Annotated in this window: 97 protein-coding genes, 2 pseudogenes and 1 riboswitch (1 of these 100 only partly in view); of the genes and pseudogenes, 63 read left to right on the top strand and 36 right to left on the bottom strand. The window is 65.0% G+C overall.

Annotated elements, in window-relative coordinates:
- Nucleotides 1–104: 104 nt before the first annotated feature.
- Both AKN83_RS23435 and AKN83_RS23430 read right to left on the bottom strand, forming a co-directional pair.
- Nucleotides 105–374 carry a hypothetical protein gene (locus AKN83_RS23435; RefSeq protein WP_050406045.1) on the bottom strand — a complete coding sequence of 90 codons (270 nt, stop codon included), beginning with the start codon at nt 372–374 and terminating at the stop codon, nt 105–107.
- Between the two features lie 43 nt (nt 375–417).
- Entirely contained in the window at nt 418–1,092 is a 675-nt protein-coding gene (locus AKN83_RS23430; protein ID WP_050406043.1) for a DUF938 domain-containing protein, read from the bottom strand.
- A gap of 257 nt (nt 1,093–1,349) precedes the next feature.
- Between AKN83_RS23430 and soxX the strand changes: the two genes are divergently transcribed.
- The 7 genes from soxX (at nt 1,350) to AKN83_RS23395 (ending at nt 6,822) form a co-directional block, all read left to right on the top strand.
- Nucleotides 1,350–1,640 carry a sulfur oxidation c-type cytochrome SoxX gene (gene soxX, locus AKN83_RS23425; protein ID WP_083992212.1) on the top strand — a complete coding sequence of 97 codons (291 nt, stop codon included), beginning with the start codon at nt 1,350–1,352 and terminating at the stop codon, nt 1,638–1,640.
- A 32-nt stretch (nt 1,641–1,672) separates the two neighbouring features.
- The gene (soxY, locus tag AKN83_RS23420; RefSeq protein WP_050406041.1) at nt 1,673–2,167 is read left to right on the top strand and encodes a thiosulfate oxidation carrier protein SoxY; all 495 of its coding nucleotides are present in this window, start codon (nt 1,673–1,675) and stop codon (nt 2,165–2,167) included.
- Nucleotides 2,168–2,189: 22 nt separating this feature from the next.
- Complete coding sequence (soxZ, locus tag AKN83_RS23415) at nt 2,190–2,501, top strand: thiosulfate oxidation carrier complex protein SoxZ (RefSeq protein WP_050406040.1); 312 nt, start codon at nt 2,190–2,192, stop codon at nt 2,499–2,501.
- On the top strand, nt 2,498–3,358 hold the full coding sequence (gene soxA / locus AKN83_RS23410; protein WP_050406038.1) for a sulfur oxidation c-type cytochrome SoxA: 861 nt from the start codon (nt 2,498–2,500) through the stop codon (nt 3,356–3,358). The genes soxZ and soxA overlap by 4 nt, the downstream gene beginning before the upstream one ends.
- Before the next feature lie 41 nt (nt 3,359–3,399).
- Nucleotides 3,400–3,669, top strand: a complete 270-nt coding sequence (locus AKN83_RS23405; RefSeq protein WP_157113552.1) for a hypothetical protein — start codon at nt 3,400–3,402, stop codon at nt 3,667–3,669.
- A 35-nt stretch (nt 3,670–3,704) separates the two neighbouring features.
- Nucleotides 3,705–5,453 carry a thiosulfohydrolase SoxB gene (gene soxB / locus AKN83_RS23400; protein WP_050406036.1) on the top strand — a complete coding sequence of 583 codons (1,749 nt, stop codon included), beginning with the start codon at nt 3,705–3,707 and terminating at the stop codon, nt 5,451–5,453.
- A gap of 328 nt (nt 5,454–5,781) precedes the next feature.
- Complete coding sequence (locus AKN83_RS23395; RefSeq protein ID WP_050406035.1) at nt 5,782–6,822, top strand: MBL fold metallo-hydrolase; 1,041 nt, start codon at nt 5,782–5,784, stop codon at nt 6,820–6,822.
- Nucleotides 6,823–6,924: 102 nt separating this feature from the next.
- Here AKN83_RS23395 and AKN83_RS23390 read toward each other — a convergent pair whose 3' ends face one another.
- The 3 genes from AKN83_RS23390 to AKN83_RS23380 are packed head-to-tail and all read right to left on the bottom strand — an operon-like array spanning nt 6,925 to nt 9,571.
- Nucleotides 6,925–7,752, bottom strand: a complete 828-nt coding sequence (locus AKN83_RS23390) for an ABC transporter substrate-binding protein (RefSeq protein WP_430641574.1) — start codon at nt 7,750–7,752, stop codon at nt 6,925–6,927.
- Nucleotides 7,753–7,757: 5 nt separating this feature from the next.
- Nucleotides 7,758–8,531, bottom strand: a complete 774-nt coding sequence (locus tag AKN83_RS23385) for an ABC transporter ATP-binding protein (RefSeq protein ID WP_050406032.1) — start codon at nt 8,529–8,531, stop codon at nt 7,758–7,760.
- Nucleotides 8,528–9,571 (bottom strand): FecCD family ABC transporter permease, encoded by a 1,044-nt coding sequence (locus AKN83_RS23380; protein ID WP_050406030.1) that lies wholly within the window; start codon nt 9,569–9,571, stop codon nt 8,528–8,530. Before AKN83_RS23380 ends, AKN83_RS23385 begins: the two co-directional genes overlap by 4 nt.
- A 112-nt stretch (nt 9,572–9,683) precedes the next feature.
- Nucleotides 9,684–9,881, top strand: a riboswitch (cobalamin riboswitch).
- 110 nt (nt 9,882–9,991) lie between these two features.
- Between AKN83_RS23380 and AKN83_RS23375 the strand changes: the two genes are divergently transcribed.
- Both AKN83_RS23375 and AKN83_RS40645 read left to right on the top strand, forming a co-directional pair.
- A complete protein-coding gene (locus AKN83_RS23375) occupies nt 9,992–12,247 on the top strand; it encodes a TonB-dependent receptor (protein WP_050406029.1) in 2,256 nt (751 codons plus the stop codon).
- Nucleotides 12,248–12,359: 112 nt separating this feature from the next.
- The gene (locus AKN83_RS40645; RefSeq protein ID WP_172803599.1) at nt 12,360–12,533 is read left to right on the top strand and encodes a hypothetical protein; all 174 of its coding nucleotides are present in this window, start codon (nt 12,360–12,362) and stop codon (nt 12,531–12,533) included.
- A 16-nt stretch (nt 12,534–12,549) separates the two neighbouring features.
- Here AKN83_RS40645 and AKN83_RS23370 read toward each other — a convergent pair whose 3' ends face one another.
- Complete coding sequence (locus tag AKN83_RS23370; RefSeq protein ID WP_244522061.1) at nt 12,550–13,860, bottom strand: ATP-grasp domain-containing protein; 1,311 nt, start codon at nt 13,858–13,860, stop codon at nt 12,550–12,552.
- A 172-nt stretch (nt 13,861–14,032) separates the two neighbouring features.
- On the opposite strand from AKN83_RS23370, the gene AKN83_RS23365 reads away from it, so the two are divergent.
- Nucleotides 14,033–15,265: an MFS transporter gene (locus AKN83_RS23365; protein WP_050406028.1), complete on the top strand. Its 1,233-nt coding sequence runs from the start codon at nt 14,033–14,035 to the stop codon at nt 15,263–15,265.
- 44 nt (nt 15,266–15,309) lie between these two features.
- Here AKN83_RS23365 and AKN83_RS23360 read toward each other — a convergent pair whose 3' ends face one another.
- Nucleotides 15,310–16,989, bottom strand: a complete 1,680-nt coding sequence (locus AKN83_RS23360) for a CYTH and CHAD domain-containing protein (protein ID WP_050406027.1) — start codon at nt 16,987–16,989, stop codon at nt 15,310–15,312.
- Between the two features lie 330 nt (nt 16,990–17,319).
- Here AKN83_RS23360 and AKN83_RS23355 point away from each other — a divergent pair, with 330 nt between their 5' ends.
- Nucleotides 17,320–19,038 (top strand): N-acyl-D-amino-acid deacylase family protein, encoded by a 1,719-nt coding sequence (locus AKN83_RS23355; protein WP_050406025.1) that lies wholly within the window; start codon nt 17,320–17,322, stop codon nt 19,036–19,038.
- 146 nt (nt 19,039–19,184) lie between these two features.
- On the opposite strand, the gene AKN83_RS23350 is transcribed toward AKN83_RS23355, so the two are convergent.
- On the bottom strand, nt 19,185–20,501 hold the full coding sequence (locus AKN83_RS23350; RefSeq protein ID WP_063695480.1) for an MFS transporter: 1,317 nt from the start codon (nt 20,499–20,501) through the stop codon (nt 19,185–19,187).
- Between the two features lie 221 nt (nt 20,502–20,722).
- Between AKN83_RS23350 and AKN83_RS23345 the strand changes: the two genes are divergently transcribed.
- The 5 genes from AKN83_RS23345 to AKN83_RS23325 all read left to right on the top strand — a co-directional run bounded on the left by AKN83_RS23345 (nt 20,723) and on the right by AKN83_RS23325 (nt 26,186).
- Nucleotides 20,723–21,481, top strand: coding sequence for a class I SAM-dependent methyltransferase (locus tag AKN83_RS23345; protein ID WP_050401847.1), 759 nt, complete (start codon nt 20,723–20,725; stop codon nt 21,479–21,481).
- A gap of 40 nt (nt 21,482–21,521) precedes the next feature.
- Entirely contained in the window at nt 21,522–22,175 is a 654-nt protein-coding gene (locus tag AKN83_RS23340) for an ABC transporter ATP-binding protein (protein ID WP_050401846.1), read from the top strand.
- Nucleotides 22,172–24,631, top strand: coding sequence for an ABC transporter permease (locus AKN83_RS23335; protein ID WP_050401845.1), 2,460 nt, complete (start codon nt 22,172–22,174; stop codon nt 24,629–24,631). Before AKN83_RS23340 ends, AKN83_RS23335 begins: the two co-directional genes overlap by 4 nt.
- On the top strand, nt 24,621–25,706 hold the full coding sequence (locus AKN83_RS23330) for a lipocalin-like domain-containing protein (RefSeq protein ID WP_050401844.1): 1,086 nt from the start codon (nt 24,621–24,623) through the stop codon (nt 25,704–25,706). The genes AKN83_RS23335 and AKN83_RS23330 overlap by 11 nt, the downstream gene beginning before the upstream one ends.
- Nucleotides 25,707–25,796: 90 nt before the next feature.
- Nucleotides 25,797–26,186, top strand: a complete 390-nt coding sequence (locus AKN83_RS23325; RefSeq protein ID WP_050401843.1) for an MAPEG family protein — start codon at nt 25,797–25,799, stop codon at nt 26,184–26,186.
- An 85-nt stretch (nt 26,187–26,271) separates the two neighbouring features.
- On the opposite strand, the gene AKN83_RS23320 is transcribed toward AKN83_RS23325, so the two are convergent.
- The 3 genes from AKN83_RS23320 to AKN83_RS23310 form a co-directional block, all read right to left on the bottom strand.
- Nucleotides 26,272–27,462, bottom strand: coding sequence for an ABC transporter substrate-binding protein (locus tag AKN83_RS23320; protein WP_050401863.1), 1,191 nt, complete (start codon nt 27,460–27,462; stop codon nt 26,272–26,274).
- 233 nt (nt 27,463–27,695) lie between these two features.
- Nucleotides 27,696–30,875 carry an efflux RND transporter permease subunit gene (locus AKN83_RS23315; RefSeq protein ID WP_050401842.1) on the bottom strand — a complete coding sequence of 1,060 codons (3,180 nt, stop codon included), beginning with the start codon at nt 30,873–30,875 and terminating at the stop codon, nt 27,696–27,698.
- The gene (locus AKN83_RS23310; protein ID WP_050401841.1) at nt 30,872–32,113 is read right to left on the bottom strand and encodes an efflux RND transporter periplasmic adaptor subunit; all 1,242 of its coding nucleotides are present in this window, start codon (nt 32,111–32,113) and stop codon (nt 30,872–30,874) included. The genes AKN83_RS23315 and AKN83_RS23310 overlap by 4 nt, the downstream gene beginning before the upstream one ends.
- A gap of 802 nt (nt 32,114–32,915) precedes the next feature.
- Between AKN83_RS23310 and AKN83_RS23305 the strand changes: the two genes are divergently transcribed.
- The 5 genes from AKN83_RS23305 to AKN83_RS23285 all read left to right on the top strand — a co-directional run bounded on the left by AKN83_RS23305 (nt 32,916) and on the right by AKN83_RS23285 (nt 41,875).
- Nucleotides 32,916–39,488 carry a beta strand repeat-containing protein gene (locus AKN83_RS23305; protein ID WP_050401840.1) on the top strand — a complete coding sequence of 2,191 codons (6,573 nt, stop codon included), beginning with the start codon at nt 32,916–32,918 and terminating at the stop codon, nt 39,486–39,488.
- Between the two features lie 268 nt (nt 39,489–39,756).
- Nucleotides 39,757–40,254 (top strand): phage tail protein, encoded by a 498-nt coding sequence (locus tag AKN83_RS23300; RefSeq protein ID WP_050401839.1) that lies wholly within the window; start codon nt 39,757–39,759, stop codon nt 40,252–40,254.
- A gap of 12 nt (nt 40,255–40,266) precedes the next feature.
- Nucleotides 40,267–40,770 (top strand): phage tail protein, encoded by a 504-nt coding sequence (locus AKN83_RS23295; RefSeq protein ID WP_050401838.1) that lies wholly within the window; start codon nt 40,267–40,269, stop codon nt 40,768–40,770.
- A gap of 9 nt (nt 40,771–40,779) precedes the next feature.
- Nucleotides 40,780–41,307, top strand: a complete 528-nt coding sequence (locus AKN83_RS23290; RefSeq protein WP_050401837.1) for a phage tail protein — start codon at nt 40,780–40,782, stop codon at nt 41,305–41,307.
- Between the two features lie 19 nt (nt 41,308–41,326).
- Entirely contained in the window at nt 41,327–41,875 is a 549-nt protein-coding gene (locus AKN83_RS23285; RefSeq protein ID WP_347336836.1) for a GNAT family N-acetyltransferase, read from the top strand.
- Here AKN83_RS23285 and AKN83_RS23280 read toward each other — a convergent pair.
- Nucleotides 41,857–42,159, bottom strand: coding sequence for a DUF6916 family protein (locus tag AKN83_RS23280; RefSeq protein WP_244522060.1), 303 nt, complete (start codon nt 42,157–42,159; stop codon nt 41,857–41,859). The two genes, AKN83_RS23285 and AKN83_RS23280, sit on opposite strands and share 19 nt — an antisense overlap.
- A 353-nt stretch (nt 42,160–42,512) precedes the next feature.
- On the opposite strand from AKN83_RS23280, the gene AKN83_RS23275 reads away from it, so the two are divergent.
- From AKN83_RS23275 to AKN83_RS23235, 9 genes are all read left to right on the top strand, one after another.
- Complete coding sequence (locus AKN83_RS23275; protein WP_050401834.1) at nt 42,513–43,667, top strand: iron-containing alcohol dehydrogenase; 1,155 nt, start codon at nt 42,513–42,515, stop codon at nt 43,665–43,667.
- Nucleotides 43,668–43,696: 29 nt separating this feature from the next.
- Nucleotides 43,697–45,247, top strand: a complete 1,551-nt coding sequence (locus tag AKN83_RS23270) for an AMP-binding protein (protein WP_050401833.1) — start codon at nt 43,697–43,699, stop codon at nt 45,245–45,247.
- Between the two features lie 121 nt (nt 45,248–45,368).
- Nucleotides 45,369–46,067 (top strand): DUF2270 domain-containing protein, encoded by a 699-nt coding sequence (locus AKN83_RS23265; protein ID WP_430641571.1) that lies wholly within the window; start codon nt 45,369–45,371, stop codon nt 46,065–46,067.
- 80 nt (nt 46,068–46,147) lie between these two features.
- Nucleotides 46,148–47,035 (top strand): TauD/TfdA dioxygenase family protein, encoded by an 888-nt coding sequence (locus AKN83_RS23260; RefSeq protein ID WP_050401831.1) that lies wholly within the window; start codon nt 46,148–46,150, stop codon nt 47,033–47,035.
- A 350-nt stretch (nt 47,036–47,385) separates the two neighbouring features.
- Entirely contained in the window at nt 47,386–48,981 is a 1,596-nt protein-coding gene (locus AKN83_RS23255) for an ABC transporter substrate-binding protein (RefSeq protein ID WP_050401830.1), read from the top strand.
- A gap of 35 nt (nt 48,982–49,016) precedes the next feature.
- Nucleotides 49,017–49,964, top strand: a complete 948-nt coding sequence (locus AKN83_RS23250) for an ABC transporter permease (protein WP_050401829.1) — start codon at nt 49,017–49,019, stop codon at nt 49,962–49,964.
- Between the two features lie 61 nt (nt 49,965–50,025).
- Nucleotides 50,026–50,919, top strand: a complete 894-nt coding sequence (locus tag AKN83_RS23245; protein ID WP_050401828.1) for an ABC transporter permease — start codon at nt 50,026–50,028, stop codon at nt 50,917–50,919.
- Nucleotides 50,919–51,932, top strand: a complete 1,014-nt coding sequence (locus AKN83_RS23240; RefSeq protein ID WP_050401827.1) for an ABC transporter ATP-binding protein — start codon at nt 50,919–50,921, stop codon at nt 51,930–51,932. The genes AKN83_RS23245 and AKN83_RS23240 overlap by 1 nt, the downstream gene beginning before the upstream one ends.
- Nucleotides 51,929–52,945: an ABC transporter ATP-binding protein gene (locus AKN83_RS23235; RefSeq protein WP_050401826.1), complete on the top strand. Its 1,017-nt coding sequence runs from the start codon at nt 51,929–51,931 to the stop codon at nt 52,943–52,945. The genes AKN83_RS23240 and AKN83_RS23235 overlap by 4 nt, the downstream gene beginning before the upstream one ends.
- Before the next feature lie 32 nt (nt 52,946–52,977).
- Here AKN83_RS23235 and AKN83_RS23230 read toward each other — a convergent pair whose 3' ends face one another.
- The 3 genes from AKN83_RS23230 to AKN83_RS23220 all read right to left on the bottom strand — a co-directional run bounded on the left by AKN83_RS23230 (nt 52,978) and on the right by AKN83_RS23220 (nt 57,581).
- A complete protein-coding gene (locus AKN83_RS23230; protein ID WP_050401825.1) occupies nt 52,978–54,957 on the bottom strand; it encodes an acetyl/propionyl/methylcrotonyl-CoA carboxylase subunit alpha in 1,980 nt (659 codons plus the stop codon).
- On the bottom strand, nt 54,954–56,582 hold the full coding sequence (locus tag AKN83_RS23225; RefSeq protein WP_050401824.1) for an acyl-CoA carboxylase subunit beta: 1,629 nt from the start codon (nt 56,580–56,582) through the stop codon (nt 54,954–54,956). The genes AKN83_RS23230 and AKN83_RS23225 overlap by 4 nt, the downstream gene beginning before the upstream one ends.
- A gap of 132 nt (nt 56,583–56,714) precedes the next feature.
- Nucleotides 56,715–57,581 carry a beta-keto acid cleavage family enzyme gene (locus AKN83_RS23220; protein WP_050401823.1) on the bottom strand — a complete coding sequence of 289 codons (867 nt, stop codon included), beginning with the start codon at nt 57,579–57,581 and terminating at the stop codon, nt 56,715–56,717.
- 222 nt (nt 57,582–57,803) lie between these two features.
- Between AKN83_RS23220 and AKN83_RS23215 the strand changes: the two genes are divergently transcribed.
- Complete coding sequence (locus AKN83_RS23215) at nt 57,804–58,748, top strand: hypothetical protein (protein WP_157113520.1); 945 nt, start codon at nt 57,804–57,806, stop codon at nt 58,746–58,748.
- Nucleotides 58,749–58,761: 13 nt separating this feature from the next.
- On the opposite strand, the gene AKN83_RS23210 is transcribed toward AKN83_RS23215, so the two are convergent.
- From AKN83_RS23210 to AKN83_RS23195, 4 genes are all read right to left on the bottom strand, one after another.
- Nucleotides 58,762–59,592 (bottom strand): helix-turn-helix domain-containing protein, encoded by an 831-nt coding sequence (locus AKN83_RS23210; RefSeq protein WP_050401821.1) that lies wholly within the window; start codon nt 59,590–59,592, stop codon nt 58,762–58,764.
- A gap of 173 nt (nt 59,593–59,765) precedes the next feature.
- Entirely contained in the window at nt 59,766–60,422 is a 657-nt protein-coding gene (locus AKN83_RS23205; RefSeq protein ID WP_050401820.1) for a glutathione S-transferase family protein, read from the bottom strand.
- Complete coding sequence (locus AKN83_RS23200; RefSeq protein WP_063695478.1) at nt 60,422–61,591, bottom strand: acyl-CoA dehydrogenase family protein; 1,170 nt, start codon at nt 61,589–61,591, stop codon at nt 60,422–60,424. The genes AKN83_RS23205 and AKN83_RS23200 overlap by 1 nt, the downstream gene beginning before the upstream one ends.
- Before the next feature lie 133 nt (nt 61,592–61,724).
- Entirely contained in the window at nt 61,725–62,861 is a 1,137-nt protein-coding gene (locus AKN83_RS23195) for an acyl-CoA dehydrogenase family protein (RefSeq protein WP_063695477.1), read from the bottom strand.
- Nucleotides 62,862–63,061: 200 nt separating this feature from the next.
- Here AKN83_RS23195 and AKN83_RS23190 point away from each other — a divergent pair, with 200 nt between their 5' ends.
- From AKN83_RS23190 to AKN83_RS23180, 3 genes are all read left to right on the top strand, one after another.
- Entirely contained in the window at nt 63,062–64,603 is a 1,542-nt protein-coding gene (locus tag AKN83_RS23190) for an acyl-CoA synthetase (RefSeq protein ID WP_050401819.1), read from the top strand.
- 126 nt (nt 64,604–64,729) lie between these two features.
- Nucleotides 64,730–65,950 carry an ABC transporter substrate-binding protein gene (locus tag AKN83_RS23185; RefSeq protein WP_050401818.1) on the top strand — a complete coding sequence of 407 codons (1,221 nt, stop codon included), beginning with the start codon at nt 64,730–64,732 and terminating at the stop codon, nt 65,948–65,950.
- 323 nt (nt 65,951–66,273) lie between these two features.
- Nucleotides 66,274–66,984, top strand: coding sequence for a DUF1614 domain-containing protein (locus AKN83_RS23180; RefSeq protein WP_050401817.1), 711 nt, complete (start codon nt 66,274–66,276; stop codon nt 66,982–66,984).
- A gap of 10 nt (nt 66,985–66,994) precedes the next feature.
- On the opposite strand, the gene AKN83_RS23175 is transcribed toward AKN83_RS23180, so the two are convergent.
- Nucleotides 66,995–67,759, bottom strand: a complete 765-nt coding sequence (locus AKN83_RS23175; protein ID WP_050401816.1) for a helix-turn-helix domain-containing protein — start codon at nt 67,757–67,759, stop codon at nt 66,995–66,997.
- Nucleotides 67,760–68,012: 253 nt separating this feature from the next.
- Here AKN83_RS23175 and AKN83_RS23170 point away from each other — a divergent pair, with 253 nt between their 5' ends.
- The 3 genes from AKN83_RS23170 (at nt 68,013) to AKN83_RS23160 (ending at nt 73,394) form a co-directional block, all read left to right on the top strand.
- Nucleotides 68,013–70,232, top strand: a complete 2,220-nt coding sequence (locus tag AKN83_RS23170) for a marine proteobacterial sortase target protein (RefSeq protein ID WP_430641573.1) — start codon at nt 68,013–68,015, stop codon at nt 70,230–70,232.
- A 202-nt stretch (nt 70,233–70,434) separates the two neighbouring features.
- Nucleotides 70,435–71,004: a class GN sortase gene (locus tag AKN83_RS23165; RefSeq protein ID WP_050401814.1), complete on the top strand. Its 570-nt coding sequence runs from the start codon at nt 70,435–70,437 to the stop codon at nt 71,002–71,004.
- A gap of 167 nt (nt 71,005–71,171) precedes the next feature.
- The gene (locus AKN83_RS23160; protein WP_050401813.1) at nt 71,172–73,394 is read left to right on the top strand and encodes an acetate--CoA ligase family protein; all 2,223 of its coding nucleotides are present in this window, start codon (nt 71,172–71,174) and stop codon (nt 73,392–73,394) included.
- A 107-nt stretch (nt 73,395–73,501) separates the two neighbouring features.
- On the opposite strand, the gene AKN83_RS23155 is transcribed toward AKN83_RS23160, so the two are convergent.
- Nucleotides 73,502–74,263 carry a S1 family peptidase gene (locus AKN83_RS23155; protein WP_050401812.1) on the bottom strand — a complete coding sequence of 254 codons (762 nt, stop codon included), beginning with the start codon at nt 74,261–74,263 and terminating at the stop codon, nt 73,502–73,504.
- Between the two features lie 435 nt (nt 74,264–74,698).
- Here AKN83_RS23155 and AKN83_RS23150 point away from each other — a divergent pair, with 435 nt between their 5' ends.
- From AKN83_RS23150 to AKN83_RS23110, 10 genes are all read left to right on the top strand, one after another.
- Nucleotides 74,699–75,373, top strand: coding sequence for a LuxR C-terminal-related transcriptional regulator (locus AKN83_RS23150; protein ID WP_050401862.1), 675 nt, complete (start codon nt 74,699–74,701; stop codon nt 75,371–75,373).
- A gap of 350 nt (nt 75,374–75,723) precedes the next feature.
- Nucleotides 75,724–78,183 carry a S8 family serine peptidase gene (locus AKN83_RS23145; protein WP_050401811.1) on the top strand — a complete coding sequence of 820 codons (2,460 nt, stop codon included), beginning with the start codon at nt 75,724–75,726 and terminating at the stop codon, nt 78,181–78,183.
- A gap of 174 nt (nt 78,184–78,357) precedes the next feature.
- The gene (locus tag AKN83_RS23140; RefSeq protein WP_050401861.1) at nt 78,358–78,552 is read left to right on the top strand and encodes a hypothetical protein; all 195 of its coding nucleotides are present in this window, start codon (nt 78,358–78,360) and stop codon (nt 78,550–78,552) included.
- A gap of 57 nt (nt 78,553–78,609) precedes the next feature.
- The gene (locus AKN83_RS40640) at nt 78,610–78,783 is read left to right on the top strand and encodes a hypothetical protein (RefSeq protein ID WP_172803598.1); all 174 of its coding nucleotides are present in this window, start codon (nt 78,610–78,612) and stop codon (nt 78,781–78,783) included.
- 36 nt (nt 78,784–78,819) lie between these two features.
- Complete coding sequence (locus AKN83_RS39835; RefSeq protein ID WP_157113519.1) at nt 78,820–79,161, top strand: hypothetical protein; 342 nt, start codon at nt 78,820–78,822, stop codon at nt 79,159–79,161.
- Nucleotides 79,162–79,257: 96 nt separating this feature from the next.
- Nucleotides 79,258–79,944: a methyltransferase family protein gene (locus AKN83_RS23130; protein ID WP_050401808.1), complete on the top strand. Its 687-nt coding sequence runs from the start codon at nt 79,258–79,260 to the stop codon at nt 79,942–79,944.
- 153 nt (nt 79,945–80,097) lie between these two features.
- Complete coding sequence (locus AKN83_RS23125) at nt 80,098–80,730, top strand: HAD-IA family hydrolase (RefSeq protein ID WP_193791648.1); 633 nt, start codon at nt 80,098–80,100, stop codon at nt 80,728–80,730.
- 174 nt (nt 80,731–80,904) lie between these two features.
- Nucleotides 80,905–81,216, top strand: a complete 312-nt coding sequence (locus AKN83_RS23120) for a hypothetical protein (protein ID WP_050401807.1) — start codon at nt 80,905–80,907, stop codon at nt 81,214–81,216.
- Between the two features lie 311 nt (nt 81,217–81,527).
- Complete coding sequence (locus tag AKN83_RS23115; protein ID WP_050401859.1) at nt 81,528–82,475, top strand: AAA family ATPase; 948 nt, start codon at nt 81,528–81,530, stop codon at nt 82,473–82,475.
- Nucleotides 82,476–82,481: 6 nt separating this feature from the next.
- Nucleotides 82,482–83,858 carry a vWA domain-containing protein gene (locus tag AKN83_RS23110; RefSeq protein ID WP_050401806.1) on the top strand — a complete coding sequence of 459 codons (1,377 nt, stop codon included), beginning with the start codon at nt 82,482–82,484 and terminating at the stop codon, nt 83,856–83,858.
- A 12-nt stretch (nt 83,859–83,870) separates the two neighbouring features.
- Here the strand turns inward: AKN83_RS23110 and AKN83_RS23105 are convergent, their stop codons facing one another.
- Nucleotides 83,871–84,398 carry a hypothetical protein gene (locus AKN83_RS23105; protein WP_244522059.1) on the bottom strand — a complete coding sequence of 176 codons (528 nt, stop codon included), beginning with the start codon at nt 84,396–84,398 and terminating at the stop codon, nt 83,871–83,873.
- Nucleotides 84,399–84,732: 334 nt separating this feature from the next.
- Between AKN83_RS23105 and AKN83_RS23100 the strand changes: the two genes are divergently transcribed.
- The 4 genes from AKN83_RS23100 (at nt 84,733) to AKN83_RS23085 (ending at nt 91,066) form a co-directional block, all read left to right on the top strand.
- Nucleotides 84,733–85,959 (top strand): T6SS phospholipase effector Tle1-like catalytic domain-containing protein, encoded by a 1,227-nt coding sequence (locus AKN83_RS23100; protein WP_050401805.1) that lies wholly within the window; start codon nt 84,733–84,735, stop codon nt 85,957–85,959.
- A 244-nt stretch (nt 85,960–86,203) separates the two neighbouring features.
- Entirely contained in the window at nt 86,204–88,072 is a 1,869-nt protein-coding gene (gene recQ / locus AKN83_RS23095; protein ID WP_050401804.1) for a DNA helicase RecQ, read from the top strand.
- Nucleotides 88,073–88,292: 220 nt separating this feature from the next.
- Entirely contained in the window at nt 88,293–90,041 is a 1,749-nt protein-coding gene (locus AKN83_RS23090; protein WP_050401803.1) for a flavin-containing monooxygenase, read from the top strand.
- A gap of 83 nt (nt 90,042–90,124) precedes the next feature.
- On the top strand, nt 90,125–91,066 hold the full coding sequence (locus AKN83_RS23085) for a metallophosphoesterase (protein ID WP_050401802.1): 942 nt from the start codon (nt 90,125–90,127) through the stop codon (nt 91,064–91,066).
- A 155-nt stretch (nt 91,067–91,221) separates the two neighbouring features.
- Here AKN83_RS23085 and AKN83_RS23080 read toward each other — a convergent pair whose 3' ends face one another.
- The 3 genes from AKN83_RS23080 to AKN83_RS23070 all read right to left on the bottom strand — a co-directional run bounded on the left by AKN83_RS23080 (nt 91,222) and on the right by AKN83_RS23070 (nt 94,235).
- Entirely contained in the window at nt 91,222–92,490 is a 1,269-nt protein-coding gene (locus tag AKN83_RS23080) for a S1C family serine protease (protein ID WP_083992183.1), read from the bottom strand.
- Nucleotides 92,491–92,694: 204 nt separating this feature from the next.
- Nucleotides 92,695–92,940, bottom strand: coding sequence for a hypothetical protein (locus AKN83_RS23075; RefSeq protein WP_244522093.1), 246 nt, complete (start codon nt 92,938–92,940; stop codon nt 92,695–92,697).
- Nucleotides 92,941–93,221: 281 nt separating this feature from the next.
- Nucleotides 93,222–94,235 carry a 1-aminocyclopropane-1-carboxylate deaminase gene (locus AKN83_RS23070; protein ID WP_050401800.1) on the bottom strand — a complete coding sequence of 338 codons (1,014 nt, stop codon included), beginning with the start codon at nt 94,233–94,235 and terminating at the stop codon, nt 93,222–93,224.
- A gap of 161 nt (nt 94,236–94,396) precedes the next feature.
- Here AKN83_RS23070 and AKN83_RS23065 point away from each other — a divergent pair, with 161 nt between their 5' ends.
- The 3 genes and pseudogenes from AKN83_RS23065 to AKN83_RS23055 form a co-directional block, all read left to right on the top strand.
- Nucleotides 94,397–94,861 carry an Lrp/AsnC family transcriptional regulator gene (locus AKN83_RS23065; protein WP_050401799.1) on the top strand — a complete coding sequence of 155 codons (465 nt, stop codon included), beginning with the start codon at nt 94,397–94,399 and terminating at the stop codon, nt 94,859–94,861.
- Nucleotides 94,862–95,033: 172 nt separating this feature from the next.
- Nucleotides 95,034–96,194, top strand: a complete 1,161-nt coding sequence (locus tag AKN83_RS23060) for a LysM peptidoglycan-binding domain-containing protein (protein WP_244522058.1) — start codon at nt 95,034–95,036, stop codon at nt 96,192–96,194.
- 64 nt (nt 96,195–96,258) lie between these two features.
- A pseudogene (locus tag AKN83_RS23055) lies at nt 96,259–97,065 on the top strand (NAD-dependent protein deacetylase); the annotation flags it as partial.
- A gap of 192 nt (nt 97,066–97,257) precedes the next feature.
- Here the strand turns inward: AKN83_RS23055 and AKN83_RS23050 are convergent.
- The 6 genes from AKN83_RS23050 to AKN83_RS23020 form a co-directional block, all read right to left on the bottom strand.
- Complete coding sequence (locus AKN83_RS23050) at nt 97,258–97,554, bottom strand: hypothetical protein (protein WP_050401796.1); 297 nt, start codon at nt 97,552–97,554, stop codon at nt 97,258–97,260.
- Nucleotides 97,551–97,829: a cell division topological specificity factor MinE gene (minE, locus tag AKN83_RS23045; RefSeq protein WP_050401856.1), complete on the bottom strand. Its 279-nt coding sequence runs from the start codon at nt 97,827–97,829 to the stop codon at nt 97,551–97,553. The genes AKN83_RS23050 and minE overlap by 4 nt, the downstream gene beginning before the upstream one ends.
- Nucleotides 97,829–98,644, bottom strand: a complete 816-nt coding sequence (gene minD, locus AKN83_RS23040; RefSeq protein WP_050401795.1) for a septum site-determining protein MinD — start codon at nt 98,642–98,644, stop codon at nt 97,829–97,831. Before minD ends, minE begins: the two co-directional genes overlap by 1 nt.
- A 21-nt stretch (nt 98,645–98,665) precedes the next feature.
- On the bottom strand, nt 98,666–99,382 hold the full coding sequence (gene minC / locus AKN83_RS23035; protein ID WP_063695476.1) for a septum site-determining protein MinC: 717 nt from the start codon (nt 99,380–99,382) through the stop codon (nt 98,666–98,668).
- Between the two features lie 477 nt (nt 99,383–99,859).
- The gene (locus AKN83_RS23025) at nt 99,860–100,111 is read right to left on the bottom strand and encodes a hypothetical protein (protein WP_050401793.1); all 252 of its coding nucleotides are present in this window, start codon (nt 100,109–100,111) and stop codon (nt 99,860–99,862) included.
- Nucleotides 100,108–100,854, bottom strand: a complete 747-nt coding sequence (locus AKN83_RS23020; protein ID WP_063695475.1) for a TetR/AcrR family transcriptional regulator — start codon at nt 100,852–100,854, stop codon at nt 100,108–100,110. Before AKN83_RS23020 ends, AKN83_RS23025 begins: the two co-directional genes overlap by 4 nt.
- A 154-nt stretch (nt 100,855–101,008) precedes the next feature.
- On the opposite strand from AKN83_RS23020, the gene AKN83_RS41760 reads away from it, so the two are divergent.
- On the top strand, nt 101,009–101,131 hold the full coding sequence (locus tag AKN83_RS41760) for a hypothetical protein (protein ID WP_283807395.1): 123 nt from the start codon (nt 101,009–101,011) through the stop codon (nt 101,129–101,131).
- A 47-nt stretch (nt 101,132–101,178) separates the two neighbouring features.
- Here the strand turns inward: AKN83_RS41760 and AKN83_RS23015 are convergent, their stop codons facing one another.
- The gene (locus AKN83_RS23015; RefSeq protein WP_083992182.1) at nt 101,179–102,165 is read right to left on the bottom strand and encodes a tripartite tricarboxylate transporter substrate-binding protein; all 987 of its coding nucleotides are present in this window, start codon (nt 102,163–102,165) and stop codon (nt 101,179–101,181) included.
- Nucleotides 102,166–102,455: 290 nt separating this feature from the next.
- Here AKN83_RS23015 and AKN83_RS23010 point away from each other — a divergent pair, with 290 nt between their 5' ends.
- A complete protein-coding gene (locus AKN83_RS23010) occupies nt 102,456–104,114 on the top strand; it encodes an alkaline phosphatase family protein (RefSeq protein WP_050401792.1) in 1,659 nt (552 codons plus the stop codon).
- Between the two features lie 355 nt (nt 104,115–104,469).
- On the opposite strand, the gene AKN83_RS23005 is transcribed toward AKN83_RS23010, so the two are convergent.
- The 3 genes and pseudogenes from AKN83_RS23005 to AKN83_RS23000 form a co-directional block, all read right to left on the bottom strand.
- Complete coding sequence (locus AKN83_RS23005) at nt 104,470–106,734, bottom strand: fused MFS/spermidine synthase (protein ID WP_050401791.1); 2,265 nt, start codon at nt 106,732–106,734, stop codon at nt 104,470–104,472.
- Between the two features lie 242 nt (nt 106,735–106,976).
- Nucleotides 106,977–107,174, bottom strand: a pseudogene (locus AKN83_RS38460) (porin); the annotation flags it as partial.
- A gap of 226 nt (nt 107,175–107,400) precedes the next feature.
- Nucleotides 107,401–108,423: a substrate-binding domain-containing protein gene (locus AKN83_RS23000; protein ID WP_050401789.1), complete on the bottom strand. Its 1,023-nt coding sequence runs from the start codon at nt 108,421–108,423 to the stop codon at nt 107,401–107,403.
- 109 nt (nt 108,424–108,532) lie between these two features.
- On the opposite strand from AKN83_RS23000, the gene AKN83_RS22995 reads away from it, so the two are divergent.
- Genes AKN83_RS22995 through AKN83_RS22970 form a run of 6 tightly spaced genes read left to right on the top strand, consistent with a single transcriptional unit; the run spans nt 108,533 to nt 113,891 of the window.
- On the top strand, nt 108,533–109,435 hold the full coding sequence (locus tag AKN83_RS22995; RefSeq protein WP_050401788.1) for an intradiol ring-cleavage dioxygenase: 903 nt from the start codon (nt 108,533–108,535) through the stop codon (nt 109,433–109,435).
- A gap of 8 nt (nt 109,436–109,443) precedes the next feature.
- Entirely contained in the window at nt 109,444–110,199 is a 756-nt protein-coding gene (locus tag AKN83_RS22990) for an SDR family NAD(P)-dependent oxidoreductase (RefSeq protein WP_050401854.1), read from the top strand.
- 10 nt (nt 110,200–110,209) lie between these two features.
- On the top strand, nt 110,210–111,115 hold the full coding sequence (locus AKN83_RS22985; protein ID WP_050401787.1) for a beta-keto acid cleavage family enzyme: 906 nt from the start codon (nt 110,210–110,212) through the stop codon (nt 111,113–111,115).
- A gap of 9 nt (nt 111,116–111,124) precedes the next feature.
- A complete protein-coding gene (locus AKN83_RS22980; RefSeq protein WP_050401786.1) occupies nt 111,125–112,147 on the top strand; it encodes a quinone oxidoreductase family protein in 1,023 nt (340 codons plus the stop codon).
- Nucleotides 112,148–112,149: 2 nt separating this feature from the next.
- On the top strand, nt 112,150–112,509 hold the full coding sequence (locus AKN83_RS22975; protein WP_050401785.1) for a cupin domain-containing protein: 360 nt from the start codon (nt 112,150–112,152) through the stop codon (nt 112,507–112,509).
- A 23-nt stretch (nt 112,510–112,532) separates the two neighbouring features.
- Nucleotides 112,533–113,891, top strand: coding sequence for a dicarboxylate/amino acid:cation symporter (locus tag AKN83_RS22970; RefSeq protein ID WP_050401784.1), 1,359 nt, complete (start codon nt 112,533–112,535; stop codon nt 113,889–113,891).
- On the opposite strand, the gene AKN83_RS22965 is transcribed toward AKN83_RS22970, so the two are convergent.
- Nucleotides 113,888–114,790, bottom strand: coding sequence for a LysR family transcriptional regulator (locus tag AKN83_RS22965; RefSeq protein WP_050401783.1), 903 nt, complete (start codon nt 114,788–114,790; stop codon nt 113,888–113,890). The two genes, AKN83_RS22970 and AKN83_RS22965, sit on opposite strands and share 4 nt — an antisense overlap.
- Nucleotides 114,791–114,913: 123 nt before the next feature.
- Between AKN83_RS22965 and AKN83_RS22960 the strand changes: the two genes are divergently transcribed.
- Nucleotides 114,914–115,343, top strand: partial view of a ring-cleaving dioxygenase gene (locus AKN83_RS22960; RefSeq protein WP_050401782.1) — the beginning only. Its footprint extends 509 nt past the window's final position; 430 of the gene's 939 nt are visible here — the first part of the coding sequence; its start codon is at nt 114,914–114,916; its stop codon lies beyond the right edge, outside the window.

Below are 115,343 nucleotides of genomic sequence, written 5' to 3'. Positions count from 1 at the left end.
TTCAACGACTCCCTCTTCCGTGCCCAGTCGCTTTACATTCGTTGCAATTTCGCTGCTGATTAGCTCTGCGAGTCTTTGGCAAGCCTCTGATTGGCCTACGTCGCCTAGGTCACCCGCGGCATCTCTCTATACTGAGGAAACAGTCTTTCGAGCCGAAAATACAGATGCGCCTGTTCCACGCGATTCGGCTCCTCAGTTCCTGCCCAGGTGAACCAAAGTCCGACATTGATGAACCACTGACCGCCAAAGCCCTTCTCAACTCCCACGAGCGTGACCATTCGATCATTCGAAGCGCGCATCAGGTCTCGCCCCCGCACGAAGCCCTGCTGTAGCAGCGCTTCGAATAGGTCTTCTTTGAATGCGGTCCGATCCATCAATTTCCTGCCCGATAGACATCAATGACCGAGGTCATGGCGGCTACTTCCGCACGAACATCAGGATCATGTTGTTGGCCGGCATCTCGAAGCTACCGGCGAGCTTCAGCCCGACGCTCTCCGCAAGCGTCTCGAGATCGGCGATATCGCGCACGCCCCATTCGGCGTCGCGTTCACGCAACGACGTATCGAACACGGCGTTGCTCAGCGCAGTGTGCTTGCCGCCGCGCTTGAACGGGCCGTAGAGGAACAGCCGGCCATCGGCGCGCAGATGCCTGGAGGCGCCGGCGAACAGGCCCTCGGCGACGCGCCACGGCGCGATGTGGATGACGTTGGCGCAGAAGATCGCGAGCAGTTTGTCCGGACCTTTGCCGTCCGATGGCACAGGCGACCAGGCCGGATCGGACAGATCGATCGGCTGCGGCGGCTGGATGTTGGCGAGGCCGGCATGCGCGCGCCAGGCCGCGATGCTGCGCAGATGCGCGGCATGGAGGTCGCTCGGCCACCAGGTGATATCGGGCGTCTGGCGGGCGAAATACGCGACATGCTGACCGGTGCCGCTGCCGGCCTCCAGCACGTCGCCGGACCGGCCGGCGAGGTAATCCTTCAGGACCGCCCAGATCGGCTGGTGATTGCGGTGGAATGCCGCCGCGTCGAGCCGCCCATCCGCCTCGACCGGCCTGCCGTCCTTGCCGAACTCCACCACGAACTCCGCCACCCTGCTTCTCCTATCGCCTCGCTCAACCGCATGAACATGACAGGTGGAAGGCGCAGGAGCCCGCTCCAGTTCCGAACCACCACGCTTCCATTAACCCCGTCGCAACACGCCTATTCTCCACATTGCCAGCCGATGGCCTTTATGCTTTTCCCTCTTTATATTGCGATGGGATCATCGAGATTGAAGCCCGGGAAACGTCCTTGATCGCCACTTTCGTCAAGCCAGCCTTCGTTCTGGCGCTGCTGGCCGGCACCGCCGTGGCCGCACCCGCGCAGGCCCAATCCGCCGCCGAGGGGCAGAGGCTCGCCTTCGACCGCGGCAAAGGCAACTGCCTGACCTGCCATGTCATCAAGGGCGGCGAGCTGCCCGGCACGATCGGCCCCGAATTGACCGGCCTCAAGGCGAAATACAGCCGCGACGAGCTGATCGCGATCGTGACCGATGAGACCAAGCGCAACCCGCAAACGGTGATGCCGCCGTTCGGCCGCAACCGGATCTTGAGCGAGAAGGAAATCGATGCGGTGGTGGACTTTCTGCAGACGCTGTGACGCGGCGACAATAGCTTGAGGAGATTGTTACGATGAGCATCACGACCAGCGAATTTTCAGGGGCGCGCCGCCTGGTGCTGAAGGGCGCGGGCGTCGCCGCGCTGATCGGCCTCGGCGTCATTCCGTTCGACGTGCCACAGGCGCTCGCCGCCGCCAACGACAAATATCCGGAAGAGGCCTTCAAGCAGAAGAACGAGGCCGACGCGATCAAGGCGCTCTACGGCAAGACCGCCGAGCCCTCCGACAAGGTCAAGATGGACGCACCCGAGATCGCCGAGAACGGCGCTGTGGTGCCGATCTCCGCCACCACGACGCTGGCCGACGTCACCTCGATCTCGTTCCTCGTGAGCGAGAACCCGATCTCGCTGATCGCCTCATACAAGATTCCCGCCGGCACGCTGCCGAGCGTCGCCAACCGCATCAAGATGGCCAAGACCAGCAACGTCACCGTGATCGTCGAGGCCGGCGGCAAGCTCTACAGCGCTCAAAAGGAAATCAAGGTCACCGTCGGCGGCTGCGGCGGCTGAGTTCAATCGAGGGATAATCAAGATGGCATCGAGCATTCGCGTGCGCGCCACGTCAAACGGCGACATCACCGAGGTGCAGGCGCTGATCCAGCATCCGATGGATTCCGGCTTCGTGAAGGACGCCAAGGGCGAGATCATCCCGCCGCATTTCATCCAGGTGCTGACCTTCGAGTATGACGGCAAGCCGGTGTTCGTCGCCGACTGGGGCGGCGGCGTCTCCAAGGACCCCTATGTCAAGTTCGCCTTCAAGGGCGGCAAGAAGGGCGACGATCTGAAGGTCAGCTGGGTCGACAACAAGGGCGCGACCGACACCGCCACGGCGAAAATTCAATGACGTGGCGCTTCGCAATCCGCGCAGCAATCACGACGCTGGCGCTCGGCGTGCTGGCGCTCGCGCCGGCGGCGCACGCGGCCGACAGCATCGATCCCGCCGCCGACAAGGCCGCGTTCCAGAAATTCTTCGCCAGCAAATTCCCCAAGCTGAAGCTCGAGGATTTCGTCAACGGTCCCTATTCGATGAATGAGGACCTGCACAAGCAGTGGGAAGAGAAGGAGCAGTTTCCGCCCTACGAGTTCTCGCTCGAAGCCGGCAAGGAAATGTTCGCAACGCCGTTCAAGAACGGCAAGACCTACGCCGACTGCTTCCCGAACAAGGGTATCGGCATCCGCCAGAACTATCCGTATTTCGACGAAAAGGAAGGCAAGGTCGTCACGCTCGAGCTCGCGCTCAACCGTTGCCGCGAGGCCAACGGCGAGGCGCCGTTCTCCTATGTGAAGGACGACATGGCGGCGCTCACCGCCTACATGGCCTTCACCTCGCGCGGCAAGCCGATGGACATCAAGATCCCGAACGATCCGCGGGCGCTGGAGGCCTATCAGAAGGGCAAGGAGTATTTCTACACCCGCCGCGGCCAGCTCAATTTCTCCTGCGCGACCTGCCACATCCAGAGCCCGGGCGAGCGGATCCGCGCCGAGGTGCTGGCACCGGCGCTCGGCATCCTGAACGCAATGCCGATCTACCGCTCGGAATGGTCGGGCATGGGCACCACCAGCCGCCGCTTCACCACCTGCAACAGCCAGATCCGCGGCGTGCCGCTCAATCCGCAAGACGACGAGTACCGCAACCTCGAATACTATTTGTCCTATGTCAGCAACGGCCTGCCGATCTCGGGGCCGGGAGCGCGGCCATGAGCGCGGCGATCAAGACCCTCCTCGCGGCATCCGCGCTGGTGATGGCGACGGCGACCCTGGTCCACGCGGCCTCCGAGGACGATTACAAGGCGGCCTATGCGGCGGCAGAAGCCGCCAACAAGCAAGCCGGCAGCCTGCGCAACCAGTGGACCACGACCGCTTCGACCCTCGCCGCCGCAAAAAAGGCCGGTGATGCTGGTGATTACGAGGCTGCCGTCGCGCAGGCCAGGGAGGCCGAGGCACTGGCAAAGGCATCGATCTTCCAGGCCACCAGCGAGAAGGAACGCTGGAAGGACATGGAAGTTCGCTAAAGGCGCGCTGGCGGAAGGCCGCGCGGAGTAAGGCAATGATCATCCGCCGCCGGGATTTCCTGAGAAGCTCAGCCGCCGCGACGCTTGTGGCTGGCCTGCCACGCCTCGCGCGCGGCGCCGATACCGCCAGCGTCTACGACCTCGAACGTTTCGGCAACGCCCGCATCCTGCACCTGACCGACACGCATGCGCAGCTGAGGCCGGTGTTGTTCCGCGAATCCAGCGTCAATATCGGCGTCGGCGCGATGGCCGGCCAGCCGCCGCATCTGGTCGGCAAGGCGTTCCTCGACCGCTTCGGCATCCGGCCCGACAGTGCCGACGCCTATGCCTTCACCTGCGTCGAGTTCGAGAAGGCCGCCGTCCGCTTCGGCCGGCTCGGCGGCTTCGCGCACCTGAAGACGCTGATCGACAAGCTGCGCGCCGATGTCGGCGAGAAGCGCTCGATGCTGCTCGACGGCGGCGACCTCTGGCAGGGCTCGGGGCTCGCCCATGCGATGAACGGCGCCGACATGGTGGAGGCCGCCAATTTGCTGGGCATCGAGGCGATGACCGGGCATTGGGAATTCACCTATGGCGAACAGGTGCTGCGCGACAATCTCGCCCGCTTCAAGGGCGAGTTTTTGGCGCAGAACGTGTTCCTGACCGAGGAGGCCGCGTTCAACGACGCCAAGGCGTTCGATCCAGCCTCCGGGCGGGTGTTCAAGCCGTCGATCATCAAGGAGATCGGCGGCCATCGCATTGCGATCATCGGCCAGGCCTTCCCCTATGTGCCGATCGCGCACCCCAAGCGTTTCACGCCGGACTGGAAGTTCGGCATCCGCGACGAGGAGCTGCAAAAGCTCGTCGACGGCCATCGCAACAACGACAAGGTCGAGGCGGTGATCCTGCTGTCGCATAACGGCATGGACGTCGACCTCAAGCTCGCCAGCCGCGTCACCGGCATCGACGTCATCCTCGGCGGCCACACCCATGACGCGATCCCGATCCCGATCACGGTGACCAATCCCGGCGGCGTCACGCTGGTGACCAATGCCGGCTCCAACGGCAAGTTCATCGGCGTGCTCGATCTCGATCTCACGAAGGGCAAGGTCGCCAATGTCCGCTACCGTCTGCTGCCGGTGTTCGCCGAGCTGTTGAAGCCCGATCCGGCGATGCAGGCGCTGATCGACAAGATGCGCGAACCTCATGCCGACGAATGGGGCGACAAGCTCGGCACGGCCGATCGCCTGCTCTACCGCCGCGGTAACTTTTCCGGCACCGTCGACCAGCTGATCTGCGATGCGCTGCTCAACGAGCTCAACGCCGAGATCGCGCTGTCGCCCGGCTTCCGCTGGGGCCTCACCACGCTGGCCGGCCAGCCGGTCACCATGGAAGACGTGCTGTCGGAAACCGCGATCACCTATCCCGAGACCTACGTCGCCACGATGACCGGCAGCCAGATCAAGGATGTGCTGGAGGACGTCTGCGACAACCTCTTCAACGTCGATCCCTATTACCAGCAGGGCGGCGACATGGTCCGCGTCGGCGGCCTCGCCTACACCTGCACGCCGGGCGAGAGCGTCGGCAAGCGCATCTCCGAGCTCAAGCTTCGCAACGGCAAGCATCTCGAAGCTGGCAAGCACTACAAGGTCGCGGGCTGGGCCTCGGTCAACCCGCAGAGCGGCGCGCCGATCTGGGATGTGGTGGCCAGGCATCTGCGCTCCGGCCGGCCGCCGAACCGCGACGAGCCCGGCGTGACGCTGAAAGGCGTCGAGGATAATCCGGGCATTGCGAGGCACGGATGATGCGGCGCACGCTCATCGCGGCGCTCGGTCTCGCGTAGGGCGCGTCCATTCAGAACCCGTCATCCCTCCAACCAACTCCGTCACCCTGAGGAGCGCGTAGCGCGTCTCGAAGGGTGCAGGGCCCCATTGACCGCGCACGCCAATACTCCTCTCGGAAAGAGCCGGGCCGTCGAACCTTCGAGACGCCGCGTCGCGGCTCCTCAGGGTGACGGTGATGGATCGGGGGTGACGGGACCGGCTTCGCCTGGGGATGGATTTACTTTGAATCGCCCCTATCTATGGAATAATATCCTCTCCATGACTCGACCCGGAGAACAGGTAAGCCCTCATGATCTTTCGCCAGCTGTTCGACAGCGTGTCCGGCACCTACAGCTACCTGCTCGCGAGCCGCGCCGGCGGCGAGGCGCTGATCCTCGATCCGGTGCTGGAGAAGGCGGACCGCTACTGCAAGCTGCTGCAGGAACTCGACCTCCGGCTGGTCAAGGCCGTCGACACCCATCTGCATGCCGATCACGTCACCGGCCTCGGCGAGCTGCGTGACCGCACGCAGTGCATCACGATCATGGGCGAGCAGAGCAAGGCCGACGTGGTGTCGATGCGCGTCTCGGACGGCGACAGAGTGACAATCGAGGGTCTCTGCCTCGAGGCAATGTACACGCCCGGCCACACCGACGATTCCTACAGTTATCTGATGGGCGACCGCGTCTTCACGGGCGACACGCTGTTGATCCGCGGCACCGGCCGCACCGATTTCCAGAACGGCAGCGCGCGGGCGCAGTATGATTCGATCTTCAACCGCCTGCTCAAGCTGCCTGAGGAAACCATGGTCTTCCCGGCGCATGACTACAAGGGTGACACCGTCTCCACCATCGGCGAGGAGAAGCGCTACAATCCGCGGCTGCAGGTCAAATCGGTCGATGACTATATCGAGCTGATGAACAACCTCCATCTGCCAAATCCGAAGATGATGGACGTTGCGGTGCCCGCCAACATGCATGTCGGCCTGCACCAGGAAGAGCTTGCGAAGGAAGGTCTCTCGCTCAGCGCGCGCGACGCCATCGCAAGCCTCGGCCGGCCCGATATCCTGCTGGTCGATCTGCGCGAGAGCGCTGAACGCGCCAAGCACGGCACGCTCGAGGGCGCGCTGCACGCGCCCTATCCCGGGATTTGCGCCACCCTGCAGCCCGGCGGCATGCTGCGCGAGGTCGCCGCCGCGACCGGCCGCCGCGTCGTATTCTTCTGCGCCTTCGGCGAGCGTTCCGCGATGGCCGTTGCCGCCGCGAAGAAGGCGGGGCTGGCAAACACCGCCCATATCGAAGGCGGCATCGATGCCTGGAAGAAGGCCGGCGGGCCGGTGGTGATGGGGTAGATCACTCTCCGTCATTGCGAGGAGCGAAGCGACGAAGCAATCCATGCCTCAGCAAGCGGAAGGATGGATTGCTTCGCTACGCTCGCAATGACGACGGTAGGCCTATCGCGTCACCCGCTGCAATTCTTCCGTCAACCGATCCAGCGCATCCGCCAGCATCACGCCGCCGCACACCGTGAGCCGCTCCGGCAGCACGATGCGCTTCTCAGCCGGATAGAACCGCTCCAGCGCCGGATGCAGCAGGAAGGCGCGGCCCTCATCCTCGGCGCGATCGCCGGCCTCCGACACCAGGATGAAATCCGGCCGCAGTTTCACGATCGCCTCCAGCGAAGCAAATCCGCCGGCGTCGAGGCCGAGTTCGCCGGCCGCGTTAGTCAGGCCGGTTGCCGCCAGCAGCGAGCTGATGAGGCTCCTGTCGCCCGACACGAAGCCGCGGCGCTCTAGCGGCAACACGCGATAATGATGGGCGCTCGCCACCGTCCGCGCCCGCGCGATCGCCGCATCGAGGCGCGCGATCTCGGCCTGCGCCCGATCGGGATGCTGCACCACATCGCCCATCGCACGGATCTGGTCCTTCACTTCGTCCAGCGTGCGCGGCACCGTGAATTCGACCAGGTGCAACCCCTGCGCCTTCAAGAGGTCGCGCGTCGCGCGCTTGTCGAACAGGCTGACCACGACGACGTCGGGCTTGAGCAGCAGCACATCCTCGGCCTCGCCGGACAGGCGCGGATAGCTTTTTGCTTGCTCGGCCGCCCAGGACTGCCAGGTATCGCGCGAAAAGCGGCTGAGGCCGAGGATCTGGTCCGGATCGGCCAGAGACAGCACGAGCTGGTCGCTGCAGACATTCATCGAGACGATGCGCAGTCCGCCAGCGGAGGCGGCAGCGCACGACATCGACCACACCGCGACAACGGCTACGAGGCGCCACATCCGCATCACACGTCCGCCCACGGCACGATGACGGCCTCGCGCTGGAATTCGGCACGATACGCGCTGATCCGGAACACGCTGGCCAGCACGCTCTCCGACAACGCCTCAGCGGGTGCGCCCTGTGCCGCGAGCCGCCCCTCCGCCAGCACCAGCACGTGATCAGCAAAGCGCGCGGCGAGCCCGAGATCATGCGTCACCACGATGACCAGTACGCCGGTGTCGGCGACATTGCGCAGCTTCTGCATCACATCGATCTGGTGGCGCGGGTCGAGCGAGGCGGTCGGCTCGTCGGCGAGGATCACCGGCGCCTCCACCGCCAGCACCCGGGCCAGCGCGACGCGGCTGCGCTCGCCGCCGGACAGCTCGGTGACGCGGCGATCGCTGAATGCAGTGACATCGACGGCCTGCATCGCCCGCAGCACCGCCTCGATATCCTTCGGCGACAGCCGCGCCGGATCGGTCGCGCCATGCGGATAGCGGCCGAGCGCCACGATATCGCGCGCCGGCAACGGCCAATGCACCATGTGCCCCTGCGGCAGATAGGCGAAGCGCTTGGCGCGCTCGCGCAGCGGCAGCGAGGCCAGTGTGTCACCGTCGATCTTGATGTCGCCATCGGATGGAATGAGCCCGGCCAGCGCGCGCAGCAGCGTGGTCTTGCCGGCACCGTTCGGGCCGACCAGCGCGACCAGATGGCCCGCTTCCAGCGACAGCGAGACGTCGTGCAGCACCTTGCGGCTACCGAGCGAGGCGTTGAGCGCGGTGGCGGAGAGCAGCGTCATGCCACGCCTCCGCCGAGCGCGCGGCGTTCGCGCATGATCAGATACAGGAAGAACGGCACGCCGATGATCGAGGTCAGCACGCCGACCTTGATGTCCGAAGTCGAGGGGATGATGCGCACCGCGATATCGGCGGCGAGCAGCAGCGCCGAGCCGCTGAGCGCGCTCGGCACCAGCAGCCGCGCCGGATCATGACCGATGACGGGACGCATCAAATGGGGAGCAACGAGACCGATGAAGCCGATCGTGCCTGTCACGGCGACCGCGCCTCCGACACCAAGCGCAACGCCGGTGATGACGAGGAGCCGGAGCCGGGCGACATCGACGCCGAGACTTTGCGCGGCCTCCTCGCCGAGCGTCAGCGTGCGGAAGGCGCTCGCCTGGCTGAGCAGGACGGCGGCGCCCGCGATGATGAAGGGCAGCGCCAGCGCCACGTGCTGGAAGCTGCGGTCCTCCAGCGAGCCGAGCAGCCAGAATGCGATCTCGAGCACCACGAACGGATTGCCCGAGAGGTTCATCACCAGCGCCGTCGCAGCTCCTGCAAAGCTCGAGATCGCGAGCCCCGCCAGGATCAGGATCAACAGCCCGGCATTGCGGCCGGCGATCGCGAGCAGCGCGAACACCGAACCGAACGCCGCGATGATCGCCACCACCGGCAGCGCATAGGACCGGACATCGGCGAGGCCCAGAGCGATCACCAGAACCGCACCGAATGCCGCCGATTGCGGCGCGCCGAACAGCGACGGCGAAGCCAGCGGATTGCGCAGCAGGCCCTGCAGCGCCGCGCCCGATAGCCCGAGGATGCCGCCGATCGCGAACGCCAGGATGGTACGCGGCAGCCGGATCTCGCGCACGATCACCTGCGCCACGTCGCTGCCGCCGCCGAACAGCGCCTCGATCACCGCAAGCGGCGACACCCGCACCGGCCCGATACCGAGCGAGAGCACGCACAGCAGGACCACCAGCGCGAACAGCGCCGCGGTGGCGCCCCACCGGCGCCGCGCCGCGACCTCGGCCGCCAAGGCAAAATCCTGCACGCTCATTGGATCCATGCTCTTACAGCGATCGCCGTGGCAGGCAAGCGACACCCGACAAAAACCGTGGCCGCGCGGCCGCAGCTCGACATTCGCCGGGTTGACTTTGCTGCCCGGCCGAACCCTAGATGAACATGACGGTTCTTTCACGAGATAAAAAGGGAATGCGGTGCGGGGAAACTTCCCCAACGCCGCGGCTGCCCCCGCAACTGTATGCGGTGAATCCTTCGTCAAATGCCACTGGGAAACTCGGTCCTGGGAAGGCGGCGAAGGGTAACGACCCGCGAGCCAGGAGACCTGCCGTCAGCCGTGGTCACACGCGAAGATGCCGGTCGGGGAGTACAGGCATGAGCTTCACCTGATGCGAGAGCGCAACGGTGAGACTGGTTCGCGGTGACGTACCACTGACGTTACCGAGGTCTCGCCTAGATGTTCTCCAACGCTTTCTCCCGGCGCCGCCGCGCGCTTCTGCTCGCACTGGCGATGATCGTACCGACAATCGTTCTCTCGACCGCACGGGCGCAGCAGGCTCCCGATCAGCTGCCGCCCGTCGAAATCACCCGGCCAAACGACCAGAATGTCACGCGCGCCAAGCCGGCCGCTGATGAAGCACCGGCGCCGCGCCGCCCGGCGCCGGGTACCGTGCAAGGCAACAATGTCGGCAGCGGAGCCGGATCGAACACGACGGCGACGGCCACCGGAACGGGTGGCACGGGTGGCGGCCGCCAGTTCGCCGGCGTCGTCGGCTCCTCCTCGACCGTGATCACCGCCGACGACATCGCGCATTCGCCGCGGCAGTCGCTGCCCGAGATTCTCGCGCAGGTGCCGGGCGTGCAGCTGCAATCGCTCTACGGCGGCCCGAACGGCGCCAAGACCGCGGTCGACCTGCGCGGCTTCGGCGCATTCGCCTCCGACAACACACTGTTCCTGCTCAATGGCCGCCGCCTCAACGACGTCGACAAGGCCGGCTTCGATCTCACCACGATCCCGCTCGATTCGATCGCGCGGATCGAGATCACGCGCGGCAACAGCGGCGCGGTGCTGTATGGCGACAACGCGGTCGGCGGCGTGATCAACATCATCACCAAGACCGGCGCCGGCAGTCCACCGGCCACGATCAGGGCCGAAGGCGGCTTCGGCGCGTTCAACACCCGCATGGCCGCGGTCTCCACGGCGCTCAATGCGGGTCCTTGGTCAACCTCGTTCTACGGCAACGGCATCAAGTCAGACGGCTACCGCGTCAATAACGCGCTCGACCAGCGCAACGCCGTCGGCAACGTCAACTACACGACGTCAGATCTCACCGCCTTCCTCACCGTCACCGGCAGCGACCAGAAGCTCGGCCTGCCCGGCGGACGGCTGGTCGATCCGTCGATCGGCGTCAACGAGCTGCTGACCGATCGCCGCGGCGCGGCGACGCCGTTCGACTATGCCAACCAGCAGACTGCCAGCGTCACGGCCGGTTTCACCAAGACGCTGATCAACGGCGTCGACCTCATCGTCGACGGCGGCTGGCGGCAACGCGAGACGCAGAGCGGCTTCTTCGGCACCGTGCCGACCATCAGCTTCGCCTCGACCTACAATGACGCCGCGCTCGACACCTGGTCGCTCACGCCGCGCCTCAGCGTCAAGACTATGATGCTGGGGATGCCGTCCACGATCCTGACCGGCATCGACTATTACGATTCGACGTTCCTCGAGGCGCGCGGCGCCTATCAGGGCGTCGACCCCTTCCACGTCTACAATATCGAGCAGCAGAGCGTGGCCGGCTACTGGCAGCATACGCTGGGTCTGCTGCCGACCACCGATTTCTCCTACGGTGCGCGCGTACAAAACACGAGCGTCTCGGCGCGCGACCGCTACGATCCGAACGCGCCGTTTGCCTTCGACACGCAAGCAGCGCCGCTCGACAGCAACGAGACCCAATACGCACTGCATGTCGGCGCCGAGCATCGCTTCACCGACGCCTTCTCGGTATTCGGCCGCGCCGCGCGCGCCTTCCGCACGCCCGATGTCGACGAGCGAGTCGCATCGGGTCCGGCGTTCGACCCGCTGACTTTCGCCCCGATCCCGCAGAATTTTCAGCTCAAGACCCAGACGTCGCAGGACATCGAGGGCGGCTTCCGCGTCAAGACCAACCTGTTTCAGGTGCAGACCAGCGTCTATCTGATGGATCTCGAGAACGAGATCCATTTCAACCCGGTGCTGTTCTACAACACCAACCTCGACCCCACCCGCCGCTACGGCTCAGAAACCAGCGCCTCGCTCAAGGTCAGCGACAGCGTCACCCTGCGCGGCGGCATGGCAATCACCCGCGCCGTGTTCCGCGAAGGCATCTGGGCCGGCAACGACGTGCCGCTGGTGTCGCGCACCACCGGCAATCTCGGCGTGACCTGGAATATCTGGCAGAACTATCTGGTGTTCGACGCCACGGTGCGGGCCTGGAGCTCGCGCATCATGGACAACGACCAAGCCAATACCCAGAGCCGGATTCCCGGCAACGCCACTGCCGATGTCAAGCTCAGCGGACAGGTTGACCGCTTCTTCTGGTCGGTCAGCGTGAACAACCTGTTCAACGCGCTCTACTACGACTACGCCGTTGCGAGCTCGTTCACGGCCGGCCGCTTTTCGGCCTATCCGCTGCCCGGCCGCACCTATATGGTCAAGGCAGGCGCGACGTTCTAGGGCAATGATTGGCGCGGCGGAGCGGCCCGGCCGCGCCATCTCCTCACGTTACAAGCCGCGGGGAACTGGAGTAGAATTCCGGCAGATAGTTTGACCCGCGCAGGGGAAACGCATGGCCAAGGCCGGAAGGACGAGCAGGGGCAGCACAGGGAGCAACGACAAGACCGACGACAAGTCGAAAAAGCCTCCGCCGCCCGCAGCGCCGCAAGACGACGACTATTATGAGGATGGCGACATCGCCACGCCGAAGCTCGATCGCTACGGCAATGACGACGAGCCCTTGTAGGACACGGCAACATCTATCACCGTCGTCCCGGCCTGGTGCGCAATTGCGCACGGGAGCCGGGACCACGTGTTGAGGAATCGCGCAAGAAATCCTCGCTTTCGATCTCCTTGATACTCGCGCGATCGAGCAGATGCGCACCAAACCCGCCGCGGGCCAGCGACGCGGCGATCGGCGGCGACGCCAGCAGTAGTGCGGTGGTCATCGCGAGCGGCACGGCACTGAGCCAGTCCAGCCGCATCGGCGTCAATTCCTCGCTGCTTCCTCGATAGAGACCTTCACGGGTGGCGATGCGGCCGCATTCCCGGATCAGGTCGCGCCGGGTGCCGTCGCGCGATGCGCTGCCGAGCAGCGCCTGCATGGCGAGATGCGTCCGCACCCCGGCGCGGCCATCGGGCAGCAGCGTCGGCGTCTCGCCGAGCGAGACACGCAGCAACAGATCGACCAGATCGGTGCCGGACTGGTGCGCGTTCATGGGCTCGACCAGCCGCGGATTGCAATCGATCAACAGCGGCGTCGTGCTGTCGAGCGGCATGATGACGTCGACCGAAAGCGCGCCGTGCCAGTTGAGATGCGCACCGATGGTCTCGAGCACAGCGCGGATCGCCGGCCGGCTGACGCTCTCCTTGATCGCCTCGCCGCCGCCGACTCCGGCCGTGATCTGCCGGTAGGCGTGGAAGCCGATCAGCGTGCCGCAGCAGAACACCGACTGCGCCTTCTCGACCGTGCCGGTGATGAGATCCTGCGCCAGCACCTCGCCGGCAAAGTCGTCGGCGGATTCGAGGTCGTAGAGCGCACGGTTGAGATCGGCGGCGTCGCGCACGAACCAGATGCCGCGGCTCGCGGTGCCGACCGATGTCTTGACGACGGACGGAAACCGCACCGCCTCGCGCAACTGGTCGGCCGAATTCACGATCCGGGTCGGCGGCTGAGGCAGCCCGAGCTGGTCGAGCAGCCGGCTGAAGCCTGCCTTGCTGTGCACCGCGCGATAGCTCTCGAAATCCGGCAGCGCGAGGCCGGCATGGGATGTCAGCCGCGGCGCGGCGCGAGCGAACAGAAACCCCTGCTCATGAGTCGGCAGCAACACATCGAAATGCCGCGACGCCAGCAGGCGCTCGACGAAGCCGAGGAAGCCGGCCGGATCCGACCGCAGCGGCGGACAATGGTGGTACTTGCGGACGAAGCGGGAATAGCGCGCCAGGCACCAGCGTGAGGGATCGCAAACCTCGACGTGATGGCCGGCCAACCCCAGGACCGTGATCGCCTCGCGGCCGGAGGTGCTGGAGCCCTCTGACACAAGCACCTTGAGCTGCTTTTTGGGATCGACCATGACCGATCATCACCGCAAGGCCGCACTTTGTCGCCGCCTTTAATGCCGCATGTGTCGATCCGGCACGCCCGCGCCGGGGGCAGCCATGCGCCCGCGTTCATGGACAATTAGCGCCCAGCCTCTATTTTCTGCCGGCCCTGCCGGGCTTTGGAAAAAGTGGGTTGTCACGGACATGGTCGACATTCTGGCCGCACCGCAGCAAGCTAAAGCCGACAGCGCGCTACGCACGCTGACGGGGATTTCGGTCGCCCATTGGGTCAGCCATTTCCACATCTTCGTGCTGCCGATGCTGTTCCCCTTCCTCAAGCAGCAGCTCGGCGTCGGCTATGTCGAGCTCGGTTTCGCGCTGACGGTGTTTGCGGTGGTCTCGGGCCTCACGCAGGCGCCGATCGGCTACCTCGCCGACCATATCGGCGCCCGCTCGATCCTGCTGATCGGGCTGACCATCGGCGGGTGCGCGCTGATCGGGCTCGGCCTGCATCTGAGCTATACTTCGCTGATCGTCTGTGCCGTGGCGCTCGGCCTTGCCAACAGCGTCTATCATCCGGCCGACTACGCCATCCTCTCGGCCCATATGGACGAGGCGCGGATGGGCCGCGCCTTCTCGATCCACACCTTTGCCGGCTTCCTCGGCGGCGCGGTGGCGCCTGCGATCGTGGCAGCCCTCGTCGCCTCGATCGGCGGCCTCGGCGCGCTGATCGTCGCCGGCGCGGTCGGACCGCTGGTGGCACTGTTCCTGATCGTGCTCGGGATTCCCGATGCCGGCGCCAACAAGAACAAGCCGAAGGACGACGCGGCGCCGAAGGTCAGCGTGATCACCCCGGCGCTGATGATGCTGACTGTCTTCTTCACGCTGCTCAGCCTGTCGACCTCGGGCATCAACAATTTCGGCGTGGTCGCATTGATGGGCGGCTATGGCGCGTCGTTCTCGACCGCCAACATCGCGCTGACCGCGACCCTCGGCGCCAGCGCCGCGGGCGTGCTCGCCGGCGGCTATCTCGCCGACTGGACCCATCGCCACAGCCAAGTCGCTGCGGGCTGCTTCGCCGTCAATGCCGTGCTGGTCGTGCTGGTCGCACTGGTGAACCTGCCGCCCGTGGCGCTCACGCTTACGATGGGGCTTGCCGGATTCCTCGGCGGCGTGATCGCGCCGTCCCGCGACATGATGGTGCGCAACGCCGCCCCGCCCGGCGCCGCGGGCCGCGCCTTCGGCATCGTCTCCACCGGGTTCAACTTCGGCGGCATCGTGAGTCCGCTGCTGTTCGGCTGGATCATGGATCAGCACATGCCGCGTTGGGTGTTCGGCGCCTCCGCGGTCTTCATGGTGTTGACCGTGCTGCTCGCGCTGGTCACCGAGCGCAAGCCGAAGGCCGCTGAACTTGCGATCCACGCGCAACCCCGTTAGGCGATCACTCTAACCGCGCAGCTACTGTCGGCAAAAGGCGCGATTCACCGGCCCCAGAATGCGGGCGTCGTCTTGAACCGGCGCCAACTCTTGCGCAGCGTTTTCGCCACCGCGATCTGATCGCGAGCCAACCAGCCGGCCATCGCGCCGATGCCCAGATGCAGCGCAGGCTGGTCGTCCTGCGCGATGGTGTGGAGCAGCACGCGCGTGCTGCCGATGTCGCACACCCGCCCGAGGCTGTTCTGCAGCCCGGCAAGCCGCTTCACGTAGCGCTTCGCCGGCGCGTGGGCGGCGTAAAGCGGCAGGAAGAACTCCGCCGCATAGCGTAACTTCTTGAGGTTGATCCTGAGATTATGCTGGGCGTGGATATCGAGCCGCCGGAAGCCCGCACCCCGCTTCAATGTCTTGCGATGCAATCGCTCCAGGATCCTGTCGGCGAGCACCGGTATCGGTTGCGACAGGACAGCCAGTGCTTCGCTGTCGATCTCGTTGCGCCAGCTACGGCGTTCCGCCAGATGCCCCAGCGAGAGCAGGAAGCGGCTGCAGCGGGGATCCGCCAGAACGCTGTGCAAGGTACCGTAGCTCGACTTCTGGCGCTGCTCGACCGCCTTGCGGAGGCCGTCCAGGTCGATATCCGGAACCGCGCTGACCAGGCGGGTGATCGTCGTTCCGGCGAAGACGTCCCAGTCGCGGGCCTGACCGAGTTGCCGCATCAGCCATTTTGCTTCGCTGTTGATCGCCAGAAATGCCGGGGATGGAATGTCGCGCCGGAACAACGCACAGATCGTCCGCAAGCGCCGCAACGCCACGCGCATCTGGTGCACGCCTTCGGGGTCCGATCCCTGCTCGGCCACCGCATGATTTTTCAGCAGATGATGCCAGCAGGAGCCCACCAACAATGCGATGACGTCGTCGACCACGAGGTCCGCGGTGATGCCCGACAATTCGGCCTTCGCGGCCGATGGCGCGACGTCGAACGCCAGCGCATAGCCGCGCTCCGCCTTGCTGCGCGTGCCGATCTGCAGCGGCGCTGCGTCGAGCAACTGCGTTCCGAGATCGAACAGGACGCCGGCATTGCCGCTCTTCAGTTCAAGCTCGATTTCCGACAGCACCTCCTGGCGCGCATCGGCCTCGATGGTCCCCTCGTCGAAGGCGACTTCAACCGATGCATCGGGCAGATCGAGCTGCCGCGCGTGCCGGCGAACTTTTGTCGCGAACACCGGCACCAGCACATCGTTGCTCAGCGCCGCCACGGGATCGCCGATCTCTTCGGCGGGGAACCGCGCCAGATCAGGGGCGATGCCTTCAACGGGCACCTCCCATTGGCGTCGCGACAGAGGCTGCGCGCCATTGGGCGCAAGCTTCAGCGTCTGGATGAAATTCTTGCCGCTTCGTCGCACGCGCAGTGACATGCCGTGCTGAAACAGGAGTCGCTCCGGCGTGTCGTAATAGACCGTTTCCAGCCGGTGAAATGCGCCGCGATTGCGTGCGTACTGCACGATACAGGCTGCCTCGCGCAGTTTTTCGAGGCTTCCTTGCGGCGCAAGCAGCTTGAGTTCGATTTCCGCCTGATCGCCATGCCGCACGGCAATGGCAGTCCCCGCATCGGTCACGACCGGCCGCCGTCCATCCAACGAGATCGCTCCCAACATGGTGTATGAAGGTTTCATGACATTGACAAGGCATATCGGGCTATTGCAGCCCGGGTTGACCGCGAATTCCATCCAAGATCACCCCCTTTATGTTGGATTTGGCCGCATCGCTATCCAAGCGCGAGAGGCGCGCTGAAGCGTAATGCGCAACAGGAATTCATTCCGATCGCCGCGACAGCCCCTGCTGGAGGCTAGGGTCGATCCGCGACGGTTTCATCGAGATGAACCGCAGCGGCCCGCTGCATCGGCCGTGGCGCCACGGTGCTGCTGACGCGCGATAGCGCAACACGCGCTGGCTAATCATCGCCAGCGCATCCCAGAGCTTCACCGGCGCCGGTTGACAGCATCAAGGGCTCACCCATGATGCCGCATAACCAAGAACAGCCCCCGGGATGAAATGCCATGACCTCGACCCCAGACCTCGTGATCCGCGGCGGCACCGTCGCCGACGGCAAGGGCGGCGAACTCTACGAAGCCGATGTCGCGATCACCGGCGGCAAGATCACCGAAGTCGGCAAGGTCGCAGCCAAGGGCAAGGAAGAGATCGACGCCCGCGGCAAGCTCGTGGCGCCCGGCTTCGTCGACGTCCACACCCATTACGATGGCCAAGTCACCTGGAGCCAGGACATCACGCCGTCGTCGCAGAACGGCGTCACCACTGCAATTATGGGCAATTGCGGCGTCGGCTTCGCGCCGTGCCGGCCGAGCGACCACAACCGGCTGATCCAGCTGATGGAAGGCGTCGAGGACATTCCGGAGCCGGTGCTCTCCGCCGGCATTCCCTGGGCGTGGGAAAGCTTCCCCGACTACATGGAATGGCTGTCGAAGCGCAGTTTCGACATGGACATCGGCGCGCAGCTGCCGCACGCGGCGCTGCGCGTCTACGTAATGGGCGAGCGCGGCGCACGCCGCGATCCGGCAACGCCCGAGGACAACAAGGCGATGGCGGCGCTCGCCGGCGACGCGGTGCGATCCGGCGCGCTCGGCTTCTCGACCTCGCGCACGCTCAATCACCGCACCTCGACCGGCGATTACACGCCGACGCTGAAGGCGGGCGAGGACGAATTGACCGCGATCGCGGGCGCGATGCACGGCGTCGGCCGCAGCGTGCTGCAATTCGTGCTCGACCAGAGCACCGTGCACGAGGACCTGCCGATGATGCTGCGGGTCGCCGAGAACACCAAGTGCCCGATCTCGTTCTCGGTCGCGCAGGCCGACAAGGCGCCGCGGCGCTGGCGGCAGACCATGGACACCATCAATGAGGCCGCCGCGCGCGGCCTGTCGATCACGACCCAGATCGCGGCGCGGCCGGTCGGGCTGCTGCTCGGGTTGGAGTTGTCGCGCAACCCGTTCCAGACCCATCCGAGCTATCGCGAGATCGCGAGGCTCCCGCTGGCCGAGCGGCTGACGCATCTGCGCCGGCCCGATGTACGCGCCGCGATCCTGAGCGAGAGCGCGACCGCGACCGACGATCCGCTGTTCTTCCGGCCGAACTACGACAAGATGTATCTGCTGGGCAATCCGCCGGATTATGAGCAGCCGCCGGAGAACGCGCTCGGCCCGCAGGCGCGCCGCCAGGGCCGCCGGCCGGAAGAGCTCGCCTATGATGCGATGCTGACCGACGAGGGGCGCGGCATGCTCTATGTGCCGTTCCTGAATTATGCCGACGGCAATCTCGATGCCGTGCATGAGATGCTGCGCGAACCCAGCGCCGTGCCCGGCCTGTCCGACGGCGGCGCGCATTGCGGCATCATCTGCGACGCCAGCTTCCCGACCTATCTGCTGACGCACTGGACGCGCGACCGCAGCCGCGGCGAGAAGCTCTCGATCCCGTTCGTGATCGCGGCGCAATCGCGCAAGACCGCGCTGTCGGTTGGCCTCACCGATCGCGGCGTGATCGCGCCGGGCTTCAAGGCCGACGTCAACGTGATCGATTACGACCGGCTGCATCTGCATCCGCCGAAGGTACACTACGACCTGCCGGTCGGCGGCCGCCGCCTGCTGCAGCAGGTCGACGGCTACGACGCCACCATCGTCTCCGGCGTCGTCACCCAGCGCGCGGGCAAGGCCACCGGCGCACGCCCGGGCCGGCTGGTCCGCGGCGCGCAGGGAATGAATTGATCGCGTAGCTCGTAGCCCGGATGGAGCGACGCGCAATCCGGGACAGGTCCATATGCGGACAGAGCGGCCCCGGATTGCGCTGCGCTTCATCCGGGCTACGGACTCTCACCCTCCCTGGAGGGGGACGGTCGAAGCCGCGCGTCCCCTTACGTCGGCGACATCGCGCGCTTGATTGTGCCCGCGGGCTGCGACGTGCCGGTGAGGCGCGCGCGCTCGGTGTTGGGCCACAGCAGCAGCAATCCGAGCAGGCCGGAGCCGGCCATGATCGCGGCGTTGATGGTGAAGCCGCTCATGTAGCCGGCCATCGGCGTTGCCGCGTGCTGGATCACATTGCCCATCACCATCGGCGCCAGGATGCCCGAGATGGTGTACAGCGCGCCGTAGATCGCGATGATCGCGCCACGCTGCGATACCGGCGTGAACTCGCCGAGCATCGGCGGGCAGACCACGTAGATCGAGCCGCAGAGGCCGGAGCCGATCACAAGGGCTGCGATCATCAAGCCGCCGGGCGGCGCGTAGGGCAGCGTCGCGAGAATGCAGCCGCCGATGATCAGGGGCACCGAGCCGAGCACACCGCGCGCACCGCGCGTGGTGAAACCGCGCGCCAGCATCAGCTGCGAGATCCAGCCGGTCAGGATCACGATCGTCGCACCGAAGATCCAGGGCAGGATCGAGACGAAGCCGGCCTGTTGCTGCGAGAAGCCGAGCCCCTCGATGATGAAGGACGTGAACCAGGTCAGTCCGAGCGACAGCGCCCAATAGGCGCCGAAGGTCGCGATGACGCAGCCGACGAAGGTGCGTGAGGTCAGCAGCTTCCAGTAGGGAATCCGTGGTTCATCGGCAACGACGGCGACCGTCGAGACCAGCGGCCCTTCCCTGCCGAGCGCAAACCAGGCGACGGTCCAGAGCAGGCCGACGATGCCGAGCGCGCCGAAGGCGTGATGCCAGCTGTGATTGACGATGATCCAGTTCAGCGCCGGCACCGCGAGGATCACGCCGAACGCCGACCCCTGTGACAGGATTGCGGTCGGCAGCGTGCGCTTCTCATCCGGAAACCATTTGTAGATGGCATGCGCTGCCACCGAGAAGGCCGGTCCCTCGCCGGCGCCGAGGATGATGCGGCAGATCGTCAGCGTCGTGAGGCTGACGGTGCCGATCATCGGAAATTGCGCCAGCGACCAGATCACCGCCAGGACCAGCAGGACCCAGCGGGTGTCGACGCGATTGACGATGAAGCCGACCACGATCGCCGAGATCGAGAACAGATAGAAGAACGACGAGCCAAGATCGCCGAACTGCTCCGGGGTGAGACCCATCTCCTTCCGGATCGGCACGCCGGCGAGCCCGACCACGATCTTGTCCGCAAAGTTCACCACCATGAACAGGAACAGCAGGAAGGTGATGGTCCAGGCGCCCTTGGGCGTCCCGGTTGACGTCCCCTTGGACATCGGTTGCGTCGTCATGTCTGGCTCCCCGTCGTTTCGTTTTTGGCTTCGTAAAATCGGCCCCAATTGGCGATGCTAGCCACGCCTCGGCGGGCAACGCAACAACGCATTTTCCCGGGGGGCGGCCGCCCCGGTACGGCCGTAACGACCGATCACGATCGCGTCGGCGCGGCCGCGAAGCGGTGATCTGTCATGGGCCGCCTGCTATGTTCGGGGCAACGAAACGCCGGGGTTGTTTCATGAACAGATCGATGCTTCGCGCGGCTGCCTGCGCTGCGCTCGCTACAGCCACGCTGCTCGCCGCACCAGCTGTCCGCGCCGAAGACGCTGCCAGCCCCGACTATGCGGCGATCATCGCCGCACCCGATCGCAGCGATGCGGATCGCCAGGTCGACCAGCGCCGCCAGCCGGCCAAGATGCTCGCCTTTGCCGGCGTCAAGCCCGGCATGACGATCCTCGACATGGCGGCAAGCGCCGGCTACAGCACCGAACTGTTGGCGCGGACCGTCGCCCCGTCTGGCAAGGTGTACGCCCAGGACTCGGCGACCGTGCTCGAGCGCTTCGTCAAGGACAGGTTCGACACCCGCGCCAAGTCGCCGGCGATGACGAACGTCGTCCATGTCGTGCGCGACTATGACGATCCGATCCCGCCCGAGGTCAACAACCTCGACATGATCACCTTGTTCTTTTTCTATCACGACATCAGCTATCTGCCGGTCGATCGCGCCGCAATGAACAAGAAGATGTTCGCCGCGCTCAAGCCCGGCGGCTTCCTCATCATCGCCGACCATTCGGCCAAGGCGGGCGAAGGTACCAGCGTCGCCAAGACGCTGCACCGGATCGAGGAGAGCACCCTGAAGCAGGAGATCGAGGCCGCCGGCTTCAGGCTGGTCGCGGAGGGTGATTTCCTGCATCATACGGAGGACCCGAAGGACATTCCCGTCTTCAAGGCGCCGGTGCCGATCGACGAGTTCGTCCTGAAATACCAGAAGCCTTGAATGAGGCACGGCCATCGCTTCATCTGACCAGACCGCCGCGGTGCTTCGCGTCACCGGCCTGACCAAGAGTTACCGCTCTGCCGGCGAAGACGTTGCGGTGCTGCGCGGCGTTGATCTGGCCGTCGCGACCGGCGAGAGCGTGGCGCTGTCAGGTGAATCCGGCAGCGGCAAGAGCACGCTGCTGCATCTGATCGCCGGGCTCGATGCCGCCGACAGCGGCGAGATCAGGCTGGCCGATATCACTGTCTCCGGCCTCAACGACGCCGGCCGCGCCGAGTTGCGCCGCGACCGGCTCGGTCTCGTGTTCCAGCAGTTCAACCTGATCCCGAGCCTGACGGTCGCGGACAATCTCGTGTTCCAGTCCCGCATCGCCGGCCGCCACGATGCGGCCTGGCATGACGAACTGGTCGAGCGCCTTGGCCTCAAGCAGCTCCTGAAGCGCTATCCCGAGCAATTGTCCGGCGGCCAGCAGCAGCGCGTCGCGATCGGCCGCGCGCTGGCGCCGAAGCCGCTGCTGCTGCTCGCCGACGAGCCGACCGGCAACCTCGACGAGGACACTGCCGACGAGGTGCTGCGACTTGCGCGCGATCTGGTCGTTCGCACCGGCTGCGGCTTCCTGATGGTCACCCACAGCGCCCGGCTCGCCGCGACGCTCGACCGCCAGGTCACCCTGCATGGCGGGGTGGTGGCGTGAAGCGCGTCTTGTGGATCCTCGCCGTGCTGCTCAGCCATTGGCGGCGGCATCCGATGCAGCTTGCGACGCTCTTGATCGGGCTGATCTCCGCGACCGCGCTGTGGAGCGGCGTGCAGGCGCTGAACCAGCAGGCCCGGATCTCCTATGACCGCGCCGCCGCGACCTTCGGCGGCGCGCGCACCGCCATGCTGGTCGCCAAAGACAGCGCGACTTTCCCGCAGCAACTGTTCGTCGATCTGCGCCGCGCTGGCTGGCCGGTGTCACCGATGCTGGAGGGCCGCGTCCAGATCGATGGACGCAGCTTCCGCCTGCTCGGCGTCGAGCCGGTGACCTTGCCGTCCGAGGTCGGCAACGCGCCAGCGGTCGGCCGCGGCAGCCTGCTATCCTTCGCCACGCCGCCAGGCGAAATGCTGGTGGCGCCTGAGACGCTGCACGATCTCGGCCTCAAGGAAGGCGACCGGCCGCAGGCCAACGGTTTGAGCTTACCGCCCCTGCGCGTGCAGGCGGAGCTTGCGCCCGGGGCGCTCATCGTCGACATCGGCATCGCGCAGGGCATCCTGAAGATGCCCGGCCAGGTGTCGCGCCTGCTGGTCGGAAAATCCAAGGCGCCGCGCGCGACATTGCAAAGCGTGGCAGGCGAAAAACTTCGCCTGGTCGAGCCGAGCGCCGAAACCGACCTCGAGCGGCTGACCGACAGTTTCCATCTCAACCTCACCGCCTTCGGCCTGCTGTCGTTCTTCGTCGGCCTGTTCATCGTCAACTCCGCGATCGGCCTCGCCTTCGAGCAGCGACTGCCGATGCTGCGTACCTTGCGCGCCTGCGGCGTCTCGGCACGGCTGCTCAACACCGTGCTGGTGATCGAGCTGCTGTCGCTGGCGCTGATCGCCGGCGTGATTGGCCTCGTCTGCGGCTACTTCATCGCGGCGACCTTGCTGCCCGATGTCGCGGCCTCGCTGCGCGGGCTTTATGGCGCGCAGATCCCCGGGCAGCTTTCGCTGAAACCAATCTGGTGGTTCGCCGGCATCGCGATCAGCATCTTGGGCGCGCTCGCAGCCGCCGCGGCGAGCCTTGCCAAGGCGATCCGGATGCCGGTGCTGGCGACGGCGCAGCCGCAGGCCTGGCAGCAGGCGCAACGGCGCTGGCTGCTGTTCCAGAGTGCCGCGGCGCTGGCGGTGTTCGCGGTCGCAGCAATTCTCATCCAGTTCGGCGATTCCCTGATCGCGGGCTTTGCGGTACTGGCTGCGCTGATGCTCGGCGCGGCCTTGATCCTGCCGATGGTGCTGCAGATCACGCTCGCATTCGGCCAGCGCAGCGCGCGGGCGCCGGTCGGCATCTGGTTCTGGGCCGACAGCCGCCAGCAGCTCTCGGGCCTGTCACTGGCGCTGATGGCGCTGTTGCTCGCGCTCGCGGTCAATGTCGGCGTCAGCACCATGGTGGAAAGTTTCAGCCGCACCTTCCTGGTCTGGCTCGACGGCCGCCTCGCAGCCGACGTCTATATCAGCGCGGCAAGCGATGCGCAGGCAAAGGAGATCAAAGGCTGGCTGCGCGATCGGCCGGAGGTTCAGGCGATCCTGCCTGGCGGCCGCGCCGACACCCGGCTTGGCGGCGCGCCGATCGAGGTGCTCGGCCTGCCCGACCACGCCACCTACCGAGACAACTGGCCGTTGCTGGACAGCACGGCGAATGCCTGGGTGCGCTTGCGTCCCGGCGACACCTGCCTGGTCAGCGAGCAGCTGTCGCGACGGATGAAGCTTGCGATCGGCGATCATATCGAGGTCCCCGCCCCCGGCGGCCCCTGGTCGCTCGAGATCGTCGGCATCTACGCCGATTACGGCAACCCCAAGGGCCAGATCGCGGTCAACTTCGCGGCACTGACGCGGCGTTTCCCCCAGACGCCGCAGACCCGGCTCGGGCTCCGCGTCGCGCCGGACAAGATTGCACCGCTGATCACGGCGTTGCAGGAGAAATTCGGTCTTGACGACCGCAATGTCGCCGACCAGGCGACGATGAAGCGGGAATCGAGACGGGTGTTCAACCGTACCTTCTCGGTGACCGCAGCGCTCAACGCCTTCACGCTCGGCGTCGCCGGCATCGCGCTCCTGACCAGCCTGCTGACGCTCGCCAATTCGCGGCTGCCGCAGCTGGCCCCGCTGTGGGCGATCGGCCTGACGCGGCGACGGCTCGCGGCGCTCGAGCTGCTGAAGACCATGGCGGTCGCATTGATCACCGCGCTGTTCGCACTGCCGCTCGGCCTTCTGGTTGCGTGGTGCCTGCTTGCGATCGTCAATGTGAAAGCATTCGGCTGGCGGCTGCCGTTCCAGATCTTCCCGCTGCAGCTGATCGAACTGCTTGCGGTGGCGCTCGCCGCCGCCTTCTGTGCGGCGGCGCTGCCGGTCGCTAGACTGGCGCGCATGCAGCCGGCCAGCCTGATCAGGATCTTCGTCAATGAGCGCTAGCGGCAAGATCACCCGCCGCGCCTTTGCCGGCGGGGCGCTGGCGCTCGCGCTCGGCGGCAAGGGTCTTGCGCAGGGCTTTGCCGGCCTCGGCGAGAATGCCGAGGGATTTGCCGCCGTCGCGCCCGGCAAACAATTCGTATTTCCGATCGACCACGGCCCGCATCCGGAGTTCCGGATCGAGTGGTGGTACGTGACGGCGAACCTCTCCGACGCGAATGGCGCGGCCTATGGCGCACAATGGACGCTATTCCGCCAGGCGATGAAGCCGGGCGGCCCCAGCGAAGGCTGGGCCAACCAGCAGGTCTGGATGGGCCATGCCGCCGTGACCAGCGCCACCACACATCGCTTCAGCGAGACGTTTGCACGCGGCGGCATTGGGCAGGCCGGGGTCGAGGCGACGCCGTTCCGCGCCTGGATCGACGCCTGGGAGATGCAAGGGATCGCCCCGTTCGACGCGCAGCGCGTCGCGCCGCTCGAACTCAGGGCCGCGGCCGCCGACTTCAGCACTGCCCTCCGGCTGACCGCGGACCGCCCGCTGGTGCTGCAAGGCGACCATGGCTACAGCCGCAAGTCGGATCGCGGACAGGCCTCCAATTACTACAGCCAGCCATTCTACCGGGCGTCCGGCCGCATCGTCATCGAGGACAGGACGCTCGACGTTACGGGCATGGCCTGGATGGATCGCGAATGGAGCAGCCAGCCATTGGCGGCGGACCAGACCGGGTGGGACTGGTTCTCGCTCCATCTGCCCGGCGACGAGAAGCTGATGCTGTACCGGCTGCGCCAGACGGACGGCCGCGAGAACCTGTTCGGCAACTGGATCACGCCTGACGGCCGCTCGGCCGAGATTGCGAGCAGCGGCAACAGCATCGCGCCGGTCGCGACCACCGAAATCGACGGCCGCAAGCTGCCGACGTCGTGGCGCGTCAGCCTGCCCGCGCGCGGTCTCGCCATCGAGACCACGCCGCTCAATCCGAAAGCCTGGATGGGAACCAGCTTCCCCTACTGGGAAGGCCCGATCCGCTTTACGGGCAGCCACGTCGGATTAGGTTATCTTGAGATGACCGGATACTAGAGCGGCCCAACAAGAATTCCCGCCAGTCACACCGGTCACGGTCGTCCCGTCATGACATCGGGGCCAATGCAACAAGAGGACACGTCTGCCATGTATCACTACACGGCCATCGTCACCTGTCTTGCCGTCGCGTTCTATTTCTACACCTCGATCGAGGTGTCGCGCGCCCGTGCCGCCTATGGCATCAAGCTCCCGGCGGTCTCGGGCCATCCGGACTTCGAGCGCGTCTTCCGGATCCAAATGAACACGCTGGAGTGGATGCCGATCTTCCTGCCGTCGCTCTGGCTGTTTGCGATCTATATCGGCGACGTCGCGGCCGCCGCAGTCGGCGTGATCTGGGTCGTCGGCCGCATCGTTTATTTCATCGGCTATCGCGAGGCGGTGGCGAAGCGCAGCCGCGGATTTGGCATCCAGGCGATGGCCGCGATCATTCTATGGATCGGCGCGCTCGGCGGCGCGGCGTGGCGGGTGGTGCATTGAAGGCGCGACCACACCCTCCGCTGTCGTCCCGGCGAAGGCCAGGCAAAGGCCGGGACGACAGTTGTGTTGTTTCAACAGCTCCGCATCACTTGGTCAGCGGGCAGCCGCTTTCCTTGGCGGTGAAGAACGCCTTGTCGCCGGGCACCACAGCGAGCTGCTTATAATAGTCCCAGGGCTTCTTCGACTCCGAAGGCTTCTTGACCTCGAACAGATAGAGGTCATGCACCATGCGGCCGTTCGCGAGCACCTTGCCCTTGGCGAAGGCGTCATCGACCGGCAGCTCCTTCAGCTTGGCGGCAACCGCCTCGCTGTCCTTGGTGCCGGCGGCCTTCACCGCCTTCAAATAGCTCAGCGTCGCCGAATAGGTGCCGGCATGGATCATGCTCGGCATCCGGCCGGTGCGCTTGAAGAAGCGCTCGCTGAAGGCGCGCGAAGCATCGTCGTGGTCCCAATAGAAGCCCTCGGTGAGCACGAGACCCTGCGCCGCTTCGAGCCCGAGACCGTGCACCTCCGACAGCGTCATCAACAGGCCGGCGAGCTTCTGGCCGCCGCGCACGATGCCGAACTCGGCCGCCTGCTTGATCGAGTTGGTGGTGTCGAGGCCGGCGTTGGCAAGCCCGATGATCTTGGCCTTCGAGCTCTGCGCCTGCAGCAGGAACGACGAGAAGTCGGACGAGTTGAGCGGCACGCGGACCGAGCCAACCACCTTGCCACCCTTCGAGGCGACGATGTCGCTGGTGTCCTTTTCCAGCGCGTAGCCGAACGCGTAGTCGGCGGTCAGGAAGAACCAAGTGTCTCCGCCCGCTTCCGTCAACGCGCCCCCGGTGCCGACCGCGAGCGCGCGGGTGTCGTAGGCCCAGTGGAAGCTGTAGGGCGTGCAGGCATCGCCTGAAATGCGCGAGGTCGCCGCGCCCACCACGATGTCGATCTTCTTCTTTTCCTTCGACAGCTCCTGCACCGCGAGCGCGACCGACGACGTGGTGAGCTCGGTAATCATGTCGACGTTTTCGACCTCGTACCAGCGCCGCGCGATCGCGGTCGCAAGGTCCGGCTTGTTCTGATGGTCGGCGGTGACGATCTCGATCTTCTGTCCCAGCACCTCGCCGCCGAAATCCTCGACCGCCATCCGCGCCGCTTCGAGCGAATATTTGCCGCCGTAATCGGCGTAGACGCCCGACTGGTCGTTCAGGATGCCGATCTTGACACCCTGGGCCATTGCCGGCGCCGCCAGCATCAAGCTGCATGCCGCAACCGCAGCCAAAAATCCCGACTTCATTGTCATGTTCTCCCAGCAGTCTTTCATCAGGAAAAATCGGCGCGACATTATTTTATAACCTGGCTGCTGCCCACCGATTTCAGTTCAGCCAATAGTATGGGCATGCAAAGCCTTTCCTCCGTCATTCCGGGGCGCGCAGCGCCAGCCCGGAATCCATCAGGCCGCATACCCAAGACGATAAATGAATTCCGGGCTCACCGCTGCGCGGTGCCCCGGAATGACGACGGGGAGGGTTATGCTCCACCCGCCACGGTCGCCGCTGGCTCCTTCGGCTTGCCCTCGTTCTTTCCTTCCGCGAGGTTGCGCACCACCATGTAGAAGATCGGGGTGAAGACAAGGCCGAACAGGGTGACGCCGAGCATGCCGAAGAACACGGCGACGCCGACCGCCTGGCGCATCTCCGAGCCCGATCCGGTCGACAGCACCAGCGGCAGCACGCCGAGGATAAAGGCGAACGACGTCATCAGGATCGGCCGCAGACGGAGCCGGCAGGCCTCGATCACCGCCTCCAGCCGTGGCCGGCCCTCGAGTTCGATATCGCGCGCGAACTCGACGATCAGGATCGCGTTCTTGGCGGCAAGTCCCACCAGCACCACAAAGCCGATCTGGGTCAGGATGTTGACGTCCTGGCCCATGATGCGCACGCCGATCGTGGCCGCGAACAGGCACATCGGCACGATCAGGATCACCGCGAACGGCAGTGTCCAGCTGCCATATTGCGCGGCCAGCACCAGATAGACGAACAGCACGCAGATCGGGAACACGTAGAGGCCGGCATTGGCGCCGTTGACCTGCTGGTAGGACAGATCGGTCCATTCGAACGAGAAGCCGCTCGGCAAGGTTTCGTCGGCGATCTTCTTGATGGTGTTGAGCGCCGTCGTCGAGCTGACGCCCGGCGCCGGTTCACCCTGCAGTTCGGACGCCGAGTAGAGATTGTAGCGGGCGACGCGGTCGGGACCCGAAATGTCCTTGAAGTCGACGACGCTGCCGAGCATCACCATGTCGCCATTGGCGTTGCGGGTGCGCAGCCGCGACAGGTCGGTGGTCTCCTTGCGGAACGGCAGATCGGCCTGCGCGGTGACGTGGTAGGTGCGGCCGAACAGGTTGAAGTCGTTGACATAGGTCGAGCCGAAATAGGTCTCGATCGTGTCGGTGATATTGGCGATGGGAACGCCGAGCTTCTGCGCCTTGACGCGATCGATATCGACGAACAGCTGCGGCGTGTTCGCGGAGTACGGCGAGAACACCGACGTGAGGCTCGGCGACTTGCGCGCGGCCAACACCAGTTCGTCGGTCGCGGACGCCAGCAGTTCGGGCCCGCGCCCCTGCCGATCCTGGACGCGGATGGTGAAACCACCGCCGGTGCCGATACCGGGCACGGCCGGCGGCGGAATCACGATGATGAAAGCGCCCTGGATCACCGACAGCCGCTTGCGCAGCTCGGCCGTGATCGCGGTCGCCGTCAGCCCCTTCTTCAGCCGCGCCTCCGGCTCGTCGAACACCGGGAACAGCGCCGCGGCATTGCCCGCCTGCGTGCGCGTCGCGCCGGAGAAGCCGGCGAACGCCGCGACGCGAACGATGCCGGGCGTATCCAGCGCAATCCGCTCGATCTCGCGCACCACAGCCGTGGTCCGCGCCAGCGACGCGGCGCCCGGCAACTGCGCCGAGATGATGACGTAGCCGCGGTCCTGCGCCGGGATGAAGCCTTGCGAAGTGGTCGCGAGCAGCCAGCCGGCGCTGCCGATCAAGACGAGGTAGATCGCGACCATGACCACGGTGTGCCGGATCACGAAGTCGGCGACCGCCGCATAGCCATGGGCCAGCCGGTCGAACACGCGGTTGAACAGCGCGGTGAAGCTGTCCCAGCCGCGCGCGATGACGTTCCAGCGGGCCGGCGGGCGCTTCTCCTCGTGCGGCACCAGGATCTGCGAGGCCAGCGCCGGCGACAGCGTCAGCGAGCAGAAGCAGGAGATCGCGGTCGCGACCGCGATGGTTACGGCGAATTGCTGGAAGAACTGTCCGGAGATGCCGCCGAGGAAGGCGGTCGGCACGAACACCGCGCACAGCACCAGCGCGATCGAGACCAGCGCGCCGCCGACCTCCTCCATGGTCTTGAGCGCGGCCTCGCGCCTGGACATGCCGTGCTCGAGATGCCGCTCGACATTCTCGACCACGACGATGGCGTCGTCGACCACGATCCCGACCGCGAGCACCAGACCGAATAAGGTCAGATTGTTGATCGAGAACCCGAGCGCGGCCATCACCGCGAAGGTGCCAACCAGCGACACCGGGATCGCGATGATCGGAATGATCGCAGGCCGCCAGCCCTGCAGGAACACCAGCACCACGATGACGACGAGCGCCATCGCTTCATAGATCGTCTTGATCAGTTCATGGACCGATTGGGCGATGAATTCGGTCGGGTTGTAGCCGATGTTGTAGTCGAGCCCCTTCGGGAAACCCGCCTTCATCCGCTCCATCGTGTCGGAGATGCTCTTGGCGGTGGCGAGCGCGTTCGATCCGGGCCGCTGCGTCACCAGCAGGGCGACGGCGGATTTGCGCAGCAGGAAGCTGTTGGTAGCGTAGGACAGCGCACCGAGCTCGACGCGGGCGACGTCGCGCAGGCGTACAGTGCGGCCGTCTGAGCCGGCCTTCACCACGATATCCTCGAACTGCCTGATGTCCTTGAGGCGGCCGGTGAACACGAGATTGGGCTGGAAGGCGCGATCGGCGATCGGCGGCTCGGCGATCTGGCCGCCGGCGATCTGCAGGTTCTGCGCCCGGATCGCCGCCAGCACCTCGGCCGAGGTCAGACCGAGATTGGCAATCCGGTCGGGGTCGAGCCACAGCCGCATCGAATAGTCGCGCGCGCCGAACATCTGGATGTCGCCGACGCCGTCGAGCCGCAACAGCTGGTCGCGGACCTGCAGCAGCGCGTAGTTGGAAATGTAGAGCTGGTCGAACGTGTCGTCGGGCGACAGCATGAACACGACCATCAGGATGTCGGGCGAGTTCTTGCGGGTGACGACGCCGTTGCGCTGGACCTCCTCGGGCAGCCGCGGCTGCGCGATCGCGACGCGGTTCTGCACCAGCACCTGGGCCTTGTCGAGGTCGGTGCCGAGCTTGAAGGTCGCGGTGATGGTGAGCTGGCCGTTCGACGTCGCCTGGCTGTAGAGATACAGCATGTCCTCGACGCCGTTGATCTCCTGCTCGATCGGAGCGGCGACGGTGTCGGACACGGTCTGCGCCGAGGCGCCCGGGTACTGCGTGGTGACGGTGACGGTCGGCGGCACCACTTGCGGATATTCCGAGACCGGCAGCGTCGGATAGGCAATCGCGCCGACGATCAGCAGCACGATCGACAGCACCATCGCGAGGATGGGCTGGTTGATGGAGAGCCTGCCGAGATTCATGGCTTGGCACCTGCCGCCGGCTTGGCAGCTTCCGCGGGCTTGGTGTCTGCCGCGGGCGCCTGGGCCATTTTCGGCGTCACCTTGGCGCCGACGCGGGCGCGCTGCAGGCCGTCGACGATCACATGGTCCTCCGGCTTGAGCCCCTCGCGGATCACGCGCAGGCCCTCATCCAGCGGCCCGAGCGTGACCGCTCGGGCTTCCACCGTGTTGTCGTCCTTGACCACGAACACGATCTTGCGCGACTGGTCGGTGGCAACAGCGGTATCCGGGATCAGCAGCGCCTCGTAGGGCGAGGAGCCGATAAGACGGACGCGGCCGAACTGGCCGGGCAGGATCGAGAGATCCTTGTTCGGAATCACCGCGCGGCTGCGCAGCGTCGCGGTGGAGACGTCGAGGCGGTTGTCGAGGAAGTCCATCTTGCCCTCATGCGAGGGCTTGGTCTCGCCGGTCAGCGTCACCTGCACCGGGTTCGCGGTATCCCGCGAGCTCGGCCGCCGGCCTTCGAACCACAGCTTGCTGTTGCGCTGATAGGTCGCCTCGTCGACGTCGAAATAGATGTAGATCGGATCGAGCGACACGATCGAGGTCAAGAGCGTCGCACCGCCCTCGCTGCCCTGCACCAGATTGCCGGGGGTCACCAGATGCCGGCTGACGCGGCCGGTGATCGGCGCCAGCACGTGGGTGAATTCGACGTTGAGCTGGGCGGCCTTCAGCGTGCCCTCGGCCTGGGTCTCGGCGGCGCGCGCCGCCTGCAACGCCTGGCGGCGCTGATCGACGACCTGCTCGGAGACCGCGCTGGTCTGCACCAGGTTGAGCCCGCGCTCGAGATCCCGCTTGGCAAGCTCGCCCTTGGCCCGCGCGTCGGCGAGCTGACCTTCGGCCTGCAGCACGACCGCCTCGAACGGCCGCGGATCGATGATGTAGAGCAGATCGCCGGCATGGACGATCGCACCATCCTTGAACTCGACACTGTTGACGAAGCCGCCGACGCGGGCGCGGACCTGGACCTCCTCGATCGCCTCGAAGCGGCCGGTGAATTCGTCCCAATCGGTGACGGTGCGCTTGACCGGCTGCGCGACGGTCACGGGCGGTGCCGGCGGCGCGGCCTGCGATTGCGCAGTCTTGTCGTCGCAGCCGCCGAGCGCCAGCACGGCCAACAGCCCGATCGGCGCGAGGCCGCGCCGGCACGCCCTGACGAATCCCTGGCGGCGAAGCGAACGCGACTCGGCACCGTTCACCGGAGCCGGACGCTCCGTTCTGTCAATCGAACTCAATTCGCTCTCCCCCAAAAAGACCACGAAGCACGCCGACCAAATCAGGCCTACCAAAGTCGCAACTGAAATTGCGGTGATTCAACACGGATGGACCACCGCAATGTCGCGGCAGCGGACGTCACAGATGTAGCCGCACCCCAGTCTGTTCAAGATGGCCGCCGGATCAAGCGAATAGTTTCGTAGTCTGAAAGCCTTACGACACGCTCGCGAAACCGTGACGACGAAAAGGGGCAGTTTGGCTGGCCTATCGGAGCGGCTAGGTCACAGACGGCCCGCCCCGAATCAATCACAACGCGAGCTTGCTTCACAGATTCGTTACATCGCACCGGAGTCCAATTTTGGCACGGACACCTGCGGCCCACAGCAGCCAGGGTTAACCAGGTTCCCGCACTCTACCTCTCGCTGCACGGCGGAATCGCCGTTGGCGGCATCGGTTGTCATTCGCACACACATTGACACTCGGAAGCATCGCCAATACGGTCATGGTTGCCAAAGCATGAATATTGTTGGCCGGCCGCTTTTTTCTCGAATATTCATGGTGTTTTGTCGCGGCGCGAGTGTGTGAAAGCGACTACGTCAATGGCAAGCGCATTTGACCTTGCTGAAGCCACGGCTGCGCTGAGATCGCGGCTTTCTCGAATTGCAGGCGGCTTGGCGCGATCGCCGATCGCGAGCAGTCAACTTCAACGTGTGAACGGCTTCACACCTCATCGTCCCCAACAATCGTAGATATTGATCGGCTTCCACGCCGATCGCGGGAGTGCTCATGACGACCATACCTGCTTATACAATCGGTGGTTTAACGCGCCCCGAACTTCAGCTTGATTCGACCGGTCATATCGTCCTCGACGCGGCCGCCCAGGCGTTCGCCGACACGTATGGTCTGCAATATCTGTACCTCGGCTGCCCTCCCGGCACGCTGTGGCCCCCGGTCACCGACCAGCTGTCGGCTCCGATCGACGCCAATGCGGGAAATAACACGGTCATCGAGGGCGCCGCGGCCAACACGCTCGTCAACATCACGGCGCTGGCCACCAGCAGCAGCGGCCATGCCGTCACCTATTCGCTGATCGGCGACAGCTCCGGCGGTGGATTCAAGATCGATCCGAACACCGGCGTGGTGACGGTCGCCGATCCCACCAAGATCAATTACGTGACCAGCCCTGGCCATGCCTACACCATCACGGTTCAGGCGAGCGACGGCATCGCGACGAGCGCGCAGAGTTTTGCCATCGCGGTCACCGACGTTGCGCCGTCCACACCGGTCGACAGCAATGCGGCGGCCAACAAGGTCGCGGAAGGCGCGGCGGCCGGCACGGCCGTGGGCATCACCGCGACCTCGGCCGACATGAATCCGGTGACCTACAGCCTGACTGGCGACAGTTCGGGCGGAGGCTTCACGATCAATGCCACGACAGGTGTCATCACCGTCGCCGATCCCAGCAAGATCAACTACGTCACCGCGCCGGGTCACGCCTATACCGTCACCGCGACCGCGAGCGACGGCACCTTGAGTAGTTCGCAGACCTTCTCGATCGATGTGACCTTGGGTGCGGCAACTCACTTTGCCGTGAGCATTCCGGCCAACGGCGCAGCGGGGACGCCGGGCACGGTCACCGTCACCGCGCTCGACGCCTTGAACCACGTCGTCACCAATTACGCGGGCACGGTCCACTTCAGGTCAACCGACAGCCACGCCGCGCTGCCGGCCGACGTGACGTTGACCAACGGCACCGGCAGCTTCAGCGAAACCCTCGACACCGCCGGCAGCCAGACCATCACCGCGACCGACACGGTGACCGGCATCACCGGCACGTCGAATGCCCAAGCCGTCACGCCCGGCGCCGCCACGCACTTCGCGGTGAGCCTTCCGGCCAATGGCACGGCGGGAACACCAGGCTCGTTCACGGTCACCGCGCTCGATGCCTTCAACAACGTCGCCACCGGCTACATCGGCACGGTGCATTTCTCGTCGAGCGACGGCAGCGCCACGCTGCCGGCCGACATGACGTTGACCAACGGCACCGGCACCTTCAGCGAAACATTTAAGACCGCCGGCAACCAGACCATCACCGCGAACGACCTGGTCACCCCCGCCATCGCCGGCTCATCGAACGCCGAAGCCGTTGCGGGCGGCACCGCTACGCATCTTGTGGTCAGCATTCCGGCGAGCGGAGCCGCGGGGACACCAGGTTTGGTCACCGTCACCGCATTCGATGCCTTCGGCAACGTCGCCACGGGCTATTCGGGCACCGTGCACTTCACATCGAGCGATGGTCATGCCGTGCTGCCCGCCGACATGACGCTGACCAACGGCACCGGCAGCTTCAGCGAAACATTCGAGACGGTCGGCAGCCAGACCATCACGGCCACGGACACGGTCAGCGCCATCACCAGCACCTCGAATGCGGAGACCGTGACGCCGGGTCCCGTCACGCATTTCTCGATCAGCATTCCGGGCAGCAGCACGGCGGGAATCGCAGGTTCGGGCACCGTGACCGCGCTCGACGCCTTCGGCAACGTCGTCACCGGTTACACCGGAACCGTGCACTTCACGTCGACCGACGGCCATGCGGTTCTGCCGGCCGACATGACGCTGACCAACGGCACCGCCACCTTCAGCGAGACGCTCGACACCGCCGGAAGCCAGACCATCACCGCGACCGACACGGCGACGAGCACGATTACCGGCACCTCGAATGCCGAAGCCGTGACGGCGGCCGCCGCCACGCATTTTGCAGTCAGCATCCCGGGCAGCGGCTCAGCCGGCACCCCAGGTTCAGGCACCGTGACCGCGCTCGATGCCTTTGGCAACGTCGTCCTCGGCTACACTGGAACCGTGCACTTCACATCGACCGACGGCAGCGCCGTGCTGCCGGCCGACATGACGTTGACCAATGGCACCGGGACCTTCAACGAGACCTTCGATACCTCCGGCAGCCAGACCATCACCGCCACCGACACGGTCAGCGCCGTCACCGGCACGTCGAATGCCGAAAACGTCGCGCCCGGCCCAGCCACCCATTTTGCGGTAAGCATCCCGGCCAACGGCCGCGCCGACGTTGCGGGATCGGTCACCGTCACGGCGCTCGATGCCCATGGCAACATCGCCACCGGCTACACCGGCACCGTGCACTTTACATCGAGCGATCCCACCGCCGTGCTGCCGTCCGACGCGACGCTGACCGGCGGCATCGGCACCTTCACCGAGAAGTTCGAGACCGCCGGAAGCCAGACCATCACCGCGACCGACACGGTCAGTGCCGGCGTCACCGGCACGTCAAACACCGAGACCGTGGCCCCTCCGGACGCTCCGCCCGTCGTGACCGGCGGCCATATCCTGAACTACATCGAAGGGCAGGCCGCCACCGCATTCGATCCGGCGCTGACGGTCACCGATGCCGACAGCGCAACGCTCGATCATGTGACGGTGCAGATCACCGGCAACTATTTCAACGGCCAGGATATACTCGCTTTCGTCAACACCGCGCACATCGTCGGCGCATGGGACGCCTTGCACGGTGAGTTGACCCTGATCGGCACCGCCGGCTCCACGGTCGCCGACTTCCAGACCGCGCTGGATTCGATCACTTACTTCAACTCCAGCAACAACCCGTCCGGCCTGACCCGCACGGTGACCATCACCGCCAATGACGGGACTCTCGACGGCACGCCTGCGACCGACACCATCGACGTCACCCCGGTCAACAACCCGCCGGTGGTGACAATTGGCGCCATCACCAACTTCAGCGAGCCGCCGGTCGGCACGCCGCCGGCGAATTCGGTCCCGGTCACGATCGCCCCGAACCTCACGATCACCGACGTCGACAGCACCAACCTGATCAGCGCGACCTTCGAGCTGACCGACCTCAAGCCGTCGGACGCGCTGTCGATCGCAGGTCACGCCGGCACCAGCGGTGACATCGGCAAAATTCACTTCGACATCACCAGCACGGCTACCACCGAAACCGTCACCCTGACCGGGACCGACACGATCGCGCACTACAACGCGGTGCTCGACGCGGTCCAGTTCAACAACACCGGCGAGCCCCCCGACACCACGGCGCGCACCTATACCGTGACCGCCGTCGACGACGGCGGCACCGCGAACGGCGGCAACGACACCGGGTCGGCATCCGCAACCCAGACCGTTACCGCAATCGACGATCCGCCGACCGCGACGGTGCCTTCGGATTCATCGGTCGGGACGGCTTTTTCGCACACCAACCTCGCGATATCGGGGCTCTCGGTCGCCGACATCGATTCTGCAGGCGGCAACGAAACCGCAACGATCACTTCGAACCGCGGCGCGCTGTCGTTCGATACCACCGGACTTGCGGGTTTCACCAACAACGGCTCCCATACCGTCACCCTGACGGGGACGATCGCGCAGCTCAACACCGCGCTGGCGACGCTGACCTACAACAGCGACGACGGTTTCACCGGCAGCGACACGGTTTCCCTGAACATCAACGACAATGGCCATACCGGCAGCGGCGGGCCGCTCTCGTCGGGGCCGCAGAGCTTTCACGTCGGCGTCGTGCCGCAGGTGTTCTACATCGACAATTCGGCAACGAGCAGCCACAACCTCGGCACCCAGGCCGATCCGTACACCTCGATCGCCGCCTTCAACGCGGCGAATCCGGCCGGCTCCGGCGACTATGTCGTACTCGAGCACGGCACCGGCACCTATAGCGAAGCCAACGGCATCAATCTGGCCAACGGCGTCAACCTGATCGGCGGCAGCCATACCCTGACGTTCACCAATCCGGTGACCAACCAGCTGGTCACCGCGAATGTCGGCTCGGGCACCGATCCGGTGATCCATGTCACCGGCGCCGACAACGGCATCGACCTGCTCGGCACCACGGGTCACACGATCACCGGCGTCAGCATCGATACTTCGGCCTCGACCGGTATCGGCATCAGCGACGACGGCAACAATGTCGGCACCGTCACGATGTCCGACATCGTGATCAAGACGGCCAGTGGCGCCGGCTTGAGCTTCACCCATGGCGGCACCATCACCGTTACCGGCAGCAACAACACCATCACGTCGACGACCGGCACCGCCCTCGATGTCGAGCACACCAACATCGGCACCGGCAGTCTCACTTTCAAGAGCATTTCGGCGACAGGCTCGTCGGGCAATGCAGGCATCATTCTCGACACGACGGGAACGGCCGGCGGGCTCACGGTCACCGGGACCGGCTCCGCGGGATCCGGTGGCACGATCAACAACAAGACCGGCGGCGATATCCTGAGCGGTACCGACGCCGGCGGGCAAACCACGTCGGGCGATGGCGGCACCGGCATTTTCCTCCACAACACCGCCAACGTGTCGCTGACTGACATGGCGCTGCACGACTTCAGCAACTTCGCGATCTACGGCAATGGAGTCACCAATTTCACGCTCGCCAACAGCGCGATCAGCGGCACCAACGGCACCACCAATGCCGGCGACCGCGAGGAAAGCAGCATCCGGTTCGACAATCTGCTCGGCACTGCGTCGATTACGGGATCGAGCATTTCGGGCGGCTTCACCCAGAATGTCGATCTCTACAACACCAGCGGCACGTTGAATCGCCTGACCATGGACAGCGACACGTTCGGCCTGATCGGCTCGAGCGGCAACGACAACGTTCTCGGCCAAGTCTACAACTCCGCGACCGCCAACTACACCGTGACCAACAGCACGTTTTCCGGCACGCGGTCCGACTTCATCGCGTTCGCCGCCAACAACAATTCGTCGATGGACGCCGTGGTGCGGAGCAACACCTTCCACAACGGCGAGGCGATCGTTCCCGGCGGCGGCACGGCAGTCGACATCAGGAGCGGATCCGGCGGCAATGTCTCCGCCGCGACCACCACGTTCGACATCTCGCACAACATCCTGACCGACGGCGGCGCCAACGCCTTCGACACGGTCGGCATTTTCGTGGCGAAGGGCCAGGACAACGGCACCATGTCCGGCACCATCGCCAGCAACGATATCGGCCCGGCCAAGGCGGGATCCAACTCCGACGGCATCTTCGTCCGCGACGCGGGCGCCGGCAGTCTGACGACGCTGATCCAGAACAACACGATCACCGGCGTCGGCGACGCCGGCATCGCGCTGCAGAACAACGACGGCAGCTCGACCCTCAACGCCACGCTCTACGGCAACTCGGTATCGTCGCCGACCTCCAACAGTCCGTTCGCGGCCCTCGATGTCGAGAACGGCGCGACGGCGACCGACACCAGCACGATGAATATCGTCATCGGCATGGGTGGGGGCGGCACGGGCAGCAAGAATACGCTGAACCATAGCACGCTCTACGCCACCGACGTCGAGTTGAGCAACTTCAACGCCAGCACCCATCTGAACCTCTCGAAGAACGGCTCGACATCGGGCACCGCCGCAGGCGTCATCACCGACGACAACACCAGCACCACGGGCGGCATCACTGTCGACACCACTGGCGGCAACGGCACGACGACGCTGGTCAGCACGCTGCCGACGCTTCCCGCGGTGGTCGCACCATTGCTCGCCGAAGCGGGCGGCGTTCAGGCACCGACTCCGAGCACAGGTGAGATGCACCTGACACAGGCCGAACTCAGTTCGGTGGTGTCGGCGGCGATCGCAGAATGGGCAAGCGTGGGCGCCAACGCGACGCAGCTCGCCCTGCTGCATGCTGCATCCTTCAGCGTTGCCGATCTCGCCGGCCAGATTGTCGGTCAGGAAGGCGGCCTGCAGATCACGATCGACACCGATGCCGCCGGCCACGGCTGGTTCATCGACCCTACCCTGTCGGACAATCTCGAATTCACCAACGCCCTCAACGCCGCCGGCACCGATCTCCTGACCGATCCGTCGAAGGCGGCTGCGGGTCATCTCGATCTGCTGACCACCGTGGTCCACGAACTGGGTCACGTGCTCGGCCTCCCCGACTCCGTTTCGCCATCCGACGCCAACAGCCTGATGTACATCGGCCTCGCCGACGGTGAGCGCCGGCTTGCCACTGCATCGGATGTCGCCCAATCCAATACGGCCCTGCAAAAGGCGATGCCCATGCAAGGCACCTCTACCTCGAACCAGCAAACCACTACTTCGCAGACCACCGGTACGCCCAAGGTGACCAGCGGCGACAGCTTCGACTTCTCGTCATTGACCCAGACGCAGTCGCAGACCAACACAAGCCATACGGACCTGACGGCGAACACTCAGGCCTTGTCCGATCTGTTCGGCGGGCATTCCAGTGCCGCGACCCCATGGTGGGCCGGTCACGAAATGACCTATGCCGCGATGGGTGGCAACCTGATCGATCATCTCCAGACCCATCACGATCTGGTGGTTTGATCGAGGGTAGCAACAGGTTCCGGAACGATCCGGCAGGCGTTTCGATTCGGTCGCGCCGCATCGCGGCAATCGTCGTCGCGAAGCGCCACGTCATCGCAACGACATCCGCGCGTCATGCGCTCGAACAAAAATCACAAAACTCGGACAATCGTTTAGGTTGCACTTGGCGCAAAACACACTATCGTGCACGCGTTGTCGCGCGACCGCATTTGCCTTGCATTTTCGGTAATTGAGTCACTGACGAGACGGATCGTCTGACGGAGGATCGATGTCCCTACCGTTTCTCTCTGAAATCAGGATGATGTCGTTCAACTTTGCGCCGAAAGGCTGGGCCTTTTGCAATGGCCAGTTGCTGCCGATCAATCAGAACCAGGCGCTGTACTCGTTGCTCGGCACGACCTATGGCGGCAATGGCCAGACGAATTTCGCGCTGCCCAACCTGCAGGGCAAAGTGCCGCTGCATGCGGGGTCGGGATTCACGATCGGGCAGACCGGCGGTGAAACGTCTCACACGCTATCGATCGCCGAGATGCCCCAGCATCCGCACACGTTTCAGGGCACAACCAACGGCGCCGACAACGCAGCGGTCACCAACAATCTGATGGCGACGTCGGCCAATCTCTACACCGCTGCCGCCAATCTGACGACGCTGGACCCGAGCACCGTCGGCAATGCCGGTGGCTCGCAACCCCACGAGAACATGCAGCCCTATCTCACGCTGAACTTCTGCATCGCATTGCAGGGCATCTTCCCCTCCCGGACCTAAAGGACGCGCGCCATGGGCCAGCCTTACGTCGGCGAGATTCGCATGTTCGGCGGCAATTTTGCGCCGGCCGGCTGGATGCTCTGCCAGGGACAGCTCCTGCCGATCGACCAGTACGCCGCCTTGTACAATCTGATCGGGACCACCTATGGCGGTGACGGCCAGCAGACATTCGCGCTGCCGAACCTGCAGGGGCGCCTACCGTTGCACCAGGGCAGCGGCTTCACCCTCGGGCAGAGCGGTGGCTCCGAACAGGTGACGCTGACCACCCAGCAACTGCCCATCCACAATCACCCGATGGCGGCATCCCTGAACAACGCGACCGGCAACACGGTGACGGGCAATGTCGTGGGCGCGGTGGGAGCGACCCAGATTTACCGCGAGGTCGCGGCCGCTTCGCCGATGGCGAGCCAGGCGTGCTCGTTCGTCGGCGGCAGCCAGCCGCACGACAACATGCAACCCTACCTCTGCTACAACTTCATCATTTCACTGTTCGGCGTTTACCCGAGCCCGAACTAGGACGGGACCATGTCTGATCAATTCCTGGCCGAGATCCGCATTTTTCCGTTCGACTTCGCGCCGTTGGGATGGGCCATCTGCAACGGGCAACTCATGCCGATCTCGCAGAACACCGCACTTTTCTCCCTGCTCGGTACCTACTATGGCGGCGACGGCAGGAGTACCTTTGCGTTGCCCAACCTGCAAGGCAGCGTGCCGATGCAGCAGGGGCAGAGCTCCTCCGGCACCTTCTACGACATCGGACAGTCCGCCGGCACGACGACCGTGACCCTGCTGCAAAGCCAGATGCCCCAGCACAATCACGGAGTCTTAGGCAATATCAATCAGTCTCAGCTTGCCACCCCCGGTCCGACACGATCCCTTGCACGTGCAAACCCGGGACAGGCCTACACAGCGACGCTGACCAACATTTCGCCGTTCTCAACGACAAGTTCTATTCTGCCGAACGGCGGCAACCAGCCCCACAACAACCTGATGCCCTATCTCACGTTGAATTTCTGCATCGCGTTGCAGGGCATTTTCCCGCCGCGTGGCTGAACCCGTCATGGCGGATGGCTTGAGTACCGGTCCGGTTGCAGCGGCGTTCGGATGGACGCGCGCCGCGGATGCCGGCCTGACTTTTCGTCGTATCGCCGATGCGGACTTGCCGTTCCTGGCGCGCCTCTATGCTTCAACCCGCACCGGGGAACTGGCGGTGGCACCGTGGAGCATGGAGCAGAAGGCCGCTTTTCTCGCCATGCAATTCCACGCGCAGCATGCGCATTACCAGCAACACTATCCGACCGCAGACTGGCTGGTGATGATGCGTGGTGGAGAGGATATCGGCCGCCTCTATCTCGACCGCTGGCCGAGCGAGCATTGCGTCATCGACATCGCCTTCCTGCCGGAACATCGCGGATCCGGTCTCGGCGGCGCGCTGATGCGCGACCTGCTCGATGAAGCCGACCGCGCCGGCAAGGCCATGACAATCCATGTCGAGAAGTTCAATCCGGCGATGCGGCTCTACCGCCGGCTCGGATTCGTCACCGAGGAAGACAAGGGCGTCTACGATCTGATGCGCTGGCAGGCGACGGGTACTTCTGGCCCTCAGGTAAAGATCGCCTGATAGCCGTTACCGTCGCCGAGCGGACCGATCGGCACCAGGAAAATCTCGATCACGCCCAGCGCCGGATGCCGCACCGGATAGATCGCCTGCGGCAGCCAGGCTCCCTTCGGCGTCGTGAACAGCAGCGAGAACGCACCGCCCGGCCGGCCGCTGTTGCCCACGGGCTCGATCTTGGCGAGCTGCAGCGCCAAAGCGTTTTCCGCCGTCTGCATCTCGAACTCTGCGCCCTGATGCGGCGTGAAGTCGTCAATATGGAGCTTCGCCAGATCGACGGTGGATGTCATGCGCACGTCCCTGTTGCCTTTGAGGTGTAACACACGCCGCGATGTTACCGTCAAGATTTCTGCCGGCCATTCGACTTCGACCTCGAGCTTTCGCTGGGCGCTTCGCTTCCAGGGGGAGGCAAGTAAACGCAAGACTCGGACGCAGCGCGCCACGAGGATGTGGATACTTGATCCACAAGCGACGCAACATACTCCATGTCGTCCCGGCGAAGGCCAGGACGCCGGACGACGGCGATGAATGCGGAGCCTGCGACCGTGCAACCCAGACCCCTGATGACGTCCCCGATTTCCTCCGCTAACCTCCCTGCAAAGGGCCGCCGGCAAGGCGGACGATTTTGAGGGAGGAGACGCGCGTGCATCGAGGCCGTGTCGTATTCGGCGCCATGGAGGAGGTCGTGTTCGGGCGGCCCGCCCGTGAGGCCGTCGTCGAGCAACTGGACCGGCTTGGCGCCCAGCGCGCCTTCCTGATGGTGTCGGGAACGCTGAATCGCGAAACCGACGAGATAGAAAAGATCCGCCAGGCGCTCGGTGCCCGCTGTGTCGGTACCTTCGACCAGATGCCGGCGCACACGCCGCGCGCCGCGGTCATCGCGGCGGCGCAACAGGCGCGTGACGCGAAGGCCGATCTGATCGTCACGATCGGCGGCGGCTCGATCACCGACGGCGCCAAGGCGGTGCAGCTTTGCCTCGCCAACAATGTCACGACGTCCGACGGCATCGACACGATTCGCACCCGCGGCGGCGTCTCGCCCGAGATGACCCCTCCCACCGTGCGCCAGATCAGCGTGCCGACCACGATCGCCGGCGGCGAGTTCTCCTCGATCGCAGGCGTCACCAACGAGGCCAAGCGGCAGAAGGAGATGCTGCGCCATCCCCTGGTGATGCCGCGCGCCACCATCCTCGATCCTGATATCTCGGTGCACACGCCGGACTGGCTGTTCCTGTCGACCGGCATCCGCGCGGTCGATCATTGCGTCGAGGGCATCTGCTCGCGCGAGGCGCATCCCTACGGCGATGCGCAGGCGCTGAAGGGGCTTCAGATGCTGGCGGCCGGCCTGCCGCGGGTGAAGGCCGATCCGAAGGACATTTCCGCGCGGATGGATTGCCAGATCGGCACCTGGCTCTCGACCGGCCCGCTCGCCTCCGGCGTGCCGATGGGCGCGAGCCATGGCATCGGCTACGTGCTCGGCGCCGAGTTCGACGTGCCGCACGGCTACACCTCATGCGTGATGCTGCCGGCCGTGATGCGCTGGAACAAGCGCGACAATGCCGAGCGGCAGGCGCTGGTCGCGGCCGCGATGGGCCATCCGGGCGAGGACGCCGGCGACGTGCTCGACCGCTTCATCCGCAACCTCGGCATGCCGCGCAGCCTGCAGGAGGTCCACGTCGGCCCTGAGCATTTCGACCGCATTGCGGCGGGTGCGATGCGCACGCCCTGGGTGCCGCGTAATCCGCGCAAGATCGACGGTCCGTCCCAGGTTCGCGAGATTCTGGTGATGGCGACCTAAGGCAAGAATGAGGGGAGATCGGAGCTTCGATGTACACCGGCAAGCATGCTTACCTGCGCCCGCTGCAACCTGCCTTTATCATGGCCGGGACCGGCGAGATCGTCACCTATCGCGAGCTCGAGGCGCGCAACAACCGTCTCGCGCATCTGTTCCGCAACCGCGGCATGAAGCGGCTCGACCACTATTCGATCTTCATGGAGAACAACAACCGCTACCTCGAGGCGTGCGGCGCCGGTGAGCGCTCCGGCCTCTACTTCACCTGCGTCAATTCCTATCTCACGCCCAGTGAGCTCGCCTACATCCTGACCAACAGCCAGTCGCGGATCCTGATCACGTCGAAGCTGAAGCTCGACGTCGCGCGCGAAGCGCTGAAGGAATGCCCGCAGGTCGAGCTCTGCATCGTGGTCGACGGCGACAGTGAAAGCGATCGCATCGTCGGGCTGCGGGAAGCCACCGCAGGCCTGCCGGCGACGCCGATCGCGGACGAATATGCGGGCACCGCGATGCTCTATTCGTCCGGCACGACCGGCCGGCCCAAAGGCATCGTGCGGCCGCTGCCCGAGCAGCCACCGTCGCAAAACCTGCCGCTGTTCGATTTCCTGACCAATCTCTGGCACTACCGCGAGGGCATGGTCTATCTGTCGCCGGCGCCGCTCTATCATTCGGCGCCGCAGGCTGCGGTCAATCTCACCATCCGGATGGGCGGCACCGTCGTCATCATGGAGAGCTTCGATCCCGAGCGCTATCTCCAGCTGGTCGAGAGATGGGGCATCACCCACAGCCAGCTGGTGCCGACGATGTTCTCGCGCCTGCTGAAGCTGCCCGACGAGGTTCGCAGCCGCTACGACCTGTCGACGCTCGAGATCGCGATCCATGCCGCGGCACCCTGCCCGGCTCTGGTCAAGGACGACATGATCAAATGGTGGGGCCCGATCATCCACGAATATTACGGCGCGACCGAAGGCCTCGGCTTCACCGCCTGCAACAGCGAGGAATGGCTCGCGCACCGCGGCACCGTCGGCAAGGTGCTGCTCGGCGACCTGCATATCCTCGACGAGAACATGCAGCCGTGCCCGAAGGGCACGCCGGGCACCGTGTGGTTCAAGACCGCGACGCCGTTCGAGTATTTCAACGATCCGGCCAAGACCAGCGAGGCCCGCTCGGCGGACGGCAGCATGAGCACGGTCGGCGACGTCGGCTATGTCGACGACGACAACTTCCTCTATCTGACCGACCGCGCCACCTTCATGATCATCTCCGGCGGCGTGAACATCTACCCGCAGGAATGCGAGAACCTTCTGATCACCCATCCCAAGGTTGCCGACGCCGCGGTGTTCGGCGTGCCCAATGCCGATCTCGGCGAAGAGGTGAAGGCGGTGGTGCAGCCGGTCGACGGCATCGCGCCGGGGCCGGAGCTCGCCGAGGAGCTGATCGCCTTCTGCGCAAGCTCGCTGTCGCGCCAGAAGGTGCCGCGCTCGGTGGATTTCGAGGCCGAGCTGCCGCGGCTGCCGACCGGAAAACTCTACAAGCGTCTGCTGCGCGATCGCTATTGGGGCAACAAGACCTCGCGCATCGTCTGAACAAGCGATGCAGTGGGCGAGGCCGTTGCAGCGGGGAGGCCCGCCGGCGCAACAAATTCGCCCGTCGCGCGGATTCCGCGCTATGCTCCGGGATCGCAAGCCAGCTTCGCCGGAGGCCGCCATGCCGTCGCCCCAGCCGCGCGAGCCGGAGCCGGTACCGGCCGGAAGGCTCGAATTCACTGCCGCCGAGATCGGGGCGCTCGCCCATCTCTATCGCGGCGAGGTCTACCGCAGCACGGTCTGGCGCACCCGCCTCGACAGCTCCACCAACTGGGCGGTGGTCACGACCGGCATCGCGCTGTCGGCGACCTACAGCAACGCCGAGGCCTCACCCTTGCCGATGGTGCTGGTCGGGCTGCTGGTCACGGTGTTCCTGTTGTTCGAGGCGCGACGCTATCGCTACTTCAACGTCTGGCGCGCCCGCGCGCGGCTGCTCGAAACCGATTTCTACGCGCCGATGATCCGCGGCGAAGGTCCCACCCCGAACGCAGCCTGGACCGAGCTGCTCGCTAACGACTACCGCCGCCCGCGCTATCACATCAGCCTTGCCCGCGCGATCGGCCGGCGGCTGCGTCGGACCTATGGCTGGATCTTCTCGATCCAGGCCATCGCCTACTACGGCAAGCTGGCGATTCATCCCCTGCCGCTGACCACCCTGAGCGAGATCTGGGACCGCGCCGCGATCGGCCCGATTCCCGGCGCCATCGTGGTTCTGGCCGGCGTCGCGTTCCATTCCAGCTGGGCGCTGTTCGCCTCTATCACGCATCGCATGGAGGTCGCAGATCGGCGTACGCGGCACAATCTGGTCGCGATGGGGTGAGAAGGCGCGCGCCGCGTTGCCGCTGGCCGGCTTTTCCCCTAACCTCACCCCAACAAGAAAAAGACAGGGAGGATTTGCCGATGGAAGTGATCCCACTGCGCCCCGGATTCGGAGCCGAACTGCGCGGCGTCACGCTTTCGGATGTTGCCGCCAGCGATGCCGCTTATGCTGCGGTGCGCGCGGCGTTCGAGGAACACTCGGTGCTGGTGTTCCGCAATCAGGAGGTCAGCGACGACATCCAGCTCGCCTTCTCGCGCCGCTTCGGTCCGCCCGAGACGACCAAGGTCGGCTCGATGGGCACCGGCTCGCATTTCGTGATCCTCTCGACCTTCGGGCCAGACGGCAAGGTGGTTCCGTCGGACCATCGGCAGCAGCTGCGCGCCAAGGCCAATCAGCTCTGGCACACCGACTCCTCCTTCAAGCGCGTGCCGGCGCTGACCTCGATCCTGTCCGCGCGCATCATCCCCGAACATGGCGGCGAGACCGAGTTCGTCTCGATGCGGCTGGCCTTCGAGCGGCTCCACAAGGATGTGGCGAAGCGATTGGAGGACTCGTTCGCCTGGCATTCCTACGCGCATTCGCGCAGCAAGGTGGCAGCCGGGCTCGCGACAACGGAAGAAGTCGACGCGTTGCCGCCGGTGTGTTGGCGCATGGTCTGGCGCAATCCCGTCAACGGCCGCGGCGCGCTGTATCTCGCTTCCCACGCCTATGGCGTCGAAGGCATGGACACGGAGGCCGGCAAGGCGCTGATCGAGCAATTGACGGAAGCTGCGACCGCACCCGGCGTCAGCTATCTGCATCAATGGAAGCAGGGCGACGTCGTGATGTGGGACAACCGCGCCACCATGCATCGCGGCCGCCCCTGGCCGGCGCATGAAGGCCGGCTGATGATCCGCACCACAATCTCGGCGACCGAGGCCGACGGTGTCGCGAACATGCACCCGCCCTCAACGCAAGCGGCGGAGTGACCGTGAATGCGAATATTTCCCCGTCATCCCGCGGAGCCGAAGCGCTCCTCAGGATGACGAGACCAGATAACGTGCGAGATGTCGGCGACATAGTGTCGCTGATTGCGGACCGCTTCACATCGCAGGCAAAAGGGTTATCAATCGAATTTGGACGGAGAGTCCTCATTGCATAGCGAGACAGACTGAGTTCCCTATAATCACAGCCATTATTCGCGGCAGGTGGAAATTTTAATGTGCCGGCGTCATCCGAATTGCCAATCCCCGCACGACCGTCGCCGGTTGCCCGATAGCCTCACCGTGGTATCGTCAATGCCAATCGGCCATTGAGACCGAAATTTGTGGAGGGGACCATGCGGAGCGTGCAAGCGCTGGCCGTCGCGGTATTGGCTGTGCTGACCATCAGCGACGTTTCACGCGCAGCCGAGCCGAAATCCGGCGGCATCTTCAGAATCTATCACCGCGACAGCCCCGGCAGCGCCTCGATCCACGAGGGCGCGACCTATTCGCTGAACGTGCCGTTCATGCCGATCTTCAGCAATCTCGTCATCTTCGATCAGCACATCGCGCAAAACAGCGCCAGCACGATCCGGCCCGAGCTTGCGGAAAGCTGGGCCTGGAGCGGCGACAACAGGACGCTGACCTTCAAGCTGCGCAAGGACGTGAAGTGGCACGACGGCAAGCCATTCACCGCAGCCGACGTCAAATGCACCTTCGACATGCTGATGGGCAAGTCGCAGCAGAAGTTCCGCCAGAACCCGCGCAAGTCCTGGTACGACCAGGTCGACGAGGTTACGACGAACGGCGATTATGAAGCATCGTTCAAGCTGAAGCGGCCGCAGCCGGCGCTGTTGTCGCTGCTCGCCTCGGGCTATTCGCCGGTCTATCCCTGCCACGTGTCGCCGGCGGAGATGCGCACCAAGCCCATCGGCACCGGCCCGTTCAAGTTCGTCGAGTTCAAGGCCAACGAGTCGATCAAGCTCACCAAGAACCCCGACTACTTCAAGAAGGGCCTGCCCTATCTCGACGGCATCGAGTTCACCATCATCCCGAACCGCTCGACCGCGATCCTCGGTTTCGTATCGGGCAAGTTCGACATGACGTTCCCGACCGAGGTCTCGATCCCGCTGCTCAAGGACGTCAAGTCGCAGGACCCCAAGGCGGTCTGCGTGGTGGAACCGAACAACGTCTCTACCAACATCATCATCAATTCTAGCGCACCGCCGTTCGACAATCTCGACATCCGCCGCGCGCTGGCGCTGGCGCTCGACCGCAAGGCGTTCATCCAGATCATGTTCGAGGGCCAGGGCGACATCGGCGGCACCATGGAGCCGGCACCGGACGGCCTGTGGGCGATGCCCAAGGATATGTTGGAGCAGATTCCCGGTTACGGTCCCGACATCGAGAAGAACCGCGAGGAAGCCCGCAAGCTGATGCAGAAGGCGGGATATGGCCCGGACAAGCACCTGCAGATCAAGGTGTCGACCCGCAACATCGCCGTGTACCGCGACCCCGCGATCATCCTGATCGACCAGATCAAGAGCATCTATATCGACGCCGAGCTCGACGTCGTCGACACCGCGCAATGGTTCCCGAAGATCGCACGCAAGGACTATTCGCTCGGCCTCAACCTCACCGGCAACGCCGTCGACGAACCCGACCAGTCGTTCTACGAGAACTATGCCTGCGGCTCCGAGCGCAACTACACCAACTATTGCAACAAGGACATCGAGAAGCTGTTCGACCAGCAGTCCGAGGAGACCGACCTCGACAAGCGCAAGAAGCTGGTCTGGGAGATCGACAAGAAGCTCCAGGAAGACGTCGCGCGGCCGATCATCTTCCACGCCCGGACCGGCACATGCTGGAAACCTTACGTGAAGAATGTCACGGTCATGTCCAACAGCTCCTATAACGGCTATCGTTACGAGGACGTCTGGCTGGACAAGTAGTCCAAGATACGGACGAGATAGGGAGAAGCGCGAGGGTGTTTGCCTATATCGTCCGGCGGCTGTTTCTGATGCTCGTGACCCTGTTCGGGATCTCGGTCATCATCTTCGTGCTGCTGCGGGTCGTTCCCGGCAACATCGTCGACATCCTGTTCGACGCCGCAGGCTTCGTCGATCCCGCCGACAAGGCCAATCTCGAGCGCGAACTCGGCCTCAGCCAGCCGATCGTGGTCCAGTATCTGCACTGGATCGGCGGGCTGCTGCGCGGCGACCTCGGCTATTCCTATGTCTCGGAGAAGCCGGCGCTGGAGGAGATCCTGCCGCGGATTCCGATCACCGCGCGCCTGGCAGGGCTGGCGCTATTGTTCTCCGCCTCGATCGGCATTCCGCTCGGCGTGATCAGTGCGGTGCATCAGGGCTCGAAGCTCGACTATGCGCTGCGCGTCGTCAGCCTCAGCGGCCTGTCGCTGCCGTCATTCTGGCTCGGCCTGTTGATCCTGATGGCCTCGGTCTCGCTATTCGGCACCATGCCGATCTTCAATCCGAATCCGAAGACCTGGCTCGAGGCGCTGACGATCTATGCGGTGCCGGCGATGGCGGTCGGCTTCCGCAGCGCGGCGCTGACCATGCGCATCACCCGTTCTTCGATGCTCGAGATCCTGCGCCAGGACTACATCCGCACCGCGCGTGCCAAGGGCGCCTCCGAGGCCTCGGTGAACTATCACCACGCGCTGAAGAACGCCGTATTGCCGGTCATCACCGTGATCGGCATCGAGGCCGCATTTCTGATTGGCGGGCTGATCGTCACCGAGACGGTGTTCAACATCCCCGGCATCGCCCGCTTCCTGGTCGAGGCGCTGCGCTGGCGCGATTACCCGATCGTGCAGAACCTCGTGATGTTCATCGCGGTCGTGGTCGTGGTCGTCAATTTCGTCGTCGACATGCTCTATGCGGCGATCGATCCGCGTATCCGGTTCGGAGACTAGCATGATCCGGAAAAGTGGGAGCCGGTTTTCCGATAAGATCATGCTCAACTAAAGAGGCCGCGTGGCAACGATCAACTTCGACAGCGAACTGCGACGCGCCGGGGCTAACGCCACCGGCGGCTGGGGACGTCTGGCCTTCCTGGCGCAGCGCCATGTGCTCGGCACGATCGGCCTCATCATCATGCTGCTGTTCGTGCTGACCGCGATCTTTGCCGATCTGATCAGCCGGTACGATCCGCTCACCGTCGATTCCGCACACCGGCTGGCCGCGCCCTCCACGCTGCACTGGTTCGGCACGGATTCCTTCGGCCGCGACGTCTGGAGCCGCATCGTCCATGGCGCGCGGATCTCGCTTGCGGTCGGCATCGGCTCCACGACCTTGGGGGCCACGCTCGGCGTCATCGTGGGTCTCACCTCCGGCTATCTCTCCGGCTGGGTCGACCTCGTATTCCAGCGGGTGACCGACATCCTGCAATCGCTGCCGCTGCTGGTACTTGCACTGGTGATGACCGCGGCGCTCGGCCCGTCGCTGCCGAACGTGATCCTCGCGATCGCCATTCCCTTGATCCCGACGGTCGCCCGCGTGATCCGCGCCAACACGCTGGCGCTGCGCGAGCAGCCGTTCGTGGAAGCCGCCAAATCGATCGGCATGAGCGAGATGCGGATCGCGCTGCGCCACGTGCTGCCTAACACCATCGCGCCATTGATCGTTCTGGCCACTGCGCAGCTCGGCTCGACCATCCTGACCGAGGCGTCGCTGTCGTTCCTTGGCCTCGGCATCCCCGAGCCTTATCCGTCCTGGGGCCGCATGCTGTCGGAATCCGCTGCGGAATATGTCCGCACCGCGCCGTGGCTGGTGATCTTCCCCGGCATTGCGATCAGCCTTGCGGTGTTCGGCACCAATCTGTTCGGCGATGCGCTACGGGACATCCTTGATCCGAGGCAGCGCGGCTGATGAGCGAGGCCAAGACGGCAGAGACGGTTCTCGACGTGAGGAACCTGCAGACGGTGTTCTTCACCAATTCCGGACTGTTCCGTGCGGTCGACGACGTCTCGTTCTCGGTCCGCCGCGGCGAGACGCTGGCGATCGTCGGCGAATCCGGCTGCGGCAAGAGCGTCAGCGCACTCTCGATCGTGCGCCTGGTGCCCGATCCGCCCGGCCGCATCGTCGGCGGCTCGGTGACGCTCGAGGGCACCGATTTGCTGAAGCTCGACGATGCCGCGATGCGCGCCGTCAGGGGCAACCGGATCTCGATGATCTTCCAGGAGCCGATGACCTCGCTCAATCCGGTGATGCGGATCGGCGACCAGATCGTCGAGGCGGTGCGGCTGCATCAGAAAGTGAGCAGCAAGGAAGCCTGGAAGCAGGCCGTCGACATGCTGCGGCTGGTGCGGATACCGGAGCCCGAGCGCCGCGCGCAGGAATATCCGCATCAGCTCTCCGGCGGCATGCGCCAGCGCGCGATGATCGCGATGGCGCTGGCGTGCCGGCCGGCGCTGTTGATCGCGGACGAGCCGACCACCGCGCTCGACGTCACCATCCAGGCACAGATCCTCGCATTGATCGTCGATCTGCAGCAGCGGCTCGGCACCGGGCTGATCCTGATCACCCATGACCTCGGCGTCGTCGCCCAAACCGCGCAGCGCGTGATCGTGATGTATGCCGGCAAGAAGGTCGAGGAGGCGACCGTCGAGTCCCTGTTCGAGACGCCGCTGCATCCTTATACGCGCGGGCTGATGGCCTCGATGCCGGCGGTGATCGCGCTCGGCGCGAAGAGCGATGCTCGGTTGGCTGAGATTCCCGGCATGGTGCCGTCGCTGACCAATCTGCCGCCCGGCTGTGCTTTCGCACCGCGCTGCAAGCTCGCGGTCGACCGCTGTCGTCAGGAATATCCGCCGCTTGACGAGGTCAAACCCAATCACTGGGCGGCCTGCTGGCGCGCCGGCGAGATGGCGGAGGCGTCATGACCGAGCACCGCCCGCTCCTCGAGGTCACCGATCTCGTCAAGCATTACGCGGTGCGCGGCGGCGTTCTGCGCCGGCAGGTCGGCACCGTGCATGCAGTCGACGGCGTCAGTTTTTCGCTCGGCGCCGGCGAGACGCTCGGGCTGGTCGGCGAATCCGGCTGCGGCAAGTCGACGGTGGCGCGTACCGTGTTGCGGCTGGTCGAGCCGACCAGCGGCGCCATCAAGCTCGACGGCGAGGATATCGCGCCGCTCAGCAAGACGGCGCTGCGGCCGTATCGCCGCTCGATGCAGATCGTGTTCCAGGACCCGTTCGCTTCGCTCAATCCGCGCATGACGGCCGGCGATATCGTCGGCGAACCGCTGAGCGTGCACGGCATCGCGACCGGCGCAAAGAAGCAGGAGCGCGTCGCGGAGCTGTTCCAGCAGGTCGGCCTCCGGCCCGACCAAATGAAGAACTTCCCGCATCAATTTTCCGGCGGGCAGCGCCAGCGCATCTGCATTGCCCGCGCGCTGTCGCTCGGGCCGCGGCTGATCGTCTGCGACGAACCGGTCTCCGCGCTCGACGTCTCGATCCAGGCGCAGGTGATCAACCTGTTGATCGACCTGCAGCGCAAGCAGAACTTCTCCTATTTGTTCATTGCGCACGATCTCGCGGTCGTCGCCCATATCAGCCACCGCGTCGCCGTGATGTATCTCGGCCGCATTGTCGAGATCGCCGACAAGCACGAATTGTTCGCCAATCCGCGCCATCCCTATACGCAGGCGCTGCTCGCATCCGTGCCGATCGCCGACCCTAAGGCCAGGCGGATCGCGCCGCTGATCGACGGCGATGTGCCGAGCCCGATCAACCCGCCGCCTGGCTGCGCCTTCCACACCCGCTGCCGCTACGCGATGGATCGCTGCAAGACCGAACGCCCCGCGCTGCAGGCGGCCGGCACCGCGCATCAGGTGGCGTGCTGGCTGAACGACGGGACGGGGCAAGCCGCCTCATACTCCACTTTCGTCCCGGCCTAGCGCAATTGCGCACTGGGCCGGAACGACACTACTTATGCGGCGGCCTCGATTTCCACCACGATCTTCCCTGTCGTCACCTGCTCGCCTTCGGCAACATCGATGGCCGACACCGTGCCCGCGACACCCGCGGTATGTACGTGCTCCATCTTCATCGCCTCCAGCGTCATCACCGGCTGGCCGGCCGCGACCTTGTCGCCGGCCTTCACCAGCACTGCGACGACCCGGCCGTTCAGGGCGGCGCGGACCTTGCCGTCGCCGCCGACGGCCGCCGCGCCCTCCGGCGGCGCGAGCGTGAGATCGTGCGCCGACAGCGTGACGCCGCGATGCAGGATGTGCAGCCGATTATCATCGCGCAGGAACCTGGCCTGCTCCATCAGGCCATCATGATGGAAGCGGATGCTGTCCTGACCGAGCTCATCGATTGCGAAGCTGAAGCGATCGCCGTTGCGGGTCGCGACGTAGCTGCCGTCGCGCTCGCGGACAATCTCGATCTCCTGCACGCCGTGGCCGAGATCGATCCGCAAGCCGAGCGGCAACGTCGCCGATAGCGAGCGGCCGCGCTGCCATGGCGGCGCGTGCGGATTGGTGACGTAGAGCAGCAGCGCCGCAAGCGCGAGGTCGCTGCCGCGATCGGGCTGGGGCGTCAAAAGCACGTCGCAGTTGTTGCCGATGAAGGCCGTGGTCGCCTCGCCCTTGGCAAAGACCGGATGACGCAGGCAGTCGATCAGGAATCCCTGATTGGTCGTAACGCCGAAAGCTGTGACCTGCTCCAGCGCGCAGATCAGTCTGCCGCGCGCCTCGTCGCGGGTCGCGCCATGGCTGATGACCTTGGCGATCATCGAATCGTAGAACGGCGGAATTTCCGAGCCGGACTGCAACGCGTGCTCGACACGGATGCCAACCGGCATCTGCCAGCGCGCCATCGTGCCGGATTGCGGCATGAAATCATGCCCGGCATCCTCCGAGCAGAGCCGTACCTCGATGGCGTGGCCGGAGAAGGTGACGTCCTCCTGCCTCAGGCCGAGCGGCTCGCCCCGGGCGACACGCAACTGCAATTCGACCAGATCGAGCCCGGTGATCGCCTCGGTGACGGGATGCTCGACCTGCAGCCGCGTGTTCATCTCCATGAAGTAGAAATTGCCGGCGCGATCGAGCAGGAACTCCAGCGTGCCGGCGCCCTCATAGCCGATCGCCTTGACCGCCTGCACGGCGACTGCCCCCATCCGCGCGCGCAGCTCCGGCGTCACCGCGGGCGACGGCGCTTCCTCGATCAGCTTCTGATGCCGCCGCTGCACCGAGCAATCGCGCTCGCCGAGATGGATGGCGTTGCCATGGCGGTCGCCGAACACCTGGATCTCGATGTGGCGGGGATCGACAATCGCGCGCTCGAGGATGACGGTGGGATCGCCGAACGCGCCTTGCGCCTCCGAGCGCGCACTGCGCAGCGCGTCCGGAAATGCCGCAGCATCCGCAACCAACCGCATGCCGCGGCCGCCGCCGCCGGCGACCGCCTTGATCATGACGGGGAAGCCGATCTTCTTCGCCTCGGCCAGCATAACGGTATCGCTCTGGTCGGCGCCCTGATAGCCGGGCACGCAGGGCACGCCGGCCTTCTGCATGATCTCCTTGGCGCCGGCCTTGTTGCCCATCGCACGGATCGCCTCCGGCGACGGGCCGATGAACACCAGCCCCGCATCGCGGCAGGCCTGGGCAAAGTCCTCGTTCTCGGCGAGGAAGCCATAGCCGGGATGCACGGCCCCGGCGCCGCTCGCCTTGGCGGCTGCGATGATCGCGTCGATCTTCAGATAGGATTGCGCCGGCAGCGCCTCGCCGATCCGCACCGCCTGATCGGCTTCGCGCACATGCAATGCGTCGCGGTCGGCATCGGAGTAGACCGCGACCACGCCATAGCCGAGCCGCCGCGCCGAGCGCATGATGCGCAGCGCGATCTCGCCCCGGTTGGCGATCAGGATCTTGAAGAACGGCGTTCGCTTCACGATGGCTCCGCTCATGGCCGCGCCACCGAGAACTGCATGCGCTGCGGGCTTCGCGCTTCGGCCTCGCGGCAGATCGCCAGCACCTCTGACAGCACCGTCCGCGTGTCGCGCGGATCGATCACGCCGTCGTCGAGCACGCGGGCGCTGGTCGAGAACACGTCCATCTGGCTGTCGAACACGCCGGATATCTGCGCCTTCATCGCCTCCAGCTTCTCCTTCTCAATCGGCTTGCCGCGCCGCGCGGCTGCCGCCTCGGTTACGATCGCCATGGTCTCGGCGGCCTGCTCGCCGCCCATCACCGCGGTCTTGGCATTGGGCCATGAGAAGCAGAACCGGGGATGGAAGCCGCGGCCGCACATGCCGTAATTGCCGGCGCCGAACGAGGCGCCGCAGTACAGCGTGATCTGCGGCACCGTCGCCGAGGTCACCGCCTGGATCATCTTGGAGCCGTGCTTGATCATGCCGGCCTCTTCATAGGCCTTGCCCACCATGTAGCCGGTGGTGTTGTTCATATAGAGGATCGGGGTGCGCGACTGGCAGCAGGACTGGATGAAATGCGTCGCCTTGTTGGCGCCGGGCACGTCGAGCGGGCCGTTGTTGGTGATGATGCCGATCGCCTGGCCTTCGATGCGGGCGTGGCCGCAGACCGTCGCCGGGCCGTAATTGGCGCCGAACTCGGTGAAATCGGAATCGTCGATGAAGCGCGCGATCGCCTGGCGCATGTCGACGGGCCGCTTGTGATCCATCGGCATGATGCCGAGCAGCTCCTCCGCATCGTAGCGCGGCGGCTTGAACGCCGCGGGTTCGGGTGCCGGCCGATCCCGAGGACGGTCCCACGGCAACTTGCCCATGATCTCGCGCGCAATGCGGAGCGCGTCGCGGTCGTCCTCGGCGAGATAATCGCCGAGCCCGGAGATCTGCGTGTGCATCTCGGCGCCGCCGAGCTCTTCCTCGGTCGCGATCTCGCCGGTGGCGGCCTTGAGCAGCGGCGGCCCGGCAAGGAACGCGCGGGTGCGGCCGCGTACCATCACGATGTAATCCGAAAGGCCGGTCTGGTAGGCGCCGCCCGCGGTCGAGGAGCCGTGGGTCACGGTCACGACCGGCAGCCCGGCCGCCGACAGCCGCGCCAGATTGCGAAAGATATTGCCGCCGCGGACAAAATCCTCGACGCGGTAGCGCAGCAGATTGGCGCCGGCGCTCTCGACCAGTTGTACGTAAGGCAGCTTGTTCTCCAGCGCGAGCTCCTGCACCCGCAGCGTCTTGTCGAGGCCGTAAGGTTGCAGCGCGCCGGCGTCGATGCCGGCATCGTTGGCGCTGACCATGCAGCGGATGCCGGAGACGAAGCCGATGCCGGCAACCAGTCCGCCGCCGGGCACGCTCTTGTCCGCATCCGGCACATCGAACATGTAGCCGGCGAGGGTCGAGAGTTCGAGGAACGGCGAGCCGGGATCCAGCACCAGCGCGACGCGCTCGCGCGGCAACAGCTGGCCGCGTTTATGGAAGCGGTCCTTGGCCGCAGCGGATGCGGCGCGCGCGCGCTCCTCGAGGGCGCGCATCCGGGCGATCAGCGCCAGCATGCCGTCGCGATTGCCCTGGAACGCGGCGCTGCCGAGGGCGATGGTGTTTTCGATGATGGCCATGGCTAACCTTCTTCGTCATTCCGGGGCAGCCCGAAGAGCTGGGCTACGATGTGCAGTTGCACGTCAGAGAATCCATACTCCGATCGCGGTTATGGATTCCGGGCTCGCGCTGCGCGCGCCCCGGAATGACGATCAGTGCCTGACACCAAAGATCTGCCGCGCTTCCGCAGGGCTCGCGATCTCGCGGCCGGCCCGGCGCGCACATGCCGCGAGGCCTTCGACGAGCTGCCCGTTCGACGTCACCTTGGTGCCGTCGCCGAGATAGAATGTATCTTCCAGGCCGCTACGCAGATGGCCGCCGAGGTCGGCGGCGCGCTGGTGCAGCGGCCAGATCTCGGCGCGACCGATCGCGGTGACCTGCCAATGCGCTTCCGGCGCCTTCAGCTTGAGCAGGATCGGCAGCAGTTCCGGATCGGCCGGCATGCCCGAGGCGACACCCATGACGAAATTGTATTCGAGCGGGCCGGAGTACATGCCGGTCTGCCGGTACATCCCGACGCAGCGCACGATGCCGACATCGAAGCACTCGAATTCGGGAATGGTGCCGGCGACCTTCATCACGTCGAGATAATCCTGCACTTTCTCGACGGCGTTATCGAACATCATCGGCGGCCAGGCCCAGGTGTTGTCGGCCTTGACCTTCAGATAATTCAGCGAGCCGGCATTGCAGGCCGCGATCTCGGGTTTTGTCTCGCGGACGCAGTCGAGCGCGCCCTGGTAGTTCGGGCCCGAGGTGCCGGTGGTGTGATTGATGATCACGCCGGGACAGGCCTCGCGGATCGCCTGCTGGATCTCCTTGCTGACGCCGACGTCCCATGACGGCAGATGGCCTTTGTTCGGCTCCTGCTGGCGCAGGTGGATGTGCATGATGCTGGCGCCGGCGTTGAACGCGGCCCTGGCCTCGCGCGCCATCTGTTCCGGCGTCACCGGGACGTTGTGCTGTTTCGGGTCGGTAAGCACGCCGTTCAGCGCGCAGGTGATGACGGCCTTGTCGCTCATGGGTCTGTTGTCCGCTTTGCAGCGCACCTGCGCTGCTGATTTTCCCATGATGAGAACTTTGCCTTCGCGCCATCTTGCGTTGACTGGCTAACGCTCGCGCGCTCAGCCAACGATCGATTTGATCGTCATCCGGGCCGACCACGCCCGACCGGTATGGACTCGTCACGGCCGGTGTGGTCGAAACATCCTCCACATCATCTGGCGCAGGCAAGCGATGCAATGATGAAGCTCAAATCCCTGTCTGCCATCATCCTTGGCGCCGTCATGTTCTCGACATCGGCTGCAGCGGCAGGGCAAATCTGGCTCTCAGGCGTCGACCCAGTTGTCCAGGCCGATCGCGGCGAGCGAGTGGCGAGCGACTTCATGACGTTATTTTCCCCAAACGCGGATTGGCACCGCGCGGCTGCGGCGATCCAGGTCTTCAAGCTCTCCACCCAGTTCCTGCACCGATCGAGCGATGCGGACCTCGCCGCCGTGATCCGCGACCTTCGCCGCCGCCACATCGCACTCGCCATGGAGGCCGAGATTCTGGTCGCCACGACCCGCTGCGGAAACGGCGTTCCCGGCTATACCACCGCAGCCGTCATCAAGAAGGCTGCGGACCGCGTCGCGGCGCAAGGCGGCGAGATCGCCTATGTGGCGTTCGATGAGCCGATGACCTGGGGGCATTTCGCGCACAGCGGTTGCCAATACAAGACCGAGGACCTGGTCGATAACATCGCGCCGAACATCCGGACTCTGAAAGCGGCGTTCCCGCACGTCCAATTCGGCGACATCAAGCCCGTAACGGATCAGACGCCGGGACGTTTCGATGAAATTCTGAGATTTGCCAAGCTGTTCAAGGCGAAGACTGGCGAGCCCTTGACCTTTCTGCAGGCCGACTTGATCTGGCAAAGCAACTGGCGGCCACAGCTCATGGTCTGGAAGACACGGCTGCACGCGGCAGGCCTCAGCTATGGTGTCGTGATCGACGGCGATCCGGCCGACCGCAACGACCTGGCGTGGACGAGCCATGCTGTTCAACGATACCGTGAGCTGGTCGCCGATCCCGCGATTTCGCCGGACGCCTTCATCATCCAGAGCTGGCAGCCTCGACCGACCCATATGCTGCCGGATGGCAATCGGGACACCTTGACCTCAGTGATCGTCCAGGCGGTGGCGCACTGACGCTCGCTTCCTGCTACGTCACCGCCCTCTCACTCGCCGACTGTCCGGTGCGATAGATCGCAAGATCCCGCGAGCCGGAGAAGATCGCGCGCGGCTTCAGGCCGTAGAAGCGGCGGATCGAGTGGCTGAAATGGGTCGAGTCGGGATAGCCGATATCCTGCGCGAGATGCGCGAGGTTGATGTCCTGGTTGGCGAAGTGCAGCAGATGCCGCGCGCGCTTCCAGGCGCGGAAGGAGCGGAACGAGATTCCGGTCTCCTCCTTGAACAGATGCAGGAAGCGCGAGGGCGACAGCCCGGCCTCGGCGGCGCAGCCTGCCGCGGTCACCGGTTCGCCGGAGAATTCCCCGATGCGGCCGATCGCGCGAACGACGCGCGGATCGAGCACGCGCTGGGGCAGCGCGTCGCCGAAGCACATGGTGTCGAACTCGGCATTGGCGATCGCGTCGCGATGCTGCATCTCGGCAAGCGTCCCATAGGCGTTGCGAATCCGGCTCGCGAACAGATGAGAATCGGGCCCTTGCAGGCGGCGGGCGACGGCTTCGAGCGTGCCGTCGGGCACGCTTTCCGGCTCGATCGCAACGCAGATCGCGGATCGATATTCGCTGGTGATGGTGTGGCGCAGGTTCGGCATCGTCACGGCTAGCTCGCCATGCGACTCGCGGCCTTCGCTGGTCGACAGATGCAGGCCGTCGCGGATCGCGACATAGACGTGGAATGCGCCGGGACAGCGCTCGCGCGGGCGGCCGAGCAGCCCGGCATAGAAAACCCGTTCCGGCGTGATCAGCATCCGGTGGCCGGATGGCTGACCGGAGTTCTGGCACTTCGCGTCCACGATCGCGTCCATGGCGGTTCCTCCTCGCGCGGCTCTTTGGGCCGCTGCGGCGGAGCTACCATAGCGCAAATTCGTAAGCTGTCATCGACGCGAATTGTCGTCATTCCGGGCGATGCGACGCATCGAACCCGGAATGACGAGGTTCCGGGTTCAATGCTGCGCATTGCTCCGGAACGACGGACTAATCAAGGCCGCGCCCGCGGCGCAACGTTCTGTTCCAGCCCGGCTTTTTGCTCCGACGCCACCGCGCGCTGGTAACCTTCGCGCTGCTGCAGCCGCGCCCAATAGGCCGCGACATTCGGCCCAAAATCCTTGGCGAGGCCGATATTGCTGGCAAGCCGAAGCGCATAGCCGTTGGTGATGTCGGCGGCCGTGAAGCGTTCCGCGCAGAGGAATTCCGATTTCGCGGCGGCGGCCTCCACCGCACGCAAGCGGCCTAGGAACCATTTTGCATAGTCGCCCGAGACCTGCGGACTGCGCCGCTCCTCCGGCTCCAGCTGGCTGTAGCGCAGCACCAGCGTCTGCGGAAAGGTCAGCGTCGCATCGGAGAAATACATCCAGTTCAGGAACGCGCCATAGGCCGGCTCGTCGGGACCTACGATCAGCGGCGTCGGTCCATATTTGGTGCCGAGGTAATGGCAGATGCCGGAGGACTCCGTCATCCTGGTCTCGCCATCGACCATGAACGGAATCGTGCCGAGCGGATTGATGCCGAGATATTCCTTGGCGAATACGCGCGGCGGGAACGGGAGCATCTTCAGCTCATAGGACAGCCCGAGCTCCTCCAGCATCCACAGCGGACGGAACGAGCGCGCGGCATCGCAGTGATAGAGCGTGATCATCAGGCATTTCCCTTTTGCTTCATGCCGGGCAGCGTGCCCATCATCTTGCACAATACCATCAGCATCACCTCATCGGCGCCGCCACCGATCGAGGTCAGGCGGCTGTCGCGATAGGCCCGGCTGACCGGCGTCTCATTGGTGAAGCCCATGCCGCCCCAATATTGCAGGCAGGCATCGGTGAGCTCGCGGCCGAGCCGGCCGGCCTTCAGTTTCGCCATGGTCGCAAGCCGGGTGACATCCTCGCCAGCCACCAGCGCCTCGCCGGCGCGATAAACCAGCGAGCGCAGCAGCTCGACCTCGGTCTGCATCTCCGCGAGCTTGAAATGCACCACCTGGTTATCGAGGATCGAGCCGCCGAACGCCTTGCGGCTCCGGGTGTAGTCGATGGTGGCGTTGATGATGAATTCATGCGCCTTCAGGCAGGCGGCCGCGCCCCACAGCCGCTCCTCCTGGAACTGGATCATCTGGTAGGTGAAGCCTTGCCCTTCCTCGCCGATCCGGTTGCGTTTCGGCACCCGGACATTGTCGAAGAAGATCTGCGCGGTGTCGGAGGAACGCATGCCGAGCTTGTCGAGTTTTCGCGCGACCTGGACGCCCCTGGTTTTCATCGGCACGCAGATCAGCGACTTGTTGCGATGGACCGGGCCGTCGCTGGTGTTGGCAAGCAGGCAAATCCAATCAGCCTGGGTGCCGTTGGTGATCCACATCTTGCCGCCATTGATGACGTAGTCATCGCCGTCGGAGCGCGCATGGGTCTTGATCGAGGCGACGTCGGAGCCGGCGCCGGGCTCGGAGACACCGATGCAGGCGACCTGATCGCCCGCGATCGCGGGGGCCAGGAATTCGCGCCGCACCTCGTCTGAGCCGAACCGCGCCAGCGCCGGCGTCGCCATGTCGGTCTGCACACCGATCGCCATCGGCACGCCGCCGCAGGTGATCGCCCCGAGCTCCTCGGCCATCATCAGCGCGTAGGAATAATCCAGTCCCTGGCCGCCGAATTCGACCGGCTTGTTGAGGCCGAGGAAGCCGAGATCGCCGAGCTTCTTGAACAGTTCATGCGCCGGGAAGATGCCGGCCTGCTCCCATTCGTCGACATGGGGATTGATCTCGGCCGCGATGAATTTTTGCAGCGCGCGACGCGGTTCGTCGTGGTCGGCGGTGAAGAGCATATTTAATCAATCCTTGTCATTCCGGGGCGCGCGGAGCGCGAGCCCGGAATCCATTCACATCGAATCTGCTGCCCGATGGATTCCGGGCTCTCGCTTCGCGAGCCCCGGAATGACGGCTGTGAGTGAGAAGCATTCAAAGCCCCATCTGCCGCGACGCGAGATCCTTCATGATCTCCTCGGTACCGCCGCCGATGGCGTTGACCTTGACCTCGCGGTAGATGCGCTCGACCTTGACGCCGCGCATGAAGCCGGCGCCGCCGAAGATCTGCACCGCCTCGGAGGCGCAATGCGCCATGGTTTGCGTCGCCTGGTTCTTCATCATGCAGATTTCGGCGACCGGGCTTTCGCCCTGGCCGAGCCGCCACGCCAGCATTTCCAGCATCGCCTGCGAGGCCGCGACCTTCTGCGCCATGTCGACGATCTTGTGCCTGATCACCTGGTGCTGGGCGATCGGCTTGCCGAAGGTCTTGCGCTCCTTGGCATAGGCAACCGCCTCGTCGAGGCAAACGCGCGCATAGGCGGTGCAGCTTGCCGCCATGCCCATCCGTTCGCTGTTGAAGTTGTACATGATCTGCTTGAAGCCCTCGCCCTCCTCGCCGATCAGGTTCTCGACCGGCACGCGGCACTCGTCGAAATGAAGCGTCGCGGTGTCCGACGCCCACCAGCCCATCTTCTTCAATTTGGTGCGCGTCAGGCCCGGCGCATTGCCTTCGATCAGCAGCAGGCTGACGCCGCCGGGGCCCTCGCCGCCGGTGCGCACCGCGACCGTCAGATAGTCGGCGCGCATGCCCGACGTGATGAAGGTCTTCTCGCCGCTGACGATATAATGATCGCCGTCGCGCCGCGCCTTGGTCCGCAAATTGGCGACATCGGAGCCGCCGCTCGGCTCGGTGATCGCGAGCGCGGAGATCTTCTTGCCCGCAAGCACCTCCGGCAACACCCGCGCCTTGACCTCGGGGCGGGCGGCACGAGCGATCGGCGGCGAGCCGATGGTGTGGCTCATCAGGCTCGCGGAGACGCCGCCGGCGCCGGCGCGTGCCAGCTCCTGCGAGGCCACGATCTTCATGAACTGGTCGGCGGCGACCCCGCCATATTCCTCCGGGAAACCGAGGCCAAGCAGCCCGATCTCGGACGCCTTGGCATAGAGCTCGCGCGGAAACTCGCCCTCCTCGTCCCATTGATGGGAATAAGGCTCGATTTCCTTCGCCACAAAGCGCCGCATCACCTCGCGAAAGGCTTCATGCTCGCCGGTGTAGAACGGGTTTGCCATCCGCGTGCTCCGTTGATTCTTGCGGCTGACGATGTCCGGATTTTTCCCGGTTCACTTGCGTCGAGTGGCTGCCGGCCGGATCGGGTTTCCCGCCAGCCACTAAACGCAAGACAGTATCCCGATACGCCCCCTCCACTGCCAATTCATGGCATCAATCGAGGGACAGGCGGCGCAAGACTGCCGTTCCGGAGGAGGGAAAATTGCCGGTTCGTTATTACGACTGGATCGCGCATCATCGCCGGCGTACGCCGGACAAGACGGCGCTTGTCGATCTCGCAAGCCGTCGCCGCTTCACCTATGCGGAGCTCGACGCCCGCGTGTCGCGGCTCGCGGGCCATCTGCGCGACGCCTTGAGGGTCGCGAGCGGCGACCGGGTCGCGGTGCTGGCCCTGAACACCACGGATACGCTGGAAGTGCAGTTCGCCTGCTTCCGGATCGGCGCGGTCTTCCTGCCGCTCAACACCCGCCTCACCGTTCCCGAGCTGCGCTACATCACCGGCGACGCATCGCCCAAAGTGATGATCCACGACGACGAGCTCGCCGAGACCGCGCTTGCGGTCGCCAAGCTCTGCGGCGTCGCTTCGACCGTGCGGCTCGGCCCCGGCGGCGCCTATGAGGCCGGCATCGCCGCGGCCAAACCGCTCGAACGGTTCGAAGAGGTCACGCTCGATGACATCTCGACCATCATGTACACCTCGGGCACCACGGGCCAGCCCAAGGGCGCGATCATCACGCACGGGATGACGTTCTGGAATTGCGTCAATCTCGGCGGCCCCGCTTACATCTCGCCGGCCTCCGTGCTGCTCACGGTGCTGCCGCTATTCCACACCGGCGGGCTGAATTGCTACACCAACCCGGTGCTGCATGCCGGCGGCACCGTGCTGATCATGCGCAATTTCGACCCCGGCGAGGCCTTGAAGCTGATCGGCGATCCCGCGCACGGCATCAACGTATTCTTCGGCGTGCCCGCGATCTACCAGTTCATGGCGCAGCATCCGGCGTTCGCGACCGCCGATTTCAGCCGCCTGCTGATCGGCGGGGTCGGTGGTGCGCCGATGCCGGTGCCGCTGCTCAAGACCTGGGAGGCGCGCGGCGTCGCACTGCAGCAGGGCTACGGCATGACCGAGACCTCGCCGGCGGTGATGGTGCTCGACCGCGAGGATGCCGCGCGCAAGGCCGGCTCATCCGGCAAGCCTGTGCTGCATACTGAAGTGAGGATCGTGCGACCCGACGGCAGCGATGCCGCAGTGGGCGAGCTCGGCGAACTCTGGGTCAGGGGCCCGAACATTACGCCGGGCTATTGGAACCGGCCGGACGCCAACGCCTCTTCCTTCACTGACGGCTGGCTGCACACCGGCGATGCCACGCGGATCGACGAGGACGGCTTCTACTACATCGTCGACCGCTGGAAGGACATGTACATCTCTGGCGGCGAGAACGTCTATCCGGCCGAAGTCGAGAGCGTGCTGCATCAATTGGCAGCCGTGGCCGAAGCCGCCGTGATTGGCATCCCGAACGAGCAATGGGGCGAGGTCGGGATGGCCGTGATCGCCGTGAAGCCGGGCCATACGCTGACCCCGGCCGAGATCCACGCGCATTGCCAGGCCAATCTGGCGCGGTTCAAATGTCCGCGCCTGATCGAATTCATCGATGCCCTGCCGCGGAATGCGACAGGCAAAATTCATAAGCCGACGCTCCGGCTGCAATTCAGCCAGCCGAAGCCGACCGATACCGCGGCGTGATCCTAGACGCGCCTCGCGCGGCCCGGACTCCGCTGTGACAGGAATTGCCCCGCAACCGTCTGCCGGGACCGGCTGCGGGTTCGTTGCGTCAGTCCCCAACCAGAATCAATCGAGGAAATTGCCTTTATGAAAATCACAAAACTGTCGCTGCTGGCCGCCGCCGCGGCGCTCTGCCTGCTTTCCAGCCAGGCCGCCTTTGCACAGAAGAAATATGACACCGGCGCCTCCGACACCGAGATCAAGATCGGCAATGTCGAGGCCTATAGCGGTCCCGCCTCCGCCTACGGCATCATCGGCAAGACCGAAGAAGCCTATTTCAAGATGATCAACGAACAGGGCGGCATCAACGGCCGCAAGATCAACTGGATCTCCTATGACGACGGCTATTCGCCGCCGAAGACCGTGGAGCAGATCCGCAAGCTGATCGAGAGCGACGAGGTGTTCCTGGTGTTCAACGCGCTGGGCACGCCGACCCAGACTGCGGTGCAGAAGTATCACAACGCCAAGAAGGTGCCGCAGCTCTTCCTCGCCACCGGCGCCAGCAAGTGGAACGATCCGAAGGATTTCCCGTGGACGATGGGCTTCCAACCGAGCTATCGCGTCGAGGCGCGGATCTTCGGCAAATACATCCTCAAGGCCAAGCCAGACGCGAAGGTTGCGATCTTCTATGCCAATGACGATTTCGGCAAGGACTACCTGGTCGGCCTGAAGGAGGTGCTCGACAAGTCGAGCGTCAAGATCGTCGCCGAGGAAAGCTACGAGACGACAGAGCCGTCGATCGATTCCCACATCGTCAAGCTGAAGGACACCGGCGCCGACGTGTTCGTCAACATCTCGACGCCGAAATTCGCGGCGCAGGCGATCAAGAAGATCGCCGAGCTCGGCTGGAAGCCGATGCACGTGATGACCGACGTCTCGATCTCGATCGGCGCGGTCATGAAACCCGCCGGTCTCGAAGCCTCCGAAGGCGTGCTGTCAGCCGGCTACCTCAAGGACGCCTCCGATCCGCAGTGGAAGAACGACGAGGGCATGAAGAAGTTCATGGCCTTCGCCGAGAAGTACATGCCCGGCGCCAATCTGTCCGACGCCAATCTGGTCTATGGCTACGCCGCGGCGCAGACCATGGTGCAGGTGCTGAAGCAGTGCGGCGACAATCTGACCCGTGAGAACGTGATGAAGCAGGCCGCCAGCCTGAAGGATTTCACGCCCGACACGCTGATCCCCGGCATCCGGATCAACACCAGCGCGACCGACTTCGCGCCGGTCGAGCAGCTGAAGATGATGCAGTTCAAGAGCGGGCAATGGGAGCTGTTCGGCGACATCATCAGCGCCGAGACCGGCGGCTAGGGCTGATCGCGTTACGGAACGTCAGCGTCGCGAAGCCGCCCATCCGGGCGGCTTCGTTTTTACGGCCCTTCGCAGATTGGCGCCTGCCGAGTTAATTCCGCCGTCGACCACTCTTACACCGTCACCCTGAGGAGCGCGCCCTTGCGCGCGTCTCGAAGGGTCGACGGCCCCGGCCGTGGCCGTGCATCCTTCGAGGCTCGCAAGAGCTCGTACCTCAGCGATTCGAGACTTACAAGGATGACGGAATCGGCACCTTCCTTGTGATCCCACCAAGAGAACCCTACGTAACATAGGAGCCAATCCGAAGCCGGATCGTCTAGCCGATGCATTCCCAAGTTCATTATCTGCCGCTGACGCCGGGATTCTTCTCGATCCTGGTGTTCGCGGCCATCGCGCTGGTGGTCCTGATCCAGCTTCGCATCCTGCGCTACGCCTATATGCGGCTCGGCGTCGGTCCCGGCGTCGCATTGCTGCTGCTGTTCGGGTCGCTGATCGGCAGCTACTTCAATATTCCGATCACGGTGCTGTCCGGCCCGCCGGTGCGAGCGGGGCAGATCGTCGATTTCTTCGGCATGCGCTATGTGGTGCCCTACCTTGCATCGCCGAGCACGATCCTTGCCGTGAACGTTGGCGGCGCGGTGATTCCGGCCGCGATGTCCGCCTATCTGATGCTGCGTTATCAGCTCTGGCTCAGGGCCGCTATCGCGACCGCCGTGATCGCGGCCATCGTCCATGCAAGCGCGACGCCGGTGCCAGGCATGGGGATCGCTGTCCCGGTATTCGTTCCGGTGGCGGCCACGGCGATCCTCGCCCTGCTGCTGTCGCGCGAATATGCAGCGCCGCTGGCTTATATCGGCGGCTCGATGGGAACGCTGCTCGGCGCGGACCTGTTGAACCTCGACAAGATCGGCAGCCTCGGTGCGCCGATCGCATCGATCGGCGGCGCCGGCACGTTTGACGGCATTTTCCTGACCGGCATTCTCGCCGTGCTGATCGCCGGCATGGTCGCGCCTGCGCGTCCGAGAGCGACGTAACCTTGCCTCATTATCCCGGCAAGAAAATCGCGAACGGCTCGTCGATCGTGCGCCGCACGTGCTCGCGATAGAGCGCGAAGTTCGCGTCATCGGCCGATACCCGGCCGAGACTCGGCTTCGGCACGTTCTTCACCGGCAGGAACGCGATCGGCGCAGCGACCGGCGTCAGCAGCGAGCCGCGGCCGGCGAGCAGCGTGGTGATGATGCCGTACATCTCGCCGGAATTGCGCGGCCGCGAGACCGTGATCACGCGATGCTGGCCATGCCGGTTGGTGACGAGATAGACGAAGCCGGATTCATTGGGCACCGCCACCTCGCCATATTGGGTGTAATCGGCATCCTGCCGCTCGCCCTCGCGGAAGCCGAGCGATGACGCCGCATCGTCCCAGGCGATCTCGGTGCGATAGGCATACAACGCGTCCGGCTCGCCGAACGACGGACGCACCGTGATGTAAGTCCCTTCGATCCGTGCCACCGCACGGCGCGAATAGGATCCGAGACTGTCGGGCGCGATGCCGCCATTGACGGGCGCGGTTACCGTGATCGTCTCCGGCAGCTTGCGCAAGGACACGCCGAGCGCCTGCTCGAGCCGCACGGTGGTCGCCAGCGTGAACGGGCGGCGGCCACCAAGCACCTTCTCCAACGTCGATAGGCTGAGCTTGGCCTGCTCGGCCAGCGTCTGCCGCGAGATACGGCGGCGCGCGATTTCCTCCCGGATGGTCTCCGCGACCTGCCGGCTCTGCTCCGCGGATAGCTGCTTGTCAGGCGTCGGCATCCAGATTCCTGCCCGGTTCCCCTCGATTCAGCACACTCTAGCAGACCGGACAATCCATCACAAAACCGCACAAACCCGCCTCGGCCGGCGGCGGGCCGCGCCGGACGGCGGCCAATCATTGCCAATCGTTCTGCTCGCGCCGAAACCGCCGCTCTCCATGATTGCGAAGCAGCGAAAGTCTCGCTCGGGAGTGACGAAGATGACGATTTACGATGCATGTGAAAGCAGCCCGCAGATCCGGATGTCGCGCCGGATGCGCATTGCGCTGTTCTTCCTGGTGGAAGGTGTGGCCGCGCTGGCGATCGGCTTTGCGGCGCTGTTCGTGAGCTTTGATCCGGTGTGGTCGGCGGAGCTGCCGCAACAAGGGGTGCTGCGGCCAAGCGATGCGCGCTCCGGCTCGCTGCTGTTCAAGACCGACGACGGCTACAGGGATGCACTGAGGCTCGGCGTCGATGTCGACCTCGCGGTGTCGGGGCCGACCGTCCGCGCCCGCGTCACCCAGATCTTCCGCAACCCGACCAAGGACTGGGTGGAAGCGACCTATGTCTATCCGCTGCCGGCCGGCGGCGCGGTCGACACGCTGAAGATGGTGGTCGGCGATCGCATCGTGGTCGGCGACATCAAGGAGCGGCAGCAGGCCCGCGCGATCTACGAGCAGGCCAAGCAGAACGGCCAGAAGGCCGCGCTCACCGAACAGGAGCGGCCGAACATCTTCACCAACTCCGTGGCTAATATCGGCCCCGGCGAAACCGTCCTGGTGCAGATCGAGTATCAGGAGCCGGTGCAGCAGAACGGCAACGAATTCTCGCTGCGGGTGCCGATGGTGGTCGGCCCCCGCTACAATCCGCGTCCTGTCGTGCAGAGCGTCGACCTCCGTGCAGACGGCAGCGGCTGGGGCGCCACCACGACCGATCCGGTGCCGGACCGCGATCGCATCGCCTCCGAGGTGCTTGATCCCGCGACGAATGGCCCGGTCAATCCGACCAACATCACGGTGCACCTCAACGCCGGCTTCCCGCTCGGCGAGGTGAAGAGCCATTTCCACCAGGTCAGGATCGAGAGCCCCGACAGCACGACGCGCATCGTCAAGCTCGCCGAAGGCCCGATACCGGCCGATCGCGATTTCGAGCTGACCTGGAAGCCGGCCGCCGAGAAGGCGCCGTCGGTCGGGCTGTTCCGCGAGCATGTCGGCAATTCCAACTATCTGCTGGCCTTCGTCACCCCGCCGTCGGTCGAACAGGCGCAACAGAAGCAGCTCCCCCGCGAGGTGATCTTCGTGATCGACAATTCCGGCTCGATGGGCGGCACCTCGATCATCCAGGCCAAGGCGAGCCTCATTTACGCGCTCGGCCGCCTGCAGCCGACCGACCGCTTCAACGTGATCCGCTTCGACGACACCATGGACACGCTGTTTCCAACGCCGGTCGCGGCGACCAGCGACAATCTCCGGAACGCGACGTCGTTCGTCAGTGCGATACAGGCCCGCGGCGGCACCGAGATGGTGCCGGCGATGCGCGCGGCTCTCTCCGACACAAGCCATGACGACGCCGACCATGTCCGCCAGGTGGTGTTCCTGACCGACGGCGCGATCGGCAACGAGCAGCAATTGTTCGAGACCATCAGCGCGCTACGCGGCCGCTCGCGCATCTTCATGGTCGGGATCGGCTCGGCGCCGAACACCTATCTGATGACGCGCGCCGCCGAGCTCGGCCGCGGCACCTTCACCCATATCGGCTCCGTCGAGCAGGTCGACGAGCGGATGCGTGACCTGTTCGCCAAGCTGGAGAATCCCGCGGTGACCAACCTCGCCGCAAAATTTTCCGAGGCGACGGCCGACCTGACGCCGTCGGCGCTCCCCGACATCTATCGCGACGAGCCGCTGGTGCTGGCTGCGAAGCTCGACAAGCTCACCGGCTCGGTCGAGATCAAGGGCCGCATCGGCGATCGTCCGTGGAGCGTGACGCTGCCGCTCGCGAATGCCGCCGAAGGCAAGGGTCTCTCCAAGCTGTGGGCACGCCGCAAGATCGCGGACGCCGAGGTTGCGCGCACCACGCGGCAGGCGAGCCCGGAGGACGCCGACAAGACCATCCTTGCGCTGGCGCTGGAGCATCAGCTTGTGACGCGGCTGACCAGCCTCGTTGCAGTCGACAAGACGCCGAGCCGTCCCGAAGGCGAGCCACTGAAGCTCTCCGAACTGCCGCTCAACCTGCCTGCTGGCTGGGATTTCGCAAAGGTGTTCGGTGAGCGTCCGCGCCTGCCGGCCGCCCCGGGCGAGCGTCGCGCCGACGCCGGCGACGGCAAGCTGCAGCTCGCCGCGCTGAAGCGATCACCGGTCGCAGCTCCAGGTCCCGGCATCATCCAGCTGCCGAAGACCGCGACCGATGCCGAGCTGAAGATGATCGCAGGCGTGATCCTGCTCACGGTCAGCCTTCTGCTTCTGGTGTTCAACCGGCGTCAGACGTCGTCCCACTGACGTCGGATGAAAGGAGGAGGTGCCCCCGACCTTCTCTTTCAGAGCGCGCGCGGCCTTCTCACCCGTCCCCCCGGGGGCCGCGCGCGCCACTTTTCTCACCAAGCGTCATTGCGAGGAGCGAAGCGACGAAGCTATCCATGGGTCCGCACATGCCGCTCGATGGATTGCTTCGCTTTACGCTCGCAATGACGGGAGTAAGAGCATGCCCCGCTTCATCCCGCCCCTCGCCTTCGCCCTCATCGGCCTGATCCTGTTCGGCCAGGGCGCCTACATCCATGCCAAGGCGCTGCTTGCGCAGGTGCTGCTGGAGCGCGCCTTTACACAGAGCATCGCAACCGACCATCCGGTAAAACCGTGGCGCTGGGCCGACACCTGGCCGGTGGCCAGGATCGAGGTGAAGCGCCTGCATGCTTCCGCGATCGTGCTGGCCGGGAGCAGCGGCCAGGCGCTGGCGTTCGGTCCCGGCCATGTCGAGCAGAGCGTCGATGCCGGCCAGCCGGGCGTCGCGGTCTATTCCGCGCATCGCGACACCCATTTCCGGTTTCTGAAAGATGTCACAATCGGCGACGAGATCGACGTCACGCGAAGCGACGGCAGGATGTTTCGCTACCGCGCCGATCGCAGCGCGGTCGTCCGCTTCGACCAATCCGGCATCGATCCGCTCACCGACCGGTATGAGCTGGTGCTCTCGACCTGCTGGCCATTCGACGCGCTGACCTCGGGCCCCGAACGCTATCTGCTGCACGCGACCATGATCGAATCCGGTTCCTGACGCGCACCGATTTTGCGCCTGCCGGGATATTGCAAGCGTTGCCCTGACTTGCAGCAGCGTGAGTTGCTACCCCCTTCCATCGGCCATAAAAACAATGAAAATCACGTTCTGCGGTGACCCGCCGTGGGCCAGAGGAAACGAACAGAACAAGGATAAGGGCAGGCTCCATGGAAGCTTTCGCAGGCAGCACGTCACACTCGTCCCGCAAATGGGCACCGCCCGCTGACGCCAGCGACATTGTCAAAAGCGTCCATGCGATGCTGCACCCGCGCAACATTGTGCTGGTCGGCGCCACCGACAAGCCCGGCAACTACGCCGAACGGATCTGGAACAATCTCATCAAATACCAATATGCCGGCGGCCTGTTTCCGATCAACGCCAAGCGCGAAACGATCTGGGGCGTCACCTGCTACAAGGATTTCGCCAGCCTTCCCGAAAAGCCCGACCACGTGCTGGTGCTGGTGCCGGCCCGCTTTGCCGTGCAGGTGATCCGCGACGCGGCCGCTGCCGGCGCCCGCTCGGCGACCATCGTCACATCGGGCTTCAGCGAGCTGCAGGACGAAGAAAGCCAGCGGCTCGCGGTCGAGCTGAAGCAGGCGATCAAGGAGACCGGGCTCGCGGTCACCGGCCCAAATTGCCTCGGCAATCTCAGCGCCGGCGAGAACCTGTTCACCAATATCGACGATCGCATCGTCACGATGGAGCCGGGCGCGGTTGCGATCGCCGGCCAATCCGGCGCGATCGTGATGGCGATCCGCCAGGCTCTGGAGGATCGCGGCGTCGGCGTCGGCTACATGGTCACCACAGGCAATGAATCCGGGCTCGAGACCCCGGACCTGATGAGCTATTTCGCCGCCGATCCGAGCATCCGGGTCATCGTGGTCTATCTCGAAGGCGTCAGGAACACCAAAGTATTCCGCGATGCCTGCAAGGCGGCGCGCGCCGCGGGCAAGCCGGTGATCGCGCTCAAGCTCGGCGCCTCCGAGGGTGGCCGGGCCGCCGCGATGGCACATACCGGCGCGCTCGCCGGCTCGATCGAGACATTCGATGCGATCTCGACCCGCGAAGGCGTGATCCGCGTGCGCGGGCTGGATGAATTGATCGAAACCACCGAATGTTTCGTCCATGCCGACCCGCCGAAGGGCAACCGCCTCGCGGCGGTGTCGCTGTCGGGCGGCAAGCGCGGCCTCTTGATCGACGCGTTCTATTCCGCCGGCCTGAATTTCGCGCCGCTGAGCCCCAATGCATCGGAGCAATTGGCGAAGATGCTCGGGCCCGGCAGCATCGTCGGCAACCCGCTCGACGCCGGCTTCGCCGCGGTGGTCGATCCTTCCGTCTACATGAAGTCGATCAAGATCATGATCGACGATCCCGACACCGACATCATCATCATCGACGCCGAGCTGCCGAAGGCGCCGCACGAGCTGCGCGAGCGCAATCTGCGGATCGTCAACGACATGGCGGGCCAGGCCAACAAGCCGGTGATCTATATCAGCGCGATGTCGATCGGCTTCACTGACTTTACCAAGGGACTACGCAAGTCGCTGCCCAATATCACGGTCTTGCAGGGCCTCGACCGCGCGGTCGGCGCGATCAAGTCGTTGATCGAATATTCCGGTCTGCGCAAGGAAGTGCCCGACATCGTGTCGAGCTCGAAGGCCTCCGCGCGCGCGGTGCTGGAGAAGACGCTGAAGGCCGCCAACGGCGCCGCCGCGCTCGACGAGGTCGCCTCGAAGCAACTGCTCAAGGCCTACGGCATCCCGATCTCGAAGGAAGACGTCGCGCAGACCGCGGCCGAGGCCGTGAAGATCGCCAAGACGATCGGCTTCCCGGTGGTCGCGAAGGTTGTCAGCCCCGATATCCTGCACAAGTCGGATATCGGCGGTGTGGTCCTGAACCTTGCCAACGCCGCAGAGGTGAAGAAGGCGTTCAACGACATCACCGCGCGGGTGAAGAAGCTGAAGGGCAAGCCGAAGCTCGAGGGCATCCTGATCGCGCAGCAGGTCAAGGCCGACCTCGAGCTCGTGGTCGGCGCCTCGCTCGATGCCGAGATGGGCCCCGTGGTGCTGTTCGGCACCGGCGGCGTCGACATCGAGCTGATGAAGGACGTCGCCCTTGCCGGCGCGCCGCTCGATGCCGCCGAGGCGAAGGAGCTGATCGCCAAGACCAAGGCCGGAGTCAAGTTGAAGGGCTATCGCGGCAAGCCTGCGCTGCACGAGGCGTCGGCGGTGAAGGCGCTGGTCGGGCTCTCCAACCTGATGGCCGACGCCAATGGCCGCATCGCCTCGATCGACGTCAATCCGTTCCTGATCAACAGCAAGCTCGGCGTCGCCGTCGACGGCCTGATCGTGCTGAACAACGCCGCCGCCAACAAGGCGGCGGGGCATTAGGTTTCAGACGCGCGCGCTCTACGTTCCGTTATCCTGAGGTGCGAGCGGAGCGAGCCTCAGGATGACGGAACTGCGAGTGCGAGCCGTCCGAAGCATACAATTTTGGGCTAAAAGCTCGCGCCCCACTGCAGCGCGGTCTGCATCACCCAGTCGCGATAGAGCGTAAGCGGCGTCACGCCGGTGATGCCGCCGCAGCCGGCGGTGCCGTTCGGGCCGGTGGACCAGCTCACCACGCCGACGATGACGGGTCCGCCTTGCTTGTCCTCGAACACGGGCGCTCCGGAATCGCCGGTGCAGGCGCCAAGGCCGTCGCGCACACCCTGCCCGACCGGATCGACGAGACGGATCTGCAGCGTGCCGGGCTTACCGCTCGCGATCAGGCCCGCGACACGAATGCTGCCGCCGCTCTTGCCGTCGCCGCTGACGGTGACACCGACACCCGCGACGGTAAAGCGGCCGCCGGTCTGGATCGGAATGTTGGGCATGCCCAGCACGGCCGGCGCCTTGCCAGCGACTGGCGCCGCAAGCTGCAGCAGCGCGACATCGGCGGTCGCCACATGATTGGTCATCGCCTGCATCCGAAACCCGGGATGGATCGCAACCGTCTTGACGTCCTGCAGCTTCGGCTGCCGGTCCGGCCCATACTCGACGATCTTGTAGTCGGCACCGGGCTGCACGCAATGTGCCGCAGTCAGCACCACCTTCGGCGCGATCAGCGCGCCGGTGCAGAAATTGCCACGCGAGCCGACGATGGTGACGACGGCGCGCGCGACGCCATCCGTCGATGGTGCGCCACCACCGACGATCGCTACCGCCGGCGTTGCCATCAACAGGGTCAGAAGGGCTGCCGCTCGAATAAATCTCGTCATGGAACCTTGCCGATCTGCCTGAATCTAAGCACGTGCGAGGCGCGCATTGCCTCGCTCACGCCGCATCTTGGAGAACACACAATGTTGTACAGAGCATCCGGGCCCGCACGCGTCAATTGTCTAAATATCTAGCGGTCGACGACTACGGCGTTGAAGTCGCCTTCAGATTTCCTGCATCGCCATCGCACGCCCGCTCCCCGCGTCTTCGTCTTGTCGCGATATGCAACACATCAGATCGGGCTGCGCAATTCCCGACGACGCGGCAATGTGAACTGCATCTCTTGATCCGGCGCGCATCAACGCCGTAATTTCGACCCGATATCGATACAACCTCTGGCAGCATACCGCATACTTACCTTCATGACTTTCTGGATGCCGGTACCGTCGACCACCAGACGGCTTTCCATCCGCCATTTTGTTGAGTTCGAGGATAATATGAGGATCGCGGTCGTCACGCCGATCAGGCTGTTCAGCGAGGGGCTCACCTCGAGTTTCCAGAACCACGCCGAGTTTGCCGTCGAGGCGGCGGTTTCCGATCTCTCCGGCCTGCGCGCGACCCTCGAGACCGGCAGTGTGAGCGTCATTCTGATCGACGTCACGCAGGGCATCGATCTCGACGAAGTGCGCGTGATTGCGAGTGAGCATGCGGAGATCGCGCTGGTGGCGCTCGGCCTCAACGAGGACCGGCGCGACGTGGTCCGCTGCGGCCGGGCCGGGTTCAGCGGCTACATTTCCCGGAATGCCAGTTTCGACGAGCTGTGCCGCGCGCTGTCGGACGTGGCATCCGGGCGGCTCGCCTGCAGCGCCGAGATCTCCGGCGGACTGCTGCGCGCGCTATTTTGCATGGAACGTCAGACGGATGCTATCGACACGGACCAGGGCTTGACGCGCCGCGAAGGCGAGGTTCTCAAGCTCATCGGGCAAGGCATGTCGAACAAGGAGATCGCGCGCGATCTCAATCTCAGTCTTGCCACCGTCAAGCATCACGTCCATCACGTGCTGCAGAAACTCGGCCTGCCGCGCCGGGCGCAAGCGATGCGGCGGGTGCGCGAAGCGCCGTGGATCGCATCATCTGCGCCGGTTCTCGATCGCCGCCGCGAGCTCGACTGACACCAGCAACCTGAATTCCGTATTCGGCTGACCGCAGCGCGTGTACGCATCGCTGCAGAGATGCGACGCGGCCTTGCACGCATGGGGACGCATCACGCCGTAGACGATCCCGACTAAACCCTTTGATCGATCTTTCGAGGCGCAACATCGATCTCATGGATCGGTCGATCCGCATCATCGCCTCGATCCTTTCTGATCCACCGCGGTGAATAGGCCTTTCCCGGCACACCTGCGACAACGGCACCAACGCAGCGACATGCCGCTCTTTTCGTTCGCTGCGCGGGTTGCAGATTGCCGTGGAAGGCGGATCGGCTGCGCGAACTCGCAGCAGACCGGCCAGGATCGATTTCATGAATCCAGTTGCCGACATCGCTGGTCTGAATGCCTTGTGGCAGAGCACGTCGGGTGGCGACCCCGCGGTGAAGATCGCAATCATCGACGGCCCGGTCGATCTCAATCATCCCTCGCTCAGGCAGGCCCGCGTCGCCAGGGGCGGCGAGTTCGTCGCGCCCTCTTCATCAATGATCCAGTCAGAGCACGGCACGCATGTCACGAGCGTGTTGATGGGTACGCCCGGCAGCCCGGTGCTCGGCATCGCGCCGAACTGCAGCGCAACCGTGTTCTCGATCTATCGCGAGAATGCCGCCGGACAGATCGAGCCGTCCTCGCAAAGCACATTGGCGCTCGCGATCAACCAGGCGCTGGCCGTGGGCGCCGACATCATCAACATCAGCAGCGGCCAGCAATCCGCGACAGGACAGGCCGATCGCATTCTGGTCGACGCGGTGCGCGCCTGCGAACGCGCCGGCAAGCTGATCGTCGCCGCCGCCGGCAATGATGGCTGCCGCTGCGTGCAGGTGCCGGGCAGCCTCGCCTCCGTGCTTGCGGTCGGCGCCTGCGACCTCGCCGGCAATCCGCTGCCGTTCAGCAATTTCGGCGACGCCTATCTGGAGAACGGCGTCCTGGCGCCGGGCGAGAACATCGCCGGCGCCTCGCCGGTCCGCAACGTCAGCCTGCGGTCCGGAACGAGCTACGCTGCGCCGATCGTGTCCGGCGTCGTCGCGCTGCTGCTCTCATGCCTGCGCCAGAACGGACGCAAGGCCGACCCGCAAGCCGTCCGTGCCGCGCTGCTTGAAAGCGCGGCGCCGTGCCCCAACGACGGCGGCGCCTCGCGCTGCCTCGCCGGACGGCTCGATATTCCCGCGGCTGTCGCCGCCCTGCTTGGCGAGCAGGCGGACGCCGTTATGCCGTCGGGTACCACGGCCGCGCCTCCCCGCTTCTGGGGAGTGTCCGCGCGCCCTTTCGTCCAACCGTCATCCGCCGCTCAGCCAACTGCAACCAGAGAGGGTTCCATGGGAGATCTATCAGCAATGTCTGCACCATCGGCTCCGCGCATATTCGGGCCGGACGGCTCGGTCCTGCGAAGCAGCGCCGGGATGATGCCAAGCGAGGCGCAGCCCGCCTCGCCGGCAGCACCTGCGGCCATGGCCGCTCCTGTTGATCACGGCGTCGCCGCCGCGCCGATCGCAGCGCCCACGCCTTATCCGTATCACGTACCTCATGCGGGCGGCGACATGGTCTGGATGCCGGCACCGGCACCGCAGATGGTCATGCCACCGATGATGATGCCGCAGATGGCGATGCCTCAGGCCGGCATGATGCCGCAAACCTGGCTGCAGCCGCAGCAACTTCCCATGCTGACGCCGAGCAGCGCGCTTCCCGTCGCAATGCCCCAGGCGCTGCCGATGTACGAAGCCCCCGCGGTTCGAGCCAGCGAGAAGAACTGCAGTTGCGGCGGCGGGATGCGTCCGCAGGGCGCTACGGCCGAGTCCACCGGTCAACTCGCCTTCCCGATCGGCCGGCTGTTCTACGATTTCGGCAAGGAGGCCCGCCTCGATTATTTCGTGCAGGCGATCGCCAACTGGCGCGACAGCCTGATCGGCCGCGGCGATCCCGCGTTCGGACCGGAGCGCGACCGCTCCGGCGATACCTCGGCGCCGTACAATCCGGCGATCATGGCGCGCTATTTGTTGAACCAGGCCGAAGGCGAGGCCGCGACGCCGGCCGGCGCCGGCAACAACTTCCCCGACGCCGACGCCATCACCTGGACGATGACGATCGATTCGATCCCGATCTACGCGATCAAGCCGCTCGACGTGTTCGGTCTCGGGTTCTTCGCCGCGCTCATCCTGGCGCTCTGGCATCAGGAGGTTTCGCACGACGATCCCGCGACGACCCGCACCGTGGCACAGGCGGCGGCGGCCGCCGCCGACGCTGACGCACGACCGATCACACCCCCGGCATTCCCGCCGCGCGGCGGCGTGGCGCGGGTCTCGATGGCCGGCTGGGTCGACAGCACCAACACGACCAGGCTGCTCAACGGCACGGTCGTTCCGACGCTGGTGACCGACTGGCGCGGCTTCTACCAGTGGGATCTCTACACGCTGTTCGGGCCCGACACCAACACCTGGCCGGACGGCGCCGAGGGCTTCCTCGAGCGCATCTACAACGAATTCCGCAATGTCGGTCTTTCACCGCAGGATCGCGCGCTGAACTACTCGGCGATGAATGCCTACAACACGCGGAAGATCTTCACCGACGTCGCCAAGAAGGGCTTGCGGCTCGACAGCGTCGAAGTCGACCAGAGTCTGATCTGCCGTCCGGAATCGATCTGCCACGACGTGACCTACCGCTTCTTCAACCCGACGCAGGTCCTGACCCAGGCGCGCGAAGTCTATCAGTACACGATCGACGTCAGCGACGTGGTGCCGGTGGCGGTCGGACCATTGCGGCAGTGGCAGGTCTATTGACGCGATTGCTCCTCTGCGTCCGGAGGAGATCAGAACGTGGCGCGAATTGGCGTCACGTGGTCCAGGGGACCGACGCGATGAGCGATCCCCTGGGCGACGTCCAGCGACGGCGGCCCCGGTCGGTGCCCACCTCCCGTGGTTGCCGTCAATTCAAACCGAAAGAAGGAGCTGAACATGTACGCAAGGAACGACTTTGAGACCTTCGGCAGCGTGCGTAGCCCGATCCAGTGTGAGGGCATCGAGCGCGGTCCGAAGCGGATTGCTGAAGTGGCGACCAACGGGTCGGTCAACCCGCAGGACTGGGGCGATATCCTCGGTGGCATCGCGAAGGTGGCTCTGCCCGCCCTCGGCGGCGTACTCGGCATCTGATCGCCAAACGTGGGGCCCGACGCGGTCGGGCCCCACTCCACCCTCGAGGAGGCCGACATGATGCAGAAATCCACCGCCAGGAGCCCACAGCAGCAGAACGATCGCCGGATCGAGCCCTCCGGCAAGATCGTCGTAGGGTCCGTCGTGAGCCACGCCTCGCTGCTCGCCGCGATCAGCGATCGCAACCCGATCATCGCCAAACGCACCACATCCGACGAAGAGAGATCCTGAGATCGTCGTCATCACCGAACATATGGAGCCGATGCCATGGCAAGACCGCCCCGCAAATCCGGATCCGACAGCGCGGCTTCTCCGCCGTCGGCGGAAACACCATCCGCAGCGTCAAGCATCACCGACGCGCGGCGCCCGCTGGAGGCAGCTGTTGTCGCCCGTCCGAAGATCGCCACCACGCCCGCCCCACCGACAACGTCGGCCTACATGGCGCCGCCGCAGGGCCCCGGTGCTCCGCAGCAGATGCGCCATGACGGCTCGCCGCATTCGGAGGCGCGGCTCAACACCGCGATGAAGATCCTGCTCGATCCCACGGCACGCGCGCTGCCGAGCAAGGTCTATTCCGGGCAGGCGCGAAACTGGACCCGCAGACCGTGACCGGACCTACGTACTGAGCCGCGCTTCGATCCGCACCCCACGCAACGGCCGCCTGATCCAGCGGCGCCGCCGTTGCCGCCCGCCGGAGAGAGAGACATGAACCAGAATGGCAATCCCCCTCGCATCAATCTGCGCCGCGCCGCCGGCACGTTTGTGGGCCTCGGGACACTGCTGTTTCTCGCGGCCGGCACCATGCGATGGGCCGGCGCCTGGATGTTCCTGCTCGAGATCACGATCGGCGGGCTGATCACCGAGGCATGGCTCGCGAGGCACGATCCGGGTCTGCTGGCGGAGCGGCGCACATTGCGCGGCCAGGTCGGATGGGATCGCGTCATCACATCGATCATGCCGCTCTTGTGGCTGATATGGCTGCCGCTGATGGCGCTCGACGCGATCCGCTATCAGACGTCGCTCGTCCCTTCCTGGCTGCAATGCGCCGGCGCGGTGCTGATCGTGGCGTCGTTCTACGTCGCCTACCGGACCTATCGGGAGAACAGCTATGCTGCGCTCGTCGTCAAGATGCAGCGCGAGCGCGGCCATGCTGCGGTGACCACGGGGCCATACGCCTATGTGCGCCACCCGATCTATGCCAGCGGCCTGTTGACCTATGTCGGCACGCCGCTGCTGCTCGGGTCGTGGTATGGCCTTGCCATCGTGCCGGTCATGGCTGCGCTGCTCGGCCTGCGGTCCATGATGGAGGAGCGGATGCTCACCGCCGAACTCGACGGCTATGCCGAGTATCTCGGGCGCGTGCGTTATCGCCTGGTTCCGATGATCTGGTGAGCCCGTTCCGTATGGCGGAGTTTGCTGCGAACTGGCGGCTTGCCTGATCGGCGGCAATTCCAATAAAGAAGGCTGAGCGCGCGTTGCCCTGTCTTCGGCCAAAACGGCCGGACGACCCGGGGCGAAGCCGCCGCTTTGCAACGGGCAGGACTGATGATCGAGGCAGTGATCTGGGATTTCGGCGGCGTCTTGACCACCTCGCCGTTCGAGGCCTTCGCACGCTACGAGACCGAGCGCGGCCTGCCCATCGACATCATCCGCCGCACCAACGCAGCCAACCATCTCGAGAACGCCTGGGCCAAGTTCGAGCGCGCCGAGATCGGGATCGACGCGTTCGACGCGCAGTTCGCAACGGAATCGAAGGCGCTCGGCGCCGAGGTGCGCGGCAAGGACGTGCTGCCGCTGCTCTCCGGCGACTTGCGGCCCGAAATGGTCGAGGCGCTGAAGCGCATCAAGGCGAAGTTCAAGACCGGTTGCATCACCAACAATCTGCCGTCGAACGCAATCGGCAGCCATAGCGGGCGCACGCTCTATGTCGCGGAAGTCATGGCGCTGTTCGACCATGTCATCGAGTCCGCCAAGATCGGCCTGCGCAAGCCCGATCCGCGCATCTACCAGATGATGGTGGAGACACTGCAGGTGAACCCGAAGAACTGCGTCTATCTCGACGATCTCGGCGTCAACCTGAAGCCGGCGCGTGAGATGGGCATGACCACGATCAAGGTCGCAAGCGCCGCGCAGGCGATCTCCGAGCTCGAGGCGGCATCCGGTCTCACGCTGAGGTGAAGCGGCCTCCCGGCATATTCACTCCGCATTCAGGCGACGGTCTCTAGTTCTCGGCCTCCCTTGGGCCACGGCGCGACCATGAAATCGCATCGTGATCCCTTTCCTGGTCTGAGCATGACGTTCCGGAGAGCCGACGTTCCACCTCTCCGGATCATACCCCGCGGAGGCATATCCATGAAACGTCTCTTCGTCGCCCTGGTCTCGGCCGGTTCGCTGCTGGTCTCGATCGCAGCGTTCGCGCAATCAGCCTCAACCCCCGCGCCGGCAGCAGCTCCCGCGCAAGAGAACACGTCGGCGGCAGCGCCCGTCCCTGGTGCCAAGCGCGCGGCCTGCCAGAGCGCGGCGAAGGCGCTGAAGGGTCAGGACCGGCACGACCAGATGCAGCTCTGCATGGCGCAGGCGCATCTCGACTGCCTGAAGCAGGCGATTGACCAGAAGATCGTCGGCCCGCAGCGCAAGGATTTCGTGAAGAGCTGCGCGGGCTGACGGCAGCCGGGCTGCGAGATTCTTCTCCTTCCCCCTGAAAGGGAGAAGGTCGGGATGGGGGTCAGCCGTAGACGCCGGCGTTTATTGAGAGAGCAGACCCCCACCCGCTTTGCTCTGGCGAGCAAAGCGACCTCCCCTTTTCAAGGGGAGGTTCGAACGACGCGTGCAGAACCGTAGCCCGTATTGCGCTCGGCGGAATACCCCAGAACCATGTGCCAACTCCATGCCTTTGCGGGCCAAACGAGCCTTGTGCTTTGCCCGCAACGGGCGCAGAACAGGTCCGGGTTTAAGGCAATTCGGAGTTGATCCTCGTGGCTGACACCAGGCCCACCGCCTCGATCGAGGCCGTGGAAAGCGGCCTCGCCGCGCAAGGCTATATTGCGAGCCGGCAGATTGCGACCGCGGTCTATCTGTCGCAGCAGATCGAGAAGCCGATCCTGGTCGAGGGTCCTGCCGGTGTCGGCAAGACCGAGCTTGCGAAGGCGATCGCCGCCTGGCGCGGCATGAAGATGATCCGCCTGCAATGCTATGAGGGCCTCGACGAGGCCAAGGCGCTGTACGAGTGGAAATACGCCAAGCAGCTGCTCTACACCCAGATCCTGAAGGACAAGCTCGGCGAGGTGCTCGGCGGCGCGCAGTCGCTGGCGGCGGCGCTCGACCAGCTCCACACCTTCGGCGACGTGTTCTTCTCCAAGGAATTCGTCGAGCCGCGGCCGCTGCTGCAGGCACTGGAGCAAGAGGCCGGCTGCGTGCTCTTGATCGACGAGATCGACAAATCGGATGCCGAATTCGAATCGCTGCTGCTGGAGATCCTCTCGGACTTCCAGGTCACGATCCCCGAACTCGGCACCGTCTCCGCAGTGGCGCCGCCGACCGTGATCCTGACCTCGAACAGCGAGCGCGATCTCGGCGACGCGTTGAAGCGGCGCTGCCTGCATCTGCATATCGGCTTCCCCGAGCAGAAGCTGGAAGAGCGCATCGTCGAGAGCCGGGTGCCCGGCATCTCGCAGACGCTGCGCAAGCAGATGGTCGGCTTCATCCACGAGATCCGCTCGCTCGACCTGAAGAAGCTACCCTCGGTCAGCGAGGCGATCGACTGGGCGCGCGTGCTGGTGCTGCTGCAAGCGAGCGAGCTCGACACCGAGATCGTCAAGGACACGCTCAACGTGCTCCTGAAATATGAGGCCGATATCGAGGCCGCGACGCCGCAGATTTCGTCCTTCATCGCCAAAGCGTCGCGCCAGGGCGTGTTCAGCTAAACCATTATGCGCGAGAACCTGCATCGCTTCTTTCGTGCGGCGCGGGGAGCCGGGGTCCGGGTCTCGCCTGCCGAAAGCATCGATGCGATGCGGGCGGTCGCCCAGGTCGGCTTTGCCGACCGCGACATCCTGCGCGACACCTTCCTGCTGACGCTGGCCAAGACACAGGACGAGAAGCGTGCACTCGGCGAATGCTTCGACCTGTTCTTCAGCCAGCCCGAGCCGCAGCAGGAGAACGCCGAGCAGAACAAGACCGACGACACCAGCGAATCCGGCGCCAACCCGTCGGCCGACGAGCATGGCGATGCGGCGGGCGGCGCCGCCAAGGAGAATCTCGGACCGCTGGCCCAGATGCTGCTGTCGCAGGATCGATCCGCAATATCGACCGCGATCGCCAATGCCTCCGGCGCCGCCTCGCTGCCCGACATCCGCTACTTCACCCAGCGCGGCATCTTCCAGACCCGCATCCTCGATGCGATGGGCATCCAGCGTCTGCGCGACGACATCGACGAACAGACCGCGCGCAATCCGGCGCTCGCCGAGCGGCTGCAGGAGGCGCTCAACGGCCTGCGCGGCACCGTTCGCGACGCGGTCTCGCAAGCCCTGATGCTCTATGGGCGCGAGGAGGCCGAAAACCTGCGCAACGAGATCCTGCGCAACGCCCCGCTGGCGCGGATCGAACCGCGCCAGGTCGAGCAGATGCGCGCGCTGATCCGCCAGATCGCGCGCCGGCTGCGCGAACGCTATTCCAAGCCGCGCAAGCGTCAGCGCCGCGGCCATCTCGACGTCCGCCGCACGCTAAGGCGCAACGCGGCCTGGGGCGGCGTACCGTTCCTCACCGCGTGGAAGCGCAAGCATCGCGACCGGCCGAAGATCGTGGCACTGTGCGACGTCTCCGGCTCGGTGGCGCGCGTCTCGGACTTCTTCCTGCTGTTGATCCACAGCCTGCATGAGGTGGTCGATGACGTCCGCTCCTTCGCCTTCTCGGGCCATTTGATCGAGGTCAGCGACATCCTGGAGTCCAATTCGCCGGAAGAAGCGATGAAGGAGATCATGTCCAAGGTCGGCTTCGGCTCATCGGACTACGGCAATTCCTTCGCCGATTTCGAAGACAATTGGATGAGCGCGATCACGCCGCAGACCACGGTGATCGTGCTCGGCGACGCCCGCAGCAACAATCTCGACCCGCGCGCCGACATCCTGCGCCGCATCGGCGAGCGCTCCAAGCGACTGGTGTGGCTCAACCCCGAAGGCCGCATGGTCTGGGGCTTTGGCGATTCCGAGATGCCGCGCTACGCGACCTTCTGCACCGTGGTGCGCCAATGCGCGACCGCGCAGCAGCTCGAGCGCGCCGTCTCCGACATCGTGGCGACGTATCAGTAGATCGCCAGCGCTTTAGACGCGAAGCGAGTCGCTGTGAAATAGCCATCCGACGAACGCAACCAGCGTCAGCGCAATCGAGGCAAAGATGCTGACGAGCTTGATCGTCGTGATCGCCTTCAGGATCGAGACTGAACGCGCCGCCGCATGCGGATCGCCGTGCAGCAACAGCCAGCTCAGCAAGCAATCCTCGATCAGGTCGCTCAGCAGATACACCGCCGGCACGACAAGGCCGAGCCACGCAGCAGTCGGACGGATCTGGTTGAGCCAATGTGATGAGGCCGCGCCCATCGCGCCTGCCAACGCCAGCATGACGATGAGATCGAGCGGGAACAGAATCGGGAAGACATACTTCATCCGCAGATCGGATTGCACCAGCTCGCCGAGCTGATCGCCGGTGTAGCTCAGCGTCTTCTCTGGAAAGCGAGTCCGGAATCTGCCCACGAAAACGCGATCGGAGTAGCTGCCGACCCACCAGAACAGTCCGAACGCACCCACCACCAATCCCGCGAGAATGACCGTCACGAGAGCTTGGTGGCTCATGCCGATCCATTCCTGTCCATGGTGTGGAAGCTACGGTAAGCAGCAGGCAAGATGATCGCGCGCACCGGGGAAACCCCTGAAGGGCAAAAAATATCGACGCAATATCGCAATGACTGTCGAATGAGATTCCCACCTTTTCCGAAGTGTTGCAATTGAATTCTGCGGATCGCCGGTCGGAGCGTGCAGGCGCGCCGGATGCCGGCCGCAGACTCCGGAACGACAGCCGGCGTTCATGCCGCGTACACAGAGCCGTCTTCAATTGAAGATTGAATCTTCCCCGTGCTCTGCCGTACATTGAGATCACACGTTTTCACGGCGGCCGCGGGGGCAACGGATGCCGAAGGATATTGTGATTTGTTGCGACGGCACCGGCAACGAGATCGGCGCCAATATTTCCAACGTGTTGAAGCTGTTTCGCGTCGCCGACAAGGACGACCAGCAGCGGATCTACTATCATCCGGGTCTCGGCACGGTCGGCCTGCAGAGCAGCTGGGGCCGCTTCAAGCAGCAGGTGCGCGGCCTGTTAGGACTGGCCTTCGGCGCCGGTCTCGATGAGGACACGCTCGGCGCCTATCAGTTCTTGTGCCGGACGTGGGAACCCGGCGACCGGGTCTGGATGTTCGGCTTCAGCCGCGGCGCCTACACCGTGCGCGTGCTGGCAGCCTTCGTCCATGTGATGGGCCTGCTGCCGGTCGACCAACTCGACCTCGCCGACTACGCGTTCTCGACCTACAAGAAGGCCAGCGCCGATGCCCAGAAGTCCGAAGACGTCTTTAACGCGGCGGCGCTCAAGGAGGCCTGGCATTTCAGCCAGATCGCCGGCGGTCGAAACATCGATATCGAGTTCGTCGGGGTCTGGGACACGGTCGCGTCGATCATTGTGCCGCGGCAAGACAGGTTCTTGCTCGACTTCGACATGCAGACGCTGCTGTTCACCCGTACCAATTCGAGCGTCAAGCGATTCCGCCAGGCAATCTCGATCGACGAGCGCCGGCGCATGTTCCGCCTCAACTGCTGGAAGGAGCCGCAGTCCCATAGATCGAATCCCTTCGATCGAGCAACGGATGGGCCGCAGGACATTCGCCAGGTCTGGTTCGCCGGCGTGCACTCCGACGTCGGCGGCGGCTACACGGAGACCGAGAGCGGGCCGTCAAAATTCCCGCTGATCTGGATGCTCGAACAGGCCGCTGCGGCGGGGCTGCATATGGACCGGGCGATGATCGCTCATCTCGCCTGGGGAATGCCGTTGCCGCCACGCACGCACGTTTACGTGCCTCCGAGCGCGACGGATCCCCTGCACAATTCATTGACCGCGGCCTGGGAGATCCTGGAATGGATTCCGAAGCGCGACAAATGGAAGGAGTGGCTGGAACGGAAGTCGTTCCTCGGCTTCTATCTGCCGCGCGGCGAGCCGCGGCCGATTCCGGAAGGGGCCACCATCCATGCCTCGGTGCTTGAGCGCATGGAGAAGGATCCGGCCTACAAGCCGATCAACCTGCCGAAGACCTACAAGGTCGAGCCAATGACGCCGCCCCCGGCGCCACCCGCTCCGACGGCCTGACGGCGTCCGAGTTTCCCGTTTCGATGTGTTGTCTGCACGCGAAGCAGCATCCCCTTCGGCCGAAGGCGCTGTACGCATCGATCGGCATCCTTGATCGGCGCGCGGCTGGGTTCAGCCGTCGGTACGGGCACGCGCGGTGACCGGCAGCCATTGCCTTAATTGAGTTTATCGCAGGACCGTGTATTAACACGTTTCGTTCCGGAATCGTTCGATCCGGGGAATCCGAATCGCCCGCTCAGGGATCATGACCGCCCAGCCCGCCCTCGATCGTGCATCCGGCTCGCCTCGCGACGCGCGCTCCGTGCTCAGTTCCGTGTTCGGCCTGTCGGGCTTCCGCGGCGCACAGGAAAAGATCGTCCGCCACGTCACCGATGGCGGCAATTGCCTGGTGCTGATGCCGACCGGCGGCGGCAAGTCGCTGTGCTACCAGTTGCCGTCGCTGCTGCGCGACGGCTGCGGCATCGTGGTGTCGCCGTTGATCGCACTGATGCGCGACCAGGTCGCGGGCCTCACCGAGGCCGGCGTCAACGCCGCGGTTTTGAATTCGACGCTGTCCTATCAGGAAGCCTCCGAGGTCGAGCGACGGCTGCTCGCCGGCGATCTCGATCTGCTCTATGTCGCGCCGGAACGGCTGCTGACGCCGCGCTGCCTCAATCTGCTCGGCCAGGCGCAGATCGCGCTGTTTGCGATCGACGAGGCGCATTGCGTCTCGCAATGGGGCCACGACTTCCGCCCGGAATATATCGGCCTGTCAGCACTCGCCGAGCGCTTCCCCAAAGTGCCGCGTATCGCGCTGACGGCGACCGCGGACGCGCTGACGCGAAAGGAGATCGCCGAGCGGCTGTCCCTCACCGATGCGCCGGAGTTCGTCGCGAGCTTCGACCGGCCCAACATCCGCTACGAGATCGTCGACAAGCAAAACGCCACCACGCAACTGAAGAGCTTCATCAGGGAGCGGCATGCCGGCGATGCCGGCGTGGTCTATTGCCTGTCGCGCGCCAAGGTCGAGGACGTCGCTGCGGCGCTCAGCGAGGCCGGCATTGCCGCGCTGCCCTATCACGCCGGGCTCGACGCCGGCGTGCGCGCCCGGCATCAGGACCGCTTCCTCAACGAGGACGGCATCGTGATCGTCGCCACGATCGCCTTCGGCATGGGCATCGACAAGCCCGACGTGCGCTTCGTCGCGCATCTCGATCTGCCGAAGAGCATCGAGGCCTACTACCAGGAAACCGGTCGCGCTGGCCGCGACGGCAAGCCGTCGACCGCGTGGATGGCCTACGGCCTCTCCGACATCGTGCAGCAGCGCCGCATGATCGACGAATCCACCGGCTCCGACGCCTTCAAGCGTGTCTCGATCGGCAAGCTCGACGCGCTGGTCGCACTCGCGGAGACCGTGCATTGCCGGCGGCAGCGCCTGCTCGGCTATTTCGGCGAGACCCGCACGGACGAAAGCTGCGGCAATTGCGACAACTGCCTGACGCCGCCGCGGGTCCGCGACGGCAAGGTGCTCGCACAGAAACTGTTGTCCTGCGTCTACCGTACCGGGCAGCGCTTCGGCGCCATGCATTTGATCGACGTGCTGGTCGGGCGGCTGACCGAGCGGGTCAAGCAGTTCAACCACGACCAATTGTCGGTGTTCGGCATCGGCCGCGAGCTCAACGAGAAGCAATGGCGCGCCGTGCTGCGCCAGCTGGTGGCGATGGGCCATCTGCGCGCCGACAGCGACGCCTTTGGCGCGCTCAAGCTGACCGATAGCGCCCGCGGCGTGCTGAAGGGCGAGACCGCGGTGATGCTGCGCGAGCAGCCGGAAGGCGCGCGCAGCCGCGCCGGCCGCAGCAAATCGCGCCGTGGCGAGCTGGCGCCGGCCGCCGACAGCCCCGGCGGCGCCGTCAACCCCGCGCTGCATGCAGCGCTGCGCGCCTGGCGTTCGGAGGTCGCGCGCCAGCGCGGCGTGCCGGCCTATGTGGTGCTGCACGATTCGACCATCGACGGCATCGCCGCGATGCGCCCGGACACGCTGAACGATCTGCGCAATATCGCCGGGATCGGCGACAAGAAGCTCGAGCATTACGGCGACGAGCTGATCCGGATCGTGAAGGCCAACGACGGTTGAACAATCGGCATTGGCGCTGCCCGCCGATTGCGGATTTCATCGCAACGAGTCTCGCCCGAAGCAGCGCCCGATACCGCAGCCCTCGGCCCCGCAGCATAGGAGCCATACCCGGCGCGGCAACTCATGTGCTTGCGGGCCGCGTCGCCCTCGCCCTAAGCTTTCGGTCGCGGCGTCCAACGAGGCGCGGACAAGACATAACGATACAGGGAAGAGACGGGCCATGGCTCAGGAGAGCACCGCGCGCAAGGCTGCGCGCCCTGCCGAAACTGGAACGTTCGACGTTGTCGTGATCGGCGCAGGGTTCGCCGGTCTGTACATGCTGCATCGGCTGCGCGGGCTCGGCTTCACCGCGCGGGTCTATGAGGCCGGCGGCGGCGTCGGCGGCACCTGGTACTGGAATCGCTATCCCGGCGCGCGCTGCGACGTCGAGAGCCTGCAATACTCGTTCTCGTTCTCCGAGGAACTCGATCAGGAGTGGAGCTGGTCGGAGAAATATTCTCCGCAGCCCGAAATTCTCGCCTACGCCAACCATGTTGCCGACCGCTTCGACCTGCGCGGCCAGATCGTGTTCGACACCCGCGTCACCGCGGCGACCTTCGACGAGAAGGCGGGCAGCTGGTCGATCGAAACCGATCGCGGCGACAAGGTCACCGCCAAATTCTGCATCATGGCAGTCGGCTGCCTGTCGGCGCCGAACCGTCCCGCCTTTCCCGGCATGGCGGATTTCCGCGGGCCGATCTATCACACCGGCGAATGGCCGCATGAGGGTGTCGACTTCACCGGGCTGCGCGTCGGCGTCATCGGCACCGGATCGTCCGCGATCCAGTCGATCCCGATCATCGCGCAACAGGCGTCCGAGCTCACCGTATTCCAGCGCACCGCGACCTGGTCGGTGCCGGCATGGAACGAGCGGCTGTCGGCGGAGTATCTGAAGGAAGCCAAGGCGCATTATCCGGAGCTGCGCGCGAAAGCGCGGGCGCGGCCGACCGGCTTCTATTTTCAGTTCAACGCCCAGCCCGCCTTGCAGGCAAGCGAGCATGAACGCGAGCGGCTTTATGAGGAAGCCTGGCAGCGCGGCGGCCTGCCCTTCCTCGGCGCGTTCGGCGACCTCTTGTTCGAGAAGGCGGCCAACGACACCATCGCCGATTTCGCGCGCGAGAAGATCCGCGGCATCGTCAAGGATCCCGCCACCGCCGAGCTGCTGTGCCCGCAAAACGTGTTCGGCTGCAAGCGGCTCTGCGTCGATACCAACTATTTCGAGACCTACAATCTGCCCCATGTGAAACTGGTCGACGTGTCGAAGACGCCGATCGAACGCTTCACCACCGAAGGCATCGTGGTCGACGGCATCGAATACAGATTCGATGCGATCGTGTCCGCCACCGGCTTTGCCGCCATGACGGGCTCGTTCGACAAGATCGCGATCACCGGCCGCGGCGGGCGGACGCTCGCCGAAAAATGGCGCGCCGGCCCGCGCGCCTATCTCGGGCTGGCCTCGGAGGGATTTCCGAACCTGTTCATGATCACCGGGCCCGGCAGCCCGTCGGTGCTCGCGAGCATGATCCAGGCGATCGAGCAGCATGTCGACTGGCTGGCGGATTGCATCAGCCACATGCGCGATATCGGCGCCGCCACGATCGAGGCGGTCCGCGACGACGAGGACGCCTGGGTCGCCCATGTCAACGACGTCTCCACGGTCTCGCTGCGCTCGACCTGCAGCTCCTGGTATGTCGGCGCCAACATCCCGGGCCGCCCCCGCGTGTTCATGCCCTATATCGGCGGCTTCCCGATCTATGTGCAGAAATGCAATGAGGTGATGAACTCGGGCTATGACGGTTTCGTGCTGCAGGGCGGCCGCAGCGGCAATGCGCCGCCGCAGGTCCGCTTCACCGAGCGCTGGCAGGTGCCGCTCGACATCGAGGTGATCTCGCCGGCAGCGGTCGCCGCCAAACGGGTTCCTGTGGTCTGAGTCGGCCGGCGGTATCCGCGCCGGGATTGCGCGTGATAGTGTCGCGCCGGCCCGCGTGTCGCATCGCGGCCGCACGGGGGACGATGGCCGACACGGCATTGCAGGGATTGGTCGAGCGGATCGGCGCGGATCACGTCGTGCGCCGGCTTGGAATCGAGGCTGCGCATGAGAAGCAGCTGTTCGGCCAGGGCACGCTCGTATTCAATGTCGAGAACTGGAAGCTGGCGCCATGGGTCGTCGAGACCGCGCTCAAGCTGGTGGGCCTACACGGCCGTGCGCGGCGCAACGCCGACCGGGTCGAGGTGCGGCGCAATCTGGTGACGTCGACGCGGCTGCCGGCGGCGTTCGAGGGCTTCACCATCCTGCACATCAGCGACCTCCACGCCGATATCAGCCAGGGCGCGATGCGGCATCTGGCTGATATCGTGCGCTATGTCGCCTGCGACATCTGCGTCCTGACCGGCGATTATCGCGGCAAGACGTTCGGCCCGTTCGAGGCGAGTCTCGCGCTGATGCGGGATCTGTGCGCGCGGATCAAGCTGCCGCTCTATGGCATCCTCGGCAATCACGACAGCATCCGCATGACGCCTGCGCTGGAGGCGATGGGCATCAGGATGCTGTTCAACGAGCAGGAGCCGATCACACGCGATGGCGCGACCATTCATCTCGCCGGGATCGACGATGCGCATTTCTATCGCACCGACGACATTGCAAAGGCCGCCGCGGCGATCCCGCGCGATGCGTTCTCGATCCTGCTTGCGCATACGCCGGAATCCTATCGCGCAGCGGCGGCGGCCGGCTTCGACCTGATGCTGAGCGGCCATACCCATGGCGGCCAGCTCTGCCTGCCCGGCGGCATCGCGATCAAGCTGGAGGCGCGGCTGCCGCGCCGGATGGGCCGGGGCGCCTGGCGGTTCGGTGAACTTGCCGGCTACACCTCGGCCGGCGCCGGCACCAGCCTGGCGCCGGTGCGGCTCAACTGCCCGGCCGAGATCACGGTGCATACGCTGCGGCGGCTCGGTTGAGCCCCCGTACGTGGCAGGCGCGTTGCCAAAATATCGAAAACAACCCCATGCACAGTAGCCGGCGGGCGCTTGGACGGCGAATTGCAGGTGTAGTGATACCTCTTGCGGCCGCATGCCGTCGCCCGCCGTAAGATAGGGAAACGGCAGCCGAAGCCTCAATTGCCCTTCTTCGCGTTCGCGCTCTGCTCGTTCACCGTGCAGGTGATCAACAAGGTGTAGCCGCGCGCATCCTTGGCGATATCGGATGTCTCCTTCTTGGTTCCATCGCGCCATTCGGCGGTCCGGTACATCACCGCGCTGTTGTCGAGGAAGTCGCGCAGCGCGCCGGTCTTGATGGCGAAGTTGATGTTTTCCGGGATCGATCCTGTGGCCCGCGCCATCCTGACGGCGTCCAGCTTCGCAGCCACCACGCCGACTACGGCGCCACCGAGATCGAACAGCGGTCCGCCGCTGTTGCCGGGCTGTACCGCCGCGCTGATCTGCAGATGACGCGTGTCGTTGAGGATGCCGCTCAGCGACGAGACGATGCCCGTGGTCACGGTGAAATCGGATGTCAGCAGGCCATGATAGGGATAGCCGATCGCCACGACTCCGTCGCCGACCCGAATCGAGTTCAGCCGGATGCTCGCGACATCCTTGAACGGGGACGGCGCCTGCAGCAGCGCGAGATCGTTGGTCTCGTCGTCGGACACCAGGCGCAATTTGACGGCTGCCGCGCCGCTCAGATTTCCCGTGATCTCGCTGCAGCCTTCGATGACATGATGGTTGGTGACGACATGGCCGCTATCGCTGACGACGAAGCCGGTGCCGGTTCCTGATCGCGCCTGCTTCGCCGGCGGCGCGTTGGGTGCTGCAGCCTGCTGCGGCGGCGCAGCCGCAGGCTTTGTCGCGACCGCGAACTCGCCGGCGTTGGCGACGCCGTTCTTCTTCACCGAGACGACGCAGTTGAGCAGCGCCGGCAGCAATTGCGCAGTCTGATTGAGGTTGAACTGAAACAATTGTCCCTGCGCGAACGCCGTCATCTGGCGCGCCTTGCGGAACTGATTGATCAGCGCCGAATTCACCGGCATCTCGACATTCACGAGCTTCTCGCCGAGCGGCATGCCGTAGACATTGAACGCGGGCTGGCCGTCGAAGGTCAGCGCAAGCGGAAAGGCTTCGCCAGGCGTCAAACGCCAGCTGTCATGAGCCAAGCCCAGCCGCCAGCTGCCATTGTTGCCGATCGCCACCATGAAGAAGATACCGCTCTGGTAGGTGCTCCCTGCCGAGCAATGCGTGAACGCTCCGCTCTTGTCGTCGGTAAAGGCGCCGCCCTTCCAATTGCCGACCGTGATCGAGCCGTAGGGACCACGGGCGCTCGATGGAGTTGCAGACGCAAACAGCCACGCGGCCGCAATGGCCGCCGCCCAGATCACAACTCTCATGACACGCACTCCCCAGCCACAACCCTTTATAGGAGGCGGAGAAATTCATCCGCAAGTGGTGCGCGGCTTGGCCTTTGGTCCAGCGGCCACGCAATACCGCTGCGAATGAGGCAATCGCCACATCCTCTGGTTACAGCGGGTATGTTCCTATTTCGTTCCAAAGATGTCAACCCGGACATATTCCGACCGCCGTGCAAGCTGCGGCTATTGCGGCTCCCGAGCCGAGGATTGCGCCGGCGGATTTGGATCGCTGCGCCAGCACCACGAGGCGAGGGCATGCACGCCGATGCCGATCAGGAAGATGCCGGCACAGAGCTCGACCTCGCTGTTCATCGCCAGCAGGCGAGCGCGCGCCGTATGGCCATGGCTTTGGCAAGCCCAAAACCAATGCCCCACCCCGACGATGCCGACGCCGAGCGCGGCGATGGCCCGGCCGCCCGCATTCATCATCCTCACGCGAAGGTCTCCTGACTCGCCCGGCAAGACGGGAAAATATCGAGCCAAGCTGACGCGGACCTGACGTGGGCCGGGCGTAGCCCGGATGCAGCGAAGCGTAATCCGGGCTGCCGGTCCGTCTTCTCCTTCCCCTGAAAGGGGGAAGGTCGGGATGGGGTCAGCCGCAAGCGACGCCGCGCGCAGAGGCTGCAGATCCCCACCCGCTTTGCTCTGGCGAGCAAAGCGACCTCCCCTTTTCAAGGGGAGGTTTGGAGCAGCGTGACCCGTGCCCTCCCTCAGCCGTTCCTGAACGCGTAGGCGTAGCCGTTGAGCGCCGGAGCGCCGCCGAGATGGGCGTAGAGCACCTTCGAGCCGGCCGGGAAGAAGCCCTTCTGCACCAGATCGATCATGCCCTGCATCGACTTGCCCTCGTAGACGGGGTCGGTGATCATGCCCTCGAGCCGCGCGCTGAGGCGGATCGCCGCCTTGGTCTCCTCCGACGGCACGCCGTAGGCGGGATAGGCGTAGTCCTCGATCAGCACGACGTCATCCTCGACGATGTCGCGGCCGAGTTCGACCAGCTTCGCCGTGTTCTGCGCGATCGACAGCACCTGCGCTTTGGTTTGCGCGGGCGTGAAAGAACCATCGATGCCGATCACGTTGCGCGCGCGCCCGTCGGCCGCGAAGCCGACCAGCATGCCGGCATGGGTCGAGCCGGTCACCGTGCAGACGATGATGTAGTCGAACTTGACGCCGAGCTGGCGCTCCTGCGCGCGCACCTCTTCGGCAAAGCCGACATAGCCGAGCCCGCCATATTTGTGCACGGAGGCGCCCGCCGGGATCGCGTAGGGCTTGCCGCCCGCCGCCTTCACCTCCTCGATCGCCTGCTCCCAGCTCTTGCGGATGCCGATGTCGAAGCCTTCGTCGACTAGGCGAACATCCGCGCCCATCACGCGCGAGAGCAAGATGTTGCCGACGCGGTCATAGACTGCGTCCTCATGCGGCACCCAGCTTTCCTGCACCAGGCGGCACTTCATGCCGATCTTGGCCGCGACGGCCGCAACCATGCGGGTGTGGTTCGACTGCACGCCGCCGATCGAGACCAGCGTGTCGGCGTTGGAGGCGATCGCGTCCGGGATGATGTATTCGAGCTTGCGCAGCTTGTTGCCGCCGAAGGCGAGCCCCGAATTGCAATCCTCGCGCTTGGCATAGAGCTCCACCTTGCCGCCGAGATGCTTCGACAACCGATCGAGCTTCTCGATGGCGGTCGGCCCGAATGTGAGCGGGTAGCGCGCGAACTTCTCCAGCATGCTGGCATCCTCTTTGGTGTCTCTGGAACGCGGTCAGACCTATCACTCCCAGCGCGAAAGGTGCTCTCTAACTCGGGCGCCGTGCTTATCGAAGATTGCCTGATATGACCCAGATGATATCTTTTCTCTCACCAGATTGACCAATCGTGAGAGATTCTTCCATGTCCGCTCGGCTTGACCGCATCGACCTCAAGATGTTGAGATTGCTGCAAAAGAATGGCCGGCTCAGCAACGCCGAGTTGGCCGACCAGGTCGGCGTCAGCCCCGCCACCTGCCATCGCCGGACCCAGGCGCTGTTCGACGAGGGCTTTCTCAGCGGCGTCCGCGCCATGGTGGCGCCGCGCAAGGTCGGCAAGGGCACGCTCGTGATGGTCGGCGTCGTGCTCGACCGCTCTACGCCGGAGAGCTTTGCGAGCTTCGAGCAGGCGGCGGCGAAACTCAAATGCGTGCTCGACTGCCACCTCGTCGCCGGCGACTTCGATTACTTCCTCAAGATCCGGGCCGGCGACATGGAGGATTTCAACCGCATCCACGGCGACCAGCTGATCGCGTTGCCCGGCGTGCGACAGACCCGCACCTTCTTCGTGATGAAGGAGGTGGTGGACAATGCGGCGCTGGAGTTCTGAGGCCGGCGTGAACCATCGCACGGGCCGCTCGCGGTGAACCGCGGGCTGGCCGGGAGAAGTAATCCTTTCATCCGACTTGCTGGACACCGCAAACCGGCGCAATCTCTCCGCCTCCCACAGGCTGCAGAGTCGTGCGCGGATGCGCGGGTAGATTCATCCGGGGATGACAGTCATGAACGTCACGGCGATGCGACTGGCCATACCGTTACTGGCACTTGCGGCCGGCGGCACTGCGGCCCTTATCTTCGGCATCCACCAAACCCAGCAGATCCTGGGCACGAACACGCGCCTGATGGCGACGGCGCCAGTGGCTACCGCGCGAGACCAAGACGCGGCAAGCCAGGACAAGACTGCGCTGACAAAGGCACAGACCGAGACCGCGGCCCTTGCCAACGCGTTGGCAGGACCGTCGCCAATACCGGACGGCAACGCGGTGCCGGAATTCGACGTCGTGAGCATCGAGCCGACCGGTCAGACGGTTGTCGCCGGCCGGGCGCTACCCGGCGCGACGGTGGAATTGCTGCGCAATGGCGAGGTGCACGATCACGCCGTGGCGGACAAGTCCGGCCAGTTCGTGATGGTGCCGCGCCCGCTTCCGCCGGGAAACTACGACCTGACCCTGCGCATCACGCATGACGGCAAGCAGGTGACCTCCAGACAGAGCGTGGCAGTGGCGCTCGAGGCTGCGGCAAGGGAGCGGCCGATGGTGGCGCTGATGGCGCCGGACAAGCCGATCCGCGTGCTGTCGCAACCCGCAGTCACGACGCCGGCGGCCGGGAAGCCGGCCGTCGAGGCCGTCGAGACCGAACCGGGCGGCAAACTCCATGTGAGCGCTCAGGCAACTCCCGGTGCGACCGTCAGGCTCTATCTCAACGACGCCTTGATCACATCCGCGACTGCCGACGCGGCGGGGCACCTCTCGGTCACGATCAACAAGGGCGTAACGACCGGCGATTATCGGATTAGGCTTGACGACGTCGACGCCGGCTCCGGCAAGGTCCGCGCGCGTGCCGAGGTGCCGTTCAACGTTCCGGACACGACGACGACCGCATCGATCCCGGCGCCGGGAGCGTCGTCCGCCCGCGCGGGCGTAGCCGCGCCGCAGCTCGCGGCGACGACATCCGCCGCATCTGAAGCGAGCTCACCCTCCGCGGTGATCGTGCCGAAGATCACCACGGCCACCGTGGTCCGCGGCGACAGTCTGTGGCGAATCAGCCAGCGCGCATTGGGCGCCGGCCAGCGCTACGCCGTGATCTATCGGGCCAACTCGCAGCAGATCCGCAATCCCAATTTGATCTATCCCGGCCAGGTCTTCGTCCTGCCGACTCGTTGAGGCCGGCATCCTGCCGGCGGCGTAGCAGGTCTGGCGCAAGGCTGCGCGCTACACTAGATGTGCTGCCATGCAGCACCCCGCCCTCGAGGATTTCGTCGCCGGCCACCAGCGCCTGTTTGTCCTGACCGGGGCCGGCTGCAGCACCAATTCCGGCATTCCCGACTATCGCGACAGCGACGGCAACTGGAAGCGGACACGGCCAGTCACGATCCAGGCATTCCTGGGTGAGGCGGCGACGCGGCAGCGCTACTGGGCGCGCAGCATGGTCGGCTGGCGGCGGTTCGGCCGGGCAACGCCGAACGGTGCGCATCGCGCACTGGCCAAGCTCGAACAGCAGGGCCGCTGTGAGTTGCTGCTGACCCAGAATGTCGACCGCCTGCACCAGGCGGCGGGCAGCCAGCGCGTGATCGACCTGCACGGCCGGCTCGATGTCGTCCGTTGCCTCGGCTGCGGCGCGACGATGCCGCGCGAGCAATTTCAGGGTGAGCTGGCGCGGCTGAATCCCGCTTGGCTCTTGCTCGACGCCGCTGACGCACCCGACGGCGACGCCGATCTCGAGCACGATTTTTCGTCCTTCGTGGTGCCGGCCTGCGAGGCCTGCGGCGGCGTGCTGAAGCCCGACGTGGTGTTCTTCGGCGAAAACGTTCCGCGCGACACCGTCGCGTCGGCGCAGGCGCATCTCGAGCAGGCCGACGCTCTTCTGATCGTCGGCTCCTCGCTGATGGTCTATTCGGGGTTTCGCTTCGTCCGGATGGCGGAGCAGCTTGGCCTGCCGATCGCCGCGGTCAATCTCGGGCGCACCCGCGCCGACGAGCTGCTCACGCTCAAGGTCGAGGATAGTTGCGAGACGGCGCTGGCGTTTTTGCTGTAGGTCACAGCGGCTTCGGCTCACCTCTCCCCAGCGGGGAGAGGTCGATTTGCGCAGCAAATCGGGTGAGGGGCCGCAGCGCGCATGAGAGGCCGTAGCCCCTCACTCGGCGCTTCGCGCCGATCTCTCCCCATGGGTGAGGTAAAACTTCCGATGCCGTTACGACCGACGTGACTTTGGCGATGCGCACGCCCGCTACGCGCGATGGCGCGGCGACTTGGCCATCGGCATGTTGGCGTTCCAGTGGGTCCAGCTGACGCTGGCGAGGCTGCCGAGGTCGGTTGCCAGCGGGCGACGGGTGCGGCGCTCGTACTCGGCGATGCAGCGGCCGGACTCGCCGATCTTGCGCTGCAGTTCATCGATCGTCATCTGCGTCGCGCGGCCGCAATTGGCCTTGCCGAGCTGATCGACCTCGATCGCCTTCAACGCCGCACGCAGCTTCTTGAGCTGCGCGCGCTGCCAGGCGATGTGACTGTCGCTGTCTGCCGTCATGTGGCCGCCACCATCTTCGATCGTTGCACGCCATTGGGAACCTCGATGTCGACTTCCAGCATCGAGACGAACTTGCCGCGATCCATCTTGACCACGACCTTGTCGGGGTCGACGTCGATATGCTTGGAGACCACGCCCAGGATTTCCGAGCGGAGCATCTCCAGAAGGTCCGGCGTGCCGGTCCGGCCGCGCTCGTGCGACAGCAGGATCTGCAGCCGCTCCCGCGCGACGGGCGCCGATGCAGAGCGGCCGCCAAACAGCCGCATTACGTTCATCATGCCGCCCTCCGTCGCAGCAGCCGGTCCATCAGCCCCTTGCGTTCGACCGGCACGGTCATCTCCACCGCCTCGCCCATCAGGCGCCGCACCGCGTCGGTATAGGCCCGCGCCGGCGCGCTGCTCGCAGCGTTCAGCGTGACCGGGCAGCCGACATTGGAGGCGCGCAGCACGTCCTGGCTTTCCGGGACGATGCCGAGCAGCGGTGTGGCAAGGATTTCCAGGATATCGTCGATCGAGAGCATCTCGCCGCGCGCGGCGCGGCCGGCATCGTAGCGGGTGACCAAAAGATGCTTCTCGACCCGCTCGCCGCGCTCGGCGCGGACCGTCTTGGAGTCCAGCATGCCGATGATGCGGTCGGAATCACGCACCGACGACACTTCCGGATTGGTGACGATGATGGCCTCGTCGGCATAGCGCATCGCGAGCGTCGCGCCGCGTTCGATGCCGGCCGGGCTGTCGCACAGGATCCAGTCGAACTTGGTCTTGAGGTCGGCGATCACGCGCTTGACGCCTTCTTCAGTTAGTGCGTCCTTGTCGCGGGTCTGCGACGCCGGCAGCAGCCAGAGATTTTCCAGCCGCTTGTCGCGGATCAGGGCCTGCGGCAGCTTGGCGACGCCCTGCACGACATTGATGAGGTCGAACACGACCCGCCGTTCCGCGCCCATCACCAAATCGAGGTTACGCAGGCCGACGTCGAAATCGATGACGACGACGTTCTGGCCCATTTGCGCGAGCGCTGCGCCGAGCGCAGCGGTTGAGGTCGTCTTGCCGACCCCGCCCTTCCCAGACGTCACGACCAATACCTTGGCCATTCTCTCTCTCCTTGTGGTCGATCAGTTCAAAGCTGTGATGCGCAGCATCTCGCCCTCGAGCCACGCCTGGGCGGGCCGGTTGCGCAAGCTGTCGGCGATTTCATCTGCGGTCTGGTAGTAGCCGTCGATGGCGAGCAGTTCGGCCTCGATCCTCTGGCAGAAGATCCGCGCCGACGAATTGCCGTTGATGCCGGCCATCGCGCGGCCGCGCAGCGTGCCGTAGATATGGATCGAGCCACCGGCGACGATCTCGGCACCGGAGCCGACCGAGCCGAGCACGGTGACGTCGCCCTCGGCAAACACGATCGACTGGCCGGAGCGGACCGGGCTCTCCAGCAGCAGCGACGGCAGCTTGGTCTTGTCCTTGTCCTTGGTTTTTTCCTGCGCCGGCGGCGTCTTCGGCTCGACATGGGTGATCGCGCAGGCGCGGCCGCCGGTCAGGAGCGGCGGCAAATTAGCGCCGAGCTTCTCCTCCTCGACGCCCTCGATGCCGAGGATGCGGATGTTGCGTTCAGCGAGGCTGCCGACCAGATGCGCGATCGCGGCCTGGCTGAGGTCGACCGCCGAGAGGTCGAGCACGATAGGCTTGCCGGTGAAGAAGCCCGGCGACTTCGCCAATGTCGCGTCGATCTCGGCGAGCCAGGACACGACCGGCACGACGGGCGTGAAGACGAACGCAACATAGGAACGGCCGCGCATGCGGACCTGCTGACGTGCCACCTGTGGAGTTGCGTCCATCGCCTCTGACTCGGTTGTCTTGTCGAATGGTTAACAATCGGACCGCATGGTTAATCAAAGGTTAACGGACGTCGGGGTTTTCACTGATTTGGGACGGGTGGCCGTTTGGCAACGGTCTGGTGGAGATGGGGGAAGGCCGGGGCGACGAGACCCGGTTTTTGAGCTGGATCAAATTTCAGCAAACCTGATCGCTTATCCTTCCGGCGCATTCGCGGGGTCACGTCATGTCCAAATCCAGCTGGACCGAGATTTTGCGGTGTCCGAAGTGCCGGCGCACGGGCTGCGCCGAGCTTGCCGAGATAGCCCCGTTTCGCAATCGGATCTTGCGCGTTTCGGAGAATTTCGAAATTCTCACCGACGAGCGCGGCAGCGACTTTCAGTGCAGGAACTGCCGGGTGCCGGCCATGCCGTAACGGACGGCCGGCTCGCACTGCGCCGTCGTATCGACGACGCAGGCTTTTCGAGACCGGGCGCGAATTAACGCCGAGCCGACGGTGCACGCTCGGCCTGCACCGATGCATCGAACACCGCGCGGCAGGACGGACTGAGCTGCTCGACTTGCGCCGCCATGCAATCCCTGATGCGGCCGCGATCCGGAATGTAGGCGCCGCACAGGCGGACCGCATCACCCATGCAGGCCTGACGCTGCATCGATTCGTTCGGTCCGGACTGGGCCATGGCGGGCACGACGGTTGCAGCGAGAAGCACGAGGGCAAGACGAAGTTTCATGGATCACTCTCTGGATGGCAGGTTGAAGTGTCGGTCGTGACGGTTGTCACGACAGCGGCGCGGCCGTTGCCGGCAGCGGGTTCGGCGCCGGCTTGCGACGGCGGCAGGTGCAGAAGCGTTGCGATCGTGGTGTCGAGCAGCTTGGTCCACGCGGACGCGGGATCGATCTCGGGCGCGAACCGGCCGAGCAGCATCGGAAATGACGGCGGCTGGTTGAGCGCCGCGTTGAGCAGCGCGAAGAACAGCGCCGGATGGCTACTGCGGATGATGCCGGCCGCGATGCCGGCCTGAAACAGCTCGCGCGCGCTCTCATAGGCCGGGCGCAACAGCTTTTCCGTCACCAGCGTCGAGCGCTCGGGCGCCTCCGCGCCATGGCGCACCACGAAATTCCGGACCTGCGGATGCGCGGCGTAAAACGTGGCGACGCGGACGATGAGATCACGCAGGCGATCGCCCAGCGGTCTGTTGGCGTCGACGGCGATCGCGTGCACCTCGGCCATTACGGGCATCGCAAGCGCGACGATGCGGTCGACGCAGGCCTCCCACAGCGCAGCCTTGTTGCCGAAATGAACGCGCACGAGATTCGGCGCGACGCCCGCCGCCGCGGCGACGCTGCGCAGGTCGGCACCGTCGAAGCCCTGGGCCGCGAAGGCCTCGGTCGCCGCGATCAGCAGCGCCTGGCGGCCGTCGGGCATGTCTTTGCTGCGGCGTCCCTTGGGCCGGGAGGCGGGCAGCGCGGCCATTGTCTTCGTTCCAACCATCGTTCACTAGAATATGTTCAAACGAACATATAATTCGGCATGGCTGCTTTTCAAGAGCGGGCAACGACCTGAAAGCCCATCAATTTCATATAGATAGTCCGAATGACGCGAACGTGAGGAGCACTCGCTCTAAGAAATGCCTGCGTCAATCGACGCCGGCTTCGCGCAACCGAGCTATCCGAAATGGAGCGGCTCAGCTCGTCACGTCGGCAGCCAGGTCTTCTCGATCTGCTTCACGACGCTGTCGGGCATGGGATGACCATCGATCGCGATGCATCCAGGCTTGATGCAACGTTGCAGCCGAACCTATTCCGCCTTGATGTTGGCCGACTTGACGATCGGCCACCATTTGTCGACTTCGGCGGCCTGATGCTCGCGCAACGCAACGGGGGTCTGTCTGTCCGGGGACGGGATCTCCTGGCCGAGCTCGGCGAAGCGTTGCCGGACGACGGGCTCGGCGAGCGCTGCCATCACCGCCTTCGACAGAACAGACACGATATCGGCCGGCGTGCCCTTCGGCGCCCAGATGCCGTGCCAGTACGCAATATAGAGACCCGGCAGTCCGGCTTCGTCGACCGTCGCAATCTCCGCGGCCGAGGCGAGCCGCGACGATGCGGTCACAGCATACGCCTTCACGGTTCCGCTCTTCACCTGCGGCAGCGAGTTGGAGGCCTGGTCGAACATGATGTCGATATGCCCGGCCATCAGATCGTTCAGCGCAGGACCGGCGCCGCGATAGGGCACGAAGGAGAAGTTCGTGTTCGTCAGCTGCTGGAAGAACACGCCTGCGACATGCGCCCCCGAACCCGGACCGGCGGTGCCGGCGGTGGCCTTGTCGGCATTGGTCTTGAGCCAGGCAATCAGCTCTTTCAGATTCTTCGCCGGCAGATCGGGCCGACCGATGATCAGCTGCGGCCCGCTCGCGATCAGCGCGATCGGTGCGAATTCGCGCACGTCATATTGCAGCTGATAGATCGCGCCATTGAGGCAATGCGTGCCCCAATGCCCGATCGTGATCGTGGTGCCATCAGGCGCTGCGCGCGAGGCGCGCAGGCCCGCGACCGTGCCGGAGGCGCCCGTGACATTCTCGATGATCACGGGATGGCCGAGCGTATCGCGCATGTATTCGGCGAGGATCCGCGCGAGCACGTCGGTTGGTCCGCCAGCGGCGAACGGCACGATCATGGTGACCGGGCGCGCGATGGTTTCGGCGAACGCGCCGGGCGATGCCAGCGGCAGCGTCGCCGCGCCGAGCGCGAGTTGCAGGAATGGCCTGCGAGAAAGGCTGGGCATGTGCGTTCCCCCTCATGCTCTCATAGAGCCGGCAGTGTCGCGCGGTCCAGCGCAAGACGTCAGAGACGCGATGTCCGTGCTTGAACGGCAGGAGCTTGCCGTTGCGCGGTGGCGCCCCGCCGGCGCGTAGCTCGAACTGGGTAATTCCAACGATCCTCGGATGGCGGTCAGCCCCGACCACGGGTCATCGAACTCGCAAGAAAGCGTCATCCCGTCGTCAATTGACCGCGACAAGTTGTCGCTGCCAGAGCAGGCGAATCCAAGCTGGCCAGAATTGGAGGGGCGAACTCATGAGTGGTTTTCGTGACTATTTCTTATCGACCGCCGCGATCGCGTCGGCCGTGCTGGCTTGCAACGTCGCAGTTGCGCATGCGGATGACGACAATGATCACTCGCAGCACCGTGGCTACAAGCATGTGCTGCTGATCAGCGTCGACGGCATGCACGCCGTCGATTTGAAGCGTTGGGTGGAAAGCCGCCCCGGCGGCAACTTCGCCCAGCTCACCGGAAAGGGCGTCGTCTATCCGAACGCCTACACCACCGCGCCATCCGACAGCTTTCCCGGCATGCTCGCGCAAGTCACGGGCGCCACGCCGAAGGGGGGCGGCCTGTTCTACGACGACAGCTATGACCGCACCGAATATCCGGCCAAGGCGTTCTATACCAGCCAGGGTCTTAGCGACCCCGGTTGCGTGGGCCCGGCGGGGACCGAGCTCACCAATTTCGAAGCGCTCGACAAGACCTACAACTACTCCAGCGGGCTGGTCGCCGATTACACCGCCGGCGGCACGCTTGGCCAAGTCTACACCCAGCTCGATCCGGATCACATGCAGCGCAAGCTGGTGAACGGCCAGTGCGTGCCGGTCTATCCCCACGAATACGTGCGCACCAACACGGTCTTCGAAGTCATCAAGGAAGCCGGGATGCGCACGGCTTGGTCCGACAAGCATCCGGCCTATGAGGATCTCGCCGGCCCGTCGGGCAAGGGCCTCGACGAGCTGTTCACGCCGGAAATCAATTCGCAGGACACCATCGACGCCGGCGCCCAGCCCGGCGACGACTATACCACGAGCTATACCGGCGTCCGCTCCTACGACTCGCTGAAAGTGAAGGCGGTGCTGAACTGGATCGACGGTTATGACGGCTCGCGAACCCAGCGTCAGGCAGTGCCCGCGATTTTCGGCATGAACTTCCAGGCGGTCAGCGTCGGCCAGAAGCTTGCCAAGGCCGGCCATGCCGACACCGACAAGTCGCTGGTCGGCGGTTATGCCGACGGCAAGGCGACACCCGGCAACGCGCTCACGCTGCAGTTCCAGTTCGTCGACGATGCGCTCGGCAAGTTCGTCAACGAGCTCAAGGCGCAGAACCTCTACGATTCGACGCTGATCATCGTCAGCGCCAAGCACGGCCAGTCGCCGATCGACGTCAAGGACCGCGTGGCGATCTCCGACGCGCTGTACAGCAAGGCGCCCGGCTTCGGCACCAACGGCTTCGAGATTTGCGACGACGAAGCGCTGGTCTGGTTGTCGCCGGAGCTGCAGCAGGCGACCAATCCGGCGACCGGTCATCCCTATTATGCAGACGCCAAGGCCTACATTCTCGCCCACGCCGCCGACCTGCATATCCAGAAGCTGCTCGACCGCGACGAACTGACCAGGCTCTACGAAGATCCGTTCCACAACAGCCGGGTGCCTGACTTCATCGCCATCACCGATCATGGCGTGATCTGCACCGGCGGCAGCAAGCTCGCCGAGCATGGCGGCTTCTCCAACGACGATCGCAACGTGCTGCTGCTGGTCTCTTCGCCGCGCATCAAGCATGCGCGGGTCGTCGAGGAGACGACCTTCACCACCCAGATCGCGCCGACCATCCTCCATGCGCTCGACCTCAATCCGCGCAGCCTGCAGGCGGTTCGTGACGAAGACGTCGAGCCCCTGAAGCTGAAATAAAGCGCAGCGGGACAACGCACCGAAGGGCCTACTGATCGGCGCCCCGGGCACGGGGCGCCGATATCTTTGCGATGCCTCGAGAGGCGAGCTTCTACGCCTGGAAGCAGGCCGCGGCCGTCAGCTTGAACGGCGCCGGATTGAGGAGCTGCGGAAACTGGAATTGATAGCTCGCATTGACCCGGCTGCCGCACGCCGCGGCCACGGGCTGCTGGTCGGCAATGCGCGGTATTGAGGCTGGCGCACCGCCCCGTGACCGCGACCGCGACCGCGACCGCGTGCTGCATTCCCACCTGTGTCCACATCAACTGACACCGAACAGGAACGCGAAGAACAGCGGCGCAACTTCAGCGCGCGCTCAGGAGCCGAACTTCGCCCGCAGCATGGGACCAAGGAGATTCGAGTAGTCGTCCGTCCAGAGCGCGCTGGCCGGGTCCGGCGGCATGGCGGACCAATGCCGTACCGCCTCGCCTGCATCCTCGGGCGTGCGCGCAAGCATCACCACCCGGGACGCGCTCCTCAGCGTGGTCATGACGTCTCCGGCGGGATGCCCTTCCTTGAAGAGCGCGATCAATCCCTGGGAGCGCGCGACATTCGCCATGATCGGCGCCAGATCGAGATGGCGGTTGGAGATGTGCACGAGAATGACCCCGTGCGGCGTCAGCTTCGACACATAGCCGGCTATCGCCTCACGCGTCAGCAGGTGAACAGGAATGCTATCGGACGAGAAGGCGTCCAGGACGATCAGATTGTAGCGATCGGGTGAGGCCTGCAGTGTGAGACGAGCATCGCCGAGCGCCAGCCTGGCCTCCGGCGCGCAGCGCGACAGGAACGTGAAGAAGGTCGGATTGCTCGCGATCCGGATCACCTCGGGATCGATCTCGAAGAACGTCCAGTTCTCCGCGCCGCGACGCAGGCAGGCGAGTGTGCCGGTGCCGAGACCGACGACCGCAACCCGTCCGAAGCCAGTCTGGGCGCCGCGTGCCGCCGCAACCCCTTCGGCCAGCGGGCTGCCCGGATAGTAGTAGCTCTGAGGCTGCGGCGCTCCCTCGACTGGCGTACCGTCGTCGTTCCGCAACCGCTCTGCGCCATGCACCGTGTTGCCGTGGTACAGCAGCCGTGCGCGGCCGTCCGCGAGGTCGACCACCGTATGGACCCCGAAGAAGCTGCGTGCGGTCTCGATCGGGGCCATGCCCGGTCGCCAGAACGTCGTCAGCATCAGGCCGGTGATCGCCAGTCCGGCGAATGGTACCGGCCGCTGGCGCAAAAAGATCATGCAGGCCGCCAGCAGGACCAATAGGGTCCTGAACGGCAGTTCGAAGGAGGCCGGGAGCTGCAACTGGGTCACGTACCAGACCATGGCAAGCGCCATCGCCGCCGCCAGCCATGGCGACGCCTTGATCAGCGTCTGGCGCGCGCCGCCTGCGAACATGCCGGGCAGCGCCAGCAATGCGAGCGCGATCAGGATCGGATATTCGTAGTTGCCGGAAAAGATCTGCGGCGCCAGCAGTCCCGCGAAGGCGCCGCCCAGCACCCCGCCGAACGAGGTGCACAGGAAGAATTCCGTCAGCCGTTGCGGGTGCGGACGCCGGGCATAGAGCTCGCCATGGCAGAGCAACGTCAACAGCGTGAACACGACGAGATGGAGCACGATGGTCGTGAGCCAGAACACCTTGGCGCCGACCAGGCTGATCGCAAGGGGGGCCGCGGCGAACGGAACGAGACGCACCACGGTCGCGTGGCTGATCCACGGCCGGTCACGGAACACGACGACGAAGGTGAACAAATAGAGCGCCAGCGGAATGACCCACAGAAAGGGCGCTGCCGCGACGTCGGTCGTCAGATGCGCGGTCACCGCAACGACGAGCCCCGATGGAATCGCCGCGAGCGCGATCCACTGCAGCCTGTCAGCCACGCTGATGACCGATGTCTCTGGCGCCGCCGTCGCCGTTGCGGCGCCATTGCCACGTCCGAGCACGAAGGCAACCGCCATGACGAGCAGCGCGAGGCCCGCAAAGCCGAACGACCAGATGCTCGCCTGCATATTCAGCGCAAGGAGTGGCTCGACAACGACGGGATAGGCAAACAGGGCCGTGAACGAGCCGAGATTCGACGCGGCATAGAGCACATAGGGATTGCCGGCCTCGCGATGGCCGCTGCGGGCGAACCAGCTCTGCAGCAGCGGTGCGCTGGCCGACAATGCGAAGAACGGCAGGCCGATTGACGCCGCGAACAGCCCGAACAGCCAGAGTGCGGTTCCATCGGCGGGCGGCGCACCCCAATCCGGCGCGATCGCGATCGGCAAGGTCATGGCCGTGACGGCAAGCAGGAGCAGATGGACGAGCCCCGCGCGCTGCGGCCCGAACAACCGGCCGAGCAGATGTGCATAGGCATACCCGACAAGCAGGACGGCCTGGAAGAACACCATCGCCACCGACCAGACCGAAGACGCGCCACCGAGCTTCGGCAGCACCATCTTGGCGAACATCGGCTGGATCAGGAACAGCAGCAGCGCGGATACAAACAGCGTCGCCACGCTGAGGACCGGCAGCAGGCGCGTATCATCGGCAGAACACGATACCTCTGGAAGCGTCGGTTCCGGCGCGTTCTCAAAAAGTGACATCCGTTGCCCCCTGCAATCCCTGCTTGCAAGGTAGATTAGCTGCGCCTAAGCAAGCGTTAATCGGACTTCAGGAAGCGTGGATCGGCGGCCCAGCAAGCGCCCAAAATCGCGTGGAATGGCAAAGCAATCGCCGGTGTTGGGCACCTTAAAGCGCCCAACATTTATGACCCGGCGATCAAGATTCCTGGTGCACCAACAAGCCGTTGGCGAGGAGCTGTCGCCGGTGTTGCCATCACCAAGTATCAAGGGCCTTCCCAATTGCGCCGGGCACCCAGCATCAAGACCAGGCTATTCTGATCCCTGAGCTCGTAGAGGCCGGCCGGCTTTGCGACGTCGGATTGCGCCGGCAGGGTCACCGTGCTTCCGCTCGCGTACTTTTGGTCGAGCATCACGCAACCGAGGTCCGCAGCGAACGTCAGGTTCTTGACCGGAGTCCAGCGGTGCGCTGCCAAGACTGCGCGCGGTCTCTTTCCGTAGAGCCGGCCTCACAGCAGCCACGACGTCCGGCGCTGCCAGGTCGAGGACAATCAAAGCCCATCCGCCAGCGAGTTCGCACCAGTACCGTAGAGAATACGAAATCGTGCAAATGGCGGAGAGAGTGGCAGTCAATCCCCATTGAAAGATAAAGGATATTCAACCTTCCCGAATCAAAACCCACGGATCGAGCTACCGCCAGAACATGGAATTCCCGGTCGATCCTCGAACAACGAGCTCCGGACGAAGTATGACGTGCCGGATCTCGGGAGATCCACCCTTGAGCTGCTCTGCAAGCATCCTGGCAGCGATCCGCCCCATCTCCCGATGTGCGATCCGCACTGTCGTGAGCGGCGGCGAGACAACGTCCATCAGCGGCATGTCGTTGTGACCAACGAGTGAGATGTCCTCCGGACACCGCAGACCTCGCTGCTTGAGCGCGTCGAGAACGCCGAGGGCCAGAAGGTCATTCGCGGCTACGATTGCCGTGACATCGCGTGTCGCGGCAAGCAGATGAATTGCTGCCTGCTCGCCAGCTTCACGGGTATAGCCGATCGCCTCGCGCACGACCCCGCGCAATCCATGATGGGACATCGCACGTTCGAAGCCGTCGCGCCGCAGCGCACCGGTCGATGTCGATAAAGGACCGGCGACGTGCGCGATGTGCCGGTGTCCGAGGCCGATGAGATGGTCGACCGCAAGACGCATTCCCATGTCGTCGTCCGAAACAACCGAGGAGACTCGATCGCGCGCTTCGGATCTGTTGACCAGGATCACCGGGAGACCGCGCTGGATGCAGAAGCCGACGAGCTCATCGTCCTGCGAAACGGTTGCGAGGATCAGGCCGTCGACCCGCTGGCTGAGCAGTCGCTCGACGAAGGCGATCTGCTGCGACGACGCATTGCCGGCATCGGCGACGATAGGCGCGTAACCTTCGGCAGACAGAACCTCCGTGATGCCGCCGAGGATCGGCGCGAAGACCGGGTTGGCGATATCGGGCAGCAGCACGCCGATCAGATCGGACCGGCCCAGGCGCAGATTGGCCGCGAGACGGTTGGGCTGATAGTCGAGCGCCGCGGCCTGAGCCACGATCCTTTTGGCGACGTCGTCGGCGACGAGGTGCCGCTTCTTCGGATCGAGCGCGCGCGACACGGTGGACGGATGAACACCGGTTGCGTCAGCGATCTGCTTGATTGTGGTGGTAGGCCGATTCACGCAGCAATTCCCATCATTTAGGCGAGTCACGACGTCATGATACGTGACCGCTTGACATTATGCAATCGATTGCAATATGGACTGCAATCGATTGCAATGGGGTGGATATATGTCCAGCGGCATCATCGAAAGAGTTGAGGACGTCACGCCGAGCGTGTTGCGGGCGATGAGCGGGACCGACAACGCCCGGCTCCGGACGGTGCTGGAAGCACTCGTCAAGCACCTGCACGCCTTCGCACGCGAGGTGAAGCTCACCGAGGCGGAGTACGATCTCGGCATCGATTTCCTCAACCGGATCGGACAGGCCACCCACGACAGCCACAACGAAGGAATTCTCTTTGCGGACGCGGTCGGCTTCTCCACGCTGGTTTGCCTGCTGAACAACGGCAACGCCGGCGCGACCGAATCCGCTGCGGCGCTGCTGGGTCCATTCTGGCGCGCCAACTCGCCCAGGACGGAGAACGGAGGCTCGATCGTTCGCTCCGCGACAGCAGGACCCGAACTGTTCGTGAGCTGCGAGGTGGTGGACGTCGCCGGAAAACCCGTCGCCGACGCCGAGATCGACGTCTGGCAATCCTCACCCGTCGGTCTCTACGAGAACCAGGACGACACGCAGGCGGACATGAACCTGCGCGGCAAGTTCACAACCGATGCCGCGGGACGCTTTTCCTTCCGATCGGTCAAGCCTGCCGGTTATCCCGTGCCCACCGACGGCCCCGTCGGCGACATGCTGAGAGCCCAGAACCGGCATCCTTACCGGCCTGCACACATCCATTTCCTCGGCTTCAAGCCCGGCCACAAGACGCTCGTCACGCAGATCTTCGTTGACGACGACGAGCACCTCGAAAGCGACGTCGTGTTCGGCGTGACGCGCGCACTGATTGGCGATTATCGCCGGCATGACGACGGCGAGCCGCCCGCTGCCGGCGTTCGTGCGCCCTGGTACACGCTGAACTACCGGTTCGTCATGGAAGCCGGCGAAGCGATTCTCCCCAAACCACCGATCAAGTGAGCAAGACCATGAATCAGTCCATGGACGGCAAGGTCGTCCTCGTCGTTGGCGGCGCCGGCAGCATCGGCGCCGTCTCCGCCCGAAAATTTGCCGAGCTTGGCGCCCGCATCGCGATCAGTCATCGCGATGTTCCGGAGGAGGCCGCGGCAGCCGCGAAGGTGATCCAATCCCTGCCCGGAGAAGGCCACGCGGCGCTGGTCGCCGACGTGTCGCGGACCGATACGTTGACGGCGCTGCGCGGCGAGATCGAGCGACGCTTCGGCCGCCTCGACGTCCTGGTCAACGCTGCGGGATTTACCAAGCCGGTGCCTCACGCCGATCTCGAGGCACTGGACGACGATCTCATCGACCGGATGTTTGCGGTCAATTGGCGCGGACAGTTCGCGACCATCCGCACGTTCGCCCCGCTCCTGAAAGCATCGGGCAACGGCCTGATCGTCTCGATCTCGTCGATTGCAGGCAGCAATGGCATCGGCTCGTCGATCGCCTACTGCGCCGCCAAGGCCGGCATCGACGTCATGACCAAATCGCTGGCCCGCGTGCTTGCACCGGAGGTGAGAGTACTCGCGGTCGCCCCCGGCGTGGTCGACACCAGCTTCGTTGCCGGACGCGGCGCCGACTTCAACGCGAAGACCGCTGCGACGACGCCGCTGAAGCGGATCGCGACGTCGGATGACATCGCCTCGGCGATCCTCGCCTGTGCCACGCAACTCGGCTTCGCCACCGGAACGACCTTCGTGGTCGACGGCGGCCGCTCACTCTGAGGGACACACCATGCGATCTCCACCCGACAAGGTCATCATCACCTGCGCGGTGACGGGCAATCTGACGACGCCCGAGCAGACGCCGCACCTGCCGATCACGCCCCAGCAGATCGCCGAGGCCTGCCTCGGCGCTGCGGACGCCGGCGCCGCCATCGTCCACATCCATGTGCGCGATCCCCTGACCGGTCGCCCATCGATGCTGCTCGACCACTACGCGGATGTCGTGCAGCGCATCCGCGTCCGCAATCCCGAACTGATCCTCAACATCACGACGGGGCCCGGCGGTCGCTTCGTGCCGTCGAAGGACGACCCGAAGGTCGCGGCCGAAGGCACGACCTTGATGATGCCGGAGAAGCGGGTCGAGCACATTGCCGTGTTGCGGCCCGACATCTGCACCCTCGACCTCAACACCATGAATTCGGGTCGCGAGGTGGTGATCAACACGCCGCCCAACGTGCGACGCATGGCGAAGGTGATCGCTGACGCCGGCGTCAAGCCGGAGATCGAGCTGTTCGATTCGGGTGATATTGCGCTGATGCGTGATCTGCTCGCCGACGGCACGCTGAAGGGGCCGGTGCTGTGCTCCTTCGTGATGGGCGTGCGCTACGGCTTCCAGCCGGCTCCGGAAACCGTGCTCTACGCGCGGGACCTGCTGCCGCAGGATGCGGAGTTCACCGCGATCGGAATCGGCAAGGCCGCCTTCACCACGGTCGCGCAATCCTATCTCGCCGGCGGTCACGTCCGGGTCGGGCTCGAGGACGCGGTCTATCTGTCTCGCGGACGGTTCGCGACATCCAACGCGGAGATGGTCGTCAAGGCACGCCGCATCGTCGAGGACCTCGGCGGTGAGATCGCGACGATCGAGGAGGCACGACGCATCGTCGGTCTGCCGCATCCGTCCCAGCGTGCGGCCTAGGAGCGCCCCATGAACATCGTGACCGGACCGAAATTAGACCTTGGCATCGATGCGACCAGCGTGCGGCTCAACGCCAAGGCCGCCGATGCTGCATCGATCGAACCCGTCATCGAACGGCGATCCTTGTCGCGACAAGCTGACGAGGTTGTCGTCGCCATCGAGGCCGCCGGCGTCAACCCGTCCGACGCGAAGGCCGCCACCGGACTGATGCCGTATGCGGTATTTCCCCGAACCCCGGGCCGCGATTTCGCCGGACTGGTGGTCGACGGGCCGCGGCAATGGATCGGCAAGTCCGTGTTCGGCAGCTCCGGCGATCTCGGCATCCGCCGCGACGGCACGCACGCCTCGCATCTCGTGGTCGAAGCGGCGGCGCTGGTCGAGAAGCCGGACGGCATCTCGATGGAAGAAGCCGCCGGGATTGGCGTGCCGTTCGTCACCGCCATCGAGGGCTTCCGCAGGTCGGGCATGCCGAAGCCGGGCGAGCATGTCGTCGTCATGGGCGTCAACGGCAAGGTCGGACAGGCGGCGGTGCAACTTGCGACCTGGCAGGGCGCCAAGGTGATCGGCGTGGTGCGCAAGGACGAGGACTATGAGGGTCACGCCAACGCGCCGATCGAGGTCGTCAACTCCGCCGCGACCGACGTTGCCGAGCGTGTCCGCGAACTGACCGGGGGCAAGGGTGCCGACATCGTCTTCAACACGGTCGGCGATCCCTATTTCGACGATGCCCACCACTCCCTCGCAAAGGGTGGACGCCAGATCCTGATCGCGGCCGTGCACAAGATCGTGCAGTTCAACATCCTCGAATTCTACCGCGGGCGGCACACCTATGTCGGTATCGACACCCTCGCCTTCTCCTCGGTCGAGAGCGCCGACGTCCTGCGCAGCGCACTGCCCGGCTTTGCCGGCGGCTTCCTTCGTCCGTTTCCGATCGCGGAGCGCTCGATCTATTCGCTCGCCGACGCCAAGGCGGCTTATGCCGCTGTGATCGGGTCGTCACGCGACCGCATCGTGCTGCGCCCGGGAGCCTGATCATGCACGTCGTCCGCTTCGCCGAGGCGCCGGCCTACACGGCGCCGGGGCATCATGACATGGCGATGGTCCGTGTGCAGGGACGCGAGGCCGGCCCCTCCTCCGACCTGTGGATCGGCGTCTCCGTGGTCGCGCCGGGCGGCGGGACGACCCAGTCCGCATCGGCACAGGAGAAAATCTATGTGTTGCTCGACGGCAAGCTCAGCATCTCGAACGGCGAGACCGAGATTGAGCTCGGACAATGGGATTCCTGCCGCATCGCCGGCGGCGAGGACCGGCGCCTGACCAACCGAACGAATTCGCCCGTGACGGTTCTTCTGGTGATGCCGCTCTCGGCAGAAGAACGTCAGCGAGACCAATAACAGAATTTTCGAGGGAGGAATAGATGAGCGCGAGCGCGAACCAGGAGCCACGGAAGAAGCGGCCCTTCTACACAATCTTGTACGTGCAGGTCCTGGCGGCAATCGTCGTCGCCATCGCGCTCGGCCACTTCTGGCCCGGCATCGCGGTCGACATGAAGCCGTTCGGCGACGGCTTCATCAAGCTGATCAAGATGGTCATCGCGCTCGCGATCTTCTGCACCGTGGTCACCGGCATCGCCGGAATGTCGGACATGAAGAAGGTGAGTCGCGTCGGCGGCAAGGCGTTGCTCTACTTCGAAGTCCTCTCGACCCTGGCGCTGCTGATCGGATTCATTGCCGCCCATGTGGCGACGCCCGGCGCCGGCTTCAACGTCGATCCCGCGACCCTCGATGCCAAGGCCGTTGCACAATATGCCGGCAAGGCGAAAGAGCAGACCATCGCCGAGTTCCTGCTCAACATCATCCCGAACACCGTCACCGACGCCTTCGCGCGCGGCGACATTCTTCCCGTGGTGCTGGTCTCAATCCTGCTCGGCTGCGTGCTGTCCCGCCTCGGCGAGCGCGCCAGGCCCGTGCGGGACATGATCGACGGGGGATCGATGCTGATCTTCGGTGCCATCAATGTGATCATGCGCTTCGCGCCGATCGGCGCGTTCGGAGCCATGGCGTTCACCGTCGGCCGCTACGGCATCGCCTCCCTCGGCCCGCTGGTCAAGCTCGTCGGCCTGTTCTACCTGACGTCCGCCGTGTTCGTGTTCGGCGTTCTCGGCCCGATCGCCTGGTGGTCCGGCTTCAGCATCTGGAAGTTCCTCATCTACATTAAGGAAGAGATCCTGATCGTGCTCGGGATGTCGTCGTCCGATCCGGTGCTGCCGAGCCTGATGGAAAAGCTCGAACGCCTCGGCTGCTCCAAGCCGGTCGTCGGACTCGTCGTGCCGACCGGCTACGTGTTCAATACCGACGGCTCGTCGATCTACATGACACTTGCCGCACTCTTCGTTGCGCAAGCCACCAACACCGACCTCACGCTCTCGCAGCAGATCGCGATCCTCGCCGTCGCCATGCTGACCTCGAAGGGCGCGAGCGGCGTGACCGGCGCGTCCTTCATCGCGCTGGTCGGAACGCTGTCGGTCGTTCCGACCATCCCGGTCGCGGGCATGGCGCTGATCCTCGGCATCGACCGGTTCATGAGCGAGGCTCGCGCGCTCGTCAACGTGATCGGCAATGGCGTGGCGACGATCGTGATCGCGCGGACCGAGGGCGAACTCGATCCGGCCCGGCTGAATGCGGTGCTCGACGGCAATGCGACAGGCGACGAAAGAGAGGTAACGCCGGCGGCGGTGGTCGATGTCAACCCGCTGCCTGCTCGCAATCAGGTCTAGTCCCCTCGCCTATCGGCTGATCCGAACCGGTCGACGAGGAAATCGATGAAGAGGCGAACCTTGACGGCAAGATGTCGCGTGGGCGGATAGACCGCGTAAAGCGTCAGCGGCGGGGCCGAATAGTTCGCAAGCACGGCCTGGAGGCGGCCATCCTTCAGCGCCTCCGCCGCGATGAACTCCGGAATCAGCGCGATACCCTTGCCCTTGACCGCCACGTCGCGCAACACCTCCGCATTGTTGACGCACAGCGACCACGCCGGCTGGATCCAGTGGACGCCGTCGCTGCCGGTCAGCTTCCATTGGTTGCCCGTCAGCAGGAAGCCGTAGGTCAGCGAGACGTGGTCGCGCAGGTCCTGCGGATGGAGCGGCGTGCCATGACGTTTCAGATAGTCGGGCGATGCGCAGACCAGCCGCGGGACCGGAACGATCTTGCGCGCGATCAGGCTCGAGGACTCCAGCTCGGCGATACGCAGCGTGACATCGAAGCCGTCCTGAACAGGGTCAAGAAGATCGTCGCTCAGCACGAGTTGCAGCTGGAGGTCGGGATACTTGGTCATGAAATCGGCGAGCGCAGGCCCGAGGCGCATCGTGCCGAACGACATCGGCGCATTGACGCGCAACAGGCCGCGCGGCGCCGATTGCAGCTGGGTGACCGCCTGGTCCGCGGCGTCGACGTCCGAGAGGATCACGATGGCGCGCTCGAAATACATCTGACCGTTTTCGGTCGGACTGGCGTGCCGGGTGGTGCGGTTCAGCAATTGAACCCCAAGGCTCTCCTCGAGATCGCCGACATATTTGCTGATCGCCGACCGCGAGAGCCGCATTTGCCGGCCGGCCTCGGCGAAGCTGCCGCTTTCGACGACCTTCACGAAGGCTCTCAGGCTGGCCAGCTTGTCCATTTACCCCTCGATTGTCGCCAAATCGTAGACATAGATGCCATGAAAGCATGAATTGTCCTCAGAACAAACCCGTCCGATATGTACCGGCGAAATGATGTTGCTCATTCGAGCTGGAGGAAAAACATGTCAGGACTTCACCACGTCACGGCCATCGCCGGCGATCCGATCCGGAATTTCGGCTTCTACACGCGGGATCTCGGCCTGCGGTTCGTCAAGCGGACGGTCAATTTCGACGATCCGGCCACCTATCACTTCTATTATGGCGACGAGACCGGCCGGCCCGGCACGATCCTGACGTTCTTTCCCTGGCAGGGCGTGCCTCCCGGCCGGAGGGGCGTCGGCGAAACCCACCAGACTGCGTTCCGCGTGCCGCAGCGCTCGCTCGGCTACTGGACACAGCGCTTCCTGGAAAAGGGCATCCATTACGAAGCGCTGGAAAAGCGGTTCGGGGAATCGGTTCTGCCGTTCACGGATCCGGACGGCATGGCGCTGGCGCTCGTCGGCGTGCCGGGCGCTGAGGACGAGCCAGCCTGGAGCAACGGCGACATTCCGG

This window comes from Bradyrhizobium embrapense (assembly GCF_001189235.2).
Classification (GTDB): Bacteria; Pseudomonadota; Alphaproteobacteria; order Rhizobiales; family Xanthobacteraceae; genus Bradyrhizobium; species Bradyrhizobium embrapense.
This window is presented reverse-complemented; position numbering and strand designations above follow the sequence as displayed.

What these genes read in the sequence shown, in the direction of transcription:
- AKN83_RS22980 (WP_050401786.1), top strand. Translation starts at nt 111,125, where the DNA reads ATGAACATCGTGACCGGACCGAAATTAGACCTTGGCATCGATGCGACC.
- AKN83_RS23375 (WP_050406029.1), top strand. Translation starts at nt 9,992, where the DNA reads ATGTTCTCCAACGCTTTCTCCCGGCGCCGCCGCGCGCTTCTGCTCGCA.
- AKN83_RS23240 (WP_050401827.1), top strand. Translation starts at nt 50,919, where the DNA reads ATGAGCGAGGCCAAGACGGCAGAGACGGTTCTCGACGTGAGGAACCTG.
- soxB (WP_050406036.1), top strand. Translation starts at nt 3,705, where the DNA reads ATGATCATCCGCCGCCGGGATTTCCTGAGAAGCTCAGCCGCCGCGACG.
- AKN83_RS23160 (WP_050401813.1), top strand. Translation starts at nt 71,172, where the DNA reads ATGGAAGCTTTCGCAGGCAGCACGTCACACTCGTCCCGCAAATGGGCA.
- AKN83_RS23090 (WP_050401803.1), top strand. Translation starts at nt 88,293, where the DNA reads ATGGCTCAGGAGAGCACCGCGCGCAAGGCTGCGCGCCCTGCCGAAACT.
- AKN83_RS23260 (WP_050401831.1), top strand. Translation starts at nt 46,148, where the DNA reads ATGGAAGTGATCCCACTGCGCCCCGGATTCGGAGCCGAACTGCGCGGC.
- AKN83_RS23265 (WP_430641571.1), top strand. Translation starts at nt 45,369, where the DNA reads ATGCCGTCGCCCCAGCCGCGCGAGCCGGAGCCGGTACCGGCCGGAAGG.
- AKN83_RS40645 (WP_172803599.1), top strand. Translation starts at nt 12,360, where the DNA reads ATGGCCAAGGCCGGAAGGACGAGCAGGGGCAGCACAGGGAGCAACGAC.
- AKN83_RS23020 (WP_063695475.1), bottom strand. Translation starts at nt 100,854, where the DNA reads ATGGCCGCGCTGCCCGCCTCCCGGCCCAAGGGACGCCGCAGCAAAGAC.
- AKN83_RS23210 (WP_050401821.1), bottom strand. Translation starts at nt 59,592, where the DNA reads ATGGACGCGATCGTGGACGCGAAGTGCCAGAACTCCGGTCAGCCATCC.
- AKN83_RS23085 (WP_050401802.1), top strand. Translation starts at nt 90,125, where the DNA reads ATGGCCGACACGGCATTGCAGGGATTGGTCGAGCGGATCGGCGCGGAT.
- AKN83_RS23060 (WP_244522058.1), top strand. Translation starts at nt 95,034, where the DNA reads ATGAACGTCACGGCGATGCGACTGGCCATACCGTTACTGGCACTTGCG.
- AKN83_RS23100 (WP_050401805.1), top strand. Translation starts at nt 84,733, where the DNA reads ATGCCGAAGGATATTGTGATTTGTTGCGACGGCACCGGCAACGAGATC.
- AKN83_RS23200 (WP_063695478.1), bottom strand. Translation starts at nt 61,591, where the DNA reads ATGCTCTTCACCGCCGACCACGACGAACCGCGTCGCGCGCTGCAAAAA.
- AKN83_RS23380 (WP_050406030.1), bottom strand. Translation starts at nt 9,571, where the DNA reads ATGAGCGTGCAGGATTTTGCCTTGGCGGCCGAGGTCGCGGCGCGGCGC.
- AKN83_RS23105 (WP_244522059.1), bottom strand. Translation starts at nt 84,398, where the DNA reads ATGAGCCACCAAGCTCTCGTGACGGTCATTCTCGCGGGATTGGTGGTG.
- AKN83_RS22970 (WP_050401784.1), top strand. Translation starts at nt 112,533, where the DNA reads ATGAGCGCGAGCGCGAACCAGGAGCCACGGAAGAAGCGGCCCTTCTAC.
- AKN83_RS23080 (WP_083992183.1), bottom strand. Translation starts at nt 92,490, where the DNA reads ATGAGAGTTGTGATCTGGGCGGCGGCCATTGCGGCCGCGTGGCTGTTT.
- AKN83_RS23345 (WP_050401847.1), top strand. Translation starts at nt 20,723, where the DNA reads ATGAACAGATCGATGCTTCGCGCGGCTGCCTGCGCTGCGCTCGCTACA.
- AKN83_RS23180 (WP_050401817.1), top strand. Translation starts at nt 66,274, where the DNA reads ATGCATTCCCAAGTTCATTATCTGCCGCTGACGCCGGGATTCTTCTCG.
- AKN83_RS23185 (WP_050401818.1), top strand. Translation starts at nt 64,730, where the DNA reads ATGAAAATCACAAAACTGTCGCTGCTGGCCGCCGCCGCGGCGCTCTGC.
- AKN83_RS23350 (WP_063695480.1), bottom strand. Translation starts at nt 20,501, where the DNA reads ATGACGACGCAACCGATGTCCAAGGGGACGTCAACCGGGACGCCCAAG.
- AKN83_RS22985 (WP_050401787.1), top strand. Translation starts at nt 110,210, where the DNA reads ATGCGATCTCCACCCGACAAGGTCATCATCACCTGCGCGGTGACGGGC.
- AKN83_RS23140 (WP_050401861.1), top strand. Translation starts at nt 78,358, where the DNA reads ATGTACGCAAGGAACGACTTTGAGACCTTCGGCAGCGTGCGTAGCCCG.
- AKN83_RS39835 (WP_157113519.1), top strand. Translation starts at nt 78,820, where the DNA reads ATGGCAAGACCGCCCCGCAAATCCGGATCCGACAGCGCGGCTTCTCCG.
- AKN83_RS23365 (WP_050406028.1), top strand. Translation starts at nt 14,033, where the DNA reads ATGGTCGACATTCTGGCCGCACCGCAGCAAGCTAAAGCCGACAGCGCG.
- AKN83_RS23025 (WP_050401793.1), bottom strand. Translation starts at nt 100,111, where the DNA reads ATGAAACTTCGTCTTGCCCTCGTGCTTCTCGCTGCAACCGTCGTGCCC.
- AKN83_RS23010 (WP_050401792.1), top strand. Translation starts at nt 102,456, where the DNA reads ATGAGTGGTTTTCGTGACTATTTCTTATCGACCGCCGCGATCGCGTCG.
- AKN83_RS23325 (WP_050401843.1), top strand. Translation starts at nt 25,797, where the DNA reads ATGTATCACTACACGGCCATCGTCACCTGTCTTGCCGTCGCGTTCTAT.
- AKN83_RS23230 (WP_050401825.1), bottom strand. Translation starts at nt 54,957, where the DNA reads ATGAGCGGAGCCATCGTGAAGCGAACGCCGTTCTTCAAGATCCTGATC.
- AKN83_RS23295 (WP_050401838.1), top strand. Translation starts at nt 40,267, where the DNA reads ATGGGCCAGCCTTACGTCGGCGAGATTCGCATGTTCGGCGGCAATTTT.
- soxA (WP_050406038.1), top strand. Translation starts at nt 2,498, where the DNA reads ATGACGTGGCGCTTCGCAATCCGCGCAGCAATCACGACGCTGGCGCTC.
- soxZ (WP_050406040.1), top strand. Translation starts at nt 2,190, where the DNA reads ATGGCATCGAGCATTCGCGTGCGCGCCACGTCAAACGGCGACATCACC.
- AKN83_RS23235 (WP_050401826.1), top strand. Translation starts at nt 51,929, where the DNA reads ATGACCGAGCACCGCCCGCTCCTCGAGGTCACCGATCTCGTCAAGCAT.
- AKN83_RS22975 (WP_050401785.1), top strand. Translation starts at nt 112,150, where the DNA reads ATGCACGTCGTCCGCTTCGCCGAGGCGCCGGCCTACACGGCGCCGGGG.
- AKN83_RS22995 (WP_050401788.1), top strand. Translation starts at nt 108,533, where the DNA reads ATGTCCAGCGGCATCATCGAAAGAGTTGAGGACGTCACGCCGAGCGTG.
- soxY (WP_050406041.1), top strand. Translation starts at nt 1,673, where the DNA reads ATGAGCATCACGACCAGCGAATTTTCAGGGGCGCGCCGCCTGGTGCTG.
- AKN83_RS23370 (WP_244522061.1), bottom strand. Translation starts at nt 13,860, where the DNA reads ATGGTCGATCCCAAAAAGCAGCTCAAGGTGCTTGTGTCAGAGGGCTCC.
- AKN83_RS23395 (WP_050406035.1), top strand. Translation starts at nt 5,782, where the DNA reads ATGATCTTTCGCCAGCTGTTCGACAGCGTGTCCGGCACCTACAGCTAC.
- AKN83_RS23270 (WP_050401833.1), top strand. Translation starts at nt 43,697, where the DNA reads ATGTACACCGGCAAGCATGCTTACCTGCGCCCGCTGCAACCTGCCTTT.
- AKN83_RS23315 (WP_050401842.1), bottom strand. Translation starts at nt 30,875, where the DNA reads ATGAATCTCGGCAGGCTCTCCATCAACCAGCCCATCCTCGCGATGGTG.
- AKN83_RS23300 (WP_050401839.1), top strand. Translation starts at nt 39,757, where the DNA reads ATGTCCCTACCGTTTCTCTCTGAAATCAGGATGATGTCGTTCAACTTT.
- AKN83_RS23280 (WP_244522060.1), bottom strand. Translation starts at nt 42,159, where the DNA reads ATGACATCCACCGTCGATCTGGCGAAGCTCCATATTGACGACTTCACG.
- AKN83_RS23360 (WP_050406027.1), bottom strand. Translation starts at nt 16,989, where the DNA reads ATGGAATTCGCGGTCAACCCGGGCTGCAATAGCCCGATATGCCTTGTC.
- AKN83_RS22990 (WP_050401854.1), top strand. Translation starts at nt 109,444, where the DNA reads ATGAATCAGTCCATGGACGGCAAGGTCGTCCTCGTCGTTGGCGGCGCC.
- AKN83_RS23320 (WP_050401863.1), bottom strand. Translation starts at nt 27,462, where the DNA reads ATGAAGTCGGGATTTTTGGCTGCGGTTGCGGCATGCAGCTTGATGCTG.
- AKN83_RS23070 (WP_050401800.1), bottom strand. Translation starts at nt 94,235, where the DNA reads ATGCTGGAGAAGTTCGCGCGCTACCCGCTCACATTCGGGCCGACCGCC.
- AKN83_RS23385 (WP_050406032.1), bottom strand. Translation starts at nt 8,531, where the DNA reads ATGACGCTGCTCTCCGCCACCGCGCTCAACGCCTCGCTCGGTAGCCGC.
- AKN83_RS23130 (WP_050401808.1), top strand. Translation starts at nt 79,258, where the DNA reads ATGAACCAGAATGGCAATCCCCCTCGCATCAATCTGCGCCGCGCCGCC.
- AKN83_RS23205 (WP_050401820.1), bottom strand. Translation starts at nt 60,422, where the DNA reads ATGATCACGCTCTATCACTGCGATGCCGCGCGCTCGTTCCGTCCGCTG.
- AKN83_RS23175 (WP_050401816.1), bottom strand. Translation starts at nt 67,759, where the DNA reads ATGCCGACGCCTGACAAGCAGCTATCCGCGGAGCAGAGCCGGCAGGTC.
- minE (WP_050401856.1), bottom strand. Translation starts at nt 97,829, where the DNA reads ATGAACGTAATGCGGCTGTTTGGCGGCCGCTCTGCATCGGCGCCCGTC.
- AKN83_RS23355 (WP_050406025.1), top strand. Translation starts at nt 17,320, where the DNA reads ATGACCTCGACCCCAGACCTCGTGATCCGCGGCGGCACCGTCGCCGAC.
- AKN83_RS23125 (WP_193791648.1), top strand. Translation starts at nt 80,098, where the DNA reads ATGATCGAGGCAGTGATCTGGGATTTCGGCGGCGTCTTGACCACCTCG.
- AKN83_RS23305 (WP_050401840.1), top strand. Translation starts at nt 32,916, where the DNA reads ATGACGACCATACCTGCTTATACAATCGGTGGTTTAACGCGCCCCGAA.
- AKN83_RS23120 (WP_050401807.1), top strand. Translation starts at nt 80,905, where the DNA reads ATGAAACGTCTCTTCGTCGCCCTGGTCTCGGCCGGTTCGCTGCTGGTC.
- AKN83_RS23005 (WP_050401791.1), bottom strand. Translation starts at nt 106,734, where the DNA reads ATGTCACTTTTTGAGAACGCGCCGGAACCGACGCTTCCAGAGGTATCG.
- AKN83_RS23165 (WP_050401814.1), top strand. Translation starts at nt 70,435, where the DNA reads ATGCCCCGCTTCATCCCGCCCCTCGCCTTCGCCCTCATCGGCCTGATC.
- AKN83_RS23110 (WP_050401806.1), top strand. Translation starts at nt 82,482, where the DNA reads ATGCGCGAGAACCTGCATCGCTTCTTTCGTGCGGCGCGGGGAGCCGGG.
- AKN83_RS23195 (WP_063695477.1), bottom strand. Translation starts at nt 62,861, where the DNA reads ATGGCAAACCCGTTCTACACCGGCGAGCATGAAGCCTTTCGCGAGGTG.
- AKN83_RS40640 (WP_172803598.1), top strand. Translation starts at nt 78,610, where the DNA reads ATGATGCAGAAATCCACCGCCAGGAGCCCACAGCAGCAGAACGATCGC.
- recQ (WP_050401804.1), top strand. Translation starts at nt 86,204, where the DNA reads ATGACCGCCCAGCCCGCCCTCGATCGTGCATCCGGCTCGCCTCGCGAC.
- AKN83_RS23050 (WP_050401796.1), bottom strand. Translation starts at nt 97,554, where the DNA reads ATGACGGCAGACAGCGACAGTCACATCGCCTGGCAGCGCGCGCAGCTC.
- AKN83_RS23155 (WP_050401812.1), bottom strand. Translation starts at nt 74,263, where the DNA reads ATGACGAGATTTATTCGAGCGGCAGCCCTTCTGACCCTGTTGATGGCA.
- AKN83_RS23255 (WP_050401830.1), top strand. Translation starts at nt 47,386, where the DNA reads ATGCGGAGCGTGCAAGCGCTGGCCGTCGCGGTATTGGCTGTGCTGACC.
- AKN83_RS23075 (WP_244522093.1), bottom strand. Translation starts at nt 92,940, where the DNA reads ATGATGAATGCGGGCGGCCGGGCCATCGCCGCGCTCGGCGTCGGCATC.
- AKN83_RS41760 (WP_283807395.1), top strand. Translation starts at nt 101,009, where the DNA reads ATGCCTGCGTCAATCGACGCCGGCTTCGCGCAACCGAGCTATCCGAAA.
- AKN83_RS23390 (WP_430641574.1), bottom strand. Translation starts at nt 7,752, where the DNA reads ATGTGGCGCCTCGTAGCCGTTGTCGCGGTGTGGTCGATGTCGTGCGCT.
- AKN83_RS23435 (WP_050406045.1), bottom strand. Translation starts at nt 374, where the DNA reads ATGGATCGGACCGCATTCAAAGAAGACCTATTCGAAGCGCTGCTACAG.
- AKN83_RS23150 (WP_050401862.1), top strand. Translation starts at nt 74,699, where the DNA reads ATGAGGATCGCGGTCGTCACGCCGATCAGGCTGTTCAGCGAGGGGCTC.
- AKN83_RS23290 (WP_050401837.1), top strand. Translation starts at nt 40,780, where the DNA reads ATGTCTGATCAATTCCTGGCCGAGATCCGCATTTTTCCGTTCGACTTC.
- AKN83_RS22965 (WP_050401783.1), bottom strand. Translation starts at nt 114,790, where the DNA reads ATGGACAAGCTGGCCAGCCTGAGAGCCTTCGTGAAGGTCGTCGAAAGC.
- AKN83_RS23330 (WP_050401844.1), top strand. Translation starts at nt 24,621, where the DNA reads ATGAGCGCTAGCGGCAAGATCACCCGCCGCGCCTTTGCCGGCGGGGCG.
- AKN83_RS23215 (WP_157113520.1), top strand. Translation starts at nt 57,804, where the DNA reads ATGAAGCTCAAATCCCTGTCTGCCATCATCCTTGGCGCCGTCATGTTC.
- AKN83_RS23225 (WP_050401824.1), bottom strand. Translation starts at nt 56,582, where the DNA reads ATGGCCATCATCGAAAACACCATCGCCCTCGGCAGCGCCGCGTTCCAG.
- AKN83_RS23405 (WP_157113552.1), top strand. Translation starts at nt 3,400, where the DNA reads ATGGCGACGGCGACCCTGGTCCACGCGGCCTCCGAGGACGATTACAAG.
- minD (WP_050401795.1), bottom strand. Translation starts at nt 98,644, where the DNA reads ATGGCCAAGGTATTGGTCGTGACGTCTGGGAAGGGCGGGGTCGGCAAG.
- AKN83_RS23220 (WP_050401823.1), bottom strand. Translation starts at nt 57,581, where the DNA reads ATGAGCGACAAGGCCGTCATCACCTGCGCGCTGAACGGCGTGCTTACC.
- AKN83_RS23065 (WP_050401799.1), top strand. Translation starts at nt 94,397, where the DNA reads ATGTCCGCTCGGCTTGACCGCATCGACCTCAAGATGTTGAGATTGCTG.
- AKN83_RS23015 (WP_083992182.1), bottom strand. Translation starts at nt 102,165, where the DNA reads ATGCCCAGCCTTTCTCGCAGGCCATTCCTGCAACTCGCGCTCGGCGCG.
- minC (WP_063695476.1), bottom strand. Translation starts at nt 99,382, where the DNA reads ATGGACGCAACTCCACAGGTGGCACGTCAGCAGGTCCGCATGCGCGGC.
- AKN83_RS23145 (WP_050401811.1), top strand. Translation starts at nt 75,724, where the DNA reads ATGAATCCAGTTGCCGACATCGCTGGTCTGAATGCCTTGTGGCAGAGC.
- AKN83_RS23170 (WP_430641573.1), top strand. Translation starts at nt 68,013, where the DNA reads ATGCGCATTGCGCTGTTCTTCCTGGTGGAAGGTGTGGCCGCGCTGGCG.